Annotated in this window: 101 protein-coding genes (2 of these 101 cut by a window edge); 43 read left to right on the top strand and 58 right to left on the bottom strand. The window is 67.0% G+C overall.

The features are described 5' to 3' along the window. The 8 genes from AC6CR5_RS27710 to AC6CR5_RS27675 form a co-directional block, all read right to left on the bottom strand. Nucleotides 1-54 carry the 5' end (the start) of an FTR1 family iron permease gene (locus AC6CR5_RS27710; protein ID WP_006389403.1) on the bottom strand. It extends 792 nt beyond the left edge of the window, so the window shows 54 of its 846 coding nt (coding positions 1-54); its start codon is at nt 52-54; its stop codon lies beyond the left edge, outside the window. Nucleotides 55-67: 13 nt separating this feature from the next. Further along, the gene (locus tag AC6CR5_RS27705; protein ID WP_255288690.1) at nt 68-412 is read right to left on the bottom strand and encodes a cupredoxin domain-containing protein; all 345 of its coding nucleotides are present in this window, start codon (nt 410-412) and stop codon (nt 68-70) included. Between the two features lie 20 nt (nt 413-432). Next, nucleotides 433-969 carry an iron transporter gene (locus tag AC6CR5_RS27700; protein ID WP_006389401.1) on the bottom strand — a complete coding sequence of 179 codons (537 nt, stop codon included), beginning with the start codon at nt 967-969 and terminating at the stop codon, nt 433-435. A 223-nt stretch (nt 970-1,192) separates the two neighbouring features. Beyond that, nucleotides 1,193-1,762, bottom strand: coding sequence for a polyhydroxyalkanoate synthesis repressor PhaR (gene phaR, locus AC6CR5_RS27695; RefSeq protein ID WP_006389400.1), 570 nt, complete (start codon nt 1,760-1,762; stop codon nt 1,193-1,195). 120 nt (nt 1,763-1,882) lie between these two features. Continuing rightward, complete coding sequence (locus tag AC6CR5_RS27690; protein WP_006389399.1) at nt 1,883-2,620, bottom strand: 3-ketoacyl-ACP reductase; 738 nt, start codon at nt 2,618-2,620, stop codon at nt 1,883-1,885. A 75-nt stretch (nt 2,621-2,695) separates the two neighbouring features. Next, nucleotides 2,696-4,333 (bottom strand): class I poly(R)-hydroxyalkanoic acid synthase, encoded by a 1,638-nt coding sequence (gene phaC / locus AC6CR5_RS27685; protein ID WP_026383742.1) that lies wholly within the window; start codon nt 4,331-4,333, stop codon nt 2,696-2,698. A 123-nt stretch (nt 4,334-4,456) separates the two neighbouring features. After that, nucleotides 4,457-5,221: a peptidoglycan editing factor PgeF gene (pgeF, locus tag AC6CR5_RS27680; RefSeq protein ID WP_006389397.1), complete on the bottom strand. Its 765-nt coding sequence runs from the start codon at nt 5,219-5,221 to the stop codon at nt 4,457-4,459. Beyond that, a complete protein-coding gene (locus AC6CR5_RS27675) occupies nt 5,209-6,219 on the bottom strand; it encodes an RluA family pseudouridine synthase (protein WP_006389396.1) in 1,011 nt (336 codons plus the stop codon). The genes pgeF and AC6CR5_RS27675 overlap by 13 nt, the downstream gene beginning before the upstream one ends. A 107-nt stretch (nt 6,220-6,326) precedes the next feature. On the opposite strand from AC6CR5_RS27675, the gene AC6CR5_RS27670 reads away from it, so the two are divergent. Beyond that, on the top strand, nt 6,327-7,115 hold the full coding sequence (locus AC6CR5_RS27670) for an outer membrane protein assembly factor BamD (protein WP_006389395.1): 789 nt from the start codon (nt 6,327-6,329) through the stop codon (nt 7,113-7,115). An 81-nt stretch (nt 7,116-7,196) separates the two neighbouring features. Here AC6CR5_RS27670 and yoaA read toward each other — a convergent pair whose 3' ends face one another. After that, complete coding sequence (gene yoaA, locus AC6CR5_RS27665; protein ID WP_006389394.1) at nt 7,197-9,284, bottom strand: DNA repair helicase YoaA; 2,088 nt, start codon at nt 9,282-9,284, stop codon at nt 7,197-7,199. Nucleotides 9,285-9,511: 227 nt separating this feature from the next. Between yoaA and tex the strand changes: the two genes are divergently transcribed. Both tex and AC6CR5_RS27655 read left to right on the top strand, forming a co-directional pair. Then, complete coding sequence (gene tex, locus AC6CR5_RS27660; protein ID WP_024068156.1) at nt 9,512-11,887, top strand: RNA-binding transcriptional accessory protein Tex; 2,376 nt, start codon at nt 9,512-9,514, stop codon at nt 11,885-11,887. A 312-nt stretch (nt 11,888-12,199) separates the two neighbouring features. Then, nucleotides 12,200-12,703, top strand: a complete 504-nt coding sequence (locus AC6CR5_RS27655) for a hypothetical protein (RefSeq protein WP_006389392.1) — start codon at nt 12,200-12,202, stop codon at nt 12,701-12,703. Nucleotides 12,704-12,775: 72 nt separating this feature from the next. Here AC6CR5_RS27655 and AC6CR5_RS27650 read toward each other — a convergent pair whose 3' ends face one another. From AC6CR5_RS27650 to AC6CR5_RS27590, 13 genes are all read right to left on the bottom strand, one after another. Continuing rightward, nucleotides 12,776-14,128, bottom strand: a complete 1,353-nt coding sequence (locus tag AC6CR5_RS27650) for a tryptophan--tRNA ligase (protein ID WP_024068154.1) — start codon at nt 14,126-14,128, stop codon at nt 12,776-12,778. 142 nt (nt 14,129-14,270) lie between these two features. Next, entirely contained in the window at nt 14,271-14,594 is a 324-nt protein-coding gene (locus AC6CR5_RS27645; protein WP_020924626.1) for a DUF3325 domain-containing protein, read from the bottom strand. 6 nt (nt 14,595-14,600) lie between these two features. Further along, nucleotides 14,601-16,313, bottom strand: coding sequence for a PepSY-associated TM helix domain-containing protein (locus tag AC6CR5_RS27640; RefSeq protein ID WP_054480893.1), 1,713 nt, complete (start codon nt 16,311-16,313; stop codon nt 14,601-14,603). Then, nucleotides 16,310-16,591: a DUF3649 domain-containing protein gene (locus tag AC6CR5_RS27635; protein ID WP_006389389.1), complete on the bottom strand. Its 282-nt coding sequence runs from the start codon at nt 16,589-16,591 to the stop codon at nt 16,310-16,312. Before AC6CR5_RS27635 ends, AC6CR5_RS27640 begins: the two co-directional genes overlap by 4 nt. A 23-nt stretch (nt 16,592-16,614) precedes the next feature. Beyond that, nucleotides 16,615-17,247 (bottom strand): DUF4198 domain-containing protein, encoded by a 633-nt coding sequence (locus AC6CR5_RS27630; protein ID WP_498085092.1) that lies wholly within the window; start codon nt 17,245-17,247, stop codon nt 16,615-16,617. A 148-nt stretch (nt 17,248-17,395) separates the two neighbouring features. Further along, entirely contained in the window at nt 17,396-19,897 is a 2,502-nt protein-coding gene (locus tag AC6CR5_RS27625) for a TonB-dependent siderophore receptor (protein WP_498085091.1), read from the bottom strand. A gap of 88 nt (nt 19,898-19,985) precedes the next feature. Next, complete coding sequence (locus tag AC6CR5_RS27620) at nt 19,986-20,954, bottom strand: FecR domain-containing protein (protein ID WP_150101549.1); 969 nt, start codon at nt 20,952-20,954, stop codon at nt 19,986-19,988. Continuing rightward, nucleotides 20,947-21,480 carry a sigma-70 family RNA polymerase sigma factor gene (locus tag AC6CR5_RS27615; protein ID WP_049054422.1) on the bottom strand — a complete coding sequence of 178 codons (534 nt, stop codon included), beginning with the start codon at nt 21,478-21,480 and terminating at the stop codon, nt 20,947-20,949. The genes AC6CR5_RS27620 and AC6CR5_RS27615 overlap by 8 nt, the downstream gene beginning before the upstream one ends. 120 nt (nt 21,481-21,600) lie before the next feature. Then, nucleotides 21,601-22,692, bottom strand: a complete 1,092-nt coding sequence (gene zapE / locus AC6CR5_RS27610; protein WP_327763767.1) for a cell division protein ZapE — start codon at nt 22,690-22,692, stop codon at nt 21,601-21,603. Between the two features lie 76 nt (nt 22,693-22,768). Further along, entirely contained in the window at nt 22,769-24,196 is a 1,428-nt protein-coding gene (lpdA, locus tag AC6CR5_RS27605) for a dihydrolipoyl dehydrogenase (RefSeq protein WP_006389383.1), read from the bottom strand. Between the two features lie 120 nt (nt 24,197-24,316). After that, the gene (gene odhB / locus AC6CR5_RS27600; RefSeq protein WP_024068147.1) at nt 24,317-25,549 is read right to left on the bottom strand and encodes a 2-oxoglutarate dehydrogenase complex dihydrolipoyllysine-residue succinyltransferase; all 1,233 of its coding nucleotides are present in this window, start codon (nt 25,547-25,549) and stop codon (nt 24,317-24,319) included. Nucleotides 25,550-25,652: 103 nt separating this feature from the next. Further along, complete coding sequence (locus AC6CR5_RS27595; RefSeq protein ID WP_006389380.1) at nt 25,653-28,520, bottom strand: 2-oxoglutarate dehydrogenase E1 component; 2,868 nt, start codon at nt 28,518-28,520, stop codon at nt 25,653-25,655. 329 nt (nt 28,521-28,849) lie between these two features. Beyond that, nucleotides 28,850-29,320 carry an Lrp/AsnC family transcriptional regulator gene (locus tag AC6CR5_RS27590; protein WP_006389379.1) on the bottom strand — a complete coding sequence of 157 codons (471 nt, stop codon included), beginning with the start codon at nt 29,318-29,320 and terminating at the stop codon, nt 28,850-28,852. A 192-nt stretch (nt 29,321-29,512) separates the two neighbouring features. On the opposite strand from AC6CR5_RS27590, the gene AC6CR5_RS27585 reads away from it, so the two are divergent. The 4 genes from AC6CR5_RS27585 (at nt 29,513) to AC6CR5_RS27570 (ending at nt 34,642) form a co-directional block, all read left to right on the top strand. After that, nucleotides 29,513-30,529, top strand: a complete 1,017-nt coding sequence (locus tag AC6CR5_RS27585) for a 1-aminocyclopropane-1-carboxylate deaminase (protein ID WP_049054423.1) — start codon at nt 29,513-29,515, stop codon at nt 30,527-30,529. Nucleotides 30,530-30,755: 226 nt separating this feature from the next. Continuing rightward, the gene (gene puuE, locus AC6CR5_RS27580) at nt 30,756-31,700 is read left to right on the top strand and encodes an allantoinase PuuE (RefSeq protein WP_006389377.1); all 945 of its coding nucleotides are present in this window, start codon (nt 30,756-30,758) and stop codon (nt 31,698-31,700) included. Between the two features lie 11 nt (nt 31,701-31,711). Next, nucleotides 31,712-33,406, top strand: a complete 1,695-nt coding sequence (locus tag AC6CR5_RS27575; protein WP_150101548.1) for a hydantoinase/carbamoylase family amidase — start codon at nt 31,712-31,714, stop codon at nt 33,404-33,406. Nucleotides 33,407-33,409: 3 nt separating this feature from the next. Beyond that, nucleotides 33,410-34,642 carry a M20 family metallopeptidase gene (locus AC6CR5_RS27570; RefSeq protein ID WP_150101547.1) on the top strand — a complete coding sequence of 411 codons (1,233 nt, stop codon included), beginning with the start codon at nt 33,410-33,412 and terminating at the stop codon, nt 34,640-34,642. Nucleotides 34,643-34,694: 52 nt separating this feature from the next. Here AC6CR5_RS27570 and AC6CR5_RS27565 read toward each other — a convergent pair whose 3' ends face one another. Continuing rightward, nucleotides 34,695-36,737: an OPT family oligopeptide transporter gene (locus AC6CR5_RS27565; protein WP_498085090.1), complete on the bottom strand. Its 2,043-nt coding sequence runs from the start codon at nt 36,735-36,737 to the stop codon at nt 34,695-34,697. Between the two features lie 296 nt (nt 36,738-37,033). Between AC6CR5_RS27565 and mdeB the strand changes: the two genes are divergently transcribed. The 3 genes from mdeB to AC6CR5_RS27550 all read left to right on the top strand — a co-directional run bounded on the left by mdeB (nt 37,034) and on the right by AC6CR5_RS27550 (nt 42,866). Next, nucleotides 37,034-39,721, top strand: a complete 2,688-nt coding sequence (gene mdeB, locus AC6CR5_RS27560; RefSeq protein ID WP_200222083.1) for an alpha-ketoglutarate dehydrogenase — start codon at nt 37,034-37,036, stop codon at nt 39,719-39,721. Nucleotides 39,722-39,964: 243 nt separating this feature from the next. Then, nucleotides 39,965-42,262, top strand: a complete 2,298-nt coding sequence (locus AC6CR5_RS27555) for an NADP-dependent malic enzyme (RefSeq protein ID WP_006389370.1) — start codon at nt 39,965-39,967, stop codon at nt 42,260-42,262. A 151-nt stretch (nt 42,263-42,413) separates the two neighbouring features. Next, nucleotides 42,414-42,866 carry a DUF2214 family protein gene (locus AC6CR5_RS27550; protein WP_006389369.1) on the top strand — a complete coding sequence of 151 codons (453 nt, stop codon included), beginning with the start codon at nt 42,414-42,416 and terminating at the stop codon, nt 42,864-42,866. Between the two features lie 37 nt (nt 42,867-42,903). Here the strand turns inward: AC6CR5_RS27550 and AC6CR5_RS27545 are convergent, their stop codons facing one another. The 8 genes from AC6CR5_RS27545 to AC6CR5_RS27510 all read right to left on the bottom strand — a co-directional run bounded on the left by AC6CR5_RS27545 (nt 42,904) and on the right by AC6CR5_RS27510 (nt 49,950). Then, nucleotides 42,904-44,034 carry a hypothetical protein gene (locus tag AC6CR5_RS27545; RefSeq protein ID WP_223821577.1) on the bottom strand — a complete coding sequence of 377 codons (1,131 nt, stop codon included), beginning with the start codon at nt 44,032-44,034 and terminating at the stop codon, nt 42,904-42,906. A gap of 80 nt (nt 44,035-44,114) precedes the next feature. Beyond that, the gene (locus AC6CR5_RS27540; protein ID WP_047992235.1) at nt 44,115-45,425 is read right to left on the bottom strand and encodes a citrate synthase; all 1,311 of its coding nucleotides are present in this window, start codon (nt 45,423-45,425) and stop codon (nt 44,115-44,117) included. Nucleotides 45,426-45,444: 19 nt separating this feature from the next. Continuing rightward, complete coding sequence (locus tag AC6CR5_RS27535; RefSeq protein ID WP_026384752.1) at nt 45,445-45,705, bottom strand: succinate dehydrogenase assembly factor 2; 261 nt, start codon at nt 45,703-45,705, stop codon at nt 45,445-45,447. Between the two features lie 26 nt (nt 45,706-45,731). Then, entirely contained in the window at nt 45,732-46,448 is a 717-nt protein-coding gene (locus AC6CR5_RS27530; protein ID WP_006389365.1) for a succinate dehydrogenase iron-sulfur subunit, read from the bottom strand. Between the two features lie 18 nt (nt 46,449-46,466). Next, nucleotides 46,467-48,233, bottom strand: coding sequence for a succinate dehydrogenase flavoprotein subunit (gene sdhA, locus AC6CR5_RS27525; RefSeq protein WP_194957103.1), 1,767 nt, complete (start codon nt 48,231-48,233; stop codon nt 46,467-46,469). A 15-nt stretch (nt 48,234-48,248) separates the two neighbouring features. Beyond that, a complete protein-coding gene (gene sdhD / locus AC6CR5_RS27520) occupies nt 48,249-48,632 on the bottom strand; it encodes a succinate dehydrogenase, hydrophobic membrane anchor protein (protein WP_006389363.1) in 384 nt (127 codons plus the stop codon). Beyond that, entirely contained in the window at nt 48,633-49,049 is a 417-nt protein-coding gene (gene sdhC, locus AC6CR5_RS27515) for a succinate dehydrogenase, cytochrome b556 subunit (protein ID WP_006389362.1), read from the bottom strand. A gap of 121 nt (nt 49,050-49,170) precedes the next feature. Further along, a complete protein-coding gene (locus tag AC6CR5_RS27510; protein WP_026384753.1) occupies nt 49,171-49,950 on the bottom strand; it encodes a GntR family transcriptional regulator in 780 nt (259 codons plus the stop codon). Nucleotides 49,951-50,307: 357 nt separating this feature from the next. Here AC6CR5_RS27510 and AC6CR5_RS27505 point away from each other — a divergent pair, with 357 nt between their 5' ends. From AC6CR5_RS27505 to AC6CR5_RS27435, 15 genes are all read left to right on the top strand, one after another. Next, a complete protein-coding gene (locus AC6CR5_RS27505; RefSeq protein WP_006389360.1) occupies nt 50,308-51,297 on the top strand; it encodes a malate dehydrogenase in 990 nt (329 codons plus the stop codon). A gap of 265 nt (nt 51,298-51,562) precedes the next feature. Next, entirely contained in the window at nt 51,563-52,453 is an 891-nt protein-coding gene (gene prpB, locus AC6CR5_RS27500) for a methylisocitrate lyase (protein WP_006389359.1), read from the top strand. Between the two features lie 90 nt (nt 52,454-52,543). Then, nucleotides 52,544-53,749 carry a bifunctional 2-methylcitrate synthase/citrate synthase gene (gene prpC / locus AC6CR5_RS27495; RefSeq protein ID WP_006389358.1) on the top strand — a complete coding sequence of 402 codons (1,206 nt, stop codon included), beginning with the start codon at nt 52,544-52,546 and terminating at the stop codon, nt 53,747-53,749. Between the two features lie 82 nt (nt 53,750-53,831). Further along, nucleotides 53,832-55,283, top strand: coding sequence for a bifunctional 2-methylcitrate dehydratase/aconitate hydratase (locus AC6CR5_RS27490; RefSeq protein WP_498085089.1), 1,452 nt, complete (start codon nt 53,832-53,834; stop codon nt 55,281-55,283). A 401-nt stretch (nt 55,284-55,684) separates the two neighbouring features. After that, a complete protein-coding gene (locus AC6CR5_RS27485; protein ID WP_173000892.1) occupies nt 55,685-56,113 on the top strand; it encodes a CopD family protein in 429 nt (142 codons plus the stop codon). Between the two features lie 35 nt (nt 56,114-56,148). Beyond that, complete coding sequence (locus AC6CR5_RS27480) at nt 56,149-57,933, top strand: THUMP domain-containing class I SAM-dependent RNA methyltransferase (protein WP_498085088.1); 1,785 nt, start codon at nt 56,149-56,151, stop codon at nt 57,931-57,933. Between the two features lie 266 nt (nt 57,934-58,199). Further along, nucleotides 58,200-58,388 (top strand): hypothetical protein, encoded by a 189-nt coding sequence (locus AC6CR5_RS27475; protein ID WP_006389355.1) that lies wholly within the window; start codon nt 58,200-58,202, stop codon nt 58,386-58,388. Nucleotides 58,389-58,542: 154 nt separating this feature from the next. After that, nucleotides 58,543-59,058 carry an RDD family protein gene (locus tag AC6CR5_RS27470; protein ID WP_006389354.1) on the top strand — a complete coding sequence of 172 codons (516 nt, stop codon included), beginning with the start codon at nt 58,543-58,545 and terminating at the stop codon, nt 59,056-59,058. Between the two features lie 149 nt (nt 59,059-59,207). Beyond that, nucleotides 59,208-60,116: a DUF2167 domain-containing protein gene (locus tag AC6CR5_RS27465; RefSeq protein WP_006389353.1), complete on the top strand. Its 909-nt coding sequence runs from the start codon at nt 59,208-59,210 to the stop codon at nt 60,114-60,116. Nucleotides 60,117-60,119: 3 nt separating this feature from the next. After that, nucleotides 60,120-60,845: a site-2 protease family protein gene (locus tag AC6CR5_RS27460; RefSeq protein ID WP_006389352.1), complete on the top strand. Its 726-nt coding sequence runs from the start codon at nt 60,120-60,122 to the stop codon at nt 60,843-60,845. 105 nt (nt 60,846-60,950) lie between these two features. Next, the gene (locus tag AC6CR5_RS27455; RefSeq protein ID WP_102965019.1) at nt 60,951-61,823 is read left to right on the top strand and encodes a UDP-2,3-diacylglucosamine diphosphatase; all 873 of its coding nucleotides are present in this window, start codon (nt 60,951-60,953) and stop codon (nt 61,821-61,823) included. Nucleotides 61,824-61,951: 128 nt separating this feature from the next. Further along, nucleotides 61,952-63,619: an acetate--CoA ligase gene (locus AC6CR5_RS27450; RefSeq protein ID WP_006389350.1), complete on the top strand. Its 1,668-nt coding sequence runs from the start codon at nt 61,952-61,954 to the stop codon at nt 63,617-63,619. A 44-nt stretch (nt 63,620-63,663) separates the two neighbouring features. Continuing rightward, on the top strand, nt 63,664-64,185 hold the full coding sequence (locus AC6CR5_RS27445) for a gamma carbonic anhydrase family protein (RefSeq protein WP_006389349.1): 522 nt from the start codon (nt 63,664-63,666) through the stop codon (nt 64,183-64,185). A gap of 86 nt (nt 64,186-64,271) precedes the next feature. Then, nucleotides 64,272-65,201, top strand: a complete 930-nt coding sequence (gene hslO, locus AC6CR5_RS27440) for an Hsp33 family molecular chaperone HslO (protein WP_173000888.1) — start codon at nt 64,272-64,274, stop codon at nt 65,199-65,201. A gap of 137 nt (nt 65,202-65,338) precedes the next feature. Next, the gene (locus AC6CR5_RS27435; protein WP_026382543.1) at nt 65,339-65,914 is read left to right on the top strand and encodes a TadE/TadG family type IV pilus assembly protein; all 576 of its coding nucleotides are present in this window, start codon (nt 65,339-65,341) and stop codon (nt 65,912-65,914) included. Between the two features lie 21 nt (nt 65,915-65,935). Here AC6CR5_RS27435 and ftsB read toward each other — a convergent pair whose 3' ends face one another. The 4 genes from ftsB to pyrG all read right to left on the bottom strand — a co-directional run bounded on the left by ftsB (nt 65,936) and on the right by pyrG (nt 69,887). Then, nucleotides 65,936-66,367: a cell division protein FtsB gene (gene ftsB, locus AC6CR5_RS27430; RefSeq protein ID WP_024068133.1), complete on the bottom strand. Its 432-nt coding sequence runs from the start codon at nt 66,365-66,367 to the stop codon at nt 65,936-65,938. 64 nt (nt 66,368-66,431) lie between these two features. After that, complete coding sequence (gene eno, locus AC6CR5_RS27425; protein ID WP_006389345.1) at nt 66,432-67,718, bottom strand: phosphopyruvate hydratase; 1,287 nt, start codon at nt 67,716-67,718, stop codon at nt 66,432-66,434. Nucleotides 67,719-67,722: 4 nt separating this feature from the next. Then, nucleotides 67,723-68,007: a DUF1330 domain-containing protein gene (locus AC6CR5_RS27420; protein WP_006389344.1), complete on the bottom strand. Its 285-nt coding sequence runs from the start codon at nt 68,005-68,007 to the stop codon at nt 67,723-67,725. A gap of 227 nt (nt 68,008-68,234) precedes the next feature. Further along, the gene (gene pyrG / locus AC6CR5_RS27415; RefSeq protein WP_006389343.1) at nt 68,235-69,887 is read right to left on the bottom strand and encodes a CTP synthase; all 1,653 of its coding nucleotides are present in this window, start codon (nt 69,885-69,887) and stop codon (nt 68,235-68,237) included. A gap of 195 nt (nt 69,888-70,082) precedes the next feature. On the opposite strand from pyrG, the gene AC6CR5_RS27410 reads away from it, so the two are divergent. Beyond that, on the top strand, nt 70,083-71,087 hold the full coding sequence (locus tag AC6CR5_RS27410) for a hypothetical protein (protein WP_241116638.1): 1,005 nt from the start codon (nt 70,083-70,085) through the stop codon (nt 71,085-71,087). Nucleotides 71,088-71,173: 86 nt separating this feature from the next. Here the strand turns inward: AC6CR5_RS27410 and AC6CR5_RS27405 are convergent, their stop codons facing one another. From AC6CR5_RS27405 to AC6CR5_RS27365, 9 genes are all read right to left on the bottom strand, one after another. Beyond that, the gene (locus AC6CR5_RS27405; RefSeq protein ID WP_054445414.1) at nt 71,174-72,964 is read right to left on the bottom strand and encodes an aminopeptidase P family protein; all 1,791 of its coding nucleotides are present in this window, start codon (nt 72,962-72,964) and stop codon (nt 71,174-71,176) included. 8 nt (nt 72,965-72,972) lie between these two features. Next, on the bottom strand, nt 72,973-73,875 hold the full coding sequence (locus AC6CR5_RS27400; RefSeq protein ID WP_150102026.1) for a M55 family metallopeptidase: 903 nt from the start codon (nt 73,873-73,875) through the stop codon (nt 72,973-72,975). 20 nt (nt 73,876-73,895) lie between these two features. Then, on the bottom strand, nt 73,896-74,990 hold the full coding sequence (locus AC6CR5_RS27395; protein ID WP_006389339.1) for a DmpA family aminopeptidase: 1,095 nt from the start codon (nt 74,988-74,990) through the stop codon (nt 73,896-73,898). Between the two features lie 169 nt (nt 74,991-75,159). Further along, the gene (gsiD, locus tag AC6CR5_RS27390; RefSeq protein WP_020924658.1) at nt 75,160-76,062 is read right to left on the bottom strand and encodes a glutathione ABC transporter permease GsiD; all 903 of its coding nucleotides are present in this window, start codon (nt 76,060-76,062) and stop codon (nt 75,160-75,162) included. A 7-nt stretch (nt 76,063-76,069) separates the two neighbouring features. Then, entirely contained in the window at nt 76,070-76,990 is a 921-nt protein-coding gene (gsiC, locus tag AC6CR5_RS27385) for a glutathione ABC transporter permease GsiC (RefSeq protein ID WP_006389337.1), read from the bottom strand. 92 nt (nt 76,991-77,082) lie between these two features. Beyond that, nucleotides 77,083-78,636 carry a glutathione ABC transporter substrate-binding protein GsiB gene (gene gsiB, locus AC6CR5_RS27380; protein ID WP_006389336.1) on the bottom strand — a complete coding sequence of 518 codons (1,554 nt, stop codon included), beginning with the start codon at nt 78,634-78,636 and terminating at the stop codon, nt 77,083-77,085. A 65-nt stretch (nt 78,637-78,701) separates the two neighbouring features. Further along, the gene (locus AC6CR5_RS27375) at nt 78,702-80,588 is read right to left on the bottom strand and encodes a dipeptide ABC transporter ATP-binding protein (protein ID WP_047992226.1); all 1,887 of its coding nucleotides are present in this window, start codon (nt 80,586-80,588) and stop codon (nt 78,702-78,704) included. A gap of 46 nt (nt 80,589-80,634) precedes the next feature. Next, a complete protein-coding gene (locus AC6CR5_RS27370) occupies nt 80,635-81,615 on the bottom strand; it encodes an isoaspartyl peptidase/L-asparaginase family protein (RefSeq protein WP_498085087.1) in 981 nt (326 codons plus the stop codon). Continuing rightward, nucleotides 81,612-82,487: a MurR/RpiR family transcriptional regulator gene (locus tag AC6CR5_RS27365; RefSeq protein WP_006389333.1), complete on the bottom strand. Its 876-nt coding sequence runs from the start codon at nt 82,485-82,487 to the stop codon at nt 81,612-81,614. The genes AC6CR5_RS27370 and AC6CR5_RS27365 overlap by 4 nt, the downstream gene beginning before the upstream one ends. A 188-nt stretch (nt 82,488-82,675) precedes the next feature. On the opposite strand from AC6CR5_RS27365, the gene AC6CR5_RS27360 reads away from it, so the two are divergent. Beyond that, nucleotides 82,676-83,134 carry a GNAT family N-acetyltransferase gene (locus AC6CR5_RS27360; RefSeq protein ID WP_006389332.1) on the top strand — a complete coding sequence of 153 codons (459 nt, stop codon included), beginning with the start codon at nt 82,676-82,678 and terminating at the stop codon, nt 83,132-83,134. 77 nt (nt 83,135-83,211) lie between these two features. On the opposite strand, the gene AC6CR5_RS27355 is transcribed toward AC6CR5_RS27360, so the two are convergent. From AC6CR5_RS27355 to AC6CR5_RS27345, 3 genes are all read right to left on the bottom strand, one after another. Further along, nucleotides 83,212-83,865 (bottom strand): CoA transferase subunit B, encoded by a 654-nt coding sequence (locus AC6CR5_RS27355; protein ID WP_006389331.1) that lies wholly within the window; start codon nt 83,863-83,865, stop codon nt 83,212-83,214. Between the two features lie 12 nt (nt 83,866-83,877). Continuing rightward, nucleotides 83,878-84,576: a CoA transferase subunit A gene (locus AC6CR5_RS27350; protein WP_006389330.1), complete on the bottom strand. Its 699-nt coding sequence runs from the start codon at nt 84,574-84,576 to the stop codon at nt 83,878-83,880. A 294-nt stretch (nt 84,577-84,870) separates the two neighbouring features. Then, nucleotides 84,871-85,320, bottom strand: coding sequence for an acyl-CoA thioesterase (locus AC6CR5_RS27345; RefSeq protein WP_026382551.1), 450 nt, complete (start codon nt 85,318-85,320; stop codon nt 84,871-84,873). 112 nt (nt 85,321-85,432) lie between these two features. On the opposite strand from AC6CR5_RS27345, the gene AC6CR5_RS27340 reads away from it, so the two are divergent. From AC6CR5_RS27340 to aptA, 6 genes are all read left to right on the top strand, one after another. Beyond that, nucleotides 85,433-87,079 (top strand): electron transfer flavoprotein-ubiquinone oxidoreductase, encoded by a 1,647-nt coding sequence (locus AC6CR5_RS27340; RefSeq protein WP_006389328.1) that lies wholly within the window; start codon nt 85,433-85,435, stop codon nt 87,077-87,079. Between the two features lie 13 nt (nt 87,080-87,092). Next, the gene (locus AC6CR5_RS27335; RefSeq protein WP_054445408.1) at nt 87,093-87,938 is read left to right on the top strand and encodes an NAD-dependent epimerase/dehydratase family protein; all 846 of its coding nucleotides are present in this window, start codon (nt 87,093-87,095) and stop codon (nt 87,936-87,938) included. Between the two features lie 71 nt (nt 87,939-88,009). After that, nucleotides 88,010-89,128, top strand: a complete 1,119-nt coding sequence (locus AC6CR5_RS27330; RefSeq protein ID WP_498085086.1) for a cytochrome P450 family protein — start codon at nt 88,010-88,012, stop codon at nt 89,126-89,128. After that, complete coding sequence (locus tag AC6CR5_RS27325) at nt 89,125-89,469, top strand: antibiotic biosynthesis monooxygenase family protein (RefSeq protein WP_498085085.1); 345 nt, start codon at nt 89,125-89,127, stop codon at nt 89,467-89,469. The genes AC6CR5_RS27330 and AC6CR5_RS27325 overlap by 4 nt, the downstream gene beginning before the upstream one ends. Nucleotides 89,470-89,519: 50 nt before the next feature. Continuing rightward, nucleotides 89,520-90,401, top strand: a complete 882-nt coding sequence (locus AC6CR5_RS27320; RefSeq protein WP_498085084.1) for a GntR family transcriptional regulator — start codon at nt 89,520-89,522, stop codon at nt 90,399-90,401. A gap of 196 nt (nt 90,402-90,597) precedes the next feature. Further along, complete coding sequence (gene aptA / locus AC6CR5_RS27315) at nt 90,598-91,932, top strand: omega-aminotransferase AptA (RefSeq protein WP_498085083.1); 1,335 nt, start codon at nt 90,598-90,600, stop codon at nt 91,930-91,932. Nucleotides 91,933-91,970: 38 nt separating this feature from the next. On the opposite strand, the gene ltaE is transcribed toward aptA, so the two are convergent. The 6 genes from ltaE to AC6CR5_RS27285 form a co-directional block, all read right to left on the bottom strand. After that, nucleotides 91,971-92,981, bottom strand: coding sequence for a low-specificity L-threonine aldolase (gene ltaE / locus AC6CR5_RS27310; protein ID WP_047992219.1), 1,011 nt, complete (start codon nt 92,979-92,981; stop codon nt 91,971-91,973). A 42-nt stretch (nt 92,982-93,023) separates the two neighbouring features. After that, nucleotides 93,024-93,911, bottom strand: coding sequence for a DMT family transporter (locus AC6CR5_RS27305; RefSeq protein WP_133425106.1), 888 nt, complete (start codon nt 93,909-93,911; stop codon nt 93,024-93,026). Between the two features lie 152 nt (nt 93,912-94,063). Then, nucleotides 94,064-96,043: an acetate--CoA ligase gene (gene acs, locus AC6CR5_RS27300; RefSeq protein WP_020924669.1), complete on the bottom strand. Its 1,980-nt coding sequence runs from the start codon at nt 96,041-96,043 to the stop codon at nt 94,064-94,066. Nucleotides 96,044-96,310: 267 nt separating this feature from the next. Then, nucleotides 96,311-97,651 carry an MFS transporter gene (locus tag AC6CR5_RS27295; RefSeq protein WP_047992218.1) on the bottom strand — a complete coding sequence of 447 codons (1,341 nt, stop codon included), beginning with the start codon at nt 97,649-97,651 and terminating at the stop codon, nt 96,311-96,313. Beyond that, nucleotides 97,648-98,055 carry a heme-binding protein gene (locus tag AC6CR5_RS27290; RefSeq protein ID WP_020924672.1) on the bottom strand — a complete coding sequence of 136 codons (408 nt, stop codon included), beginning with the start codon at nt 98,053-98,055 and terminating at the stop codon, nt 97,648-97,650. The genes AC6CR5_RS27295 and AC6CR5_RS27290 overlap by 4 nt, the downstream gene beginning before the upstream one ends. After that, the gene (locus tag AC6CR5_RS27285) at nt 98,052-99,941 is read right to left on the bottom strand and encodes a propionate--CoA ligase (protein ID WP_006389318.1); all 1,890 of its coding nucleotides are present in this window, start codon (nt 99,939-99,941) and stop codon (nt 98,052-98,054) included. The genes AC6CR5_RS27290 and AC6CR5_RS27285 overlap by 4 nt, the downstream gene beginning before the upstream one ends. A 314-nt stretch (nt 99,942-100,255) precedes the next feature. Here AC6CR5_RS27285 and AC6CR5_RS27280 point away from each other — a divergent pair, with 314 nt between their 5' ends. Next, complete coding sequence (locus AC6CR5_RS27280; RefSeq protein WP_026382559.1) at nt 100,256-100,915, top strand: C40 family peptidase; 660 nt, start codon at nt 100,256-100,258, stop codon at nt 100,913-100,915. Nucleotides 100,916-101,105: 190 nt separating this feature from the next. Here the strand turns inward: AC6CR5_RS27280 and AC6CR5_RS27275 are convergent, their stop codons facing one another. From AC6CR5_RS27275 to AC6CR5_RS27260, 4 genes are all read right to left on the bottom strand, one after another. Next, nucleotides 101,106-101,435, bottom strand: a complete 330-nt coding sequence (locus AC6CR5_RS27275) for a DUF2325 domain-containing protein (RefSeq protein WP_006389316.1) — start codon at nt 101,433-101,435, stop codon at nt 101,106-101,108. A gap of 240 nt (nt 101,436-101,675) precedes the next feature. After that, nucleotides 101,676-102,620, bottom strand: coding sequence for a CysB family HTH-type transcriptional regulator (locus tag AC6CR5_RS27270; RefSeq protein WP_006389315.1), 945 nt, complete (start codon nt 102,618-102,620; stop codon nt 101,676-101,678). A gap of 93 nt (nt 102,621-102,713) precedes the next feature. Further along, nucleotides 102,714-104,207 (bottom strand): CoA-acylating methylmalonate-semialdehyde dehydrogenase, encoded by a 1,494-nt coding sequence (locus AC6CR5_RS27265; protein WP_020924676.1) that lies wholly within the window; start codon nt 104,205-104,207, stop codon nt 102,714-102,716. Nucleotides 104,208-104,303: 96 nt separating this feature from the next. After that, nucleotides 104,304-105,521, bottom strand: coding sequence for an ABC transporter substrate-binding protein (locus AC6CR5_RS27260; RefSeq protein ID WP_498085082.1), 1,218 nt, complete (start codon nt 105,519-105,521; stop codon nt 104,304-104,306). A gap of 171 nt (nt 105,522-105,692) precedes the next feature. Between AC6CR5_RS27260 and AC6CR5_RS27255 the strand changes: the two genes are divergently transcribed. Beyond that, nucleotides 105,693-106,613 (top strand): LysR family transcriptional regulator, encoded by a 921-nt coding sequence (locus AC6CR5_RS27255; RefSeq protein ID WP_006389312.1) that lies wholly within the window; start codon nt 105,693-105,695, stop codon nt 106,611-106,613. Between the two features lie 100 nt (nt 106,614-106,713). Here AC6CR5_RS27255 and lptF read toward each other — a convergent pair whose 3' ends face one another. Beyond that, nucleotides 106,714-107,814: an LPS export ABC transporter permease LptF gene (lptF, locus tag AC6CR5_RS27250; RefSeq protein WP_026382561.1), complete on the bottom strand. Its 1,101-nt coding sequence runs from the start codon at nt 107,812-107,814 to the stop codon at nt 106,714-106,716. A 55-nt stretch (nt 107,815-107,869) separates the two neighbouring features. Here lptF and AC6CR5_RS27245 point away from each other — a divergent pair, with 55 nt between their 5' ends. The 8 genes from AC6CR5_RS27245 to AC6CR5_RS27210 form a co-directional block, all read left to right on the top strand. Continuing rightward, nucleotides 107,870-109,375, top strand: a complete 1,506-nt coding sequence (locus tag AC6CR5_RS27245) for a leucyl aminopeptidase (RefSeq protein WP_498085081.1) — start codon at nt 107,870-107,872, stop codon at nt 109,373-109,375. 22 nt (nt 109,376-109,397) lie between these two features. After that, on the top strand, nt 109,398-109,859 hold the full coding sequence (locus AC6CR5_RS27240; RefSeq protein ID WP_006389309.1) for a DNA polymerase III subunit chi: 462 nt from the start codon (nt 109,398-109,400) through the stop codon (nt 109,857-109,859). Between the two features lie 61 nt (nt 109,860-109,920). After that, entirely contained in the window at nt 109,921-110,367 is a 447-nt protein-coding gene (locus AC6CR5_RS27235; RefSeq protein ID WP_024068113.1) for a hypothetical protein, read from the top strand. A 163-nt stretch (nt 110,368-110,530) separates the two neighbouring features. Further along, nucleotides 110,531-111,241, top strand: coding sequence for a Bax inhibitor-1/YccA family protein (locus tag AC6CR5_RS27230; RefSeq protein WP_006389307.1), 711 nt, complete (start codon nt 110,531-110,533; stop codon nt 111,239-111,241). A gap of 66 nt (nt 111,242-111,307) precedes the next feature. Further along, nucleotides 111,308-112,225, top strand: coding sequence for an aldo/keto reductase (locus AC6CR5_RS27225; RefSeq protein ID WP_049055368.1), 918 nt, complete (start codon nt 111,308-111,310; stop codon nt 112,223-112,225). A gap of 4 nt (nt 112,226-112,229) precedes the next feature. After that, nucleotides 112,230-113,516: an NTP/NDP exchange transporter gene (locus tag AC6CR5_RS27220; RefSeq protein WP_054471973.1), complete on the top strand. Its 1,287-nt coding sequence runs from the start codon at nt 112,230-112,232 to the stop codon at nt 113,514-113,516. 91 nt (nt 113,517-113,607) lie between these two features. Next, nucleotides 113,608-114,570 (top strand): Bug family tripartite tricarboxylate transporter substrate binding protein, encoded by a 963-nt coding sequence (locus AC6CR5_RS27215; protein ID WP_006389304.1) that lies wholly within the window; start codon nt 113,608-113,610, stop codon nt 114,568-114,570. Nucleotides 114,571-114,601: 31 nt separating this feature from the next. Continuing rightward, a protein-coding gene (locus AC6CR5_RS27210; protein WP_026382566.1) for a M14 family metallopeptidase crosses the window boundary here: on the top strand, nt 114,602-115,343 show its 5' portion. It continues 236 nt past the right edge of the window; only the first 742 of its 978 coding nucleotides appear in the window; it begins with the start codon at nt 114,602-114,604; its stop codon lies beyond the right edge, outside the window.

The raw sequence follows: 115,343 nt of genomic DNA, 5'->3' as shown, positions 1-115,343 counted from the left end.
CACCAGCATGGCTTCGACGCTTTCGCGCCAGACGATGAAAAGAACCTGTTCCATGTATTGCGGCTGCCTATTCCTTGGGCTTGACGACCAGCGTGCCTTTCACCGCCTGGTGGAAGTCATCGAAGAAGGGATACTCGCCGGGACGCGAGATGGTGATGACCACGAACGACTTGACGCCGGGACCCAGCACCTTTTCCTTGCGCAGCGGGATGCTTTCGAACTCGACCGGCTCGTTGCTTTCGTTGATCAGTTCGATCTTGAAACGGCCGGCAGGGACTTCCAGCGTGGCCGGTTCAAAGGTGCCGTTGGGCTTGAACGTCAGCGTGAACGTGGGCAGCTCGTCCGCTTGCGCGGGCGCCATGCCGGCCAGGCACGCCAGGCCGATCGACAGCGCGGCGCAGATGCGGAGCAGAGGGCGCGCGATTCGCACGATCAGTAGCCGCCCTTCTTGCCGGTGCCGGCATAGACGAATTCGTATTCCAGGTCGAACGGCTGGAACCAGTCGCCCACGCCGGTTTCCTTGTCGATGTGGCGGCCGAAGTGGCTCATCTTGTCGGCGGTCGGCGGCAGGATGGTGTACTTCAGCTTGTACTTGCCCGGGCCTTCCAGCTTGATGTTCTCGCCGTAGTGCGGGCCGTCGTTGGCGACCATGGGCATGAAGGTGCCCTTCTGCACGTTCTGGCTGCCGACCTTCTGGATTTCGTATTTGACGACCAGGTAGGGCATCCATTCGCCTTCGGGGAAGCCGGTGGGATTGCCGGCCGTGGCGTGGATGTCGGCCTCGAGGTGGATGTCGGAATCCTTGGCGGGGCGCATCATGCCCGGGGGGTCCATTTCGATCGGCTGCAGGTAGACCGCACCGATTTCCATGCCGCCCTTTTCCACGGGCTTGCCGATGGGGTATTCAGCCGCTTGGGCGGCGGACACGCTCAAAGCGACAATGGCCAGGGCCAAGGCTTTCTTCATCATGTGGGTCATCCTCGAAGCTCGATTGAAACGACGGATCCTAAAAACATAAACAAGAACCGTTTGCATTAATGTAACGGAAAAATCTGACACCTCCCTGAATCAGATAAGTCCGAAATCCGCGGATTGTTGCGTCCAATCAAGCAAAACAAAACCGGCGGGCAACAACGCCACGCCGGCCGGTCGACAGTCGGATCCGCGGCATCGCCGCGGTCGGACGTTGCGGTTAGGACTTGCGTCCGCCGCCCTGCGAGCCCCCGGGGGTGAACGGGAAGTTCGAGAACATGGCGCGGGTCTGGTCCTGCATCTGGTCCTGCATCTGCACGAACAGGTTTTTGCTCTGGTCGATGTAGTTGTTCATCATGTTCTGCAGCATCGGCGTCTGCACGTTCATGAACTGGGTCCAGGCCTCGGGACCGAACTGGCTGCCATACAGGCCCTTGGACTGTTCGGCCATGCGCTGCTGGATTTCCATGAAGGCCTGGATGTTCTTTTCCAGGTAGGAACCCATGATGCCCTGCATCGCGTGGCCGTAGAAACGGATGATCTGCGACAGCATGTTCGACGAGAACATGGGCATGCCGCCGCTTTCTTCTTCGAGAATGATCTGCAGCAGGATGCTGCGCGTGAGGTCTTCGGCGCTCTTGGCGTCGACGACCTGGAATTCCTCGTTGGCCAGGACCAGTTGCTTGACATCCGCCAGGGTGATGTAGGTACTGGTCCGAGTGTCGTACAGGCGACGGTTGGGGTACTTTTTAATCAGGCGCAGGCTGGCGCCGGTTTGTGCTTGCGTCATGGTTGTCCCCGGATCGGGCGATCTCTAAGACTTCGAATAGGGTGAAGTGTAATGCCGCGGCGCCGTCTCCCCGAGACACCGCGGCGCGAAAGGGCCGCCCGCCGGGCGGCCCGCGATGCGTCAGCCCATGTGCAGGCCGCCGTTGAGCGAGAAGTCCGCGCCGGTGGAAAAACCGGATTCGTCCGAAGCCAGCCACGCCGTCATCGAGGCGATTTCCTCGGGCGTGCCCAGGCGCCGCACCGGGATGGTGGCGACGATCTTTTCCAGCACGTCGGGACGAATGGCGCGCACCATATCGGTCCCGATGTAGCCGGGCGAAATGGTGTTGACGGTGACGCCCTTGCTGGCGACTTCCTGCGCCAGCGCCATGGTGAAGCCGTGGATGCCGGCCTTGGCGGTGGAGTAGTTGGTCTGGCCGAACTGGCCCTTCTGCCCGTTCACCGAGCTGATGTTGATGATGCGCCCCCACTGGCGCTCGACCATGCCGTCGATGACCTGCTTGGTCACGTTGAACAGGCTGTTCAGGTTGGTGTCGATGACCGCGCGCCAATCATCGGCGGTCATCTTGCGGAACAGCCCGTCGCGGGTGATGCCCGCGTTGTTGACCAGCACGTCGACCGGACCGAGTTCCGCGGTGACACGCTCGAAAGCGGCCACGGTGGAATCCCAGTCGGACACATTGCCGACGGAAGCATGGAAGGTATATCCCTGCGCCGCCTGTTCATCCAGCCATTGCTGGTAATTGCGGCTTGGGCCGCAGCCTGCCACGACGCGAAAGCCCTCTTTGGCCAGGCGTTGGCAAATAGAGGTGCCGATCCCGCCCATCCCGCCTGTAACGTAAGCCAGTTTTCCGCTCATTGGACTTCCTCCTGTGTGCGACGGACGCCTCGTTGATTGACTTCTTATTGGCCTGGGCCCACCGCATGCGCGGCTTCAGGCAGCCCTGACCTTCACATACCTGCCCGGCGCCGGTTCTATCGGCCGGTACCGGGCGTTACCTGATTTTGCACGCGCCTTGACCTGCTTGCCGGAATGCCCGGCCAGCCAGGCGGCCCAATCGGGCCACCAACTGCCCGGCTTTTCCTGCGCCTGGGCCAGCCAGGCGTTGGGATCGCCCGGCAATGGCTGGCCTGCGCCACCCATATTGTCCGCCACCCAATAGCTGCGGCGCTTCTTGGCGGGCGGATTCACCACCCCGGCGATATGGCCCGAGGCGCCCAGCACGAAGCGTTGCGGCCCGCGCAGCACCTGGGTGGAGGCATAGGCCGACACCCACGGCACGATATGATCTTCGCGCGAACCGAAAATATACGCCGGCATCGACAGGCGCGTCAGGTCCAGCGGCAGCCCGGCGGCCTGGGCCCGTCCCGGCACCTTGAGATTGTTTTCGAGATAGGTGTTGCGGAAGTACCAGGAAAAGAACGGCCCGGGCAGGTTGGTGCTGTCCCCGTTCCAGAAAAGCAGGTCGAAGGCCGGCGGCTTCTGGCCTTTCAGGTAGTTGCCGACGACGTAGTTCCAGACCAGTTCGTTGGGGCGCAGGAACGAGAAGGTGGTGGCCAGGTCGCGCCCGGGCATCAGCCCGCCGTTGCCCAGTTGATGGTCGCGCAGCAACGCGTGCGCTTCGTCGACGAAGACATTCAGGATGCCGGTGTCGTGGAAATCGAGCAGCGAGGTCAGCAAGGTCAGCGCCGCGACCGGATGTTCGCCGCGCGCTTCGGCCAGCGCCAGCGCCGAGGCCAGCATGGTGCCGCCGACACAGAAGCCGAGCGCGTTGACCTGCGGCTGGCCGGAGATGTCGCTGGCCACGCGCAGGGCCTGCAGCACCGCGTCGTCGAGGTAGTCGGACCAGGTCGCGCGATCGATGCCGTCGGTATCACTGGCCAGCGGGTTGCGCCAGGAGATCAGGAACACCGTGAAGCCCTGCTCGACCGCGTGGCGCACGAACGAGTTGTCGGGTTGCAGGTCGAGGATATAGAACTTGTTGATGTTCGGCGGCACGATCACCAGCGGCCGCTCGTGCACCGTGGCGGTGGCGGGCTTGTACTGGATCAGCTGGAACAGCGCATTTTCGAACACCACGTCGCCGGGCGTCACGGCCACGTTGCGGCCGATCTCGAACTGGGTTTCGTCGGTCTGGGTGATGCGGCCTTTCTTGACGTCGCCGAGCAGGTTCGCCAGGCCTTCGTTCAGGGCGCGGCCGGCGCTTTCGACGATGGACTGCTGGGCATCCGGATTCAAGGCCAGGAAGTTCGACGGCGACAACGCGTCGACCCACTGCATGATCGAGAAACGCAGGCGATCGCGCATCGGTTCGCTGACCTGGGCCGCATCGACCATGCGCGACATGGCCCGGGCCGACAGCAGATAGGTGTGCGCCATCAGCAGATGCTGGCCACTGGCCGCCCAGGCCTCGCCGCCGAAACGGCGGTCGGCCGGCGGGGCCAGCGCGCCGCGGCGGGCATCATCACACAGCCGCTGCCATTCGCGCGAGAATTCAGCCTGGATATCGGCCAGGACGTCCGGAGCCACGCTCACCGGAAGAGGCCCTGAAGCGGAGAGATTGGCATTCACTTCGACACCTTGTTATCGAGACTTCCCGATTGATGTTGCATGTCGGGTCCGGGACTGTCAATGCGGGTATTCAATGAGGCAGCCAGGGCCGCCCGCCCGCGCGCGCGGCCGCTTTGCGCGGGATCAAACCGGATCGAGCCAGGCCAGCAAGGCCATCCTGCCGGTCTCGCCGTCGCGCCGGTAGGAAAAGAACCGCTCCGCGTCCGCCACCGTGCACAGCCCGCTCAGGCTGATGTCCTGCACGCCGGCGCGGCGCAGACGGAATTGCGCCAGTCCGGCCAGGTCGGCCAGCCATTTGCCAGGCACGCCCGGGCGCGGCCGGAAATAACGTTCGGCGGCGGGGTCATCGGCCATGAAGGCGTCCAGCACGTCACGCCCGACCTCGAAGGCGTCCGGCCCGATACCGGGGCCGATCCAGGCGCGCCACGCGGTGGCATGCGGTGCCTTGGCGCGCATCGCCGCCAGGGTGTGCTCCAGCACGCCGCCAGACAGGCCGCGCCAGCCGGCATGCGCCGTGCCCAGGACCCGCCCGCCCGCGTCGGCAATGACCACCGGCAGGCAGTCCGCCACCATCACGGCCAGCACGCGGCCCGGTTGCGCGGTGACGCTGGCGTCCAGCGCGGGTTCGTCGGGCAGGCCGGCCGCGTCGGCATCGACCACCTCGCTGCCATGCACCTGGCGCAGCCATAAGGGTTCGGCCGGCAGCGCGGCCCGCAAGCGGCGGCGGTTCTCTGCCACGGTGTCGGGATCATCGCCGGCACGGCGCCCCAGGTTGAGGGTGTCATGCGGGGCAACGCCCACGCCGCCGGCCCGGGTGGTGCAGAAATAGTTGACGCCGGCCCAGGCGGGGCCGGTCACGACGGGCAAGCCTTCAATCACGCGTTCCATGCGATCGCTTCCTGGACCAGGGTCATGTCCGCCGGCACGGGGGCGGCGAACTGGACCTCGCCACGCCCGCCCGGATCGTCGAAATGCAGGGCGCGGGCATGCAGCATCTGCCGCTGCGCGCCCGCGATGTTCTTGCCACCGTAGATCGTATCCGCCAGCAGCGGATGGCCGAGGCTGGCCAGGTGCACGCGGATCTGGTGGGTGCGGCCGGTCTCCAGGCGACAGACCACTTCGGTGGCGCGGCCGCCGGGATCGATCTGGCCGCGTCGCGCGGGCGCGTAGTGGGTGACGGCCGGCTTGGGCGCCACCGGCCGTTCGACGCTCATGCGCACCGGCACCCGCGGATCGCGCCCGATGGGGCGGTCGACCTTGCCGGCGGCGGCCAGCCAGCCATGCGCCAGCGCCACGTACTCGCGGCCCATGCTGCGCGCCTGCAGCTGGCGCACCAGGTGCGTCTGGGCGATTTCGTTGCGCGCCACCACCATCAGGCCGGACGTATCCTTGTCCAGCCGGTGAACGATGCCGGCGCGCGCCACCTGGGCCAGTTCCGGATACCGGTGCAGCAGGCCGTTGAGCAGCGTGCCGCTCCAGTTGCCGGCGCCAGGGTGCACCACCAGGCCGGCCGGTTTGTTCACCACGATCCAGTCGGGGCTTTCATCCACCACGGGAAAATCGATCGCCTCCGGCGCGAACGCCAGGGCTTCCGGCGCGGGCTGGGCCCAGACGGCGATCTCGTCGCCCGGGCCGACGGTCTGGCGGACCTTGCCAGGCGCGCCATTCACCTGTACGTTGCCAGCCTCGATCCAGCCTTGCAGGCGGCTGCGGGAATGATCCGGCAACAACCCCGCCAGCACCTTGTCGAGCCTATCGGCGCGCGTGCCCGACGGCACCGTTACAAGTTGCGGCTCGCCCCGCTGGTTTTCACCGGAGGATTCGCCGGGAAAGCCCAGGAGTTCATCGTCGGAAACGAGATCTGCGGGGGTGGCTGTATCAGACATGGAGACAAATCATATAATCAGCCTGCCATGCTAACACCAAGGATACGATTCTCGTGATTCACCACTCCGCAGCTCCCTTGAACCCCGCCTCCCGAAGCGGGTCGGTTTTGCGCGTGGTTATCGCGCTATTTGCCGTCATCGCGATCGCCGGTTGCGGTTCGACCAACAGCAAGTACGACAAGACCACCAACTGGAGCGCTGAACAGCTCTACGCCGACGCCAAGGCCGAAATCTCGTCGGGCGGCTGGAAGGAAGCCCGCGAGCGACTGACCGCCATCGAAAGCCGCTACCCGTTCGGCGTCTACGCCCAGCAGGCCCTGCTTGAACTGGCCTACGTCAACTGGAAGGACGGTGAAAACGAACAGGCCCTGGCCGCGATCGACCGCTTCCAGCAGCTCTACCCGAACCACCCCGGCACCGACTACGCGCTGTATCTGAAAGGCCTGATCAACTTCACGCCCGCCAGCGCCTTCATGAGCAGCATCACCGGCCAGGATCCGGCCGAGCGCGACCCGAAGGGCCTGCGCGCTTCCTACGACGCGTTCAACGACCTGATCAAGCGCTACCCGGAAAGCAAGTACACCCCGGACGCCGAAAAGCGCGTTGCGTGGCTGGTCAACACCATCGCCATGAACGAAGTCCACGTGGCCCGCTACTACTACGAGCGCGGCGCCTACATCGCCGCGGCGAACCGCGCGCAGACCGTCATCACCGACTTCGAGGGCGCCCCCGCCACCGAAGAAGCGCTCTACCTGATGGTGCAGTCCTACGACAAGCTCGGCATGACCGAACTCAAGAACGACTCGCAGCGCGTGTTCGACAAGAACTTCCCCAACAGCACGTTCAAGGACAAGGGCCTGAAGGCTGACAAGAGCTGGTGGAATCCGTTCAACTGAACTGAACACCGCCGCATGGGAAAAAGCCCTTCGATTCGTCGAAGGGCTTTTTTTTTGGGTCCGTGTCGTCCTCTTGTGGTCCTATTCCTGCTTGCGCCGGTAGAAGGCCAGCACTTCCTCCAGTTCGCGCGTCCGCGCGAAGGGCGGCAGGCCGCGCCACAGTCGCTTGCCGTAGGGCTTCTCGACCAGTCGGGCATCGCCCACCATCAACACCCCCCAGTCGGATTCCGTCCGAATCAGGCGGCCGGCCCCCTGCTTGAGCGAGATGGCCGCCTCGGGCAATTGGTATTCCGAGAAGGGATTGCCGCCGTGGGCGCGGCAGGCTCGCAGCCGCGCCTCGATCACCGGGTCGTCCGGCGGCGCGAACGGCAGCTTGTCGATCGCCACCAGCGTCAGCACGTCGCCCGGCAGGTCGATGCCTTCCCAGAAACTGGCGCTGCCGACCAGCACCGGATGGGTCAGCTTGCAGAACCTGTCCAACAGATCGCGGCGGGTGCCCTCGCCCTGCTTGAGCAACGGCCAATCGTGGCCGGCATCGTCGAAAGCGTCGGCCAACAGGTTGGCGACCTTGTCGACCGCGCGCAAGGTGGTGCACAGCACCAGCGTGCCGCCCGGGCTGGCCTGCAGCAACGGCAGCAACGTCTGCACGAAACGGTCGAGGAACTGCGGCGACTGCGGTTCAGGCATGCCACGCGGCACGAACAGCAGCGCCTGCTCGGGATAGTCGAAAGGCGATTCCCACTTGCCGGTGCGCGCTCGCTCCAGCCCCAGCTGGCTGGTGAAGTGGGTGAACTCGCCGTTCACCGACAGCGTGGCCGAGGTCATGATCCAGGCCTGCCCGGGCTTGCGGTATTTGGAAAAAGCCTGCGCCACCGACAGCGGCGCGGAATGCAGCCGCACGTGATGCTGGCCATGCTCGACCCAGCGCACCGCCGGGCCGGTCCATTCACCTGCCGCCGCCGCGCCTTCGAGAATGGCCGTCGGCGTGGACAGGCCGTCCGCCAGCGCCGCCACGGGCGCGGGCGCCTGGTCGTCGCGGCCCCAGCCTTCATCATCGAAACCGGAGCCCCCCGCATCGCGCCCGGGCGTGGCCCAGCGTTTCAGGCGCACCGCGATCTCGGCGCCGCTGCGCGCGGCCGCCACCAGGTCGGGATGCCGCTCGGCGACCGAGCCCAGCGCGTTGGTGGCGACGTCGATCGCTTCGCGCAGCACCGCCAGCGCGGTGTCGAACTCCTCGGCATTGGGAATGGCCTCGAACGTGGCCTTGCGGCCCGGCATCCGGTCCAGTGGCGCACAGGCCAGGCGCAACTCGCGCGCCGCCGTCTCGACGTGGCGCGCCACATCGCTCCATTTGGTGGCTTCGCGCGCATAGGCCAGGCCCGCGGCCTCCAGCGCGCGGCCAAAGTCCAGCAACTGGTGGGTCGACACGCTGCTGCCCAGGAAACGGGTGGCGGTGTCGGGCAGTTGATGGGCTTCGTCGAAGATGACGGTGTCGGCCTCGGGCAGCAGATCGGTGACGCCCTCTTCGCGCAGCACCAGGTCGGCCATGAACAGCGCATGGTTCACCACCACCACGTCGGCCTCCTGGGCCTGGCGGCGGGCCTTCACCACGAAGCAGTCGCGGATGCGCGGGCATTCCTGGCCCAGGCAGTTCTCGCGGGTCGAGGTAACGCGCTGCCAGATATCCGCATCTTCGGGCACCTGCGCCAGGTCGCTGCGGTCGCCCGTCTTGGAAATGCCGGCGAATACCTGGATCTGGCGCAATTGCTGGATCTCGGAACGCGATTTCAGCGCCCGGTCGTCTCCCTGCAGGCGATCCAGGTGGTAATGACAGACATAGTTGCCGCGGCCCTTGAGCAGCGCGGCCGTGACAGGCGCGGCCAGCGCGGCGCGCACGCGCGGCAGGTCGCGGGCGAACAGTTGGTCCTGCAGTGTGCGGGTGCCGGTCGAAATCAGCACCTTGCCGCCCTGGATGAAGGCGGGTACAAGATAGGCCCAGGTCTTGCCGATGCCGGTGCCAGCCTCGGCCACCAGGGTGGCGCGGTCCCGGATGGCCTCGCCAATCGCCTGGGCCAGCTCCACTTGGGACGGGCGCGGCTTGTAGCCGGGCAAGGCCGACGCGAGCGGGCCGTCCTCGGCGAAGAATTCGGAGATGTCCAGGTCCAGCATGGAAACAGCCTAGCGTCGCAAGCGACCGTGCCGGGGGACGGTCGGGGCGCCAGACACTGAGTGGGTGGGAAAGGATCAAATGATACCCGCTGGCGCCGCCCTTTTCCGCCGCAAGCGTCGCAAACGATGCATCTGAGGGGGACGGATGCATCCCGCCTGGCACTTTCTGTAACAGCGGCTTATGGCACAATCCGCCCCTTGTTTTTCCTTTTTGCCGTCGTATCGAGATGTCTGAAACTTCCGTTATCACGAACGTCGCCGCCGGCGTCGACAATGCCCGTATCGTGGCCCAGCTCGCCACCGAGCTTGGCGCGCGCGCCTCCCAGATCGCCTCGGCAGTGGAACTGCTGGATGACGGCGCCACCGTGCCGTTCATCGCACGCTACCGCAAGGAAGCCACCGGCGGCCTGGACGACACCGTCCTGCGCAACCTGGAAGTGCGCCTGGGCTACCTGCGCGAACTCGAAGAGCGCCGTGGCGCGATCCTCGAATCGATCTCGCAGCAAGGCAAGCTCACGCCCGAACTGCAGCAGGAAATCGCCACCGCCGATACCAAGCAGCGCCTGGAAGACCTGTACGCGCCGTACAAGCCCAAGCGCCGCACCCGCGCCCAGATCGCGCGTGAAGCCGGCCTGGAACCGCTGGCCGACGCCATCCTGGCCGACACCGCGTGCGATCCGGCCGCGCTGGCCGCCCAATACCTGAATCCCGAAGCCTCGATCAACGATGCCAAGGCGGCGCTGGACGGCGCCCGCGACATCCTGGCCGAGCGCTACGCCGAGAACGCCGACCTGCTGGCCGACATGCGCGAGCACCTCTGGTCCACCGGCTATCTGTATTCCAAGATGGTCGACGGCAAGGAAACCGAAGGCGCCAACTTCCGCGACTGGTTCGACTTCAACGAGCCGCTGCGCACGCTGCCTTCGCACCGCATCCTGGCGCTGTTGCGCGGCCGCCAGCAAGGCGTGTTGGAAATCCGCCTGGGCCTGGAAGCCGAACTCGAAGCGCAACTGCCGCATCCCTGCGTGGCGCGCATCGCCAGCTTCCTCAAGCTGGGCAACGGCCTGTTCGCGCTGGACGCCTCGCCGCGCGCGCGCTGGCTGGGCGAAGTCTGCCGCTGGACCTGGCGCGTCAAGCTGGTGACGGCCTTCGAAAGCGAACTGATCGGCCGCCTGCGCGAGACCGCCGAGGCCGAAGCCATCCGCGTGTTCGCCGCCAACCTGAAGGATCTGCTGCTGGCCGCGCCGGCCGGCCCCAAGGCCGTGCTGGGCCTGGATCCCGGCATCCGCACGGGCTGCAAGGTGGCGGTGATCGACCGCACCGGCAAGGTGGTCGACACCACCACTGTCTACCCGTTCGAGCCGCGCCGCGACCGCGAGGGCACCATCAACACCCTGGCCGCGCTGGTTGCGCGCCACAAGGTCGACCTGATCGCCATCGGCAACGGCACCGCCTCGCGCGAAAGCGAGAAGCTGGTGGGCGACATGCAGGAACGCTTCCCCGACCTGAAGGTGACGCGGGTGGTCGTGTCCGAGGCCGGCGCCTCGGTCTATTCGGCCTCCGAGACCGCCGCCCAGGAATTCCCCGACCTGGACGTGACGCTGCGCGGCGCCGTGTCGATCGCGCGCCGCCTGCAGGATCCGCTGGCGGAACTGGTCAAGATCGATCCCAAGGCCATCGGCGTGGGCCAATACCAGCACGACGTCAACCAGCGCGAGCTGGCGCGTTCGCTGGACGCGGTGGTCGAGGATTGCGTGAACGCGGTCGGCGTCGACGTCAACACGGCATCCGCGGCGCTGCTGGCGCGCGTGTCGGGCCTGAACTCGCTGCTGGCCAAGAACATCGTGGCCTGGCGCGACGAGAACGGCGCCTTCCCCACCCGCGAGCAACTGCGCAAGGTGCCGCGCTTTGGCGACAAGGCGTTCGAACAGGCCGCCGGCTTCCTGCGCATCCCCAACGGCGACAACCCGCTGGACGCCTCGTCGGTGCACCCGGAAGCCTATCCGGTGGTCGAGCGCATCGTCGCCAAGATCAAGGCGGAAGTGAAACAGATCATCGGCCAGCGCGACGCGCTCAAGGGCGTGTCGCCGTCCGATTTCACGGACGAACGCTTCGGCCTGCCGACGGTGCGCGACATCTTCGCCGAACTGGAAAAGCCCGGCCGCGATCCGCGTCCCGAGTTCAAGACCGCGCAGTTCAAGGAAGGCGTCGAGACGCTCAACGACCTGTATCCCGGCATGGTGCTCGAAGGCGTCGTGACCAACGTCGCCAACTTCGGCGCGTTCGTCGACATCGGCGTGCACCAGGACGGCCTGGTCCACATCTCGGCATTGGCCGAGAAGTTCGTGAAGGATCCGCGCGACGTCGTGCGCGTCGGCCAGACGGTCAGCGTGAAGGTGCTGGAAGTGGACGTGGCGCGCAAGCGCGTGGCCCTGACCATGCGCCTGAACGACACCGCCGCCCCGGCGCGCCGAGGCGCTGATGCCCCCAAGGGCGGCGATCGTCCCGGACGCCGTCCCCAGGGCGACAATGGCCGCGGCAACGCCGGCGGCGCCGGCATGAACAGTGCCATGGCCGACGCATTCGCCAAGCTCAAGCGTTGAATCGCGCCTGGCCGGCTCCCCTCCGGGAGCCGGCCAGGCGGCGTCGCAGCACCTTCCGACCGGCGCCCAGGCGCCGGTTGTCGTTCAACCTAGGACTTTCCCGCGGTTGCTACCTTTCCTTGCGTTCTCTCAAGCCGGATTCAACAAAAATAAGCGAAAATATCGAATTGTGTCCAAATAATAAAAGTCGGCGAAGTCGGGTCCGCACGGCAGTGGCACACCCATGATCAGGCGAGCTGCGGCGCAAGCGCCTATCGGGTAGAAGCACAAGAAAAATAGCGCCATACCTGAGAGACCGGAGATCCGCCCGCCATGCGCAATACCATTACGCTTGCCGCCAACGAAACGGCAACCATTACCGAAAAGGAAGCCAGCCTGAGCGGCGCCTACAACGAAGTCACCCTGGGCCAATACGCTCACCTGAAGGTGGACGGCGCCGAGGTCACCTTCAAGCACATCACGCTGGAACGCCTGGGCAGCCGCATCATCGAACTGACCAACGGCGCGCAATTGCATGTCGGCGCGCTCGGCTTTGCCAGCATGGGCGCAAGCATCATCTACCGTATCGGCGCCGGCTGTGTCCTGACCTTCGACGCCAGCCAGTGGGATCCGGAAGTCGTGGCCAACACCACCTTCGATTTCGCCAGCCAGGGCAGCGGAACGCTGAAGTACTTTCCGTTCATCAACCCGGAATGGCTCGATTGCCCGACGGTCACCGGCTATTCGGAAGGCGACATGCTCGAGATCGCCGGCCAGGGCAATGCGCAGCGCTTCCAGGTGCGCGACGGCCGCATCGTCTCCGCCGGCGCGCGTTAAGCGGTATCGGTTTCGGATTACAAACGACAAGGGCGGCGCAATCGCGCCGCCCTTGTCGTTGCGCTCGCCGCGTTATTCCTGCGCCATCGACAGCAACGCGTCGCGCGCTTTCGCCAACTGCGCCTGCGCGTCACCGGCGGCGCCCGCGGGCGCCGCCGCCACGACCGCGCCGTCCAGTACCGCGGCCAGGCCATCGGCGGTGGCTTGCAACAGCGCCTCTGGCGATTCCGACTGCAGGCGACGCATCAGTGCGCCGGCCTCCTTGGGGTCGGCAAAACGTTGCGACAGCAGCAGTTCCTCGCCATCCGCGGCCAGCAGGCGGAAGCGGAAGCCGCCGTCTTCATCGCGGAAGCTGACGAAGCGCGCGCCCTTGCCCTTTTCCTTCTTGGCCTGCGCCTGCTTGCCCGGCGCCTGCGCATTCAGGTTGCGCAGGCCCACGGCCTCGCGCAGCTCGCGCATCATCGGCACCGCCAGCTTGCGCGCCTTGGCGGCGCCCGCCTGCAACACGTCTTCGATGCGGCCGGGGTTGGCCATCAGGTCGAAGTAGCGCTCGCGCATGGGCGCCAGCAGATTCTCCAGATGGTCGTAGAGCGCCTGCTTGGCCTCGCCCCAACCCAGGCCTTGCTCGAGCTGCTGGCGGAACGCCGTGGCCTGTTCATGCGTGGCGAAGGCGCGATAGATGGTGTACAGGTGCGAGCCTTCGGCGTCCTTGGGTTCGCCTGGTTCGCGCGAGTCGGTGACGATGCGCATGATCGAGGCGCGCAGGGCCTTGGCGCCGCCCTCGAACAACGGGATGGTGTTGTTGTAGCTCTTGGACATCTTGCGACCGTCCAGGCCCGGCAAGGTGGCCACGTCTTCTTCGATGGCGACCTCGGGCAGCGTGAAGTACTCGCGGCCGTACAGGTGGTTGAAGCGCTGGGCGATGTCGCGCGCCATTTCCAGGTGCTGGATCTGGTCGCGGCCCACCGGCACCTTGTTGGCGTTGAACATGACGATGTCCGCGGCCATCAGCACCGGATACGAGAACAGGCCCATGGTCACGCCATCGTCGGGGTCCACGCCCTTGGCCACGTTCTGGTCGACCGAGGCCTTGTAGGCATGCGCGCGGTTCATCAGGCCCTTGGCCGTGACGCAGGTCAGCAGCCAGCTCAGTTCGGGGATCTCGGGGATGTCCGACTGGCGATAGAAGGTCACGCGGTCCGGGTCGAGCCCCACCGCCAGCCAGGTGGCGGCGATCTCAAGCCGCGAGCGGGCCACGCGGGCCGGGTCGTCGCACTTGATCAGCGCGTGGTAGTCGGCCAGGAAGAAAAACGCGTCGACACCCGGTTGCGTGCTGGCCTGGACCGCCGGGCGGATCGCGCCAGCGTAGTTGCCGAGGTGAGGGGTTCCGGAGGTGGTGATGCCAGTGAGGACGCGGGTATTCATGGACGATGAAGGCGTTTGCTTGGTGAAACGCCCAGTGTAACGTGCCGCGCGGGGCGCCTGAATGACCGGCGCCGCCCGGGCGCGACGCCGCCCCTGCGCGGCGGGTGCGCGCGCGGACGCGGACACCAGGCCGACGGTGCGCCTACAGGACGGCCAGCAAGGGCGCAGCCACCGCGCACAGCCCGCCGGCCGTCAACGCGGCCCGTGGCCGGAAGGTCAGGAACCAGATCAGCAGCAGGCCCGCGATGCTGAGGATGCCGATCCATTCAACGGTGCCGTAGCTCCAGCCCCAGACCGCGGCCGAGGCGCACAGGGACAGCGCCAGCGCCAGCCAGCCGAAGGTGCGCAGCGGCACGCGATGGCGGCGCGGCAAGGCGCGGTCGAACAGGTCTTCGTAGTGACGGTCCATGCCCAGGCACAGGGCGGAGAACCCCGCGTAGGCCAGGCAGAAGGCGGCGAGCGTCATGGCGTATCACCTCGGTTCATAGGCGGCTTCGGAAGGCGTGGCTTGCGCCATCGCGGACGCGACCGGCGCGCGCGGCCGGGCGACGGGTTGGGCTGGCGTGTCGGGTTGGGGTCGGGCCTGGACTTGCGCCGGCGCCGCCGTCCGGGCCGCGGCCTTGCCGCCGGCCTTGGCCGGCGCCTTGCGCGCGCGGGCGGCCTTGCGCGCCATCCAGCCCAGCAGCAGCGCGCCCGCCAGGCAGGTCAGGTCGAAACCGGCCATCACCCAGTCACCGGTCGGCAGGGACACGCCCAGGTGGCGCGAGGTGGTCACGGCGTTGATCACCGGCACCAGCGCCAGCGACGCGGCGGCGGCCGAGAGCAGATCCACCCATTTGCGCTTGTGGAACACGAAGGCGTACACCAGCGACAGCCCCCAGGCCGCGAAGAACGCCCGCACTTCCCATAGCGGGCGGCCCGGCAGGTCGGCCGGCACCAGGCGGTTGGCCCAGAAGAACGCGGCGACCGCGATGAACAGGCCAGCGATGGTGCCGGCGTTCAAGCCATCGACCAGGCGCAGCGAGAAGGCCTCGCGCGCGCCGGGGCGCGCCTTCTGGCGCCGTTTGGCGATCCACAGCACCAGGCCGGAACCGACCATGCCGGTGCCCGCCAGGCTGACCAGGAAATAGAACCAGCGCAACAGCGGTTCGGCAAACAGGCCCAGGTGCAGCCCGACGATCACGCCAGCGGTGCGCACGGTGGGGCTGAGCTCGTCCTGCCCTTCCTGGAAGGCGCCGGTGACACCGTCAAAGCGCGCGTAGGGCGCGAGCCGGCCATAGGACACGCCGTCCGCCGCATCGCGCGTCAAGGTGACGGTGGCGCCGGCGTCGCCGGGGTTGTTGACCGTGACGCGGCCGACCCGGCCCTGCCAACGCTGCTCGACCTGCTCCACCAGCGGCGCCAGCGCGACCAGCGGCGCAGGTTCGTTACGCGGTGGCGTGACCTTGAACCCGGGGAATACATCGTCGGAATACTGACGCGGGTTTTCGTAGACCGCCAGGATGCCTGCCGGCATCAGCATGGTCGCAAACAGCACCAGGCCGCTGAATGTGATCATCAGGTGGAATGGCAGCCCCAGCACCGACAACGCGTTGTGGCCGTCCATCCAGGCCCGCTGGCCGCCCTTCTTCGGGCGGAAAGTGAAGAAATCGGCAAAGATCTTCTTGTGGGTGATGATGCCGCTGATGATCGCCACCAGCATGAACATGCCGGCGATGCTGGCGAGCCAGCGCCCCCATGGGAACGCCGTTTCGAGTTCGAAGTGGAAGCGGTAGAAGAAATCCCCGCCGCGCGTCTCGCGCCCTTGGACGGCCTGGCCGGTCCGCGGATCGAGCTTGACGCGCACGAAACCGCGCTCGCCCGGCTTGGGCTTGGGCACCTGGTACAGCAGCTGGATCAGCGGCTCGCGGTCGGTCGGCGGCGTGATGAACCAGCGCTTGGCGTCAGGCGCATGCTCGGTCAGGTAACGCTGCGCCATGGTCACGGATTCGAGCGTGGGCGCGGCCTGCGCCTGGATCTCCGGCTGCATCCAGCGGGTGATTTCGGGGCGGAAGAATGACAGCGTGCCGGTCAGGAACATGGCGAACAGCACCCAGCCGAAGATCAAGCCCGACCAGGTGTGCAGCCACGACATGGATTGGCGCAGGCCCTCTTCGCCTTGCGCTTTTCCGGTACTGGGTTTCATGCGCCCCCCACCATGCGGCCGATCAGGAACAGGCCGCCGAACAGCGCCGCCGGCAACAGGATGCCGGCCCAGGCGCGCCAGGCGTTGCGGGTGGCGAACACCCAGATGACGCCACAGGTGTAGACCACGAAGGCCGACATCTGCGCCGTGACGACGGCATCGGCGCGCTGCATGGGCAGCCAGACGGCCAGGCAGGCCGCGGCCGCCGAGGCCAGGCCGTAGCCGCCGAGGATGGCGGCCAGGGCCCGCGAGGCCACGGCCAGACGGTAGCGCATCATGCCTGCGCCGGCTGCGGGAGCTTTCACTTGGTCACGTTGAAGGTCAGGGTGGAAACGTAGCGGACCTTGGCGTAGGCCTTGCCGTCGGCCTCGCCGGCCTTGTCCTCGACGTGGGCGGCTTCCAGCACGTACTGGCCCGGCCACGGCGTGGTGATCTCGATGCGGCCGTTCTCGTCGCTGCGCAAGCGCTTTTCCCACTTGGGCGGGCCGAACACGGTGACTTCGGTCTTGGCCAGCGGCTTGCCCTTGAACTGCAGCACGAAGGTATTGCTGCCCGCCGCGGCCGGCACCAGTTCCAGGTCGAGCTTGCCCTGGGTGTCTTCGCGGCCGGCCTTGGCGCCGTACTGCATCAGCGTGTCCTTGAACTGGATCGGCTGCGACAGGCGCACATCGCCCTTGCCGCTGACGGCGAACTCGACGAAATCCGCCCCCTGGGCCGACGCCTTGAGCGCCTTGCCGTCGGCGCCGGTGACCACCGGCGCCACCAGGACCTTGCCCAGCAGGCCGTCGCGCTTTTCGCGCAGGTCGTCCGCCCATTCGCCGAAGTACGCCTTTGCCGGCCCCTGGTCGGCCCGCTCGAGCCAGACGAAGTGCGCCTGCGCCGCGCCGGCGCTGCCCAGCAGCGCCACGGCTGCCAAAGTCCTTGCGAATTTCATTGTCGATTTTCCTGTTGTGAATGCCGATCCGGAATCGCCCCGCGGCAGGTTCCGTGTCGGTTGGGCTTGAATTATAACCATTCTCACTACGATGCGAGAGACTGCCTGAAAGCGTGTCCGTGGCCCGGCCGCGGACACGCTGGCCACGCTACCAGCGATAGCGCAGGCTGGCCTTGATCGAGCGCTGGTAGCCGTACCAGCACCACGAATCGCCCGAGCACGATGCGATGTATTCCTTGTCGAACAGGTTCTGGACGTTCAACGCCACCTGCATGCCCTTGAGCGACGGCGACACACGGCCCATGTCGTAGTCCAGCATCAGGTCGAACAGCGTCACCGATGGCACCTTCATGGTGTTGGCCTCGTCGCCGTACGACGACCCGATGTAGCGCACGCCGCCGCCCACGCCCAGGCCGGCCAGCGGGCCGCCCTGCAACTGATAGCGGGCCCAGGCCGAGGCCTGCTGTGACGGCACGCCCACCGGCGCCTTGCCCTTCAGGTTCAGGCCCGTGGTGCCGGGGTTGGCCTTGGAGTACGCGTTGTCCAGCAGCGAATAGCCGGCCATCAGCGTCAGGCCGCGCAGCGGTTCGGTCTTGGCTTCCAGTTCGATGCCCTGCGTGCGCAGTTCGCCGGACTGGATCTGGCAACGCGCGTTCGAGGTGCCGCACAGGTGCGTCGGATCGGGATCGGTGGTCAGCATGTTCTCGCGGCGGATGTCGAATGCCGCCACCGACAGCAGGGTCGCGCTGCCCGGCGGCTGGTACTTGATGCCGACCTCGTACTGGTTGCCCTCGATCGGCTTGAACGGCGCATTGTTCCAGCCCGTGCCCGACTGCGGCTCGAACGATTCGGAATAGCTGAAGTACGGCGCCACGCCGTTGTCGAAGTTGTAGATCACGCCGAAGCGGCCGGTGAAGGCCTCGGCGCGCAACGACGAGGGCGTGGTGCGGCCGGTGGCGATGGCGGTGCTTTCGCCGACATTGCGCGACCAGTCGTAGCGGCCGCCCAGCAGCACCGAAAGGCGATCGATCTTGATCTGGTCCTGGAAGTACAGGCCGGTCTGGTACTGCGTGGTGGTGGCGTCGGTGGAGAACGCCGGCACCGGGATGTCCTGGCGGTTGTCCGGGTTCATCACGTTCAGCGGGGGCGCGCTGCCGAAGCCCGACAGCGTGTCGGTCTTGACGTGCTGGTAGTCGAAGCCCAGCAGCACCGTGTGGCCGAAGGGGCCGGTATCGAAGCGCGCCTGCAGGTTGTTGTCGATGGTCAGCGCGCCGACCTCGACGTCGGTCGCGATCGCGGCGCGCTGCTGGTACAGGTAGCGGCTGTCGGTGTAGCCGTAGAAGCGGCTGGAGGCGCCGTAGACGCTGCGGTACTTGGCGTCGGAATGGGTCCAGCGCAGGCTCTGCGTCGCCTTCAGATTGTCATTGAAGCGGTGATCCAGCACGTAGCCGAGCGAATAGCTCTTGCGATCGCTCTTTTCGAAGTTGGCGTCGCCGTCGTAGTAGCGCGGCGACAGGCGGATGCCATCCGGCGCCGACAGCAGCGAGCGCATGGGCGGCACGGCGCCATAGGAGCCCATGTCGGGATCGCGCTGGAAGTTCGTCAGCACGGTCAGCGAGGTATCGCCGTTGGGCTTCCAGGTGAAGGCCGGCGAGACGAAATAGCGGCGCTCCTTGGTGTGGTCGATCTGGCCGTCGGACATGTAGCCCGATCCCACCAGGCGGTACAGGTACCTGCCGTCCGCATCCAGCGGGCCGCCGAAGTCGAAGTTGGCGCGCCGGTAGTCGTAGTTGCCGACCTGCAGCTCGACTTCGTGCAGGGCTTCTTCCAGCGGCCGCTTGCTGACCTGGTTGACCACCCCGCCCGGCCCGCCCTGCCCGTACATCACCGAGGCTGGTCCTTTCAGCACGTCCACGCGTTCCAGGCGGTAGGCGTCCACCTGCGGCAGGGCGTCGCGCCCGCCGAACACGCGCAAGCCGTCCAGGTAGGTCGACGCGGAAAAACCGCGCACGCTGAACTGGTCCAGCCGCGTAGCCGTGGCGCCGCGCGTTTCGGTCGCCACGCCGGGGGTGTAGCGCAGCACCTGGTTCAGCGTCTGCGCGCCCTGCTCCGCGATCTGCTCGCGCGTGACCACGGACACCGATTGCGGCGTCTCGATCAGCGGGGTATCGGTCTTGGTGGCGCTGACGCTGGCGCCGGCCACGTAGCCCACGGTCGGCGCAAAGGCGCTCAGGGAATTGGCCGACACCGTCACCGGCGCCAACGTCAGCGTGTCGCCGGAGGGCGCCGCCACCAGCGTCCAGGTGTTGCCGGCCTGGGCCCGCGCCTGCAGGCCGCTGCCTGCCAGGATGCGGGCGAAGCCCGCACCCACCGGATAGACGCCGTCCAGGCCTTCGGAACGCAGGCCGCGCACCTGCGCCGGATCGAACGACAGCACCACGCCCGCGTTGCGCGCGAATTGGGTCAGCGCGTCGCCCAGCGGACCGGCGGCGATCTGGTAGGTGCGCGGCGCCTGGGCCGCGGCGGGCGACGTTTGCGCCCAGGCGGCGGGCGCGGCGGCCAGCCAGGCGCCGGCGCAAGTGGCGGCAAGCACGGCCAGGCGGCCGGCGGTCAAGGGTGCGCCCAGGCGCGGGCAAGATGAAGCGGACACGAAAACTCCCTGTACGTAGGTCTCTATCTCTGCCTTTCCGTACCAGGAAGGAAAACCTGCAATGCGCCGGCCGGGAAGTTTGTAACGGTCAGGCCGTGCGCGGCCCCACCTGCAACCAATACTGCGTGTGACGCGTCACCACGATAGGCAGGGCCGGCTCAAGCGCCTTGAGTGCGCGCTCGGCATCGTCCAGCGGGAAGACGCCCGACAGCCGCAGGCCCGCCACCGCCGGATCCACCCGGATCACGCCGACCCGGTGGCGCGCCAGGTAGTCGGCGAAATAATCCAGACGCCAATCCTTGGCCACCACCAGGCCGTCGACCCAGGCCAGGCGATCCGGATCCGCCGCCTGCCGTTCGACGCCGCCCTGGTCGTCGTAGCCCAGGCGTTCGCCCGCGTCGGCGGTCTGGGTGGACAGGCCTTCGCGCTGCAGCGCGACGCTGCCCTCGTAGACGCCCAGTCGCGCGCCGTGAGGCGTGCGGCGCACGTCGAAACGCGCGCTCCCGGCCAGCAGCACGCCATAACCGGTATCCACCCGCAATGCCGGAGCGCCCCGGCGCGATTGCGCATCGACCAGGATCTCGCCGCGCAGCAGATGGATGCCGCGCGCGCCGTCTTCCAGCCGCAGTCGCAGCGCGCTATCGCTGTTCAGGGTGATGTGCAGGCCGTCGGCCACCGCCACCGCGCGCCGCTCGCCGATGCCGGTGCTCAGATCGGCGGCCAGGCGCTGCCAGGGCGCGTGCCGATAGCCGGCCCAGCCCGCCATGCCCACGCCGGCCAGTGTCAGCACATTGCGCAAGATGGCGCGCCTGCGTGGCATCGCCGGGCCTTCCAGCGCCGCATGCGCCAGCGCGGCCGGCACGCGGCGGGCATCGCGGCCGATCCTTTCCAGCCGCTCCCAGGCCTTGCGGTGCGCCGGGTCCCGCGCCAGCCAGGCATGACAGGCCTCGCGATCGCCGGCGTCGGCCACCCCCGATTGCAGGCGCGCCCACCAGGCGATCGCTTCGCGCACGACCGCCTCGGACGGCATGGCGGCGCGGTCGACCGCGCTAGTCATGAAGCGCGGCATAACAGGCCGACATGGCGCGCACCATGTACTGCTGCACGGAACTGAGCGACACGCCCAGCCTCTGGGCGATTTCGGGATAGGTCAGGCCGTCCAGCTGCGACAGCAGGAAGGCCGAACGCGCCTTGGGCGGAAGGCTGTCGAGCAGGCGGTCAAGTTGCATCAGGGCCTGCATCTGCTCGGCCTGTGTCTCGGGCGACGGCGCATGGGCCTCGGGCAGGTCGGCCAGATAGGCCAGGTAGGCATGTTCCAGCGCCGCGTGGCGCTGATGATCGATCACCAACCCCTTGGCGATGGTGGTCAGCAGCGCCCGAGCCTCGCCAGCCCGCACCGTCTTGCGGCCCTGGATCACGCGCACGAACACGTCCTGCGCCAGGTCCTCGGCGCGATGCGCGCATCCGAGCTTGCGGCGCAGCCAGCCGAACAGCCAGGGCCGATGGTCCCGGTACAGGCCGTCGACCTGCGTGGCGGGCGCATCGGCGCAGGAGGCCGGAGACGAAAGGATGGGGGAGGACACGGGAAGACTGCGGCGCGGGACCAGAAGTCTTCGGATGTTAATTGATAATGACTTGCATTACCAACGCAAATGCCGCAAATTGCGCCACGTCCGCCCCGCGGGCGGACGCTTGCGGCATAACTACAACGTTGCGGTCTGGCGGCGTTCCGACTCGAGGTATTCGCGCGACTGCATTTCCAGGATGCGCGATACCGTGCGATGGAACTCGTTGGCGAGCGCGCCCTCGGTGTAGATCTCTTCCGGCTCGCATTCGGCCGACATGATCAGCTTGACGCGATGGTCGTAGAAGACGTCGATCAGCCAGGTGAAACGGCGCGCCTCGGAAGCCTGGCGCGGACCCATGCGCGGCACGCCGGACAGGATCACCGCATGGAAGCGGTTGGCCAGTTCCAGGTAGTCGTTCTGCGAACGCGGACCGCCGCAAAGCGTGGCGAAGTCGAACCACACTACCGAACCAGCCAGCGCCAGCGCGCGGATTTCGCGATGCTCGATATGCAGCAGCGGCTCCTGCGGCGGCGTATCGGCCAGGCTGTCGAAGGCCCGCTGCAACGCCTGCTGCGCATGCTCGTCCAGCGGCGTGTGGTAGCACTGCACCTGCTCCAGCGAGCGGCGGCGATAGTCGACGCCGGCGTCCACATTCATCACGTCCATGCGCGCCTGGATCAGCTCGATCGCCGGCAGCACGCGGTCGCGGTGCAGGCCGTCGGGATACAGCGTCGACGGTTCGTAGTTGGACGTCATGACGAACGAGGTGCCGTATTCAAACAGCTTGAACAGCAGGCGGTGCAGGATCATCGCGTCCGCCACGTCCGACACGTGGAACTCGTCGAAGCAGATCAGGCGGTAGCGCTTGGCGACGCGCTTGGCGACCTCGTCCAGCGGGTCCTGCATGCCCTTCACTTCTTCCAGCTCGCGATGCACGCCGCGCATGAACTCGTGGAAGTGCAGGCGCGTCTTGCGCACCACCGGCACGGTGGCGTAGAAGGCGTCCATCAGGAAGCTCTTGCCGCGCCCCACCCCGCCCCACAGATAGACGCCACGCGGCACATCGGGGCGGTTCAGCAGCTTCTTCAGGGCGTTCGAGCGCATCGCCTTGAACTTGACCCACTCGTCGTAATAGCGCTGCAGCCGGTCGATCGCCTTCTTCTGGGCTTCGTCGGGCTTGTAGCCGCGTTCGGCCAGGGCGTGTTCGTAGTATTCGCGGACGTTCATGGAGATGGCACAGGCAAAAGAAAAAAAGGGCGGGTCCGAAAACCCGCCCCCTTTGGCAGAGCCGCAGCGTGGCGGATCAGAAGTTCAAGGCGCGCTTGTCGACGGCCAGGGCGGCTTCCTTCACGGCTTCCGACAGCGTCGGGTGCGCGTGGCAGATGCGGGCGATGTCTTCGGCGGCGCCGCGGAATTCCATGATGGTCACGGCTTCCGAGATCAATTCCGAGGCCATCGGGCCCACGATGTGCACGCCCAGGACCTCGTCGGTCTTGGCGTCGGCGATCACCTTGGCAAAGCCGGTGGTGTCGCCCAGCGCGCGGGCGCGGCCGTTGGCCAGGAACGGGAAGCTGCCGGCCTTGTACTCGCGGCCTTCGGCCTTGAGCTGCTGCTCGGTCTTGCCGACCCAGGCGATTTCCGGCGAGGTGTAGATGACCCACGGCACGGTGTCGAAGTTGACGTGGCCGTGCTGGCCGGCGATGCGCTCGGCAACCGCCACGCCCTCTTCCTCGGCCTTGTGCGCCAGCATCGGGCCGCGCACCACGTCGCCCACTGCCCAGACGTTGGGCAGGTTGGTCTTGCAGTCGCCGTCCACGGCGATGAAGCCGCGCTCGTCGAGCTTCAGGCCTACCGCGTCGGCGTTCAGGCCGCCGGTGTAGGGCACGCGGCCGATCGAGACGATCAGCTTGTCCACCACCAGCTTCTGCTCGGCGCCCTTGGCGTCGACGTAGGGCACGGTCACCGACTTGGCGGTCGCCTTGATCTCGCCGATCTTGACGCCCATCTGGATGTTCAGGCCCTGCTTGGTGAAGGCCTTGAGGGCTTCCTTGGCCACTTGCTGGTCGGCGGCGGCCAGGAATTCCGGCATCGCTTCCAGGATGGTGACTTCCGCGCCCAGGCGGCGCCACACGCTGCCCATTTCCAGGCCGATCACGCCGGCGCCGATCACGCCCAGCGTCTTCGGCACGGCGCCGATGTTCAGCGCGCCGTCGTTGGACAGCACGACCTTTTCATCGAACGGCAGGCCGGGCAGCTCGCGCGCCGACGAACCGGTGGCGACCACCACGTGCTTGGCAACCAGGTCTTCCTCGGCGGTGCCGGTGACCTTGATGGCCCAGCCGCCCTCGACCTGGCCGGCGAACGCGCCCTTGCCGTGGAAGAAGGTGACCTTGTTCTTCTTGAACAGGTACAGGATGCCGTCGTTGTTCTGCTTGACCACCGAGTTCTTGCGGCCGATCAGCGTGTCGAGCTTCAGGCTGACGCCCTTGACTTCGATGCCATGCTCGGCGAAGTGGTGGTTGGCCTGCTCGAAGTGTTCGGACGATTGCAGCAGCGCCTTGGAGGGGATGCAGCCGACGTTGGTGCAGGTGCCGCCGGGAGCCGGGCCGCCTTGGCCATTCTGCCAGGCGTCGATGCAAGCCACCGACATGCCGAGCTGCGCGGCGCGGATGGCGGCGATGTAGCCGCCGGGGCCCGCGCCGATGACGACGACGTCGAATTGTTTGGACATAGTGTTCTCGCGAATGAGGAGGGAGAGATACTCGCCCCGGCCCGCGCAAGCCGGCCCCTGGGGCCGGCCGGGCGCCGCCGACACGAGGGTCGCGCGGACGCCGGGCTCAGGGCGCCGAGATTACAGGTCCAGCAACAGGCGCTGCGGATCTTCCAGGGCGTCCTTCATGGCGACCAGGCCCAGCACGGCTTCGCGGCCGTCGATGATGCGGTGGTCGTAGGACAGGGCCAGGTAGTTCATCGGGCGGATGACGATCTGGCCGTTCTCCACCACGGCGCGTTCCTTGGTGGCGTGCACGCCCAGGATGGCCGATTGCGGCGGGTTGATGATCGGGGTCGACAGCATCGAGCCGAACACGCCACCGTTGGAGATCGAGAACGTGCCGCCGGTCATCTCTTCGATGCCCAGCTTGCCGTCGGCGGCGCGGCGGCCGAAGTCGGCGATGGTCTTTTCGATTTCAGCGATGGACAGCTGGTCGGCGTTGCGCAGGATCGGCACCACCAGGCCACGCGGGCTGCCGACAGCGATACCGATGTCGAAGTAGCCGTGGTAGATGATGTCCTTGCCGTCGATCGAGGCGTTGATCAGCGGGAACTTCTTGAGCGCGGCAACGGCGGCCTTGACGAAGAACGACATGAAGCCCAGCTTGATGCCGTGTTCCTTCTCGAACTTGTCCTTGTACTTGTTGCGCAGATCGATGACCGCTTGCATGTTCACTTCGTTGAACGTGGTCAGGATCGCGTTTTCCTGTTGCGACTGCAGCAGGCGCTCGGCAATGCGGGCGCGCAGGCGGCTCATCGGCACGCGCTGTTCCGGACGGCCGTCCAGCGACAGCGTGGTCGGGGCCGGAGCGGCCGGGGCCTTGGCCGGAGCGGCCTTGGCGGCGGGGGCGCTGGCGTTCAGGGCGTCGCCCTTGGTGACGCGGCCGTCACGGCCGGTGCCGGCCACGCTGGCGGCGTCCACGCCCTTTTCGGCGAGGATCTTGGCGGCGGCGGGCGAAGCCACGCCGGCGGCGGCGGTGGAGGCGGGAGCGGCCGGGGCGGCGGCGGCTTGCACGGCGGCCTTGGGCGCTTCGGCGGCGGGGGCGGTGGCCGGGGTGGCGGCGGCCTTGCCGGCGGTGTCGATACGGGCCAGGACTTCGCCCGAGGTCACGGTGCTGCCATCGCCCTTGACGATTTCAGCCAGCACGCCCGAGGCGGGGGCCGGCACTTCCAGCACGACCTTGTCGGTTTCGACTTCGATCAGGATTTCGTCCGCTTCGACGGCAGCGCCGGGCTGCTTCTTCCAGGTCAGCAGGGTCGCTTCGGAAACGGATTCGGAGAGTTGGGGGACGACGACGTCGGTGATAGCCATTTTGTTTATTCCGTAGAGTGTGTGTTCTGGACCGCGCGACACGGACAAAGTTCGAAACCGGGTTTCTGCACCTTGCCGCGCGCCGCGCGTGCATCGGGTTGGGTTACTTGGTCAGCATGGCCTTGAACTTGGGCGCGAAAGCCGCTTCGATCAGCGCCTTTTGCTGCTCCTGGTGCTTGGCCAGGTAGCCCACCGCCGGCGAAGCCGACGCGGCGCGACCGGCGTAGCCCAGCTTCTGGCCTTCGACCATGTTCTCGTACACGTGATGCTGAACGTAGAACCACGGGCCCTGGTTCTGCGGTTCGTCCTGGACCCAGATCACTTCGGTTGCCTTCGGGTACTTGCGCAGTTCGGCCTCGAACGACTTGTGCGCGAACGGGTACAGTTGCTCGACGCGGATGATGGCGACGTTGTCGGCTCCACGTTCACGGCGGGCATTGACCAGATCGTAGTAGACCTTGCCCGAGCAAGCCAGCACGCGCTTGACCTTGGCGGCGTCGATGGCCTCGTCGACCTCGCCGATCACCGGGCGGAAGCTGCCGCCGGCCAGTTCGGTCAGGGGCGAGCCGGCGTCCTTGTTGCGCAGCAGCGACTTGGGCGTGAACAGCACCAGCGGCTTGCGGAACGGACGGATCATCTGGCGGCGCAGCACGTGGAAGATCTGCGAAGCCGAGGTCGGCTGGATCACCTGCATGTTGTTGTCGGCGCACAGCTGCAGGAAGCGCTCGATGCGGCCCGACGAGTGCTCGGGACCCTGGCCTTCGTAGCCGTGCGGCAGCATCAGGGTCAGGCCCGACTGGCGGCCCCACTTGGCTTCGCCGGAGCTGATGAACTGGTCGATCACGACCTGGGCGCCGTTGACGAAGTCACCGAACTGGCCTTCCCAGATGGTCAGCGTGTTGGGTTCGGCGCTGGAGTAGCCGTATTCGAAGCCCAGCACGGCCTCTTCGGACAGCACCGAGTCGATCACGGTGAACGGGGCCTGGCCTTCCGAGACGTTCTGCAGCGGAATGTAGGTGCCGTCGTTCCAGCGTTCGCGGTTCTGGTCGTGCAGCACGGCGTGGCGGTGCGTGAACGTGCCGCGGCCCGAGTCCTGGCCGGTGATGCGGATGGCGTAGCCCGACGACACCAGCGTGGCGAAGGCGAGGTGTTCGCCCATGCCCCAGTCCAGGTTCATCTCGCCCTTGGCCATGGTGCGGCGGTCGTTCAGCAGCTTGGCGACCAGCGGGTGCACCGTGAAGCCTTCCGGCACGGTGGTGATGCGTTCGCCGATGCGCTTGAGCTCGGCCAGCGGCACGGCGGTGTCGGCCTGGTCGGTCCACTTGGCGCCCAGGAACGGCGACCAGTCGATGGCGTACTTGCTCTTGTAGTCGGTCAGCACCGGTTCGATGGTGCGCTGGCCGTCTTCCATCAGCTGGCGGTAGTCCTTGACCAACTGGTCGGCTTCGCCTTCGGCCAGCACGCCCTGCGTGGTCAGCTTGTCGGCGTACAGCTTGCGCGTGCCGGGATGGTGGCCGATGCGCTTGTACATCAGGGGCTGCGTCAGCGACGGGGTGTCCTGCTCGTTGTGGCCCAGCTTGCGGAAGCAGACGATGTCGACGACGACGTCGTGGCGGAATTGCAGGCGGTAATCCAGGGCCAGCTTGGTGACGAACACGACGGCTTCGGGATCGTCGCCATTGACGTGGAACACCGGCGCTTCGATCATCTTGGCCACGTCGGTGCAATACAGCGTCGAGCGCGAGTCGCGCGGATCCGACGTGGTGAAGCCGATCTGGTTGTTGATGACGATGTGCATCGTGCCGCCCGTGCCGTAGCCGCGGGTCTGGGCCAGGTTCAGGGTTTCCATCACCACGCCCTGGCCGGCGAAGGCCGCGTCGCCGTGCACCAGCACCGGCAGCACCTGCTTGCCTTCGGCGTCGCCGCGGCGTTCCTGGCGGGCGCGCGCGCTGCCTTCGACCACGGGGTTGACGATTTCCAGGTGGGACGGGTTGAACGCCAGCGACAGGTGCACCGGACCGCCACGGGTCGACAGGTCGCTCGAGAAGCCGTTGTGGTACTTCACGTCGCCGTCGGTCAGGCCTTCGGCGTGCTTGCCTTCGAACTCGGCGAACAGGTCGCCGGGCATCTTGCCCATGATGTTCACGAGCAGGTTCAGGCGGCCGCGGTGGGCCATGCCGACCACGATTTCCTGGACGCCGTTTTCACCGGCGTGGTTCACCACTTCGTCCATCGAGGCGATGAAGCTTTCGCCGCCTTCCAGCGAGAAGCGCTTCTGGCCGACGTACTTGGTGTGCAGGAAGCGCTCGAGGCCTTCGGATTCGGTCAGCTGCTGCAGGATGTGGCGCTTTTCCTCGGCCGTGTAGCTCGGCGCGCCCAGCGTGGTTTCCAGGCGTTCCTGGATCCAGCGCTTGGCGGCGGGGTCGGAGATGTGCGTGAATTCGGCACCGATGCTGCGGCAGTACGTGTCGCGCAGCGCCTTCAGGATGTCGCGCAGCGTCATGGTGCTGGCGGTCGTGAAGTAGGTGTTGGTGGCCGAGTAGGTCTGGTCCAGGTCGGCTTCGGTCAGGCCGTAGAAGGCCGGATCGAGTTCCGGGATCGGCGGACGTTCCTGGCGCTTGAGCGGATCCAGGTCGGCCCAGCGCGAACCGAGCGAACGGTAGGCGGCGATGAGCGATTGCACCGAGACTTGCTTGGAGGCGACGCTCAGGTCGGGTTCGGCGGCGCGTTGCACGAAGGCATTGGCCTTGGCGCGCTGGGCGAACGATTCGACGATGGGAGCGTGGGCCTGGTCGCGGGTGGATTCCTGGCCGTCGGTGGCGGGAGCGTGCTGCAGCTGGTCGAAGTATTCGCGCCAGTTGTCAGGTACCGAACCGGGGTTGTCGAGGTAGGCTTCGTAAAGCTCCTCAACGTAGGGGGCATTCCCCCCAAACAAGTAAGACGTGGATAGGGATTCTATTTCCGAAGACATAATCGCTTCACCTTTACGAGTGCTTCACTCGATTACGATGCAGGAAAACCTTCCGCGACACGGGCTTCCCGTTTAGCGGATAGCAGGGGCAGAAGGCGCGTACAAGCCTTGAAAGCCGTATGGATGAAAGTATAACCCTTTGAGTTTATGGGCGTCTTCTTGCGATTGCGTGACGCAAAAGCGCATGCGGAATGGCTTCATGCGGTGTTGGAATGTCCGCGCAACCCCTGCAATTACGTCGTCTACGCGCCAGCAAGTTCCGCCAACGAAAAATGCCGCATTGCGGCATTTTTTTTGGCTTCCGCGCCGGATGTTGCGCAATTGCCTCGTCAAAGCGGCAATTCGGTGGTCGACAGGATCTCCTTGAGCACGAAAAAAGTGCGGATCTGGCGCACGCCGGGCAGCTTGATGATCTCGCCCGCGTGCAACTTGTTGAAGCGTTCCAGGTCGCGGATGCGCAGCATCAGGAAGTAGTCGAATTCACCGGCCACCAGATGGCATTCGAGGCAACCGCTGATGCCGCGCGCGGCCGCCTCGAAATCGGTGAAGGACTCGGGCGTGGAGCGGTCCAGCACCACTCCAACGATGACCAGCGTGGCCATCTCGACCTCGGCCGGTTCCAGCAGCGCCACCGTCTTGCGGATGACGCCCTCGGCGCGCAGCTTTTCCACCCGCCGCAGGCAGGCCGCGGGGCTGAGATGGACGCGCGCGCTCAGGTCCAGGTTCGTGATCTGGGCATCCTGCTGCAGCAGGCGCAGGATCTGGCGGTCGATGCGATCCAGCCCGGCGATGGCGGCCATTTAATATGTCCCTATAAAATTTAATTCGGTATTTATTTTTTATTGATAAATATTAGATCGAAAAATAAATTTCTCGAAAAATTTAAACCAGATAAATTCAAAAAATACGCAATTGACCAACAATCCGACCGGTTCCTATGATTTTTCCATCCGCGGCGCCGTCCGCCCGGACCGACACTCCCAGGAGCCCGCATGGATCTGCAACGCTTTCCCCGCCATCGCCTGACCTTCGGCGACACTCCCATCGAGAAGCTCGAGCGCCTGTCCGCCCACCTCGGCGGCAAGGTCGAGATCTACGCCAAGCGCGAAGACTGCAACAGCGGCCTGGCGTTCGGCGGCAACAAGCTGCGCAAGCTGGAATACCTGATTCCGCAGGCGCTGGAACAGGGTTGCGATACCCTCGTGACCATCGGCGGCATCCAGTCCAACCACACCCGCATGGTGGCGGCCGTGGCCGCCAAGCTCGGGCTGGCCTGCGTGCTGGTGCAGGAAAACTGGGTGGACTATTCCGACGCGGTCTACGACCGGGTCGGCAACATCATGATGAGCCGCCTGATGGGCGCCGACGTGCGCCTGGTGGACCAAGGCTTCGACATCGGCTTCCGCCGCAGTTGGGAAGAGGCGCTGGAAGACGTGCGCAAGCGCGGCGGCAAGCCCTATGCCATTCCGGCCGGCGCCTCCGACCATGAACTGGGCGGATTGGGCTACGTGGGCTTCGCCGAGGAAGTGCGGCGGCAGGAGGCCGAACTGGGCTTCAAGTTCGACTACATCGTGGTCTGCGCCGTCACCGGCAGCACGCAGGCCGGCATGGTGGTGGGCTTTGCCGCCGACGGTCGCGCCGACCGCGTCATCGGCATCGACGCCTCGGCCACGCCCGACCAGACCCGCGCCCAGATCCTGCGCATCGCGCGCCGCACCGCGGACCTGGTGGGCTTGCAGCGCCCCATCACCGACAGCGACGTGGTGCTGGATACGCGCTACGCCTACCCGGCCTACGGCCTGCCGTCGGCCGAGACCAACGAAGCCATCCGCCTGTGCGCGCGGCTCGAAGGGATGATGACCGACCCGGTGTACGAGGGCAAATCGATGCAGGGCATGATGGACATCGTGCGGCGCGGGGAAATCCCGGCCGGCTCGCGGGTGCTGTACGCGCATCTCGGGGGGGTGCCGGCGATCAACGCCTACAGCTTTCTCTACCGCAACGGCTGACGGCGGCTACGGCGCCAGCGGCTGGCCCTGCGGCGATCTGCGCTGAACGTCCGTTTTCCGATGTCCCCGAACAACCCGCCGGCAGCGCATGCCGGCGGGTTGTTCGCTTCATGGCGGCCGGCCTTGCGTGCCGTATTAGGGTCATCACTAATGATGTACATAAATTGTATACAGACAATGCGGTTTACCTTATCGTGTCGAACACGATGTCCACGCTTGCCCAGCCATGAGCACCTACGACGCCACTGACTCCTATCCGCGCGACCTGATCGGCTACGGCCGCAACCCGCCGCATGCGCAATGGCCCGGCAACGCCCGCATCGCGGTGCAGTTCGTGCTCAATTACGAGGAAGGCGGCGAGAACTGCGTCTTGCACGGCGACGCCGGCTCCGAACAGTTCCTGTCCGAGATGTTCAACCCGGCCAGCTACCCGGAACGCCACCTGAGCATGGAAGGCATCTACGAGTATGGCTCGCGCGTGGGCGTCTGGCGCATCCTGCGCGAATTCGAAAAGCGCGGCCTGCCGCTGACGGTGTTCGCCGTCGGCATGGCGCTGCAACGCCACCCCGAGCTGGCCGCGGCGCTGGTCGAACTGGACCACGAGATCGCCTGCCACGGCTGGCGCTGGGTGCACTACCAGAACGTGGACGAAGCCACCGAACGCGAGCACATGCGCCTGGGCATGGACGCCATCGCGCAACTGACCGGCGCGCGCCCGCTCGGCTGGTACACCGGCCGCGACAGTCCGCGCACCCGCCGCCTGGTGGCGGACTACGGCGGCTTCGAGTACGACAGCGACTACTACGGCGACGACCTGCCGTTCTGGATGCGGGTGCAAAAGAGCGACGGCAGCGTGGCGCCGCAGTTGATCGTGCCCTACACGCTGGACTGCAACGACATGCGCTTCGCGCTGCCGCAGGGCTATTCGCACGCCGATCCGTTCTTCCAGTACTTGAAGGACAGCTTCGACGCGCTCTACGCCGAAGGCGACGAAGCGCCCAAGATGCTCAGCATCGGCATGCATTGCCGCCTGCTGGGCCGGCCGGGCCGCATCGTCGCCCTGCAACGCTTCCTGGACCACATCGCGCGCCACGACCGCGTCTGGGTCTGCCGGCGGCTGGACATCGCCCGGCACTGGCAGGCGCGCCATCCCTATCAACCCGCTCCCTGAACGGCGCAACCATGGCCCACACCCTCGCCCAATTCAACGACGCCACGCCGCAAGCCGCGGCCGCCATGCTGGCCGACCTGTATCCGCACGCGCCCTGGGCCGCGGAGCAGGCGGTGCGCGCGCGACCGATGCACAGCGTGGCCCAGTTGCAGCTGGCGCTGCAACGCGCGGTGGACGACGCCGATGCCGCCACGCAACTGGCGCTGCTGCGCGCCCAGCCTGCGCCCGATGCGGGAACCGACGCCGCCGCGCTGATCGCCGACCATGCCGCGCGTTTCGGCTTTCCCTTCGTGCTTTCCCGATACAGCCCGCGCGGCGCCAGCCTGCAAGGCACCCAGTTGGTCCAGGCGCTGGAGCGCCGCCGGCACAACGCGCCGGACGACGAACGCCGCGAGGCCCTGCGCCAGTTGCACCGCGACGCTGAAGTGCGGTTGTATGAACGCTTCGGCGTCGAACCGGACCTGGGCAACGACATCTGGGACTGGCAGGAAAAGCTCAGCGCGCACAGCGATCCGGGCTACGCCGAGAACGGCCAGCTCACCGTCACCTACCTGACCGACGCGCACCGCGCCTGCGCCCAGCGCATCTCGCACTGGATGCGCGATTGCGGCTTCGACGAAGTCGGCATCGACGCGGTCGGCAACGTGGTCGGCCGCTATCACGCCAACCGCGCCGACGCGCCCATCCTGATGAGCGGCAGCCATTACGACACGGTGCGCAACGCCGGCAAATACGACGGCCGCCTCGGCATCTTCGTGCCGATGGCCTGCGTGCGCGCGCTGCAGCGCCAGGGCCGGCGCCTGCCCTACGCCATCGAAGTGATCGCCTTTTCCGAAGAGGAAGGCCAGCGCTATCCGGCCACCTTCCTCGGTTCCGGCGCGCTGATCGGCGACTTCCAGCCGCGCTGGCTCGAACAGCGGGACGCCGACGGCATCAGCATGCGCGAAGCCATGGCGCACGCGGGACTGTGCGTCGATGACATTCCCAAGCTCAAGCGCGACCCGGCCCGTTACCTGGGCTTCGTCGAAGTGCACATCGAACAGGGTCCCGTGCTGAACGAAATGGGCCTGCCGCTGGGCGTGGTCACCTCCATCAACGGCTGCGTGCGCTACCGCGTGCGGATCCACGGCACCGCCTGCCACGCCGGCACCACGCCGATGGATCGGCGCCGCGACGCCGCCGTGGCCGCGGCGGAGCTGATCGTGTTCGTCGAAGGCCGCGCCGCGCGCGACGGCGACTCGGTCGGCACCGTCGGCATGCTGGAAGTGCCCAACGGCTCGATCAACGTGGTGCCCGGCGAATGCCGCTTCAGCCTCGACCTGCGCGCCCCCAGCGACCCGCAGCGCGATGCGCTGGCCAGCGACGTGCTGGCCGAACTGGAAGCGATCTGCCTGCGCCGCGGCCTGCGCTACACGCTCGAGGAAACCATGCGCGCCGCCGCCGCGCCCAGCGCGCCGGCCTGGCAGCAGCGCTGGGAACGCGCGGTGCAAGCGCTGGGCGTGCCGGTGCATTGCATGCCCAGCGGCGCCGGCCACGACGCCATGAAGCTGCACGAGATCATGCCGCAGGCCATGCTGTTCGTGCGCGGCCAGAACGCCGGCATCAGCCACAACCCGCTCGAATCCACCACCAACCACGACATGCAGCTGGCCGCGCAGGCGATGCAGCGGCTGCTCGACGATCTCGCCAACGAAGCAACGAGCTGAACCATGACCGATTACGCCCGACTCGACGCCTGGGTGGACGCCCACTTCGATGAAGAAGTGCGCTTCCTGCAGGAACTGGTGCGCGTGCCGACCGACACGCCGCCGGGCAACAACGCCCCGCACGCCGTCCGCACCGCCGAACTGCTGCAAGGTTTCGGCCTGCCGGCCGAGTCCCATCCCGTGCCCGCTGACGAAGTGCGCGCCTACGGCATGGAGTCCATCACAAACCTGATCGTACGGCGCGAATATGGCGCCGGCGGCCGCCGCGTCGCGCTCAACGCCCACGGCGACGTGGTGCCGCCCGGCGACGGCTGGGAGCACGATCCGTACGGCGCCCAGATCGAGGACGGCTGCCTCTACGGCCGCGCCGCCGCGGTCAGCAAGAGCGACTTCGCCAGCTTCACCTTCGCGCTGCGGGCGCTGGAAGCCGTGGCCCGTCCGAGCCAGGGCGCGGTTGAACTGCACTTCACCTACGACGAGGAATTCGGCGGCCTGCTCGGTCCCGGCTGGCTGCTGCGCCAGGGCCTGACGAAACCCGACCTGCTGATCGCGGCCGGCTTCAGCTATGAGGTCGTGACGGCGCACAACGGCTGCCTGCAGATGGAAGTGACGGTGCACGGCAAGATGGCACACGCCGCCATCCCCGCCACCGGCGTGGACGCGCTGCAAGGCGCGGTGGCCATCATGAACGCGCTCTACGCGCAGAACGCGCGCTACCGCGAGATCACTTCGCGGGTCGAAGGCATCAGCCATCCCTACCTGAACATCGGCCGCATCGAGGGCGGCACCAACACCAACGTGGTGCCCGGCAAGGTCGTGTTCAAGCTCGACCGCCGCATGATTCCGGAGGAGAACGCGGCCGAGGTGGAGGCCGGCATCCGCCGCATCATCGGAGAGGCCGCGGCCGCCACGCCCGGCATCCGCGTCGAGATCAAGCGCCTGCTGCTGGCCAACGCCATGCGGCCGCTGCCCGGCAACCAGCCGCTGGTCGACGCCATCCGCAGGCACGGCGAGGAGCTGTTCGGCGAATCGATCCCCGCCATGGGCACGCCGCTCTATACCGACGTGCGCTTGTATGCCGAAGCCGGCATTCCCGGCGTGATCTACGGCGCCGGGCCGCGCACCGTGCTGGAGTCGCACGCCAAGCGCAACGACGAACGCGTGGTGCTGGAAGACCTGCGGCGGGCCACCAAGGTCATCGCCCGAACCCTGGCCGACCTGCTGCAGCCGGCATGAAAAAAGGGCATGGCGCCCGTACGCCATGCCCCTTGATCGATGCGTCGCGGCGCTACGCCAGCCGCATCACCCGGCGCCAGAACAGCACCGCCACCAGCGCGAACACCGCCAGCCCCAGGAACGAGGCGGTGCGCGCGAATTCCTCGCCCGCGATCGCCAGCGGCGCATCGGTGCCGGCGGCGCCGATGATGGCGGCCATCACCACGCCCACCAGGCTCTCGCCCACGATCAGGCCCGAGGCGATCAGCACGCCGCGCCGGTTGGCGGCGTCGGCGAACGATGCATAGTCCTTGCCGGCGGCCGCGGCGCGGCGGCGCAGCGCGCGCTCCAGCAGCCAGGCCAGCAGCGCGCCGACCACGATCGGCGCCGCCACGGTCGGCGGCAGGTAGATGCCGATGCCCACCGCCAGCACCGGGATGCGGGCGACCTTGCAGGTGCGCTTGAGGATCTCGTCCACCACGATCAGGCCCACGCCCACCGCCATGCCGATCAGGATCATGGTCCAGTTCAGTTGATGCGTGAAGATGCCGCGCGCGATCGCCAGCATCAGCGTGGCCTGCGGCGCCGACAACGCCTGGGACGGGTCCATGCCTGCGCGCGGCATCGCATCGGCGAAGCCGTAGGCGTTGTACAGCAGGTCCAGCACCGGCGAGATCACCGCCGCGCCAAGGACGCAGCCGATCAATAGCGCAACCTGCTGGCGCCACGGGGTCGCGCCGACCAGCCAGCCGGTCTTCAGATCCTGCAGATTGTCATTGGAGATCGAGGCCACCGCCACCACCGCCGACGTGCTGAAGATCGCCAGCGCGATGGTCATCTGCACGCCGTTCTGCACCGCCAGCAGGTCGCCGCCCAGCGCCAGCAGCAACAGCGACACCAGCACGATGGCAACGATGCCCACGCCCGAGATCGGGCTGGTCGAGGTGCCCACCAGACCCGCCATGTAGCCGCAGGCCGCCGCCACCAGGAAACCGAAGACGAAAGCAAACAGCACGGCGTAGGCCACCAGTTTCCAGACCGCGGCGGCCGTCAGCGGCGCGTCCGCCAGGAACACCTGGAACGTGATCACCAGCACCGCCACCAGCACCAGCGTGACGACCGAGATCCAGCCCGCCGACAGGTCGCGCTCGGTGCGCGGCGCCTTGCCGGCGCGCGCCGCGCCCGCGCGGGTCAACGCCGAGAACGAGGCCTTGACGCCCCGCGCCATCGGCATGAACAGCGTCGCCAGCGTCCAGATGGCGCCCACGCCGATCACGCCGGCGCCGATGAAGCGCACCTGCGACGACCACAATCCGGTGGCGAACTTCGCCAGCGACATGTCCGCGGGGATCTCGGCCATCGAGGTCAGGATCGGCACCGCGATGCCCCACGAGATCACCAGCCCGGTCAGCATGGCCAGGCCGGCCACGATGCCGATCAGGTAGCCGGCGCCCAGCAGCGCCAGCGAAAACCCCATCGGCAGCCGGAACACCGCGCCACCCAGCGCGAACCAGCCGCTGACGCCGTCGCCCAGCACCCGCAGGCCGCTGGCCGCGAAGCTGACCGCTGCCGCCACCACGCCGCCGCTGACGATGTCGCCCATGCCGGTGGCGGCCGGCGCCCGCCCGGCATCCGCTGCCACGTCCTGGGCGCGCTCGGCGCTGCCGACCCGCAGGATCTCCGCCGCCGCCACGCCTTCCGGGTACGGCAGGTCGCTCTGCACCACCATCACGTGGCGCAGCGGAATCGTGAACATCACGCCCAGCATGCCGCCAGCGGCGCAGATGCCCAGGGTCTGCCAGAACGGAAAGCCCTGCCAGTGGCCCATCATGACCAGGGCGGGCAGGATGAAGATGATGGCAGACAGCGTGCCGGCCGCCGAGGCCTGCGTCTGCACCATGTTGTTCTCGAGGATGTTGGCGTCCTTGAACAGGCGCAACACCGACATGGAAATCACCGCCGCCGGGATCGCCGACGAGAAGGTCAGGCCGACCTTGAGCCCCAGGAACACGTTGGAGGCGGTAAAGATAATGGTGATCACTGCGCCCAGCAGCACGCCGCGGAACGTCAGTTCCGGTAGCGTGACCTCTGCCGGGACGCTGGTGGGTTGAGTCATTGAAGTCTCCCTTTACTGGCCGGGACGCGATCCCGCCTGTGGGGCGGGACGGCCCCGGCTATCAGGGCGTTGCCGCCCTGTCTGGTTGCCGGTTTGTTTTTTATGAAGGGCGAATTCTAGCGCCTTGGCGTCCAGCAGGTGGTCACCACCGGTAAGCGGCCCTGGGCGGCAGATCCTGCCGCCCATCCCCAGCCTGGCAAACGATTATGCTGAAAACCCGCTTTTCACGGCGGTATTTTGATCACCCATGCCCCGTGGACAGGACTAGCATGGCGCTACAAGGAGACAAAACCATCATGTGCGACGCCAGCCATTCCTCCGCCGGACCAGACCCCCGGCATGACGCCGATCCGGCCGAAACCGCCGAGTGGCGCGACGGCCTGCAGTCCCTGGTCGAGGCCTCGGGCGCCGAGCGGGCCGGCTATGTGCTGGATAACCTGCTGGGGCATGCCGCCACGCTGGGACTGCGCGCCAACAGCCAGACGCGCACCGCCTACCTGAACACCATTCCCGTCGACCAGGAACCGCCCTTTCCCGGCAACCTGGCGGTCGAGGAACGCATCGCCCGCATCAACCGCTGGAACGCGCTGGCCATGGTGGTGCGCGCCAACCAGGCCCACGGCGAGCTGGGTGGCCACATCGCCAGCTACGCCTCGGCCGCCGACCTGTTCGAGGTCGGCTTCAACCACTTCTTCCGCGCCGCCGGCGCCGACGGTCCGGGCGACCTGGTCTACATGCAACCGCACTCGGCGCCCGGCGTCTACGCCCGCGCCTACCTCGAAGGCTTCCTCAGCGAGGACGACCTGGCCCACTTCCGCCAGGAAATCACCGCCACCTCGCGCGGCCTGCGCGGGCTGTCGTCGTACCCGCACCCGTGGTTGATGCCGGACTTCTGGCAGTTCCCGACCGGCTCGATGGGCATCGGCCCCATCAACGCCATCTACCAGGCGCGCTTCATGCGCTACCTGGAACACCGTTCGCTGGTGCCGGGGGGCGACCGCAAGGTCTGGGGCATCTTCGGCGACGGCGAGATGGACGAGCCCGAATCCATCGCCGCGCTGACCCTGGCCGCGCGCGAAAAGCTCGACAACCTGGTGTTCGTGGTCAACTGCAACCTGCAGCGCCTGGACGGCCCGGTGCGCGGCAACGGCCGCATCATCGACGAACTCGAAACCCTGTACGCCGGCGCCGGCTGGAACGTCATCAAGCTGGTCTGGGGCAGCGACTGGGACGCCCTGCTGCGCCGGGACGGCAACGGCGCCCTGGCGCGCGCCTTCGCCAACACGGTGGACGGCCAGTTCCAGACCTTCGCCGCCAACGACGGCGCCTTCAACCGCGCCCACTTCTTCAACCAGAATCCCGAACTGGCGGCGCTGGTGGCCGACTGGACCGACGAAGCCATCGACCGGTTGCATCGCGGCGGCCACGACATGGTCAAGATCCACGCCGCGTATCACCGCGCCGCGCATCACCGCGGCCAGCCCACCGTGATCCTGGCGCAGACCAAGAAGGGCTTCGGCATGGGCGCGGCCGGCCAGGGCAAGATGACCACCCACCAGCAGAAGAAGCTCGACGACGAAGCGCTGCTGGCGTTCCGCGACCGCTTCGCCCTGCCGATCTCCGACGCCGACTGCCTGGCGCTCAAGTTCTACCGTCCCGCCGAAGACAGCGCCGAGCTGCGCCACCTGCAGGCGCGCCGCGCCGCGCTGGGCGGCCACATTCCGCGCCGCCGGACGCAGGCGCCGCGCCTGTCGCCGCCCGCGGCCGAGCAGTGGGCCCGCTTCGCGCTCAACGCCGACGGCAAGGAAATGTCGTCCACCATGGCCATCGTGCGCATGCTGACGGCGCTGTTGAAAGACCCGCAGGTCGGCCCGCGCATCGTGCCCATCGTGGCCGACGAAGCGCGCACCTTCGGCATGGCCAACCTGTTCCGCCAGATCGGCATCTATTCGGCGCAAGGCCAGCTGTACGAACCCGAGGACATCGGCTCGGTGCTGTACTACCGCGAGGCGCGCGACGGCCAGATCCTGGAAGAAGGCATCACCGAGGCGGGCGCGATCTCGTCGTGGACGGCGGCCGGCACCAGCTACTCGGTCAACGGCCTGCCGATGCTGCCTTTCTATATCTATTACTCGATGTTCGGTTTCCAGCGCATCGGCGACCTGATCTGGGCCGCGGCCGACCAGCGCACGCGCGGCTTCCTCATCGGCGCCACCTCCGGCCGCACCACGCTGGGCGGCGAAGGCCTGCAGCACCAGGACGGCTCCAGCCACATCATGGCCGCGGCCGTGCCCAACTGCCGCGCCTACGATCCGGCCTACGCCTACGAAGTCGCGGTCATCGTCGAGTACGGCATGCGCCGCATGCTGGACGAACAGCGCGACGAATTCTTCTACCTGACCGTCACCAACGAAAACCTGGCGCAGCCCGACCTGCCGCGGGACGGCGCGGCGGCCGAGGGCATCCTGCGCGGCATGTACCGCCTGCGCCCGGCGCGCCAGCAGGCGGCCGTGCGCCTGCTGGGCGCCGGCCCCATGCTGCGCGAAGCGGAAATCGCCGCCGAGCGCCTGCACGCGGAATACGGCGTGGATGCCGAAGTCTGGAGCGTGACCAGCTTCTCCGAACTGGCGCGCGACGGCCGCGAGGCCGAACGCGCGCGCGCGCTCGGCCTGCCCGCCGCGCCGGACGCGGACTGGGTGCGCGCCTGCCTGGGCGGCAGCGACGCGCCGGTGGTGGCCGCGACCGACTACGTGCGCGCCGTGCCCGAGCAGATTCGCGCCTGGGTGCCCGCGCCCTACCGCACGCTGGGCACCGATGGCTTCGGCCGCAGCGACACCCGCGCCCGCCTGCGCGACTTCTTCGAAGTCAGCGCCGACTGGATCGTGCTGCACGCGCTGGACAGCCTGGGCCGGCAGGCGCAGGCCGACACCTTGCGCCAGAAGCTCGGCGCCGCGACCCGCGCCACGCCACCCTGGGCGCAATAACGCACTGAAAGGAAAGGAAAAAGCCCCGACGGCCGGGGCTTTTTCCTTTTGCGCACAGGCGGCGTGAAAGTACGCCGGCTTGATCAAAATCGGACGATCGCTGCGGTGCAGCAACCAATTCGCGCCGCTTTCTGTTGAAATACGGGTGTTCCCTAAGCATTTCCCAAAGAATACGGCGGGCCGCGAGCCCGCTTTTTGCTTTCCGCTTTTTACCTACAGTTAGCGCCGAAAAGGCTGTATCCCATGGACGAAACCCTCACCAAGCTGGCGTTGGATTACCACGCCTATCCGACCCCCGGCAAAATCTCGGTCACCCCGACCAAGCCCCTCGCCAACCAGGACGACCTGTCGCTGGCGTACTCGCCCGGCGTGGCCGCCGCCTGCATGGCCATCTTCGACCAGGGCGACGACGCCGCGTCCAAGTACACCTCGCGCGGCAACCTGGTGGGCGTGATCACCAACGGCACGGCCGTGCTGGGCCTGGGCAACATCGGCCCGCTGGCCGCCAAGCCGGTCATGGAAGGCAAGGGCTGCCTGTTCAAGAAGTTCGCCGGCATCGACGTGTTCGACATCGAACTGGCCGAGAACGACCCCGACAAGCTGGTCGACATCATCGCCGCGCTCGAGCCCACGCTCGGCGGCGTCAACCTCGAGGACATCAAGGCGCCCGAGTGCTTCTACATCGAGAAGAAGCTGCGCGAACGCATGAAGATCCCCGTCTTCCACGACGACCAGCACGGCACCGCCATCATCTCGTCGGCTGCCATCCTGAACGGGCTGAAGGTCGTGGGCAAGGACATCGGCACGGTCAAGCTGGCCTGCTCGGGCGCCGGCGCCGCCGCCATCGCCTGCCTGGACCTGCTGGTGCACCTGGGCGTCAAGCGCGAGAACATCTACGTGGTGGATTCGCGCGGCGTGATCTGGGAAGGCCGCGATGAAAACATGGAAGCCAACAAGAAGCGCTACGCGCAGAAGACCGACGCGCGCACGCTGGCCGACGTGGTCAACGGCGCCGACGTGTTCCTGGGCTGCTCGACCGCCGGCGTGCTGACCGCCGACATGGTCAAGACCATGGCCGATCGTCCGCTGATCCTGGCGCTCGCCAACCCGGAACCGGAAATCCGCCCGGAAGTCGCCAAGGCCGCCCGCCCGGACTGCATCATCGCCACCGGCCGTTCGGACTACCCGAACCAGGTCAACAACGTGCTGTGCTTCCCCTTCATCTTCCGCGGCGCCATGGATGCCGGCGCCTCGCGCATCACCGAGGAAATGAAGCTGGCGTGCGTCAAGGCCATCGCCGAGCTGGCCCAGGCCGAGCAGAACGATGAAGTGGCCCGCGCCTACGCCGGCCAGGAACTGTCGTTCGGCCCCGACTACATCATCCCCAAGCCGTTCGACCCGCGCCTGATCGTGCAGATCGCCCCGGCCGTGGCCCAGGCTGCCGCCGACTCCGGCGTGGCGGCCCGTCCGATCGAGGACATCGAGGCCTACCGCCAGAAGCTGATGGGCTTCGTCTACCACTCGGGCCAGCTGATGCGCCCGCTGTTCGCCCAGGCCAAGAAGGCGCCCAAGCGCGTCATCTACGCCGACGGCGAAGACGAGCGCGTGCTGCGCGCGGTGCAGACCGTGGCCGACGAAAAGCTGGCGTTCCCGATCCTGATCGGCCGCCCGTCGGTGATCGAGATGCGCATCAAGAAGTTCGGCCTGCGCCTGATCGCCGGCCAGCACTTCGAGATCGTCGATCCCGAGGACGACAGCCGCTTCAACGAAACCTGGAGCGCGTACTACCAGCTCAAGGGCCGCGAAGGCGTGACCCCGGCCATCGCCAAGGCGATGATCCGCAAGCACAACACGCTGATCGGCGCGATGCTGCTGCGCCGCGGCGATGCCGACGCGCTGCTGTGCGGCGTGGCCAGCAAGTACGACAACCAGCTCAAGTACATCGACGAAATCATCGGCAAGAAGGAAGGCCAGACCTACGCCGCCCTGAACGTGCTGATGCTGCCCGACCAGACGCTGTTCGTCACCGACACCCACGTCAACGAGAACCCGTCGGCCGAGGAAGTCGCCAACATCACCATCCAGGCCGCCGACGAGATGCTGCGTTTCGGCGTGGTGCCCAAGATCGCCCTGCTGTCGCATTCGAACTTCGGCAGCCGCGTCACGGAGTCGTCGCGCAAGATGGCCGCCGCGCGCCAGCTGGTGCAGGACCGCGCGCCCGACCTGGAAGTGGACGGCGAAATGCACGCCGACGCCGCCCTGTCGGAAAAGATCCGCGTGCTGGCCTACCCGGACAGCACCCTGAAGGGCCGCGCCAACCTGCTGGTCATGCCGACGCTGGACACCGGCAACATCACGTACAACATGCTGAAGATGACCGGCAGCAATGGCGTCGCGATGGGTCCGATCCTGCTGGGCGCCGCGCGCCCGGTGCACATCCTGACGACCAGCGCCACCGTGCGCCGCATCGTCAACATGACCGCGCTGGCCGTGGTCGATGCGCAGCAGGAAGCCGCCGAAGCCGCCAAGAAGCGCCGTTGATCGCATTGCGCTGAGCGACATGGCAAGGGACGCCCCGCGGGGCGTCCTTTTTTTCTGTCCTGCTTGATGCCACGATAGTGCGCGGCGACGGGCCAATGGTAAAAACGGAGCAGAGACTCCCCTCGCCCCTTCCCTACCGGAGCCCGACCCTATGCTGCTCGACGCCTTCCTGGCCTGGTTTCATTTCCTGGCCATCTTCGTGCTGGTGGTGGTGCTGACCGCCGAAGCGGTGCTGCTGCGCCCCGACCTGACGCCAGCCACGCTCAAGCGCCTGGTGATCTACGACCGGCTGTACCTGCTCAGCGCGATCCTGGTGCTGGCCACCGGCGTGCTGCGCCTGATGCTGGGCATCAAGGGCGCCGCCTTCTACATGGGCAACCCCTGGTTCCACGCCAAGATCACGCTGTTCGTCATCATCGGGCTCTGTTCGATCCCGCCCACACTGGCCTTCCTGCGCTGGGCCAAACAGGCGCGCCAGCAGCCGGCCTTCGTGCCCGACGCCGCGCAGATCAAGCGCGCCCGCCGCTGGGTGATGATCGAATCGCACCTGTTCATCTTCCTGCCGCTGTTCGCCGTGTTGATGGCGCGCGGCATCGGCGCGTAAGGCGCGCACCACCAGCGAGGCACACGGTCCGCGCGCCTCAGGGACAGCGCGCGCGGGCCGGCTGCGGCATGTCGTCACCGACCGTGATGGTGGCGAAATGGAACACACCCACCGTGTCGTTCTTGACCACGTCCACGACCTCGCCGGCCAGTGTCTGCATCACCGACATGCCCTCGGGCACGTCGGCCAGGCCCTCGCGCCTGGCGACCTGGCCATTCCACGGACTCAACACCAGCACACCCGGATAGGGTTCACGCTCATCGCCGCGGCCGCGCCGCACCGTCTTGACCTGCGTGCCCGCGGCGTAGCTCACGCCGCCCAGGCGCGTCGGGCAGGCCAGCTCCGCATCGCTCACGCGCAGCAGCCGCCGCTCGCCATCCAGATAGAGCCGCGGCTCGCTCAACGGCAGCCCGAATACCTTGACCGCGACCGGGTCCTTGACCTCGATGCGCCATTGATCCGCATCGCGCGAGCCATCGGTGTAGACGGTGCCGGTCGAACCATAGACGATGGACCCGGGCGCGAGATCCAGTTCCTCGACCCGGTTGCCGGGCCCCAACACGCACTTGTTCAACGCCACCATCGCGCCATCTTTCGCCACGTCGAATTCAATGTCCTGGGTGGCGTCGCACTGCCAGCCCAGCACCGCCTGGTTGCCCGCGCCGCGCAGCAGGACGCTACGCGGATGACGCCCGCGCAGCGCGTAGGTCTCGCTGTCGTATTCGGTGTCCAGGTAGCGCTGCGCGCGCGAGGCCTGCACGCCGTACATGGCCACGGGCTGCGCAAATTCGGCTTCGACGTAGGTTTCCAGCTGGCCCTCATCCTGCAGCTTCAGGCGCGTGCCGGCGGGCATGACAATGCCCGCCACCGTCGTCGGCGCCTCCAGCGTGACGTTGCGGGCAGCCTCGCGGCGGTCGCTTTCACGCTCGATCTGCCAGATCGCGGTCTGCACCCAGCCATAGAAGGCAAACGGCACCGCCAGCACCACGAACACCAGGCTGGAAGTCTTCCAGTACCTGCGGACGGCGCGCCGCGCCCCCTTGCTGGCAATCAGCACCAGCGCCCAGCCAAGCAGCACCAGGCCGGCGAGGAATCCCAGGGACAGGAAGATGTAGAAGCCCGCGGAGGGTAGCGCTATCGGAATCATGGCCAGGATGATAAACGCCAAAGCGCCACGCCGCGAATGCCCGATCGCCAGGCAACAAAAAACCGCCCGAAGGCGGTTTTTTGTTCACGCGGGAAAGCGTATCAACGCTTGTCCATCGGGGGCACGTCGCGCGTGACCGAACCGGTGAACAGCTGGCGCGGACGGCCGATCTTGTAATCGGGATCCGACAGCATTTCGTTCCACTGGGCGATCCAGCCCACCGTGCGGGCCAGCGCGAAGATGGCCGTGAACAGCGAGGTCGGGATGCCGATGGCGCGCTGGACGATACCCGAGTAGAAGTCCACGTTCGGGTACAGCTTGCGCTGCACGAAGTACGGATCTTCCAGGGCGATGCGTTCCAGTTCCATGGCCAGCTTGAACAGCGGGTCGTTTTCCAGGCCCAGGGCCGAGAGCACTTCCTTGCACGTTTCCTGCATCAGCTTGGCGCGCGGGTCGTAGTTCTTGTAGACGCGGTGGCCAAAGCCCATCAGGCGCACGCCCGAGTTCTTGTCCTTGACCTTCTCCATGAACTCGCCGACCTTGGCGATGCCGCCGTTGGCTTGCAGCTCTTCGAGCATCTGCAGGCAAGCTTCGTTGGCGCCGCCGTGAGCCGGGCCCCACAGGCAAGCCACGCCGGCCGAGATAGCGGCGAACGGGTTGGTGCCCGACGAACCGCACAGGCGGACCGTGGAGGTCGAGGCGTTCTGCTCGTGGTCGGCGTGCAGGATGAAGATGCGGTCGAGCGCGCGCTCGACGACTTCGTTGACCTTGTACTCTTCGCACGGCGTGGCGAACATCATGCGCAGGAAGTTGCCCGTGTAGGACAGGTCGTTCTGCGGGTAGATGAACGGTTGGCCTTGCGAGTACTTGTACGCCATCGCGACCAGCGTCGGCATCTTGGCGATCAGGCGGATGGCCGAGATGTGACGATGCTGCGGGTTCGTGATGTCGGTCGAGTCGTGGTAGAACGCCGACAGCGCGCCCACCAGGCCCGTCAGGACGGCCATCGGGTGGGCATCGCGACGGAAGCCGCGCAGGAAGAAGTGCAGCTGTTCGTTGACCATCGTGTGATGGGTCACTTGCGAATCGAAGTCGGCCTTCTGTTCCTGGTTCGGCAGTTCGCCGTTCAGGATCAGGTAGCAGATGTCCATGAAATCGCAATTGACGGCCAGCTGTTCGATCGGGTAGCCGCGGTACAGCAGCTCGCCCTTGTCGCCGTCGATGTAGGTGATGCCCGATTCGCAGGCCGCGGTCGACATGAAACCGGGGTCGAACGTGAACATGCCCGTCTGGCCGTACAGCTTGCGGATGTCGATCACATCCGGACCGACCGTGCCCTTGTAGACAGGGAACTCAATGGGTGCGCTGCCGTCCGAGAAGGACAGAGTGGCTTTTTTGTCAGACAGGTTCATGTTTTTTCCTCTCAATTAATCAGAGCGACCGCATCTGGCCGATGATGCCGCGGAGCCGGGGCGTGTCCAGTGCGCCCTCGAGCTCCTTGCGGGCCAGCAGCAGGTCGAGAAGATCGTTGTCTCCCAACTCGAAGAGCTGCGTCAATGCCGTCACGTCATCGTCGGTAAGCTCGGCCTCGTGGGCGTCGAGATACCGGGTGATGATCAAGTCGTTTTCGAGCAGGCCCCGGCGCGCCCGCCAACGCAGACGCGCCCGTTCCAGTTCAGTAAGCCTGCTCATCATTACACCTTAAATACACCAAACTACTAGACCGTCCGACGGACCATCAGTTCCTTGATCTTGCCAATGGCCTTGGTCGGATTCAGTCCCTTGGGACAGACGTCGACGCAGTTCATGATGGTGTGGCAACGGAACAGGCGGTACGGATCTTCCAGGTTGTCCAGACGCTCGCCGGTGGCTTCGTCGCGGCTGTCGGCGATGAAGCGGTAGGCTTGCAGCAGGCCGGCCGGGCCGACGAACTTGTCCGGATTCCACCAGAACGACGGGCAGGAAGTGGAACAGCACGCGCACAGGATGCACTCGTACAGGCCGTCCAGCTCTTCGCGCGCCTCGGGCGACTGCAGGCGCTCTTTCTCGGGCGGCGGCGTGTCGTTGATGAGGTACGGGCGGATCGAGTGGTACTGGTTGAAGAAGTGCGTCATGTCCACGATCAGGTCGCGGATCACGGGCAGGCCCGGCAGCGGGCGCAGCACGATCGGTTCCTTCAGCTCGCGCAGGTTGGTCGTGCAGGCCAGGCCGTTCTTGCCGTTGATGTTCATGGCGTCCGAACCGCACACGCCTTCACGGCATGAGCGGCGCAGGGCCAGGCTGTCGTCGACGTCGTTCTTGATGCGCACCAGCGCATCAAGCAGCATCTTGTCGGTGGGCTGGAGTTCGACTTCCAGCTTCTGCATGTAGGGGCGCTCGTCCTTGTCCGGATCGTAGCGGTAGATTTCGAACTTGACGATTCTCTTGGTGCTCATAGTAGGCTCTATCCGGACTTAGAAGGTACGCGCCTTGGGCGGGAAGGACTCGACCGTCAGCGGCTTCATCTGCACGGGCTTGTAATCCAGGCGGCTGCCTTCGGAGTACCACAGCGTGTGCTTGAGCCAGTTCTCGTCGTCACGGGTCGGGTGATCGTCCAGCGCGTGGGCGCCGCGGCTTTCGGTGCGGTTGGCGGCCGACTTGATGGTGGCGCGGGCCACTTCGGTCATGTTGGCCAGTTCCAGCGCTTCGACGCGCGCGGTGTTGAACACCTTGGACTTGTCCTTGAAGTAGATGTTGTCGGCCTGCTTGGCCAGGTCTTCGATCTGGGTCACGCCTTCGTTCAGCAGGTCCAGCGTGCGGAACACGCCGCAGTGGCGCTGCATCGAGAAGCGGATCGCGTTGCCGATGTCCTGGGTCTTCTCGCCCGAGGTGCGCGATTCCAGCTTGTTGATGCGATCCATCGAGAATTCGACGGCCTGCTGCGGCACGGGCTGGTGCGCGTGCTGGCGTTCCGGATGCGAATTGACGATGTGGTTGCCGGTGGCGCGGCCGAAGACGATCAGGTCCAGCAGCGAGTTGGTGCCCAGGCGGTTGGCGCCGTGCACCGACACCGCGGCGCATTCGCCGATGGCGTACAGGCCGTTGACGATCTTGTTCTCGCCGTTTTCGCGCGTCAGCACCTGGCCGTGGTAGTTGGCCGGGATGCCGCCCATCTGGTAATGGATGGTCGGGACGACGGGGATCGGTTCCTTGATCGGGTCGACGTTGCCGAACTTGATGGCGATTTCGCGGATCGAGGGCAGGCGCTTGTTGATGACGTCGGCGCCGAGGTGATCGAGCTTGAGCACCACGTAGCTGCCGTCCGGACCGCAGCCGCGGCCTTCCTTGATTTCCTGGTCCATCGAGCGCGACACGAAGTCACGCGGCGCCAGGTCCTTCAGCGTGGGCGCGTAGCGCTCCATGAAGCGTTCGCCGTCCTTGTTCAGCAGGATGCCGCCTTCGCCGCGCACGCCTTCGGTGATCAGCACGCCGGCGCCGGCCACGCCGGTCGGGTGGAATTGCCAGAATTCCATGTCCTGCAGCGGGATGCCCGCACGGGCGGCCATGCCCAGGCCGTCACCGGTGTTGATGAAGGCGTTGGTGGAAGCGGCCCAGATGCGGCCGGCGCCGCCGGTGGCCAGCACCGTGGTCTTGGCTTCCAGGATGTAGATCTCGCCGGTTTCCATTTCGAGAGCGGTCACGCCCACGACGTCGCCGGCTTCGTTGCGCAGCAGGTCCAGCGCCATCCATTCGACGAAGAACTGGGTGCGGGCGGCAACGTTGCGCTGGTACAGGGTGTGCAGCAGCGCGTGGCCGGTACGGTCGGCAGCGGCACAGGCGCGCTGGACCGGCTTTTCACCGAAGTTGGCGGTGTGGCCGCCGAACGGACGCTGGTAGATGGTACCGTCGGGGTTGCGGTCGAACGGCATGCCGAAGTGCTCGAGTTCGTACACGGCATTGGGAGCTTCGCGGCACATGAACTCGATGGCGTCCTGGTCGCCCAGCCAGTCCGAACCCTTGACGGTGTCGTACATGTGCCAGTACCAGTTGTCTTCGCTCATGTTGCCCAGCGAGGCGCTCACGCCGCCTTGCGCGGCCACGGTGTGCGAACGCGTGGGGAACACTTTGGACAGCACCGCAACGGACAGGCCCGCTTGGGACAGTTGCAGCGAACAACGCATGCCGGCTCCGCCGGCGCCAACGACCACCACATCAAACTGGCGGCGCGGCAAGGATTTCATGACAGAGACCACGGCTTAGATGCTCCAGAGGATTTGCGCGAAGTAAACGACCGAACCGATCAACCAGAGGATCGTCAGCACTTGCAGCAGCAGGCGCAGGCCCACCGGCTTGACGTAGTCCATCCAGATGTCGCGCACGCCAATCCAGGCATGCCAGGCCAACGCAACGAATGCGAGGGTCGCCAGGATCTGGCCGACCGGAAGAACGCCCACGTAGAACGTGAACAGCGCGTGCCACGATTCATACGTGAAGGCAGGCATCAACAGGATGCCGATGAGCAGCACCAGCGTATACACGGCCATGATGACGGCGGTGATGCGCTGGATGATGAAATCCATGACGCCATAGTGGGCGCCGACGACCAGGCGCTTGGGTCCGTAGTTTTTAGCGGCGGCCATTTACAGCACTCCGAACAGTTTGAGGGCGAACACCAGGGTCAGCGCCAGGCTGACACCGAAAACCACGCCGGCGCTTTTCTTGGCCGACAGCTTGTCGATGCCCAGGTGCAGGTCCAGCAACAGGTAGCGGATGCCCGCACAGAAGTGGTGCAGGTAGCCCCAGATCAGGACCAGGAGGACGAGTTTGACGATCGGATTGCCGGCATACGCGGCCACGGCCGCGAAGGTCTGCGGCGAGGCCACGCTGGCCGCGAACAGCGGCAGAATGACCAAGGGCAGACAGAGGAACAGCAATATGCCGCTGATGCGGTGCAGGATGGACAGCTTGCCGGCCAGGGGCAGGCGATAGGAGAACGCAACTTGGGCAAGCCCAATATTGCGAAACTGCGGACGTGGCTTGGCAGCGGTGTCGGACATGACGGCCTCGGTGTTTCGGAACTAGGGAATCGTGACGGCGGCAATGCCGTGGCCCTTGCGGGCAAACACGGTATTTTCGCCCAGAGATCGGGTTGGTATCAAATCGTAGGTAAAAAGCTCATCAATTCAGACTATTGCGGTAGTGGTATCGATCGGTCAAGTACAAGCCCCGCCGGATTTCCATGGGGCGGTCACCGTACGTGTACGACACACGATCCACCTGCAACAACGGCGTGCCGGCGGCAACATTAAGCAGCGTACAGACTTCGGCTGGCGCGGCCACCGCGCGCAGCTTTTCGTCCGCGCGCACCATGCTGACGCCGAACTCGGATTCAAACAGGCCATAGAGCGGCGCCTTGTTCGCGCTCAACAGCTCGAAGGTGAGGCCGCGGAAGATGGACCCCGGCAGCCAGATGTCGTCCAGCACGGTGGGTGTCTGCCCCATGGACAGCAGACGGCGGATCATGACGACGGTTTCGCCGGCCCGCAGGTCGAGCGCGCGCGCGATCTCGGCGGGCGCCCGCAGGCGCCGGCATTCGAGGATGCGGCTTTCGGCGCGGCCGGCCTCGCCCTCTTCGTCGGGGGCCAGGCGCAGGAAGCGGTAGCGCACGCGGGCTTCATGGTGGGTGGCGACGAAGGTGCCCTTGCCCTGGCGGCGCAGCAGCAAGTGTTCGGCGGCCAGCTCATCGACCGCCTTGCGCACCGTGCCCTGGCTCACCTGGAAACGGGCGGCCAGATCGATTTCGCTGGGGATGAGCTCGCCGGGCTTCCATTCGCCGCGGTCCAGGCTCTGGACGAGCAGGTCCTTGATCTGGCGGTACAACGGACTGAAAGCGGCCCCCTCGCCCGTTGGACGGGCGGCGCGAGTGCGTAGGGGAGTTTCGGGCCGGGGGTCTGCCATGGATCGTCTTGGAAGTGTCATGTTCATCCGGAGAATGGAAAGGCAGCGCAAACGATGCGGTTTCCATTCGCATGCGCTGCTGCGGTGCCGGTGTTCTGGCCTGATACAGGCGCGCAGCCGGCGGTGCTGCGGCGCATTCGAACAAACGCTCTATTGTGGCATATCGGGGGCAACGCTGTCCAACGTCTTATGTCTTATATAAGATATAAGATCAATTGACGCACCCGTAAATTAGTTCTAGGATTTCCGTCTGTCCGGCAACCTGGCCGCCCCTCGCGCGCAGGCCGTTTGCGCCGCTCAACGGATTACACTGATTGGCGAGATTTCTTTCTCGCCACACCATTACGGAGAACGTCCATGTCTAAGCCTGCCTTGCGTGTCGCCGTCACCGGCGCCGCCGGCCAAATCGGTTACGCACTGCTGTTCCGCATCGCCTCCGGCGAAATGCTGGGCAAAGATCAGCCCGTCATTCTGCAACTGCTTGAAATCCCCGACGAAAAAGCGCAAAAGGCCCTGAAGGGCGTCATCATGGAACTGGATGACTGCGCCTTCCCGCTGCTGCAGGAAGTCACCGCCCACAGCGATCCGCGCACGGCGTTCAAGGACGCGGACGTGGCCCTGCTGGTCGGCGCCCGCCCGCGCGGCCCCGGCATGGAACGCAAGGACCTGCTGTCGGTCAACGCCCAGATCTTCACGGCCCAGGGCAAGGCCCTGAACGACGTCGCCAGCCGCAACGTCAAGGTCCTGGTGGTCGGCAACCCGGCCAACACCAACGCCTACATCGCCATGAAGTCGGCGCCGGACCTGCCCGCCAAGAACTTCACCGCCATGCTGCGCCTGGACCACAACCGCGCCCTGTCGCAACTGGCAGCCAAGTCGGGCAAGGCCGTGGCCGACATCGAGAAGCTGGTCGTGTGGGGCAACCACTCGCCCACCATGTACCCCGACTACCGCTTCGCCACCGTCGGCGGCGAATCGCTGTCCAAGCTGATCAACGACGACGCCTGGAACCGCGACACCTTCATCCCCACCGTGGGCAAGCGCGGCGCCGCCATCATCGAGGCCCGCGGCCTGTCGTCGGCCGCCTCGGCCGCCAACGCCGCCATCGACCACGTGCGTGACTGGGTCCTGGGCAGCAACGGCAAGTGGGTCACCATGGGCATCCCGTCGGATGGCTCCTACGGCATCCCCGAAGGCATTATCTACGGCGTGCCGGTCACGACCGAAAACGGCGAATACAAGCGCGTCGAAGGCCTGGAAATCGACGCCTTCTCGCGTGAGCGCCTGGACTTCACGCTGAAAGAGCTGCTGGAAGAGCGCGACGGCGTCAAGGACCTGCTGAAGTAAGCAGTCCGCAAGCAGAATTGGGCCCGTTGACGCGGGCCCAATTCGCAAGCGCGGCGCATTCGCGCAATGCGCCGCGCGGCACGTACACCTGTCTCTTTGCCGCCGCGCAAGGAATTGTCGCGAAGGGGACAGATTTACGCGCCGCGACCGCGGTAAGGTCATGGCAAGGCGCCGGATCCCGATCCGGCCCGCCGCGGACCCGCAAGACCTGACATCCCAGCCGGGGCAACGTCACGACACCCGGCCCCTATAACGGAGACCACCCATGTCCAGACCCGAATCCGCCGGCGCCCTGTTCCGCCGCGCGCTCGCCGAAGAAAACCCGTTGCAGATCATTGGCGCCATCAACGCCAACCACGCCCTGCTGGCCAAGCGCGCCGGCTACCGCGCCATCTACCTGTCGGGCGGCGGCGTTGCCGCGGGTTCGCTGGGCCTGCCCGACCTGGGCATCAACACCATGGACGACGTGCTGACGGACGTGCGCCGCATCACCGACGTCTGCGACGTGCCGCTGCTGGTCGACATCGACACCGGCTTCGGCCCGTCGGCGTTCAACATCGCCCGCACCGTCAAGAGCCTGATCAAGTTCGGCGCCGCCGCCTGCCACATCGAAGACCAGGTCGGCGCCAAGCGCTGCGGCCACCGTCCGGGCAAGGAAATCGTCAGCACCGAGGAAATGGCCGATCGCGTCAAGGCTGCTGCCGACGCCCGCACCGACAGCGACTTCTACCTGATCGCGCGCACCGACGCCATCGCCTCGCACGGCGTGGACGCCGCCATCGAGCGCGCCCTGGCCTGCGTCGAAGCCGGGGCCGACGCCATCTTCGCCGAAGCCGCCTACGACCTGCCGACCTACGACCGCTTCGTCAAGGCGGTCAAGGTGCCGGTGCTGGCCAACATCACCGAATTCGGCAAGACGCCGCTGTTCTCGGTGGAAGAACTCAAGAGCGTGGGCGTGGGCATGGTGCTCTACCCGCTGTCGGCCTTCCGCGCCATGAACAAGGCCGCCGAGGCCGTCTACACCGCCATCCGCCGCGACGGCCACCAGAAGAACGTGGTCGACCTGATGCAGACGCGCGAAGAACTGTACGACCGCATCGGCTACCACGAATTCGAATCGCGCCTGGACGCCCTGTTCCAGAAGGGCAAGGCCTGAGCGCGCCACCGCATCCGGCGCCGCGGCGATCCCGCGGCGCCCCAGCTTCCCCCATTGCATCGACCACCGCGAAAGGAAAGGAGTAGAGACATGAGCACGGCTCCCAAGAAGCAGGCTGCCAAAACGGATACCACCCCGGCCGCCAAGCCGGAAGAAAAGGCCGGCTTCAAGCCCAAGAAATCGGTCGCGCTGTCCGGCGTGGTCGCCGGCAACACCGCGCTGTGTACCGTCGGCCGCAGCGGCAACGACCTGCACTACCGCGGCTACGACATCCTGGACATCGCCCACACCAGCGAGTTCGAGGAAATCGCCCACCTGCTGGTGCACGGCAAGCTGCCCAACAAGGCCGAACTGAAGGCCTACAAGGAAAAGCTGCGTTCGCTGCGCGGCCTGCCGGTGCAGCTGCAGGACGCGCTCGAGGCGCTGCCCGCCGCCAGCCACCCGATGGACGTGATGCGCACGGCCGTCTCGGTGCTGGGCTGCGTGCTGCCCGAAAAGGACGACCACAACCTGCCCGGCGCGCGCGACATCGCCGACCGCCTGATGGCCAACCTGGGTTCGGCCCTGCTGTACTGGTACCACTACAGCCACAACGGCCGCGTGATCGACGTGCAGACAGACGATGACAGCATCGGCGGCCACTTCCTGCACCTGCTGCATGGCGAGAAGCCGAGCGACGAATGGGTCAAGGCGATGCACATCTCGCTGAACCTGTACGCCGAGCATGAATTCAACGCCTCCACCTTCACCGCCCGCGTCATCGCCGGCACCGGCTCGGACATGTACTCGGCCATCACCGGCGCCATCGGCGCGCTGCGCGGCCCCAAGCACGGCGGCGCCAACGAGGTCGCCTTCGACGTGCAGAAGCGCTACGAGACGCCGGACGAAGCCGAGGCCGACATCCGCCGCCGCGTCGAGGCCAAGGAAGTCATCATCGGCTTCGGCCACCCGGTCTACACCGTGTCCGACCCGCGCAACAAGGTCATCAAGGAAGTGGCCAAGAAGCTGTCCAAGAAGGCCGGCAGCACCAAGATGTTCGACATCGCCGAACGCCTCGAGACGGTCATGTGGGACATCAAGAAGATGTTCCCCAACCTGGACTGGTTCTCGGCCGTCAGCTACCACATGATGGGCGTGCCCACCGCCATGTTCACCCCGCTGTTCGTGATCGCGCGCACCGCGGGCTGGTCGGCCCACATCATCGAGCAGCGCATCGACAACAAGATCATCCGCCCGACCGCCAACTACGTCGGTCCGGAAGATCAGAAGTTCGTGCCGATCGACAAGCGCAAGTAGGACGACGACATGGGCCTGCCGACGCCATACCCCGCGCCGCGCGGGCCCAGTGCCGCCTGTAAACACTCAGGAGAGGTACCCAATGTCTGCCCCGATCTCCAACGTCCGTCCCGAGCCCGACCAGGTCCTGGTCGATATCGCCGACTACGTCCTCAACTATGAAATCCAGAGCGGCCTGGCCTACGAGACCGCCCGCAACTGCCTGATCGACACCCTCGGCTGCGGCCTGGAAGCGCTGGAATACCCGGCGTGCCGCAAGCTGCTGGGCCCCGTCGTCCCCGGCACCGTCGTCCCGCACGGCGCCAAGGTGCCCGGCACCCAATTCCAGCTGGACCCCGTGCAGGCCGCGTTCAACATCGGCGCGATGATCCGCTGGCTCGATTTCAACGACACCTGGCTGGCCGCCGAATGGGGTCACCCGTCCGACAACCTGGGCGGCATCCTGGCCACCGCCGACTGGCTGTCGCGCACCGCCGTCGCCGCCGGCAAGCCGCCCCTGACGATGCGCGCCGTGCTGACCGGCATGATCAAGGCGCACGAGATCCAGGGCTGCATCGCGCTCGAGAACTCCTTCAACAAGGTCGGCCTGGACCACGTGGTGCTGGTCAAGGTCGCGTCCACCGCCGTGGTGGCGCAGATGCTGGGGCTGAACCGCGACGAAGTCATCAACGCCGTCTCGCTGGCCTGGGTCGACGGCCAGAGCCTGCGCACCTACCGCCACGCCCCCAACACCGGCAGCCGCAAGAGCTGGGCCGCCGGCGACGCCACCAGCCGCGCCGTGCGCCTGGCGCTGATCGCCCGCACCGGCGAGATGGGCTACCCCTCGGTGCTGTCCGCCAAGACCTGGGGCTTCTACGACGTGCTGTTCAAGGGCCAGCCGTTCAGGTTCCAGCGCCCCTACGGCAGCTACGTCATGGAAAACGTGCTGTTCAAGATTTCGTTCCCGGCCGAGTTCCACTCGCAGACGGCGGTCGAATGCGCCATGCAGATCCATGACCGCCTCAAGTCCCTGGGCAGGTCCGCCGAGGACATCGCCAGCATCACCATCCGCACCCACGAGGCGTGCATCCGCATCATCGACAAGAAGGGCCCGCTGAACAACCCCGCCGACCGCGACCACTGCATCCAGTACATGGTCGCCGTCCCGCTCCTGTTCGGCCGCCTCACCGCCGCCGACTACGAGGACGACGTCGCCACCGACCCGCGCATCGACGCCCTACGCGACAAGATCACCTGCGTCGAGGACCCGGCCTACACCCGCGACTACCACGACCCCGACAAGCGCTCCATCGCCAACGCCCTCACCGTCAGCTTCACCGACGGCACCCAGCTCGACGAGGTCGTCTGCGAATACCCCATCGGCCACAAGCGCCGCCGCGCCGACGGCATCCCCCTGCTGGAAGCGAAATTCCGCACCAACCTAGCCCGCATCTTCCCCGCCCGCCAACAGGCCCGCATCCTGGAAGCGTCGCTGGACCAGAAGAAACTGGAAGCGATGCCGGTGCACGAGTACGTCGACCTGTATGTGATCTGAGGCGACAAGCAAGCACCTCCCCGCCACCGCGCAGCGAACACCCTCCCGACGCAAACCACCGCGTAAGTCAAAATCGGCCGCGCGCGCGGCCGGTTTTGACGGGCCCCGCAAACCTCCCCAGAACCCCACCGGTCTGGCAGCGCCTCATTTCTCGAAACCCGTAGCCCGTCGCGGCGGCGGTTTGGGGGGCGGGCAACCTCGATGCGCCCGACGGAAACCGAAGGCAGCCGCCGAACGGCGGCCACGAGGTTGAGGCAGGGGCAGTCCGGAGCGAACGCTCCGGACCGCAATCGTGGGCGCCCGCCCCCCAAACCGCCGCCGCGACGGGCGACCTACGAAGAACCCCCAGCCCTCAGCAATTACAATCCCCCTTCCCCAAGAAAACAAAGACCGCCCCCACCATGTCCATGCTCTGGGTAAAAACCTTCCACATCGTCTTCATCGCCTCCTGGTTCGCCGGCCTGTTCTACCTGCCCCGCATCTTCGTGAACCTGGCCCAGCAATCGGATTCGGCCGTGCAGGTCACCCTGCTCGGCATGGCGCGCCGCCTCTACCGCTTCACCACCATCCTGGCGATTGTCGCGGTGGCGCTCGGCATGTGGCTGTACCTGGGCTACGGCATCGGCGTCGGCCCCGGCAACGGCTGGATGCACGCCAAGCTCTTTTTCGTCCTGCTCGTCATCGGCTACCATCACGCCTGTGGCGTCATGCTGCGTAAATTCGAACAGGGCAAGAACACCCGTTCGCACAAGTTCTATCGCTGGTTCAACGAAGTTCCCGTCTTGCTGCTCTTGGTGGTGGTGGCGCTGGTCGTCGTCAAACCCTTCTGATTCCCCCTACCCTTTGCACATTCGCCAGGATTCGTATGTCCGCTGATGACCAGGACCGCCCGCGCAAGACGCTGACGATCAAGAAAACCGCGCGCGACGCGCACGCCGAAGCCGCCCCCAAGCGGGTGCGCACCGGCGCCCGCGCCCGCCTGGTCGCCCAGAACGAGCGCGCCAAGGAAAACATCGAGCGCCAGAAGGACCCCGAGGGCTACCGGCAGCGTCAGGCCGCGGCCCGCGCGGCGCGCCGATCGGCCGACGGCGACCGGGGCGACGGCCCGCGCCGTAGTGATGGCGCGCGCGGCGACAATCCGCACCGCAGCGACGGTCCCCGCGACAGCCCGCGCCGTGGCGATGGGCCGCGTGGCGACCGCACCCGCCGTGGCGATGACCCGCGCAACGACAGCTCGCGCCGCGACGCCCCGTCGGCGCCGCGCTCGGGCCGCACGCCGCAACGCGCGCCGCGCATGGACGACCAGTACATCGCCCCTGCCACGCCCGCCGGCCGCTTCTACGATCCCTTCGAGGACGACGGCCCCGCGCCCGAATTCGCGCCGGAACCCGATTACGACGACGCGCCGATCCCCGCCGGCCCGGCCCGGGTCGCCGACGCACCGCGCGACCGCGCCCCCACCATCGAGATCCGCGAACGCCGCCCGCGCGAACCGCGCCAGGCCGAGCGTTTCAAGGTCTTCGCGCCCTGCCCCCAGGGCCTGGAAGAAGCCCTGACCGCCGAAATGCAGGCCCTGGGCTATGACGACGCCGAAGCCGGCCGCGCCGGCTGTTCCTTCACCGCCGATTGGGCGGGTGTGCAACGCGCCAACCTGTATTCGCGCCTGGCCACCCGCATCCTGGTGCAGGTCGCCCACGCCGAGATCTCGCACGAAGACGACATCCTCGACCTGGCCCGCGATACGCCCTGGGAGCGCTGGTTCGGCGCCGAACAGACGCTGCGCGTGGATACCTCGGCGATCAAGAGCCCCGTGCAGAGCCTGCAGTACTGCAATCTGCGCGCCAAGGACGGCATCTGCGACCGCCTGCGCGAACTGGAAGGCGAACGCCCCAGCATCGACACGGTCCGCCCCGACGCGCGCGTGCACCTGTTCCTGACCGGCCACACCGCCACGCTGTACCTGGACACCTCCGGTGAATCGCTGTTCAAGCGCGGCTGGCGCCTGGACAAGGGCGACGCGCCGCTGCGCGAGAACCTGGCCGCGGGCATGCTGGCGCTGGCCGGCTGGGACCCGGCCGCGCCGCTGCTGGATCCGTTCTGCGGCTCCGGCACCATCCTGATCGAGGCCGCCTGGATCGCGCTGGGCGTGCCCCCCGGCATCTCGCGCCCGTTCGGCTTCGAACGCCTGCGCGGCCACGATGCCTACCGCTGGCGTGACCTGAAGGACGATGCGCGCTCGCGCATCCTGCCGCAGCTGGACGCGCCTCTGGTCGGTTACGACCTGGATCCACAGGCGGTCGAATTCGCCCGCAACAACGCCGAGCGCGCCTGGCTCACCGCCGACACCATCCGGTTCGAGGTGGGCGACGCCCGCGAAGTGCAGGCGCCCGCCGACCATGGCTGGATCGTCACCAACCCGCCCTACGGCGAACGCATGGCGACCGAGCAGGACGCCGACCTGTGGCGCGACTGGGCCACCTGCCTGAAGCGCAATTTCGCCGGCTGGCAGTTGCACATCATCACCAGCGACCTGACCCTGCCCAACCAGATGCGCCTCAAGCCCAAGCGCCGTGTGCCGCTGCACAACGGCGCCCTGGACTGCCGCCTGTTCGGCTTCGAACTGGTCGCCGCCGGCTACCGCGACGCCTGACGTGCCCCCACGCCCGGGGCATCCCGTTCCCCGGGCGTCCTTCCCCGCCCGCCTCCCTTTGCCAGTGCGCGCGCGTTGTCGTTGTAAAAGCGCCGCAACATCGCGCCCGTATCTTTGCTTATGCTGCCCCGCAGCGCCGATTTGGGGCATCATCAGCACCAGGATGTTGCCGATACGCACCAGGCACTTGCACAGCTTCAGGGTTAACCCTATAATTCGGGTTATCCCTAGTAGCTAAACAACAGTGCAAGCCCGTGGAGGCTATTGTGATCAACCCGAACAACACCATCCGCCTGACCGACGAACTCGAGCGTCAACTGATGCTCCAGGCTATTGAAGAACAGTTCCGCCCGCACCCGATGCGTGCGTTGGCCGCCGGCCTGCGTAAGCTGGCCCACGGTATCCGTGCCCTGGCTGGCAAGACGAGCGCCAAGAACGCGCACTCGGCCGCCTGAAGCAGGATTGCAGGCCTGATGGCCTGAACGATTTCCCCTTGGGGGCTGCATAGCCCCTTTTATAGACCCGCCCTTACCGGCGGGTTTTTTTTATGGCCGGAGCCGGGAAACCGTCAACCCACCGGGTGGCCGCTTTGTCGGATAATACCGGCCCATGACCGACGCCTCCCTCGACCAGACCCCCAACCGGCTGCGCCGGTTCGCCTGCATGATGTACGAAGCCGTGCTGCTGTTCGGCGTGGTCTTCCTGGCGGGATACCTCATGGATACCCTGACCCAGAGCAAGAACGCGCTGGAACTGCGGCCCGCCCGCCAGGCCTGGCTGTTCGTGGCCATTGGCGCCTATTTCGTGCTGTGCTGGCGCCGCCGCGGCCAGACGCTGCCGATGAAGACATGGAACATCCGGCTGGTCGATCGCGATGGCAACCCGCCGTCCACCGCCCGCCTGATCCTGCGCTACGTGCTGGCGTGGCCGCTGGTGCTGGCGGGCGCCGCCGTGGTGTGGGCCGCCGCCAGCGCCACCGGCTGGCCCTCGATGGACATGTTCATCGTGGCCGCGCCGTTCACGATCTTCATCTGGTCCTGGTTCGATCCGGACGGCCAGTTCCTGCACGACCGCCTGCTCGGCACCCGCCTGCGCAACGCGCCGCAGCGCAAGAAGACCCGTTGAGCGACAGGAATCGGACGCCTGAACGGGCGCTGAACATACCTGCTTACAACTGGCAAAATCGTGCGGCGAATTAGGCGTTGGCTTTCAGAAAGTTGAAAGTCGCGTGCAAAGACAATGGGGCCCCTTTCACAGACGCTCCAATAATTATCATGCGCGCTTTCCTTTCCCGCCTGTCCCTGGCCGCCGCCAGTGCCTTGTTGTTCCTGCCCTTCGGCGCCTCGGCCCAGAATGCCGCCGCGCAGCAGGAAATCGAGGCCGCCATGAAGGCCGCCTACGCCGCCGCCCAGGAAGGCCCGGCCGACGTCAAGCTGGGCGACCAGGCCGTGGTGCACCTGCCTGAATCGATGTTCTTCGTGCCGCGCATCCAGGCCGACCGCCTGATGGCGGCCTACGGCAACGGCAAGGATCCCTCGCTGCTGGGCGTGGTCATGCCCAAGAGCGACGATGACGACTGGGTCATCACCGTCAATTTCGACAAGGCCGGCTACATCAAGGACGACGACGCCAAGAACTGGAACGTCAGCGAACTGCTGGACAGCCTGCGCGATGGCACCGAAGAGTCCAACGTCGAGCGCAAGAAGCGCGGCTTCCCCGAGCTGGTGATGGACGGCTGGGTCGAGGCGCCCAAGTACGACAGCAGCACGCAGCGGCTGGTCTGGTCGGTGGCCGTCAAGCACAAGGGCGAAACCGCCAACGACAATCCCACCGTCAACTACAACACCTACGCGCTGGGCCGCGACGGCTACATCACGCTGGACCTGATCACGCAAAAGAACCTGGTGCCGAAGGACAAGACCGCGGTGCTGACCCTGCTGGACAACCTGAAGTACGTCGAAGGCAAGCGCTACGCCGACTTCAACTCGTCCACCGACAAGGTCGCCGAATACGGCCTGGCCGCGCTGGTCGCGGGCGTGGCCGCCAAGAAGCTGGGCCTGTTCGCCGTGATCGCCGCGTTCCTGGCCAAGTTCGCCAAGGTCGGCATCCTGGCGGCCGCCGCGCTGGGCGGCGGCCTGTGGAAGCGCTTTCGCGGCAAGAAGGCGGAACAACAGCAGCCCTGAGCCATGAAGCTGCTCCTGTTGCTGTTCTCGGGTATCAAGTACCTGAAGTTCGGCAAGCTGCTGGCGACCGGCGGCACCATGCTGCTGTCGGTCGCGGTCTATGCCTTCGTGTTCGGCTGGCGCTACGCGGCAGGCTTCGTGCTGTTGCTGCTGGTGCATGAACTGGGCCATTACATCGCGGCGCGCCAGCGCGGCCTGGATGTCGGCGCGCCCGTGTTCATTCCATTCGTGGGCGCCTGGATACAGCTGAAGGAAATGCCGCACGATGCCGATACCGAGGCCTACGTGGGCCTGGGCGGCCCGCTGGCGGGCACGGTGGCCTCGCTGGCCTGCTATTTCGCGGCGCGCAGCACCGGCAGCGACCTGCTGCTGGCGCTGTCCTACGCGGGCTTCTTCATCAACCTCTTCAACCTGATCCCGCTTTCGCCGTTCGACGGCGGCCGCATCACCGCGGTGCTGTCGCCGCGCATCTGGCTGGTGGGCGTGCCGGTGCTGGTGGCGCTGTTTTTCTGGCGCCCCAGCCCGATCCTGATCCTGGTGGCCGTGCTGGCGTTTCCCAACGTCATCCGGGCGTTCAAGTACGACCCCGCCCTGCCCGAGAACCAGGCCTATTACGGCACGACGCTGGAAAGCAAGCTGACCTACACCTGCGCCTACCTGGGGCTGGTCTGCGTGCTGGCCATCATGGCCCACGACGTGCACGACATGCTGAGCCATCTACGCGCCTGAAGCGGCTTCATCTGACAGCGCCCGGCGCCCGCCGGGCGCGGCCGTCACAACAGCGTCACTTTTTTTTCATGTCACGGTCATCGCGGGGTGGTTTCATTCCCAGGCATGACGACAGCCCCCATGGACAGCACCGTGAACGAAATCCGCCCCACGCACTGGCGCGCTCTCTGGATTTCCGATATTCACCTGGGCACCGCCGGGTGCAAGGCGGAGTTCCTGCTGGATTTCCTCGAGCACAACGATTCCGACACCCTCTACCTGGTCGGCGACATCGTCGACGGCTGGCAGCTGCGCAAGCACTGGCATTGGCCGCGGGCCCACAACGACGTGATCCAGCGCATCCTGCGCAAGGCCCGCAACGGCACCCGGGTGGTGTTCATCCCCGGCAACCATGACGAATTCGCGCGCGAGTTCGCCGGCTATGCGTTCGGCGACATCGAGATCCTGGACGAAGACGTGCACGTGACCGCCAAAGGCATGCGCCTGTTGGTGCTGCACGGCGACCAGTTCGATGGCGTGATCCAGCACAGCCGCTGGCTGGCGCACCTGGGCGACGGCCTCTACCAGCTGGCGCTGTGGATCAACCACCATTTCAACCGCCTGCGCCACCGCCTGGGGCTGCACTACTGGTCGCTGTCGCAGTACCTCAAGCACAAGGTCAAGAACGCCGTGTCCTTTATCACCGACTTCGAGGAGGCGCTGGCCGGCGAGGCCCGCCGCCGCGGCCTGGACGGGGTGGTCTGCGGCCATATCCACAAGGCCGAACTGCGTGATGTGGGCGGCATTCTGTACTGCAACGACGGCGACTGGGTGGAAAGCCTGTCGGCCCTGGCCGAGACCCATGACGGCCAGCTGCAGCTGCTGGACTGGGCCGCGATCCAGGCCGAACGCCAGACCGACCCGGCGCAGCGCAAGCCGCGCTCGCTGTCCCTGCCGGCACTGCCATCGGCGCTGCGCCGCCAGGGCAAGCACCCGTGATAACCCTTATACGTCCCCGTTACGCAACGGGGATATTGCAGTTCACGGCCCTCTAGGTCATGCTTGCAGTTGGGGCAACGGGCAAAAACTGACCCGTTCACGCTGCAACATGCTCACAACATAGGGCCATGAACGACCAATATCAGGTGCTCTACCAAACATTCCGCTGGCTGGTTCCCACCCAGTTCAACATTGCGGAAGCGTGCTGCCACCGCTGGGCATCCAGTAGTCCGGATGCGCGGCGCATCGCCATCTACTACGAAGATGAAGCCGGCAACCGCGAGGTCTGGACCTATGCGCGGCTGGCCGAGGCCGCCAATCAGCTGGCCAATGGCCTGGTGAAGATGGGCGTGGGCCGCGGCGACCGCGTCGGTGTGGTTTTGGGACAACGCCCCGAGACCGTGGTCGCGCACATGGCGATCTACAGCGTGGGCGCGGTGGTGTTGCCGTTGTCGGCCCTGTTCGGTCCCGAAGCCCTGCAAAGCCGCCTGTGCGATTCGGAGACCCGCGTCGCCATCGTCGACCACGCCTCCAGCGCCAACCTGCTGGCCGTCAGCGACAACTGCCCCAACCTGCAACAGATCATCGGCATCGGCTTCGCCGACGAGCGCGTGCTGCCCTGGCGCAGCCTGCTGGCGCGCCAACCCAGTGAATTCAAGCCGGTGCCGACGCGCTCGTCGGATCCGGCCATCCTGCTCTATACCTCCGGCACCACCGGCGCGCCCAAGGGCGCCCTGCTGCCGCACAGCGCGCTGATCGGCAACCTGCCCGGCTTCGTGGCCTCGCAGGACTGGTTTCCGCGGCCCGCCGACGTGTTCTGGTCGCCGGCCGACTGGGCCTGGACCGGCGGCATGATGGATGCGCTGCTGCCCACGCTGTATTTCGGCCATCCCATCGTCGGCACCCGCGGCCGCTTCTCGGTCGAGCGGGCGTTCGAGCTGATGGAGCGCTACCAGGTCACCAACACCTTCCTGTTCCCGACCGCGCTCAAGATGATGATGAAAGCGGTGCCCGAGCCCCGCAATCGCTATCAGCTGGCCCTGCGCTCGATCATGAGCGCCGGCGAAAGCGTCGGCGAGACCGTCTTCGAGTGGTGCCAGTCCGCCCTGGGCGTGACGCCCAACGAGATGTTCGGCCAGACCGAGATGAACTACGTGGTCGGCAACAGCCAGAAGCGCTGGCCGGCCAAGCCGGGCAGCATGGGCCGGCCCTACCCGGGCCATCGGGTCGCGGTGCTGGACGACGCCGGTCAGCCGGTGGCGGCCGGAGAAACCGGCGAAATCGCCGTCAATCGCTACGATATCCACGGTTATCCCGACCCGGTCCTGTTCCTGGGCTACTGGCGCAACGAGGCCGCCACCCAGGCCAAGTTCAAGGGCGACTGGTGCCTGACGGGCGACCTGGCGCGGATCGACGCAGACGGCTACCTGTGGTACGCCGGCCGCGCCGACGACGTGTTCAAGTCGTCCGGCTATCGCATCGGTCCTGGTGAAATCGAAAGCTGCCTGATCGGCCACCCCGCGGTGGCCAATGCCGCCGTGGTGCCCAAACCGGACGCCGAGCGCGGCGCGGTGGTCAAGGCCTACGTGGTGCTGACACCCGAATTCGCCCAACGCGACCGCAACGACATCATCGAGAACCTGCAGGAACACGTGCGCGAACGCCTGGCGCCCTACGAATACCCAAAGGAAATCGAGTTCGTCGAAGAACTGCCCATGACCACCACCGGTAAAATCCAGCGTCGCATCCTGCGCCAGCGCGAAGAAGAACGCGCGCGGGCGTCCAGGCCCCAATGACGCGGGCGGGTCCGCCAGGGACCCGCCGCATCCGGAGACAGGGCATGCCCATTTACCAGCTCGACGACCTCATTCCCCGCATCGATCCCGCCGCCTACGTGGCCGACAGCGCCGACATCATCGGCAATGTCACGCTGGAAGCCGGCGTCAGCATCTGGTCGCACGTCTCGATCAGGGGCGACAACGACGCCATCCTGATCCGCCAGGGCACCAATATCCAGGAAGGCAGCGTGCTGCACGTGGATACCGGCTGTCCCATGACCATCGGCCCCAACGTCACCGTGGGCCACCAGGCCATGCTGCACGGCTGCACCATCCACGAAGGCGCGCTGGTGGGCATGCAGGCGATCGTGCTGAACAATGCCGTGATCGGCCGCAATTGCCTGATCGGCGCGGGCGCCATCATCCCCGAAGACCGGGTGATTCCTGACAATTCCCTGGTCATCGGCATCGGCAAGATCGTGCGCGAGCTGTCCGACGAGGAAATCGCCAATCTGCACAAGAACACCGCCCACTACGTGGCGCGCGGCCAACACTACAAGACGGCCTTGAAGCGGCTGGCCTGACATTGCCGCCGGGAACGCCCCGGCAAGGGCCTACACCCCTGTCGCCGGCAGGGGGAATCGGCCGTCCGATCGGCTAACATTCCCCCATGACCGATCAGCTCAAGAAATACCTCCTCGAAGACCGCAGCGTCCGCGTCCAAGCGGTGCGCCTCACGGATACCTGGAAGGCCGTCCAGGCCAACCACGACTACCCGCCCGCCATCACCCACTTGCTGGGGGAACTGGTGGCGGCCTCCACCCTGCTGGCCGCCAACATCAAGTTCGACGGCTCGCTGGTACTGCAGATCCAGGGCGACGGCCCGATCGCGCTGCTGGTGGTGGAATGCCGTTCCGACCTCAGCCTGCGCGCCACCGTGAAAGTGCGCGAAGGCCATGACGTGCCGGCCGACGGCGACATGCAGAGCCTGCTCAACCCCGGCGGCAATGGCCGCTTCATCGTGGTGCTGGATCCGCAGCACAAGGTGCCCGGACAGCAGGCCTACCAGGGCATTGTGCCGCTGGAAGGCGATACCGTCGCCGAGGCCCTGCAGCACTATATGAAGGCCTCCGAGCAGCTGGACACCCGCTTGTGGCTGGCAGCGGACGGCGAACACGCCGCCGGCATGCTGATCCAGCGCCTGCCCTACCACGGCGGCGCGGATGCGCCGGCCCTGACCGAGCAGGCCGCCGCCGAGACCTGGGACCGCGCCTCGGCGCTGGCCGCCACGCTCAAGCGCGAGGAACTGCTGGCCACCGATATCGACACCCTGATCCACCGCCTGTATTGGGAAGAGACGCTGGTGGCGTTCGACCCGCAGGCGGTGCGCTGGCACTGTCCCTGCACCCGCGAGCGCGTGGCCAACATGCTGCGCTCGCTGGGCGAGGACGAGGTCAAGGACATCCTGGCCGAACGCGGCCAGGTCGACGTGTCCTGCGATTTCTGCGGCAAACCGTATGCCTTCGACGCGGTCGACTGCGCCGCCCTGTTCACCTCCAGCCCGCCCACCGCGGACGGCACGCCGCCGACGGTGCACTGACGTCCCCGGCAGCCCCCTCGGCTTGCACGCATCGACAGGCGGTCATGCCCGCGCCACACTGGCCGGCCATGACCGCCTTTTTCTTACCCCGCCGTTCCTTGCCTTCGTCCTTTGCGCCGGGCGCTGCAAGGCCTCGTGTGCCGCAACGCGGCGCCGCCGCGCTCGAATTCACGCTGGTCATGGCCGTGCTGCTGTCGGTGGCGGCGCTGGTGGCCGACGCGGCGCGCTGGCAGGTGACACGCCAGGTCGCCCATCTCGCCTTGATGGAAGCCGCCCGCGCAGGCAGCACCGGCCACGCCGATCCTACCCGCATCCGCGACGCCTTCCTGAGGGCGCTGCGGCCACTGCATGTCGGCCCGCAGGGCGAGACCGCCGGGCGCCGGCTGGCCCGCAGCCAGGAACGTATCGCCGCGCGGATGGGCACGGTGCCATGGCGCATCGAAATCCTGCAGCCCGATATCTTCCGCGCCAACATACTCAGGCTGCGGCTGACCTACCTGTACCAGCCATTGCTACCGCCGCTACGGACGCTGCTGGCGGGCCTGGCGGAAAACGACGGCAGCTACGCCGCCGCCGCGCGCGCGCGGGGCCTGGCGCCCATCAGCATCGAACTCGAAATGGAAATGCACAGCAAGCCGGCGGACTGGCTTGCCGGTCCGCCGTATCCGGCGGGCGTGGTGCAGGGGGTATGCCGCAGCCTGCGCTGCCCGTGAATGGGCAGCTTTTGGATGCGATCAGTGCCGGGAGGAGGAGCCGGCGTTGCCGCCGGAGGCCCCCGTAGCCGGCCGCGCGGCGGGCCTGGGGGGCGTGGCGGGCGCGCTGGCGCGGGTGGGCGTGGCGGGCCGCGCCGCGGCATCGGTCGCCAATGAAGCGCCGCCCGCGGGCGGCTGGGTGTTCTGGGGCAGGATATGCACGAAGACTTCGCCTTCGCGCATCATGCCCAGTTCGCCCCGGGCCCGTTCCTCGATGGCGCCGGAACCGTTGTCCAGGTCGCGGACTTCGGCTTCCAGCGCGGCGTTGCGCGCGCGCAGGCCTTCGTTGGTCTCGCGCTGCGCCGCCACCTGGCGTTGCAGGTCCCAGACCTTGAACCAGCCGCCCTTACCCAGCCAAAGCGGGTATTGGATCAGCCCTACCAGCACGAACAGCACCAGGAACAACAGGCGCATACGCGGGAACCCTCAGCAGTCGTGGCGCTAACAGGGCCGCGGCGCGTGCCGCGGCCCGCTTACGTTAACGCAAGTTGTAGAAGGCTTCCAGACCGGGGTACGACGCCACTTCGGCCAGTTCTTCCTCGATGCGCAGCAGCTGGTTGTACTTGGCCATGCGGTCCGAACGCGACAGCGAGCCGGTCTTGATCTGCATGGCATTGGTGGCCACGGCGATGTCGGCGATGGTCGAGTCCTCGGTTTCGCCCGAACGGTGCGAAACGACGGCGGTGTAGCCGGCGCGCTTGGCCATTTCGATGGCGGCGAAGGTCTCGGTCAGGGTGCCGATCTGGTTGATCTTGATGAGGATCGAGTTGGCCACGCCCTTCTGGATGCCTTCGCGCAGGATCTTGGTGTTGGTGACGAACAGGTCGTCGCCCACCAGCTGCACCTTCTTGCCGAGCTGGTCGGTCAGCAGCTTCCAGCCTTCCCAGTCGTTTTCGGCCATGCCGTCCTCGATCGAGATGATCGGGTACTTGTCGCACCAGGTGGCCAGCAGGTTGGTAAATTCCTGCGAGGACAGCGAGATGCCGCCTTCGCCGGCCAGGGTGTACTTGCCGTCGCGGTAGAACTCGGAGCTGGCGCAGTCCAGGCCCAGGGCGATCTGCGTGCCCGGCTCGTAGCCGGCTTCGGTGATGGCCTTCAGGATCAGCTGGATCGCGGCTTCGTGGCTGGCCACGTTGGGGGCGAAACCGCCCTCGTCGCCCACCGCGGTGGACATGCCCTGGCCGTGGATCAGCTTCTTGAGCATGTGGAAGACTTCGGCGCCCCAGCGCAGGGCCTCGCGGAAGCTGCCCGCGCCCACCGGCAGGATCATCAGTTCCTGCAGGTCAAGGGTGTTGTTGGCGTGCGCGCCGCCGTTGATGACGTTCATCATCGGCACGGGCATGCTCATGGGGCCGCTGCCGCCGAAATAGCGGTACAGCGACAGGCCGGACTCGTCGGCGGCGGCGCGGGCCACGGCCATCGAGGCGGCCAGGATGGCGTTGGCGCCCAGGCGTTCCTTGGACTCGGTGCCGTCCAGCTCGATCAGGGTGCGATCGACGAAGGTCTGCTCCTGGGCGTCCAGGCCCATCAGCGCTTCCGAGATTTCGGTATTGAGGTTCTCGACAGCGCGCAGCACGCCCTTGCCGAGATAGCGGCCCTTGTCGCCGTCGCGCAGCTCGATGGCTTCGCGGGCGCCGGTGGACGCGCCCGACGGCACGGCCGCGCGGCCCATGGCGCCGGACTCCAGCAACACGTCACATTCGACGGTCGGGTTGCCGCGCGAATCCAGGATCTCGCGGCCGATGATATCGACAATTGCACTCATGACTTTACATTCCCTGAACGATAAACATATTCATCACGGCCGCGCCTTCGCGGGCATTGCGGGCGCGTCGGTACTGCCAGGAGTCGTAGAAGGCCTGGGCCGCGGCCATGGACGGAAACTCCATGACGACGGTGCGGCCGGGCTCACGCCCCTCGAGGTGCCGGGATTCGCCGCCGCGCACCAGGATCTTGGCATCGTACGCGCGCATGGCGAGCGTGGACAGACGCTTGTAATCCTCGTACTGCGCGGGCTTGGTCACTGTGACGTCGGCGATGAGATAGGCACTCATGGGGTTCCTTCAGGGCAGTTGCGTTGATGGGGTCGCGGCGCCGGACCGCATGACACAGGCAGTGTCGCGCAACACGGTCGCGCCGTGCCTGTCCGATGCTAAGTGGTTGTATCCGAAAGCAGCGCCGCGGCGCGGGGCCGCGGCGCATTGTCCGCCAGGAGCGACGGCGGGAACAAGGCCGGCGGCCCGGGCGGCGCAGATGCGCGGCTCGGTGCCGCCGGCCTGCATTACGCCCCCTGGCCGCGGCGAGCCTTCTGCTCGATGGCGGCGCGGATGTAGCTGGAGAACAGCGGGTGGCCGTCACGCGGGGTGGACGTGAACTCCGGGTGGAACTGGACGCCGACGAACCAGGGGTGGTCGGGCAGTTCCATGATTTCCGGCAGGTTCTCGGTCGGGGTGCGCGCGCTGATCACCATGCCGGCCTCTTCCAGGCGCGGCACATAGACGTTGTTGACTTCGTAACGATGGCGGTGGCGTTCGTTGACTTCGTCGCCGTAGATCGACTGGGCGCGGGTGCCCGGCTTGATCGGCACGCGCTGCGCGCCCTTGCGCATGGTGCCGCCCAGGTCGGACGAGTTGTCGCGCTTCTCGACCTTGCCTTCGCGGTCCATCCATTCGGTGATCAGGGCCACCACGGGATGCGGCGCCGACGGATCGAACTCGGTGCTGTTGGCGCCGCCCAGGCCGGCCACGTGGCGCGCGAATTCGATCACGGCCAGCTGCATGCCCAGGCAGATGCCCAGGTACGGCACGCCGTTTTCACGGGCGTAGCGGATGGCGGCGATCTTGCCTTCGGTGCCGCGCTTGCCGAAGCCGCCCGGCACCAGGATGGCGTCCAGGTGCTTGAGCTGGTCGGTGCCGCGGGTTTCGATGTCTTCGGAATCGATGTACTCGATGTTGATCTTCGAGCGCGTGTGGATGCCGGCGTGCACCAGGGCTTCGGTCAGCGACTTGTACGACTCGGTCAGGTCGACATATTTGCCGACCATGCCGATGGTGAGCTGGTGTTCGGGGTGTTCGAGCGCATCGACCAGGTTGTCCCACATGGACAGGTCGGCCGGCGGCGGGGTCAGGCCCAGCGCTTCGCAGACGATGTTGTCCACGCCCTGCTTGTGCAGCATGGCCGGGATCTTGTAGATCGAGTCGGCGTCCCACACCGAGATGACGGCATCCAGGGGGACGTTGGAGAACATCGAGATCTTGGCGCGCTCGTCGTCCGGGATGGGACGGTCGGCGCGGCACAGCAGCGCGTTCGGGTAGATGCCGATTTCGCGCAGCTTCTGCACCGAGTGCTGGGTCGGCTTGGTCTTGAGTTCGCCGGCGGAAGCAATGAACGGCACCAGCGTCAGGTGCACGAAGGCGGCATTGTTGCGGCCCATGCGCAGGCTCATCTGGCGCGCGGCTTCCAGGAAGGGCAGCGATTCGATGTCGCCCACGGTGCCGCCGATCTCGACGATGGCGACGTCGGTGTTGCCGTTCCAGGCGGCGTCGGCGCCCCGGGCGATGAAGTCCTGGATCTCGTTGGTGATGTGCGGAATGACCTGGACGGTCTTGCCCAGGTAGTCGCCCCGGCGCTCCTTGCGCAGCACCGATTCGTAGATCTGCCCGGTGGTGAAGTTGTTCACCTTGTGCATGCGGGCGGACACGAAACGCTCGTAGTGGCCCAGGTCCAGGTCGGTCTCGGCGCCGTCTTCCGTGACGAACACCTCACCGTGCTGGAACGGGCTCATGGTGCCCGGATCGACGTTGATGTAGGGATCGAGCTTGAGCATGGTGACCTGCAGACCACGCGACTCGAGGATGGCGGCAAGCGACGCAGCGGCGATGCCCTTGCCCAGGGAAGACACCACTCCGCCGGTGACAAATACGTATTTGGTCATCGTAATAAGCGCCCGGGACGAGCGGGCGCGTGCGGGAAATTTGGATTATAGCCGGGAGGCGGAACTTGTCTGGGTTTTCCCCTAGCGGGCCAGGCGTAACATTTGGCTGCACTCGCGCGCAAGACCGAAATGCCGTGACGGCGGCCTTCATGCTATGGTCGTCCCCGATTTTCTCGTCCCGAGGCCCACCTGCCGATGAACCTTCCGACCGCACACCCGAACGCGCTGGCCAGGCGCCTGACCACGGCCGCCGTCGGCCTGCAGTTGCTGGGCGCCATCCTGGTCCAGCTCTATCTGATAAGCGCCGGACCGCTGGCCGCGCTGACGCGCGAGGCGTTTGCCCGGCCCGACATGGTGGCGAGCACGGTCGTGAACATCGTCGCCGGCTGCATCCTGGTCGGCCTGACCACCTGGGGCGCCACGCAGCGCTGGCTGCGCCGGCACAACGCGGGCGGCGTCGACCGCCCGGGCAGGATGGTGGCCGTGCTGCTGGCGGTCTCGCTGGTGCTGTTCGTGCTGATCTCGACCGGGCTGGCGTTGCTGAATCACGGTTTCTACGCGCTCATCGTCAGGCACAAGGAATGGGTGGATCAGGCCTTCGGCTATTACGGCGCCCGCCGCATGCTGCTGATGGCCCTGCCGCCCAAGCTGTGCGCCATCCTGCTCACCATCCTGGGCAGCTGGCTGGCGGTGCGCATCGCGGCCTGGAGCGTCACGCCCGTCGCCGCCACGCAGGCGCCGTTCCTGCCGCGGCGCCACGCCGCGTGGATCGCCGCGCTGACGCTGCTGCTGTGGCAGTTGCACGTCGCGCTGGTGATCGGCCTGTACTTTATGAGCGATGCGGGATCGGCCGGCATGCTGGAACACGCGATCGGCTACTGGATAGTGCCCGCGTTGCTGCTGGCGCTGGCTGCATGGGTCTGCCTGCGCAGCCTGCCGCAAGCGCTCGGCGCGGCCGGCATGGGCCGCGCCATCGCCCACGGCACCTTCGCCTTCTGGCTGACCCAGGTGCTGGGAATCGGCCTGGCGCTTTTGATCATCTGGTCCATGACCTGGAGCCAGTTGATGCGCACAGCCGCGTCGTACACGACCTCGGTGGTGTCGGTGCTGATCTATAGCGTGCTGCTGGTGCTGAGCTGCTATCTCGGCGCCCGGCTGTTCTACCGCCGCCGGACGCCGCCGAAGAGCGCCTCGGCCTGAGCGTGAGCGCCGCGCGAAGGCGCAATGCCGCAAGCGCAATGACAAAAGGCCCCAACGGGGCCTTTTGTCATTGCAGGACGCGACCGTCAGATCGCCGCGGTGCGGCGTTCCAGCCAGGCCAGGGCTTCACCCTCGACCAACGGCGACAGGCGCTCGAACACGGTCTTGTGATAGTCGTTCAGCCACGCGATTTCATCCGCGCGCAGCAGCGACGGTTCGATGCAGCGCGTGTCGATCGGGCACAGCGTCAGCGTCTCGAAACACAGGAACTCGCCCAGTTCGGACGTCAGCCAGGCGCGGTTGGCCACCAGGTTCTCGATGCGCACGCCCCAGCGGCCGGGACGATAGATGCCGGGTTCGTTGGAGGTGATCATGCCCGGTTCCATCGCCGTGTGCGGGCCGGGGGCCGCGCGATAGGAGATGACCTGCGGGCCTTCGTGCACGTTCAGGAAATAGCCCACGCCGTGGCCGGTGCCGTGGCCATATTCGGCGCCGCCCTCCCAGATCGGGGCGCGCGCGATGGCGTCCAGCATCGGCGACGGCGTGCCGCGCGGGAACGAGGCGCGCGACAGCGCGATCATGCCCTTGAGCACCAGCGTGAAGTCGACCTTCTGGTCGGCGCTGGGCGCGCCCACCGCGACCACGCGGGTGATGTCGGTGGTGCCGCCCAGGTACTGGCCGCCCGAGTCGATCAGCAACAGGCCGTCGCCCTCGATGGTGGCGTGCGACTCGGCCGTGGCGCGGTAGTGCGGCATGGCGCCGTTGGCGTTGAAGCCAGCGATGGTGGCGAAGCTGGGGCAGACGTAATCCGGGCGGCGCGCGCGGGCGGCGGTGATCTGCTCGTCGATGGTCAGCTCGGTGATGCGCTGGTTGCCCAGCGCGCCTTCGAACCAGGCGAAGAACTCGCACAGGGCGGCGCCGTCCTGCGCCATGGCGTGGCGCACGTTGGCCAGCTCGGCGTCGGTCTTGCGCGACTTGAGCAGCGTGGACGGGTTGATGGCCTCGACACGCGGCACGGCGGGGTCCATCGCGTGGAACACGCCGCAGGTGACGCGGGCCGGGTCGATCAGCAGCTTCTGGTCCAGTTCCAGCGAGGCCAGCGCGTCGGCGGCCTGGGCGTAATCGGCCACTTCGACGCCATCGGCGGCCAGCGTGGCGCGCAGCGCGGCGTCGATCTTGCCGTCGGCCACGAACAGCGTGGCGTGGTCCAGGCCGATCAGGGCGTGGCCGACGAACACCGGGTTGTAGTCGACGTCGGCGCCGCGCAGGTTCAGGAGCCAGGCGATGTCATCGAGCGTGCTGATGAAATGCACATCGGCGCCGTGGGCGCGCATGGCGGCGCGCACCTGGGCCAGTTTGTCGGCGCGCGCGACACAGGCCTGCGGCGCCACGTGTTCGTAGATCGCGGCCGACGGCAGGCCGGCGCGGTCCGTCCAGATGTCGTCCAGCAGGTCGGCGCGGATTTCCAGCGCGGCGCCGGACGTGGCGGCGGCCGCCGACAGCGCGCGGAACGCGGCCAGGCCCAGCACCTGCCCATCGACGCCGATGACGTCGCCGGCGCGGGTGTTGGCGGCCAGCCAGTCCACATGGCCCGGCGTGGTGGCGACGGCGATCTTCATCAGCTGCACGCCGGTGCCGGCCAGTTGCGCCTCGGCCTGCACCCAATAGCGGCTGTCGACCCACAACCCGGCGAAATCGGCCGTCACGACCAGCGTGCCCACCGATCCCGTGAAACCCGACAGCCAGCGCCGGCCCTGCCAGCGCGCCGGCAGGTACTCGGACAGGTGCGGATCCGAGGACGGCACGATATAGGCGGACAGGCCGCGGCGGCGCATGGCCTGCCGCAGTTGGGCGATACGGGTGTCGGTGCTGGACATGGGTTTCCTTAGCGCAACATGAAGGACATGGCGGCCAGGCTGTTCAGGGTGCGGATGGCGGCCTGCATGCTGTCCGTGGTGAACCGCAGCGTCACGCCGTCCACGCGCTCCAGCGTGGGCCACATGCAGAACAGGTCGGCCAGGGCCGACGACTGCGTCTGCAACCGGCATTCTATAGGGGCGGGGATGCGGAACGGAACCGCCTTTCCACCGCTGGGCCGCCCCGAGGTGGAAACGCCCCCCTGGGGGGAAGCAAGCCCGCCTTGCGGGCGCGGCGTGGGGGTCGTTCCCTTCACGTTGCGCACCGCGGTCTCGGCGGCGGCGGCAATGGCCCGCCGCGAGGCCGCCGGCGACAGCGTCACGCCGCTGCCCTGGCCATGCGCCACCTTGGTCTGCACCCACTGGGCGCCGGGGAACAGGTCGGTGGTCTCGGCGATGAACACGTCGTCGCCGGTGGCCAGGATGACGGGCACGCCCATTTCACCGGCCAGCGCGCCGTACAGGCCGGCCTCGCCCAGTTCCATGCCGTTGATGAAGACGCGCGCGAAGGCGAAGCTGTTGATGGTGTGCGCCAGGATGCCGCGGCCCTGCGAGCGCGAGTGGTAGCCGATCATGAAGACGGCGTCGCAGCCCTCTTCCAGGCCGCCCATCATGCCCAGGTAGCGCGGCTTGCCCAGCACCAGGCGGGCGCGTTCGTCGATGCCGTCCGGCAGCAGGTTGCGGAAACCGCCGTGCGAATCGTTGACCAGGATCTCTTCGGCGCCGCCGGCGATGGCGCCCTGCACGGCGGCGTTGGCCTCGGCCGTCATCCAGGTGCGGGCGCGCTCGTATTCGCCGTTGCCGGCGCGCACTTGTTCGGCGTGGAAGACGCCGGCGACGCCTTCGATATCGGTGGAAATCAGGATCTTCATGGAGTGTGCCTTCGTAGGATTCAGAATTCGGTGTCGGCCAGCCATTGGCGCCAGTCGGGCGCGGCCTCGCGGATGGCGGCGCGGTGATGGCCGTCGCGGCCGCGCACGCCCTCGGCCTGCCACAGCGCGGCGATAATGGCCTGCTCGCAGGCCTCGGCCGCCGCCTCGAACAGCGGATCGATGCGGGTCTCGTGCAGCATGGCGATGGCCGGCATCGGCCGCTCGGCCTGTTGCGGCACGGTGTATGCGGTGGAGAACGCCAGCGCGATGTCGCCGCTGCCATGGCCGAACACCGAGCCGGTGCGGGCCAGGCCGGCGCCGGCGCGCAGCGACAGGCGGCGCAGCTGGCGCGCGTCGAGCGGCGCGTCGGTGGCCACCAGCAGGATGATAGACCCCTTCTCCGGCACGATGGCGGCGTTCTCGCCGGCCTGCGCCAGGCCGCGGTCCAACTGGTCCGCCAGCCGCCGGCCAAAGGGCCGGCCCGCCACCGTCAGGTTGGGCAGGCGGCCAAAATTGGCCAGCACCAGCGCGCCCACGGTATGGCGCAGGCCCGGCTGGATCGAGGCCACGCGCGAGGCTGAGCCGATGCCGCCCTTGAAGGAAAAGCACGACATGCCGCGGCCGGCGCCGACCGCGCCCTGCGCCATGCGCTTGTCCGCGGCGGCCAGCGCCTGGGCGTAGTGCGACTCCTGCACCGCCATGGCCTGGATGTCATTCAGGTAGCCGTCGTTGCATTCGAAGACCAGCGGATTGACCGTCGACATGCCGCGGCCGATCTCGGGCGTGGCCGCCACCGCCGCGCGGATCTGGGCGTTGGCCACGGTGCCCACGCCGAAGGTGTTGGTCAGCGCGATCGGCGTTTCCAGCACGCCCAGTTCCTGCACCTGGACCAGGCCGGTGCTCTTGCCGAAGCCGTTCAGCACCGTGGCGGCCGCCGGCACCTTGTCCAGGAACGGGTTGCCGCCGTGCGGACGCAGCACGGTCACGCCGGTCTGCAGCGCGCCATCGTCCAGCGTGCAGTGGCCGACGCTGATGTCGCCCACGTCGCAGATCGAATCGAGCGGGCCGGCGTCCAGCTTGCCGATGCGGGGTTGGTCGAACGCTTGTTTTTCCATGCTTGTCGCTGCGTGTCGCCACGCTCCAGAATGCAAAATGCCGCCGTCCCGCGCGACCGTGGCGCGCGCCGCGAGGCGGGCGCCCGGACGCGGGCGGCGGCAAGGGGATCGATGGGGCGCGCCGCGCCCCGAAGGGCGGCCGGCGCGGCGGCCATCATCCGCTTGGCGGTTACTTGCGGTCGATCTTGGGATCGAGCGCGTCGCGCAGGCCGTCGCCCAGCAGGTTGAACGCCAGCACGGTCAGGAAGATCGCCAGCGCCGGGAAGATCGCCACATGCGGCGCGATCACCATGTCGGCGCGCGCCTCGTTCAGCATCGCGCCCCACTCCGGCGTGGGGGGCGATGCGCCCATGCCCAGGAACGACAGGCTGGCCGCGGTGATGATCGAGGTGCCGATGCGCATCGTGCCGTACACCACGATCGGCGAGATCGTGCCGGGCAGGATGTGGCGCATGATGATGGTCCAGTCGGACGCGCCCACGCTCTTGACCGCCTCGACGTAGGTCATCTGCTTGATCGACAGCGTGTTGCCGCGCACCAGGCGGGCGAACGCCGGCACGCTGAACACGGCCACGGCCACGATCACGTTGACCATGCTCGAGCCCAGGATCGCGACCACGCCGATGGCCAGCAGCATGCCGGGGAACGCCAGCAGCACGTCGGAGATACGCATCGTGATGCGTTCCCACCAGCCTTCGTAGTAGCCGGCCATCAGGCCCATGAAGGTGCCGACGATGGCGCCCATGGCGACGGACAGGAAGCCGGCGGCCAGCGAGATGCGCGCGCCCATGATGATGCGGCTGAAAATGTCGCGGCCCAGCGAATCCACGCCCAGCCAGTGCGTCCAGGACGGACCGGCGTTGAGCGCGTCGTAGTCGAAGAAGTTCTCCGGGTCGAACGGCACGATCCAGGGGGCCAGGATCGCCACCACGACCAGCAGCAGGACGAAGACGCCGGCGCCCACGGCCAGCTTCTGCTTCTTGAACTTGCGCCAGAACTCGGTGGCGGGCGTGCGCACGTCGTTCTTGGGCACGGCGGCGGCAACGGTTGCGGCGGGTGTCGTATTGCTCATGGCCGCCTCACTTGTAACGGATGCTGGGATTGATGACGCCGTAGAGCACGTCGACAATCAGGTTGATCAGGATGAATTCCAGCGAGAACAGCAGCACCAGGCCCTGGATCACCGGATAGTCGCGCTGGGTCACGGCGTCGACCAGCAGGCGGCCGAGGCCGGGCCAGTTGAACACCGTCTCGACCACGATCGAGCCGCCCAGCAGGAAGCCGAACTGCAGGCCCATCATGGTGACGACAGGAATCAGCGCGTTGCGCAGCGCGTGCTTGATGACCACGCGGCGCTCGCTCAGGCCCTTGGCCCGGGCGGTGCGCACGAAGTCTTCCTGCACCACTTCAACGAAGGACGCGCGGGTGAAGCGCGCCATCACCGCGGCCACGGCCGCGCCCAGCGTGATGGACGGCAGGATGTAGTGTTTCCAGCTGGAGGCGCCCACGGTCGGCAGCCAGCCCAGGTTCACGGAGAAGATCTGCATCAGCATCATGCCCAGCGCGAACGCGGGGAACGAGATGCCGGACACCGCCAGCGTCATGCCGAGGCGGTCGGGCCAGCGGTTGCGCCACACGGCCGACACGATACCGATGATCATGCCGAAGGTGACGGACCAGACCATGCTCGCGATGGTCAGCCACAGCGTGGGCATGAAGCGATCGGCGATTTCGGTCGAGACGGGACGCTTGGTACGCAGCGAGGTACCCAGGTCGCCTTGCAACATGTGGCTGAAGTAGCGCACGAATTGCTGCGGCAGGGGCAGATCCAGCCCCAGTTCCTTGCGCACCAGTTCGACGGTCTGCTGGTCGGCCTCCTGGCCCGCGGCCAATCGCGCCGGGTCGCCCGGAAGCATGTGCACAAACAGGAACACGACCACGGCCACCAGCAGCAGCGTGGGGATCATGCCCAAAAGACGTTTGACGATGTAGGTCAGCATTGAAATTCCTGCAACATCGGCGGGGACACCGCGTCCCCGCCGTATGTGGCCTTGCAAGGGGCCGAACGGCCCCGTGAGTTACCGCCGCGCGATTACTGCTTCAGGTCGATGTCGCCGAACCAGAACGAGGTGTCCGGTTCCACGTACACGCCCGACAGGTTCTTCGACTTGACGTACAGGTTGTTCTGGGTCACCAGGAAGGCCCACGGGGCGTCCTTCCAGATGGTTTCCTGAACGTTCTTGTAGATCTCGGTCTTCTTGGCGCGGTCGGTCGTGGCCAGGGCTTGCTGGATGCCGTCGTCAACCGACTTGTTCGAGTAGTACGACACGTTGTTGAGCACCGGCGGGAAAGCCGCGGTGGTCAGCAGCGGACGCAGGCCCCAGTCGGCTTCGCCGGTCGAGGACGACCAGCCGGCGTAGTACATGCGGACCTTGGCGTCTTCAGGCTTTTGCACCTGTTGGACGCGCTGCACGCGCTGGCCCGATTCCAGCACTTCCACCGACACCTTGATGCCGACTTGCGCCAGTTGCTGCTGCAGGAACTGCACCACCTTCACCGAGGTGCCGTCGTTGTAGGCGGACCAGAGCTGGCTTTCGAAGCCGTTGGGGTAGCCGGCTTCGGCCAGCAGGGCCTTGGCCTTCTTGATGTCGTACGGCCACGGGCCGGTCTTGTGGGCGAAGTCCACGCCTTGCGGCACGACGCCATCGACGATGGTGGCGTAGCCCGAGAAAGCGACCTTGGCCAGGGCTTCCTTGTTGATGGCGTAGTTGATGGCTTCACGCACCTTGACGTTGTCGAACGGCTTTTGCTGCGTGTTCATCGACAGGTAGCGGGCCATGATCGAGTTCTTGTGGTCGACCACATCCAGCTTGTCGTTCTTGGACAGCACGGCGGCCTGCTCGAACGGCACCGGGAAAGCGAATTGCGCTTCGCCCGTCTGCACCACGGCGGCGCGGGTGTTGTTGTCGGTCACGGTGCGGAAGGTCAGGGTGTCGACCTTCGGGTAGCCCTTCTTCCAGTAACCGTCGAACTTCTTGACCTTCAGGTATTCGGCCGGTTTCCATTCGACGAATTCGAACGGGCCGGTGCCGACCGGGTGGAAGCCGATTTCCTTGCCGTACTTGGCCAGCGCGGCCGGCGAGATCATCATGGCGGCCGGGTGGGCCAGCGCGTTGATGAAGGCCGAGAACGGCTTCTTCAGCGTGATCTTGACGGTCAGCGGGTCGACCACTTCGGTCTTCTCGATGACGCTGAACTGGATGTAGCGCGACAGGCGGTTGTCGGGGTTGGCCGGACGGTCGAAGTTGATCTTGACGGCTTCGGCGTTGAACGGCGTGCCGTCATGGAACTTGACGCCATCGCGCAGCTTGAAGGTGTACACCAGGCCATCTTCGCTGACGGTGTAGTCGGTGGCCAGCACCTTCTGGACCTTCAGGTCCTTGTCGAACTCGAACAGGCCTTCGTAGTAGGCCTTGCCGGCCGCCTGGTTCAGCGTGCTGTTGGTGTTGTACGGATCGAGCGTTTCCAGCGCGATGGAGACGGCAAACGTCACGTCCTTGGCAGCATGCGCCAGCGGCGAGGTGAGCACGCCGAAGGCCACCGCGGCGGCGGCCATCAGCTTGGTGGGGCGCAGAACTTTCATCATTGCAACTCCTGGTTCCGTGAGGAATTAGGGGGTTTGGTGGAAGAAAAACAAGTACGACAACTGACTCAATACGCTCCGCCGACCGCATGGCGGGCGACGAAGTGATCGGTTCCTACCTGTACCAGCGGTTGCACCACCGGCTCGTCGCCGAGCTTGCGGATCGGGCTGGGGATTTCATCGGACAGCAAGGTGCGCTTCATGTGGCGGCGCGCCGGATCGGCGATCGGCACGGCCGCCATCAGCTTCTTGGTGTACGGGTGCTGCGGGTTCTCGAAAATGGCCCGGCGCGGGCCGATCTCGACGATCTGCCCCAGGTACATCACGGCCACGCGATGGCTGACGCGCTCGACCACGGCCATGTCGTGAGAAATGAACAGGAACGAAATGCCCATGTCGCGCTGCAGGTCGATCAGCAGGTTGACGATCTGCGCCTGGATCGACACGTCCAGCGCCGACACCGATTCGTCCGCGATCACGACCTTGGGGTTCAGGGCCAGGGCGCGCGCGATACAGATGCGCTGGCGCTGGCCGCCGGAGAATTCATGCGGATAGCGCTGCGCCATCTCGGGCGGCAGGCCGACGCGCTCGAGCAGTTCGGCCACGCGCCGCTCAGCCTCCTTGCCCTTGGCCACGCCGTGCACCAGTAGCGGTTCCATGATCGAGAAACCGACGGTGACGCGCGGGTCGAGCGAGGCGAACGGATCCTGGAACACGAACTGGATGTCGCGGCGCAGGGATTGCAGTTCGGATGTCTTCAGGCGCACGATGTCGCGCCCGCCGAAGCGGATCTCGCCGCCCTGGCTTTCGACCAGGCGCAGCAGCGAGCGGCCGGTGGTGGACTTGCCGCAACCGGATTCGCCCACCAGCGACAGCGTCTCGCCGGGGTACAGGTCGAAGCTGACCTTCTCGACGGCGTGCACGCGGCGCTGCACGCGGCTCAGGATGCCGCCGCGCAGGTCGAAGCGCGTCACCAGGTTGCGCACGCTCAGGATCGGCTCGCGGCGCGCGGCCGGCACTTCCTGGGTGCTGGTGGCGCCGGGTTCGGCCGCCGGTTGCGCCTTGCCGTCCACCTGCAGCAGCGGGAAACGCGCCGGCAGGTCGGTGCCCTGCATCGCGCCCAGCTTCGGCACGGCCGACAGCAGCGCCTTGGTATAGGCGTGCCGGGGCGTGGCGAACACCGATGCCGACGGGCCTTCCTCGACCTTGTCGCCGCGGTACATGACCAGCACGCGATCGGCCACTTCGGCCACCACGCCCATGTCGTGGGTGATGAACACCACGCCCATGTGCATTTCTTCCTGCAGCTGGCGGATCAGTTGCAGGATCTGCGCCTGGATCGTGACGTCCAGCGCGGTGGTGGGCTCGTCGGCGATCAGCAGCGCCGGCTTGCAGGCCAGCGCCATGGCGATCATGACGCGCTGGCGCATGCCGCCCGACAACTGGTGCGGATAACGGTCCAGCACCGACTTGGCTTCCGGAATGCGCACCTGTTCCAGCATGCGCAGAGCCTCGGCGCGCGCGGCCGCGGCGTCCATGCCCTGGTGCTCGCGGATCGATTCGGCGATCTGGTCGCCGGCCGTGAACACCGGGTTCAGGGAGGTCATCGGCTCCTGGAAGATCATCGCCATGTCGGCGCCGCGCACGTTGCGCATGGTGCGCTGGTTGGCGCCAACCAGGTCGATCACGGAACCGTTGCGCCGGCGCAGGGCCATGCGGCCCTGGGCGATGCGGCCGCCGCCATGTTCCACCAGGCGCATCAGCGCCAGCGACGTCACCGACTTGCCCGAACCCGATTCGCCCACGATGGCCAGGGTCTCGCCCCGGTCCACATGGAACGACAGGTTGCGCACGGCTTCGACCGTGCGCTCCGAACCCACGAAGCGCACCGTCAGGTCGTCGACCTGGACCACGCGGTTATCCGGCAGCGCCAGGCTGTTTGCGCGATCAACCATATCTCTAGTAATCCCCAAAACTGACAAAAACGAAGCCCGCCGCCGCTCAGCGGTAGATGGCGGTGACCGGCTTCTCGCCGACGCGGGCGTAACCGCGGTACATGCCTTCCGTGTTGAACGGCAAGGCCACATTGCCCTGGGCGTCGACGGCGACCAGGCCGCCCTTGCCGCCGATGGTGGGCAGTTTTTCCATCACGACGCGGTCCGCCGCCGCTTCCAGCGAGGCGCCGCAATATTCCATCTGGGCCGCCACGTCGTAGGCGGCGACCATGCGGATGAACATCTCGCCGGTGCCGGTGGTGGACACGGCGCAGGTCTTGTTGCTGGCGTAGGTGCCGGCGCCGATCAGCGGCGCGTCGCCGACGCGGCCGACCTGCTTGTTGGTGATGCCGCCGGTGGAGGTGGCCGCGGCCAGGTTGCCCTGCGCGTCCACCGCCACGGCGCCCACGGTGCCGAACTTCTTGTCGGAATCCAGCGGATCGGCCGGCGCCGGCTGGCCGCGCGCGACCATGGCCTGGCCGTCGTGGTCCAGCACCGCCGCTTCCGGCGTTTCGCGCTGCACGCGCAGCAACTGCTCGCGGCGCGCCTCGGTGGAGAAGTACGACGGGTCGACGATTTCCAGGCCGGCGTCCTTGGCGAAGGTTTCGGCGCCCTCGCCCACGAACAGCACGTGCTTGCTGGTTTCCATGACCTTGCGCGCGGCGAACACCGGGTTGCGCACGCAGTTGACGTTGGCGATGGCGCCCGAACGCAGCGTGGCGCCGTCCATGATGGCGGCGTCCAGCTCATGGGTGCCGGCGCTGGTGAACACGGCGCCATGGCCGGCGTTGAACAGCGGGCAATCTTCCAGGAGACGCACGGCTTCGGTGACCGCGTCCAGCGCGCTGTCGCCACGGGCCAGCACGGCCTGGCCGGCGGTCAGGATGGATTCCAGCGCGCTCAGGTATTCCTGCTCTTTCTCGGGCGACATGGCCGCGCGGGACATCGCGCCGGCGCCACCGTGAATCGCGATCACGGGTTGAATCATCGTTTACCTACTCCATGGATGAGCCACGGCATCACGGACTGGGTCACCCCAGCGGCGGCCGCGACGGAATTCTTGGCCCGATAGGCCACCGCCGCCGACAGGGCCTCGATCAGGCCCAGCGCGGCGGTTTCGGAATTGGGGATCAGCTGGCGCGTGGACACGGCGTACAGCACCACCGACGCGGTCGGCGCCAGCGGCGAGGTGGGCTTGTCAGTCAGCACCAGCACCGGCACGCCGGCCTGCTTGGCGGCGCCCGCCAGGGTCACGGTGTCGGCCAGGTAGCGCGGAAAGCCGATCGCGATGACCAGATCCTTGCTGGTCATGCGCGACATCTGGCGCGCCGCATGCGATACGCCGCCCGGACCGGCCAGCGACTCGACCGAATGCAGGTGCATGCACAGGCCGCGCTGCAGCATGCCGGCCAGGAAACCACTGGCGCCGAAGCCGATGATGAAGACGCGGTCGGCGGCCAGGATGGCCTGGACCGCCTGTTCACAGGCGGCGGCGTCCAGGCTCTGCAGGTTGCGCTGGGCGTTGCGGATGTCTTCTTCGAGCGTGGCGGCGAAGATCTGCACCGCGCTGGCCGAATGCGCCAGCTCGGTGCGCAGCTTCTCGACCGGCTCCAGCGCGGCTTCGAAGCCACGCGCCAGTTCGGCGCGGAATTGCGGATAGCCTGGCAGGTCCAGGGCGCGCGCGAACCGGTTGGCGGTCGCCACCGACACCCCCGCCGCCGCCGCGAATTCGTCGATGGTCATCGTGGCCACGCGGAACTGGTGCGCCAGGACGTACTCGGCCATCTTGTGCTGCTTGCGGCTCAGCGCGGGCTGGGCCCGGGCGATCCGATCAGCAATCGTGAGTGCGGCCTTGTTCATCGAAAGTGGGAGGGGGAGCGTAGCGGGGGTTTATGTAAATCTGTTTACACACAAATTTTAGATAAGAAAATTCATTTTCATACTAAGGGTATACCCGTGAATTTATGTAACAGTGCATCAAAAGAAACGGGGTCGGTTTGAGGTACGCTAACCGCCCTGCCCCACCCACCCTTTTCGGACTATCTCGAATGCCCGCCTGGACCTGCAAACCCCACGCCGAACTGACCCTGGCCGAGCTGTACGCCGTGCTGCGCCTGCGCTCGGAAGTCTTCGTGGTGGAACAGAATTGCGTCTTCCTCGACCTGGACGGCAAGGACCTGCTGGGGCAGACGGAACACCTGATGGCATGGGAAAACGGCGAGCTGCTGGCCTATTGCCGCCTGCTGGAACCGGCGCTCAATGACGGCCAGGCGGTCATCGGCCGCGTCATCACGGCGCCTGCGGCACGCGGCACGGGCCTGGGCCACGAGCTGATGCGCCGCGCCAAGGACGAAGTGGCGCGGCTGTGGCCCGGCGCGCCGGTCTACCTGGGCGCGCAGGCCCGGCTCAAGGGCTACTACGGCGGCCACGGCTTCGTGCCGGTGACCGACGAATACATCGAGGACGGCATCCCCCACGTCGGCATGCTGCTGCGGGAATCGGCCTGAACGGCCATCCCGCGCGCCGCCGTCCCAAATGAAAAACGCCCCTTGCGGGGCGTTATTCATGATGCCTTGGCGGCGGATTACTTGACCGCCGACACGTCCAGCTTGGCGAGCGTCTTGGACTGGATCTCGTCCACGGTGACGCCCGGCGCCGTTTCCAGCAGCTTCAGGCCCTTGTCGGTGACTTCCATCACGCCCAGGTCGGTGATGATCAGGTCGACCACGCCCACGCCCGTCAGCGGCAGGTTGCATTCGGGCAGCAGCTTGATGTCCTCGGTGCCGTCTTTCTTCTTGGCCACGTGTTCCATCAGCACGACCACGCGGCCGACACCGGCCACCAGGTCCATCGCGCCGCCCATGCCCTTGACCATCTTGCCCGGGATCATCCAGTTGGCCAGGTCGCCCTTTTCGGACACCTGCATCGCGCCCAGGATGGCCAGGTTGATCTTGCCGCCGCGGATCATCGCGAACGAGTCGGCCGACGAGAAGATCGACGAGCCGGGCAGCGTCGTGACCGTCTGCTTGCCGGCGTTGATCAGGTCGGCGTCGACCTCGGCGTCGGTCGGGAACGGGCCGATGCCCAACAGGCCGTTTTCGGACTGCAGCCAGACTTCGACGCCCTTGGGCACGTGATTGGCCACCAGGGTCGGCAGGCCGATACCCAGGTTCACGTAAAAACCGTCTTGCAGCTCGCGCGCGGCGCGCGCCGCCATTTCATCGCGGGACCATGCCATGTCGTCTTCTCCTTAGGCCGGGCGAGTGGTGCGTTGTTCGATGCGCTTTTCCGGATTGGCGTTCAGCACGATCCGGTGCACATAGATGCCGGGCAGGTGGATCTGGTCGGGGTCCAGGCTGCCGGTGTCGACGATCTGCTCGACCTCGACCACGGTGAACTTGCCGGCCATCGCCACGTTCGGGTTGAAGTTGCGCGCCGTCTTGCGGAACACCAGGTTGCCGCTGCGGTCGGCGATGTGCGCCTTGACCAGCGACACGTCCGGCACCAGCGAGCGTTCCATCACGTATTGCTGGCCGTCGAATTCGCGGATTTCCTTGCCGTCGGCGACGATGGTGCCCACGCCGGTGCGGGTGAAGAAGGCCGGGATGCCGGCGCCGCCAGCGCGCAGCTTCTCGGCCAGCGTGCCCTGCGGCGTGAATTCGAGCTCGAGTTCGCCCGACAGGTACTGGCGTTCGAATTCCTTGTTCTCGCCCACGTACGACGCGATCATCTTGCGGACCTGGCGCGTATTGAGCAGCTGGCCCAGGCCGAAGCCGTCGACGCCCGCGTTGTTGCTGACGCACGTAAGATCCTTCACGCCCGAATCGCGCAGCGCGGCGATCAGGGCCTCGGGAATGCCGCAGAGGCCGAAACCGCCGACGGCGATCATCTGGCCGTCCTTGACGATGCCTGCCAGCGCCTCCTGGGCGCTTGCAAAAACCTTGTCCATCGCTCCAACTCCTAGTTAAGGTCGAACTGAAGAGAGTCCGCCCGCCTGCCGGAACGCATGCCTCGAGGAGGCGGGCGATCCTGGGTGGACCCTGTTTTACTTGGGGCGCGGCTGCCGGTTTCGCGGCCCGGCGGCATCGCGGCGTGGCCCGATACCTGCTGGTTCGCGGCGCCGAGGGTGGCGCGCCCTGTCATTCGTATTGTGGTTCTGTCCTGGATTTTAACGGCATGGCCGGCAAATGCGGGCGCCGTTTCAAACGCCGCATTGAAGTCGGACTGCCGCCGCTCCCTTGCGCTAGGCGGCCGGCTGGAACTGCGTGGCCATTTTCGCCAGCACTTCGGGCGGCCACGGGGCGGACGTATTGGCCACGTAATCCATCCACACCAGTACGTTGCGGCCGCGGGCGTATGGGCCGCCATCATCGCCGACCTTCTCGAGCAGCAGCTCGAATTCGGCGCTGGAACGGCCGATACGCGTCACCTTGTGCGTCACGCGCACGGTCGCCGGATAGGTCAACGGGCGCAGGAAATCGCAGGATGCGTGGGCCAGGATGGCGCCGTCGTCGGCCGGCAATTCGAAGCCCGCGTCATACAGGATCTGCATGCGCGCCTCTTCCATGAGGCGGAAATACAGCGTGTTGTTGAGATGGTTCAAGGCGTCGGAATCGCCCCAACGCAAAGGCAAATCCACCTGGTGGGTATCGCCCACCGTCAGAATCCGCGCAGACAGTGTGTCCGGGTTCACCAAATACTCCTGATGGCTGAAAGAAATGCGAAGACGTGCAAGGTCTCCGCCTGCAATACAATCGCCGATAATACTTCCAGCCATATATGGAATACATACGGGGAGCTTTGCAATGTCTGAACGCGAGTCGATGGAATATGACGTGGTCGTGGTTGGCGGGGGTCCTGCCGGCCTGGCCACCGCTATCCGTCTGAAGCAGCTGGCCGCTGAAAAGAACCAGGAAATCGGCGTCTGCGTCCTGGAAAAAGGCGCCGAGCTGGGCGCCCACATCCTTTCCGGGGCGGTGATGGACCCGCTGGCGCTGACCGAACTGATTCCCGACTGGAAAGACAAGGGCGCCCCGCTCAATGTGCCCGTGACGCAGGACAAGTTCCTGTTCCTGTCCGAGAACGGCGCGCGCGCCACGCCCAACTGGCTGCTGCCGCCCTGTTTCCACAATGAAGGCAACTACATCGTCCGCCTGGGCGACGTGGTCAAGTGGCTGGGCGAACAGGCCGAGGCGCTGGGCGTCGAGATCTTCCCGGGCTTTGCCGCGGTCGAGGTGCTGTACGACGAGAACGGCGCCGTGCGCGGCGTGGCCACCGGCGACATGGGCGTGGCCCGCGACGGCAGCCACACCGCCCACTACCAGCCCGGCATGGAACTGCACGCGCGCTATACGGTGTTCGCCGAAGGCGCGCGCGGCCAGCTCGGCCGCCAGTTGATCGAACGCTACAAGCTCGACGACGGCCGCGATCCGCAGGCCTACGGCATCGGCATCAAGGAAATGTGGGAGGTCGATCCGGCCCAGTCCAAGCCCGGCCTGGTGATCCACACCGCCGGCTGGCCGCTGGACGCCGACACCTACGGCGGCTCGTTCCTCTATCACCTGGACAACAATCTGGTCGCGGTCGGCATGATCGTCGGCCTGGACTACGCCAACCCCTGGCTGTCGCCGTTCGACGAATTCCAGCGCTACAAGACCCACCCCGCCATCCGCGGCACGTTCGAAGGCGGCAAGCGCATTGCCTACGGCGCGCGCGCCATCACCGCCGGCGGCCTGCTGTCGCTGCCCAAGCTGACCTTCCCCGGCGGCGTGCTGGTCGGCTGTGAGGCCGGCTTCCTGAACGCCTCGCGCATCAAAGGCAGCCACGCCGCCATCAAGTCCGGCAAGCTGGCCGCCGAAGCCGCGTTCGACGCGCTGGTGGCCGACCGCCGCCATGACGAACTGGCCGCCTATCCGGAAGCCTTCAAGAATTCCTGGCTGCATGCCGAACTGAACAAGGCCCGCAACTTCAAGCAGTGGTTCAAGAAGGGCCGCACCGTGGCCACGCTGATGACCGGCATCGAGCAACTGGTGTTCAAGGGCAAGATGCCCTGGACGCTGCGCCACAGCAAGCCGGATCACGCCTGCCTGCAGCCGGCCTCGCAGTGCGCCCGCATCGACTATCCCAAGCCCGACGGCAAGCTGACCTTCGACAAGCTCAGCTCGGTGTTCATCTCCAACACCAACCATGACGAGAACGAACCCGTCCACCTGACGCTGAAGGATCCTTCGGTGCCGGTGCAGGTCAACCTGGCCAAGTACGGCGGCCCGGAATCGCGCTACTGTCCGGCCGGCGTCTACGAGTTCGTCAAGGACGATCACGGCGACGATCGCCTGCAGATCAACGCGCAGAACTGCGTGCACTGCAAGACCTGCGACATCAAGGACCCGACCCAGAACATCGTCTGGGTGGCGCCGCAAGGCGGCGAAGGGCCGGTCTACAGCGGCATGTAGCAGGCGCCCGGTCATGGCGGAACGCGTGCTGTTCATCGGTTGCGGCGACCTTGGCCAGCGCGCCGCGCGCCGCCTGCTGGCGCGCGGCGACGCGGTCTACGCGCTGCGCCGCCATCCACCGGCGCACGACAGCAGCGGCATCCACTGGCTGCAAGGCGACATCACCCGCCCCGACGGCCTGCCGGCCTTGCCGGCGGGCATCACCCGCGTGATCCATGTGGCCACCGCCGGCGCGCGCGATCCGGCCGCCTATCGCGGCGTGTTCGTCGACGGACTGAACCACGTGCTGGATGCGCTCGACACGAACCAGGTCGAGCGCATCGTGTTCGTGTCATCCAGCGCGGTGTATGGCGAACATCACGGCGACTGGGTCGACGAAGACACCCCGACCGCGCCCCAGGGCTTCAACGGCCGCATCCTGCTCGAGGCCGAAGCGACGCTTGCCGCGCGCGCGATCCCGCACACTACCTTGCGGTTTGCGGGCCTCTATGGTCCCGGCCGCCTGCAGTTGATCGAGCGGTTGCGCGCGGGCAAGGCCAGCGCGCCGGTCGAGCCGCCGCACTGGGCCAATCGCATCCACATCGACGACGCCGCGGCCGCCATCGCGCACGTGGCGTTGCTGCCGGAGGCATCGCCGGTCTACATCGGCTGCGACGACACCCCCCTGCCGCTGCATGAACTCTATGCCGAACTGGCGCGGATGATCGGCGCGCCTTTGCCAGCAGACGGCCCGGCGCCCGCGGGCGTGGGCAGCAAGAAGCTCAGCAACGCCCGCCTGCGCGCCAGCGGGCTGGCGCTGCAATGGCCGGACTCGCGCGCCGGCTACGCCGCGCTGCTGGCCGACAGCATGCAGGCATAGTTCGGCCGCGGCCGAATCGTCGAGGGCGCGACGCGGCGATACTGGCCTGCCCTCCACCCGCCGCGCCGCCCATGTCCACGCCTTTCCCGACCGATCCGCTGCAGGCGGTCACGCACGCCGATCCCTATCCCTATTACGCCGCCCTGGCCCGTGACCGGCCGCTGTACCGGGACGCCCGGCTGGGCCTGTGGGTGGCCAGCGCCCCGGGGACGATCCGCGACATCATGCGTCATCCCGCCGCCCGCGTGCGGCCCATGGCCGAGCCGGTGCCCAGGGGCATCGCCGCGGGACCGGCGGGCCTGCTGTTCGGCCGCTTCCTGCGGATGAACGATGGTCCGCGCCAGGCCCGTCTCAAGGCGTTGTTCCGCGCGTTCCTGGCGCGGCAGGCGCCGCTGGCGCCCGCGCCCGACTGGCCGCGGCTGGAGATGGACACCGGATCGGCCGGCGCCATCGACCGCTACCTGCATGCAGCGCCCGTTTTTGCGCAAGCCTGTGCCCTCGGACTGCCCGGCGCCGTGGCCGCAGACTGCGCGCGCGAGGTCGGCGCGTTCCTCGCCGCCCTGCCGCCGGCCGCGCCTGAAGACCGGGTCGCCGCAGGGCACACGGCCGCCGAGCGCCTCCTGGCACGGTTGGGCGCCCACCTGGACGATCACGCCGCCAGCCCGGCCTTGCGCGAGCTGCGCGGCCGGGGCGCCGATGCCGGCCTGGAGCCGGCGCTGCTGGCCGCCAATCTGGCGGGCCTGCTGTTCCAGTCCTGTGAAGCCGGCGCCGGCCTGCTGGGCAATGCGCTGCTGCGGGCAGGCCGCCAGCGCGCCGGCGCCGCCCTGACGCTGGCGCAGGCATGGGAACTGGTCGACGCGACGCTGCGGCACGATCCTCCCATTCACAACACCCGTCGCTTCCTGGCCGGCCCCATCGAACTGGAGGGCCAGCTCATGCAGGCCGGCGAGACCGTGCTGCTGGCGCTGGCCGCGGCGGCCATGGCGCAGCCCGAGGCGCACTGGACCTTCGGCGCCCAGGGCCATGCATGCCCCGGGCGCGACGCGGCGCGCCGCGATGCGGCCGGCGCGCTGGTCCATCTGCTGCGCGCGGGCGTCGACGGCGCCCCTCTGGCGGCGCGCTTTCGCTACCGCCCCCTGCCCAATGCCCGCATTCCCCAATTTGATTTCACCGAGGAGCCCACCCCATGATCGCCGTGATATTCGAAGTCGAACCCGCCGCCGGCGACCCCGCGCCCTATCTGAACATCGCCGCGGGCCTGATCGACGAACTGAAGACGATCGACGGTTTTATCTCGGTCGAACGCTTCCAGAGCCTGGCCACGCCGGGCAAGCTGCTGTCGCTGTCGTTCTGGCGCGACGAAGATGCGGTCAAGCGCTGGCGCACGCTGGAATCGCACCGTCGCGCCCAGGAGGCAGGACGGGGCGGCGTGTTCGCCAACTATCGCCTGCGCGTCGCCCAGGTGCTGCGCGACTACGGCATGCACGAACGCGACCAGGCGCCGGGCGACAGCCGCGCCCGCCATGGCTGACGGCGCGCCGGTCCGTTACCATTGCTGCTCCGTCGCTGCCACGCCCATCCATGCCGCCTGCCGCTCCCGCCCGCCCCACTGCGCTTCAAGTCGATCTGGCGCGCCTGATCGCGCAGGACATCGTAGCGCGGCGCCACCCCCCCGGCGCCCACCTGTCCGAGGAAGCGTTGGCGGCGGGCTACGAGGTCTCGCGCACGCCGGTGCGCGGCGCGCTCAGGCTGCTGGCCGCGCAGGGATTGATCACGCACCGCCCCAACAGCGGCTACACCGTGGCCGAAAACGCCGCCTTGGCCTCGCCCGCGATCACCGGTGCGGGTCCGACCCAGGATGAACTCTACCGCCGCCTGATCGCCGACCGCGCCAGGCGCGCATTGCCCGAGCAGTTCACGGAACGCGAGCTGCTGCAGCGCTATCCCGCGCCCCGCAGTGTGCTGGCCAAGGCCCTGCTGCAATTGTCGGCCGACGGCCTGCTCGAAAAGCGCAAGGGCCACGGCTGGCAGTTCGCGCCATCGCTGGAAAACCGCGAAGCGCTCGACGAAAGCTACCGCTACCGCATGATCATCGAATGCGCCGGCCTGCTGGAGCCGACCTTCAAGCTCGACCGCGACGCCCTGGCGCGCATGCGCGCGGCCCACGAAGCGCTGGTCCAGCGCGGCGATGGCGAGATCTCGGCCACCGAATTCTTCGGCCTGAATGCCTCGTTCCACGAAATGCTGGCGCGCTGCTCCGGCAACCGCTACATCCTGCAGGCGGTGCAGCAGCAGAACCAGCTGCGCCGGCTGGAGGAACACGCCGCGTTCCACCGCGATGCGCGCTTTCTCGATTCCAGCAACGAGCACCTGCGCATCATCGCCGCGCTGGAGGCCGGCGACCAGGAAGGCGCCGCGCAACTCATGCGCGAACACCTGCAGACCTCGCTGCGGCAATCCTGATCCCCCCAACTCCCGGGCCATCGCCCCGTCTTTTTCCGTTCCACCTGCTTCGTCTACGCATTTACCAGCGGGCCACCCTCCGCGGGGACTGCGGAGACGACGGTCGCGCCAGATCCGGCTCGCACACCCAAAATTGTATTTTTCTTTTTATTAATACAAAATAGGTACACCTGAACTCCCTTGAAGCAGGAAGCCCATGCCCTCGTCCGCGCCTCTTTCGTCGTCTCCCCTCAATACCGACGCCTATTGGATGCCCTTCACCGCCAACCGGCGCTACAAGCGCGATCCGGTGCTGTTCAGCGCGGCCGAGGGCATGCACTACATCCGCCCCGACGGCCGCCGCGTGCTGGACGGCATCGCCGGCCTGTGGTGCGTCAACGCCGGCCATCGGCGCGCGGAGATCATCGAGGCCATCGCGCGCACCGCCCACGACCTGGACTATGCGCCGTCATTCCAGATGAGCCATCCCCTGGCATTCGAACTGGCCGAAAGGCTGTGCCAGCAAGCGCCGGCCGGCTACTCGCAAGTGTTCTTTTCGAACTCCGGTTCCGAGGCGGTCGACACCGCCCTCAAGATCGCGCTGGGCTATCACCGCGCGCGCGGCGAAGGCCAGCGCGTGCGCCTGATCGGCCGCGAACGTTCGTATCACGGGGTGGGCTTCGGCGGCCTGTCAGTGTCGGGCATCGGCGGGCATCGCAAGCCCTTCGGCAACCTGCTGCCCTATGTCGACCACCTGCCGCATACCTATGACCGCGAACAGATGGCCTACAGCCGCGGCCAACCGGACTGGGGCGCACACCTGGCCGATGCGCTCGAACGCATCGTCGCGCTGCATGACGCCTCGACCATCGCCGCCGTCATCGTCGAGCCGGTGGCGGGTTCCACCGGCGTGCTGGTGCCGCCGCGCGGCTACCTGCAGAAGCTGCGCGAGATCTGCGACCGGCACGGCATCCTGTTGATCTTCGATGAAGTGATCAGCGCCTTCGGGCGCGTCGACGGCGCCTTCGCCGCGGCCCATTTCGGCGTCACGCCGGACCTTATCACCAGCGCCAAGGGCCTGACCAACGGCGCCATCCCGATGGGCGCCACGCTGGTGCGCCAGCACGTCCACGACGCCTTCATGCAAGGCCCAGACAACGCCATCGAACTGGCCCATGGCTACACCTACTCGGGCCATCCGGTGGCGTGCGCGGCCGCCCTGGCCACGCTCGACATCTGCCATCGCGAAGGCTTGTTCCAGCGCAGCCGCGAACTCGGACGCTATTGGGAAGACGCGGCCCACAGCCTCAAGGGCCTGCCGCACGTGGTGGATATCCGCAACATCGGCCTGCTGGCCGCGATCGAACTGGCGCCCGAGGCCGGCAAGCCCGGTCAGCGCGGCTATGCGGCACACCAGGCCTGCCTGGAACGCGGCTGCCTGATCCGCGCCGCCGGCGACACCATGCTGCTGTCGCCCCCGCTCATCATCGAGCGCGCGCAGATCGACGAGTTGTTCTCGGTATTGGCCGACGTGCTGCGCGCGGGCGCCTGACGCCAGCCCTCATGGCCGCGCGGCCGGCCACGGCGGCATCAAGCCAGGTGACGCGCCACGGCCTCGATCACCCGGCGCACGTCGTCGCTGGACAGGTCCAGGTGCGTCACCATGCGCGTCGGGCCGCCATAGACGGCGCGCATCAGGATGCCGTCGGCCGCCAGCGCGGCGGTCAAGGCATCGCACCGCGCCGGCTCGAACTCCGCGAACACCATGTTGGTGTCCTGGCTCAGCACCCGCACGCCGGCGATGCCGCGCAGGCCTTCGGCCAGCAGGCGCGCGTTGGCGTGGTCTTCGGCCAGGCGCTCGACATTGTGTTCCAGCGCATACAGGCAGGCTGCCGCCAGCACGCCCGATTGGCGCAGGCCGCCGCCCAGCACCTTGCGCCAGCGGCGCGCGCGGGCGATCAGTTCGGCGCTGCCCACCAGCACGGAGCCGACCGGCGCGCCCAGTCCCTTGGAAAAGCAGATCGACACCGAATCGAACGGCGCGCACATCTCGGCCAGCGGCTTGCCGCTGGCCACCGCCGCGTTGAACACGCGCGCGCCGTCCAGGTGCGTGGCCAGGCCATGGGCGCGGGCCCAGTCGGTGGCGACGCGCACGTAGTCGGCGGGAATCAGCTTGCCGTGGAACGTGTTTTCCAGCGCCAGCAGGCGGGTGCGGGCAAAGTGGGGATCGCCTTCGGGCTTGAGAGCGGCCGCCAGCTTTTCCAACGGCAGCGTACCGTCCTCGGCGTGTTCGATGGGTTGGGGCTGGATGCTGCCCAGCACCGCCGCGCCGCCGCCTTCGTATTTGTAGGTATGCGCCTGCTGGCCCACAAGATACTCATCGCCCCGCTCGCAATGCGCCATCAGCGCCGCCAGATTGCTCTGCGTGCCCGACGGGAAGAACAGCCCGGCGGCCTTGCCCGCGCGTTCGGCCACGGCTTGCTGCAGCTGGATGACGGTGGGATCATCGCCCATCACGTCATCGCCCAGCGGCGCGCTGACCATGGCCTGCAACATGGCCGGGGACGGCCGGGTGACGGTATCACTGCGCAAATCGATCATGAAGCTTCCTTGAGGGAAAACGGAATCCGGTAAACGGGCCGGTCAGCCCGCGCGCGCGGCGGGCGCCGCGCGGCTCACGACAAAAATGCCGGCGAGAATCAAGGCCATGCCGCCCAACTCGACCGGCGACGGACGCTCGGACAGCACCGCCCACGCCATCAGCATCGCCACCACCGGCACGCCCAGGCTGGACAGGCCGGCGATCGAGGCCGGCACGCGCCGCACCACCTGCAGCCACAACAGCCAGCCGGCGGCCGTGGCGATCAGGACGATATAGACCATGCCGGTCCACAGTTGCCAGCCCCACTGCGCCGGGATCTGCGGCACCAGCCACGCCACCGGCGTCATCACCAGTCCGCCAAACAGCATCTGCCAGGCCGTGAAGGTCATCACGTCGGGCGCATGGCGCTCGAACATGCGCTTGGACAGCACCGTGCCCACGCCCCAGCACAGGCCGCTGCCCAGCCCCAGCAGCACCGGCCGCAGCTCGCCCACGCCGTGCCACGGTTCGATGAACAGCACCAGGCCGATCGCGGCCAGGCCGATGCCGACGCCGTGGCGGGCCGTCGGCCGCTCGCCCAGCAAACCCCAGGCGAACAGCACCACCCAGAACGGCATGGTATAGGCCATCAACGACACCTTGCCGACACCGCCGGACACCAGCGCGGTCTGCACGAAGCCCTGGAAGCCGGCGGTCTGGGTCAGGCCGATCAGCAAGGTCAGCTTCCAGGACGGCAAGCCGAGCGGCCGCCGGGTGGCGGCGGCCAGCGCGAACAACACCAGCGCGCCGGTCACGTAGCGCAGCGCCACGAAATCGAAGGGGCCGATGTAGGGCACGATCAGCTTCATCGCGATCCAGCTACCCGCCCACACGAGGATGGTGCTGAACATCAGGGCAAGCCCTGCGCGATCGAAACTGCTGCGGCTCACGGCGGCGTCTCCGGTGGAAGATTGAACGGGAAAACTTGAATGGAAAAAACGACGATGCCCATGCCGGCAAACCGGCATGGGCACCTCACATTATGCTCCCGTCGAGGCGGGAACCGTCCACGCCGTCCGCATGACGGACGGCGCGCCCCGCCTTACAGCGGCTTGGACAGCTGTTCCAGGATGGCGGGATTTTCCAGCGTCGACACGTCCTGCGTCACTTCCTCGCCCTTGGCCACCACGCGCAGCAGGCGGCGCATGATCTTGCCGGAGCGGGTCTTGGGCAGGTTGTCGCCGAAGCGGATGTCCTTGGGCTTGGCGATCGGGCCGATTTCCTTGGCCACCCAGTCGCGCAGCGTCTTGGCGATGGCCTGGGCGTCGGCGCCTTCGGGACGAGCGCTCTTGAGCACCACGAAGGCCACCACGGCCTCGCCGGTGGTGTCGTCGGGACGGCCGACCACGGCGGCCTCGGCCACCAGTTCGTGCGCGACCAGCGCCGACTCCACCTCCATCGTGCCCAGGCGGTGGCCCGACACGTTCAGCACATCGTCGATGCGGCCCATGATCCAGAAGTAGCCGTCCGCATCGCGCTGCGCGCCGTCGCCGGCCAGGTAGTAACCGCGCAGTTCCGACGGGAAGTAGCTCTTCTTGAAGCGCTCCGGGTCGCCCCAGATGTTGCGGATCATCGCCGGCCACGGGCGCTTGATCACCAGGAAACCGCCATTGCCCTGGTCGACGTCGCCGCCGGTCTCATCGACGATGGCGGCGGCGATGCCCGGCAGCGGCAGCGTGCACGAACCCGGCTTGGTCGGGGTGGCGCCCGGCAGCGGCGTGATCATGTGGCCGCCGGTCTCGGTCTGCCACCAGGTGTCGACGATGGGGCAGCGCTCGCGGCCGACGTTCTTGTGATACCAGATCCAGGCCTCGGGGTTGATGGGTTCGCCCACCGTGCCGATGATGCGCAGGCTGTCCAGGTCGTACTTGGACGGATGGGTCTCGGGCGCGGCCTCGGCGGCCTTGATCAGCGAGCGGATCGCGGTGGGCGCGGTGTAGAAGGTGGTGACCTTGTGACGCGCGATCATGTCCCAGAAGCGGCCGGCGTTGGGGAACGTCGGCACGCCTTCGAACACCACCTGCGTCAGGCCCGCGGCCAGCGGGCCGTAGGTGATGTAGGTGTGGCCGGTGACCCAGCCCACGTCGGCCGTGCACCAGTAGACGTCGTCCTTGCGCGCGTCGAAGGTCCACTTGACGGTCAGCAGCGCCCACAGCAGGTAGCCGGCGGACGAGTGCTGCACGCCCTTGGGCTTGCCGGTGGAGCCGGACGTGTACAGGATGAACAGCGGATGCTCGGCGTTGACCGGCACCGGTTCGCAGGTGTCGGCCTGGCCGGCCTCGACGTCGTGCATCCAGAGATCGCGGCCTTCGTTCCAGGCGACCTTGCCGCCGGTGCGGCGGTAGACGATGACGCGCGTGACGGCGTCGCAGCCGCCCATGGCGATGGCTTCCTCCACCGCCGGCTTGAGCGGGATGGTCTTGCCGCCGCGCACCTGTTCGTCGGCGGTGATGACCAGCGAAGCGCCGACGTCGACGATGCGCTCCTGCAGGCTCTTGGCCGAGAAGCCGCCGAACACCACCGAATGCGTCACGCCCAGGCGGGCGCAGGCCTGCATGGCCACCACGGCCTCGATCGACATGGGCATGTAGATGATGGCGCGGTCGCCCTTCTTGTAGCCCAGCTTGGCGATGCCGTTGGCGAAGCGGCACACGCGCGCCAGCAGTTCGCGGTAGCTGACCTTGGTGACCTTGCCGTCATCGGTCTCGAAGATGATGGCGGTCTTGTCGGCGTTGCCGTTGGTCAGGTGCACGTCCAGGCAGTTGGCCGAGACGTTCAGTTCGCCGTCGCCGAACCAGCGGTAGAACGGCGCGTTGGACTCGTCCAGCACCTCGGTGAACGGCTTGGTCCATTGCAGGTTGTCGCGGGCCTGGCCGGCCCAGAAACCGTCGAAATCCTTCTCGACCTGCGCGCACAGCGCGTTGTACGCGTCCATGCTGGGAATCGCGGCGCCCTGCGCCGCGCGCTCGGGCGGCGGGAATACCCGGGTTTCCACCAGTACGGACTCAATAGCATTCGACATGATCTTGTCTCCAATCTGTGATTCTGTTGTTGATGCCGCTTTTATCTGACTGCCACTCGCAACCGTATCGCCGCGCTCTTACGGGCACCTTACGCAAAATACGGGCCATAAGCCCGTATTCCGCAGGAACGTGCGCCAATCGTGGCGGCAACGGCATCGACAACCGACAACGCAATACGCAACCCGCCGGATGCCGCCGCGCCGCGAGGCGCCGCGGCGGCATCCGGGACTTCATAAGAATATCAGTTGCGGCGACCGCACGCGCCCTTACGCGGCGCGGCGCGCCAGGCCGCGCGCCATGTCCACGCGCGACAGCAGGACCAGGCCGCCGACAAAGAACAGTCCGGTCACCAGGATCGCCAGGCGGTGGTTGCCATGCGTGCCCCAGGTCACCAGACCGTAGGTCAGCGGTCCGATGACCGCGGCCAGCTGCACCGCGAACGTCCACAGCGAGAAGAACTCCGCCAGGCGCCCCGTCGGCGCCAGCGCGCCGGTCATGGCGCGGCCCGCGCTCTGGGTCGTGCCCATGCACAAGCCGGCCAGCGTCGCGGCCACCCAGAACACCGGCGCCGTCACCGCGGCGTAGGCCACCAGTACCATCAGGATCCAGCCGCACAGCGTGATCGCCAGCGCCGGCTTGTGGCCGATGCGATCCTGCACATAGCCGAACGAGAACGCGCCGGCCGCCGCGCCGATGTTCACGGTGAACACCAGCAGCATGATCTGCGGCGTGGTGAAACCCATGACCTCCGAGGCATACACCGCGGCAAGCGTGATCACCACCGAAATGCCGGCCTGATAGCAGGCGATGCACATCAGCAGCCGGCGGAACTCGGGAAAATGCTGGCCGGTCTCGCGCCAGGCGTAGGCCAGCCGCTTGAGCATGGCCAGCGCCGCCTGCGGCTCGCCGGATGGCCGCGCGCGTTCGCGCAGCAGGAAGAACGAGGGCAGCGCCGCCAGCGCGAACACCGCGCAGGTCACCAGGATGACGCGCGGCACGAAGTGCTCGGCGTCGAGCCCGTCGGCCTCGGCCAGTTTCACCACCACCAGCGACAGGCCCAGGGTCAGCATGCCGCCGCAGTAGCCGAAGCTCCAGCCCCAGCCCGACACCCGCCCCAGCGCCGACGGCTTGGCCAGTTCGGGCAGGAACGCCGCCACCACGGACTCGCCGACGCAGTAGCAATAGTTGGAGACAACGATGGCGGCCAGCGCCAGCCAGACGTCGCCCGGCCCGGCCTGGGTCAGCACCAGCGTGGCCGCCACGCAACCGATGGTGCTGCTGTAGAGCAGCCGCCGCTTGCCGGCGCGGGCGTCGGCGCGCGCGCCCAGCGTGGGCATCGTCAACATGATGAGCAGGTAGGACAGCGACAGCGCCGCGGTCCAGGCCAGCGTGGCCCACGGCGCGCGGCCGCCGACCACACCGACGAAATACGTGCTGAACACCGCCGTGAGGATCACGGTGGTGTAGCCGGAATTGGCGAAGTCGTACATGGCCCAGGCCCAGACCTCGCGCTTGGCCACGCCGGGGTTCAGCGGACTGCCGTCCGCCTCCCCGCCGGCGGACGCGGCGGCGCCGGCGGGCGCCTGCCGCGGCGTTTCCTGGCTCACAGGCCCAGCGCGGCGATGCCAGCCTGGGCGATCTGGGCGTCTTCGGTCGACTTCACGCCCGACACGCCGACCGCGCCCACCACCTGGCCATTGGCCACGATCGGCACACCGCCTTCCAGCATGCCTTCGATCAGCGGGGCCGACAGGAAGGAATAGCGGCCGTTGTTGATGATCTCTTCGTAGATGCGCGATTCACGGCGGCCCAGGGCCGCGGTCTTGGCCTTGGCCGGCGCGATGTGCGAGGAAATGGGCGCGGCGTCGTCCAGCCGCAGCATGCCCAGCAGGTGGCCGCCGTCGTCCGACACGGCGATGGTGACTGCCCACTTGTTCTGCAGGGCGTGTGCCTCGGCCGCGGCCAGGATCTTCTTGACGTCTTCGGCGGTCAGCACGGGTTTGGTGTTCATTGCAGCGACTCCTTGATCTGTTCTAGGGCGGTGGGATCTTCGATCGTGGTCAGGTCGCCGGGATCACGGCCTTCGCATACCGCGACGATCGCGCGGCGCAGCACCTTGCCCGAGCGGGTCTTGGGCAACGCGCCGACGAACCGGATGCGGGCGGGCCGCGCCACGGCTCCCAGCTGATCTTCCACCAGCCGCATGATATCCGCTTCCAGCTGCTTTGCGCCCTCCGGCGTTTCGGCCGCGGCGGGATTCTTCAGCACCGCGAACGCCATCGCCGCCTGCCCCTTGAGCGCATCGGCCACGCCCACCACCGCGCATTCGGCAATACCGCTGTGGCTGTTGACGGATTCCTCGATCTCGCGCGTGCCGAGCCGATGGCCGGCCACATTGATCACGTCGTCGGTGCGGCCTAGGATGAACCAGTAGCCATCCGCGTCGACCAGGCCCCAGTCGAAGGTGGAATACACCTGGCGCCCCGGGATCGACGTGAAATAGGTCTGGACGAAACGCTCGTCGTCGCCCCAGATGGTCGACATGGCGCCCGGCGGCAACGGCGGCACAATGGCGACCACGCCCTTCTGGTCAGGTCCCAGGTCCTCGCCGCTGGATTCGCTGACGATGCGCGCATCGAAGCCATAGACCGGGAACGACGGGCTGCCGAAGCGCGTCGGCACCTTTTCCACGCCCGGCTGCGCCGACAGGATCGGCCAGCCGGACTCGGTCTGCCAATAGTTGTCGATGATGGGCTTGCCCAGGCCTTCGGAAATCCACTGCGCGGTGGGTTCATCGAGCGGCTCGCCGGCCAGGTACACCGCGCGCAGCGAAGACAGGTCGTGCTTGCGCAGCAAGGCCGGGTCCTGGCGCTTGAGCACCCGCACCGCCGTCGGCGCCGAAAACAGCGTGTTGACGCCGAACTGCTCCACCAGCTTCCACAGGATGGCGCCGTCCGGGCGTACCGGCGTGCCTTCGTACAGCACCGTCGCCTGTCCGCCGATCAGCGGGCCATACACAATATAGGAATGCCCCACCACCCAGCCGATGTCGCTGGTGCAGAAGAACGTGTCGCCCGCCTTGCCGTTGAACAGGTACTCCATCGACGACGCCAGCGCCACGGCGTAGCCGCCGGTGTCGCGCTGCACGCCCTTGGGCTTGCCGGTGGTGCCGGACGTGTACAGGATGTAGCTGGGCTCGGACGACTCCAGCCATGCCACCGGCACGCGGGCGCCGCGCTGGGCGGCGCGCAGGGTGGCATAGTCCAGATCGCGGCCGGCCACCGGTTCGAACGGCGCCAGGCCGCGGTCGAACACCACCACCGAAGCCGGCGGCGTCTTGCACAGGGCCAGCGCCCGGTCCAGCAGCGGCTTGTAGGGCACCACCTTGCCGCCGCGCGAGCCGCCGTCCGTGCACACCACCACCTTGGGCGCGGCATCGTCGATGCGCTGCGCCAGGTTGACCGAGGCAAATCCGCCGAACACCACCGAGTGCACCGCGCCGATGCGGGCGCAGGCCAGCATGGTGAAGACCGCCTCGGGCACCATCGGCATGTAGAGCAGCACCCGATCGCCCCGCCCCACGCCCAGGTCCTGCAGCATGGCGGCTGCCGCGTTCACCTCTTCATAGACGTCCTGGCGGGTGTAGACCCGTTCGCGCTCGACCTCGGTGGAGACCCAGATCAACGCCGGTTTGTCGGCCTGGGTCGGCAGCCAGCGGTCGACGGCGTTGTAACAGAGGTTGGTCGTTCCGCCCACGAACCACTTGGCGAATGGGGGCCGCGAAAAATCCAGGACGGATTCGAACGGCGTTTCCCAGTGCACCCGATCGGCCTGCTCGCGCCAGAAGGCATCGCGGTCGTGCACCGAGCGGTAATGGAAATCCCTGGTTTTTTGCATTTTTGTCTCCTGTTATTGTGCATACGCCTTATGGCTGATTGCTTTCTTTTTGAATCCTTCGGTCATTTTGGTCGGCAAACCTTGCACCAGGCTTGCCGCAGGTCAAAAAATTCTGCCACGCGTCTACGCCGCACGGGCGCCGGGCTGGTTACAGTAACGAACCAGTCTTAAAAGTTTGGTAGAATCCCCGCGAAGTTGTACACAACATATCTGTTGGTTGGCTGCTTGATTTCAGCTATTCAGGTGTTTTTTAGCGTTTTTGACGCTTTATTACCCCGAAAAATGCGAAACAGGCGGCAACCTTCCCCAGGCGAATGCATCGACACTCCAAAAGCGCGCGACTGAATTCATCCTCTGGCCAGGCGAACCGCGGTCTGCGTTTGCTGGCGCTGGTGGCGTGCGTCGCGGGTCTGGCGGGTTGTGCAAGCACCAATCAAAAGTCCACCGCCTATACGTCCGAGATCGATCCCTACGAGACGGAATGGGTTGCCACCGCCGATGATCCCATCGGCATGCTGGTGGTGCAGAAATTCAAGCGCGAGCGCCAACGCAGCCACAGCGGTGTCAGCAGCGACAACGCCATGGTCAGCGAAGCCCTGAACTACCTGGGCATCCGCTACCGCTTCGGCGGCAGCTCCCCCGATACCGGCTTCGATTGCAGCGGCCTGGTGGCCTACACCGCCGAGCGCTCGCTGGGCCTGAAACTGCCCCGCAACGCCGCCGAGATCGCGCAGCAAGGCGTTTCCATCGCCAAGAACGAGCTCAAGGCCGGGGACCTGGTCTTCTTCAACACCATGGGCCGCCGCTATTCCCACGTCGGCATCTACCTGGGCGACGACCGCTTCGTGCATTCGCCCAGCTCCGGCGGCGTGGTGCGCGTCGAGAACATGACCATGGCGTACTGGTCCAAGCGTTACAACGGCGCCCGCCGCATCGACAACAGCCTGCTCGCCACGGCTCGCGCCGCCAACTGAACCCAAGCCCGCGCGAGCATTCTTGCGCCCTCGCGCGCTGCCCGCAATCCTCCATACGGCAAAACGCCGCCGGACCATTCCAGTCCGGCGGCGTTTTACATTCCTCTTCGCGACCTTTGGGGCCGCAGGCCGTTTCGGCCTCCCCAGTAATCGGTGCGTACGGCGGTCCGTACGACGGTCAGGCGCGGTATCAGTGAACCGCGGCTCCCGCAGCTCCTGCGCACAGGCCGCATTGCTGCAGGGCCTGCTGCATGCTGCACACCGAACGGCGACAAGCCACGACACGGATGCCACCGCGCTGCGCCGCGTTGCGGAAGGTCTTCATGACGTTGTGGCCCAGGAAGTCGGTCAGCAGGATGACCAACTGGGTGCCCGAGGGCAATTGCAACGTCTTCTTCTGATGCGAAGGATCACGGCCACTGATGTGGTGGGTGATCGAAATATTGTGTCCTTTGAGCAGATCCGGGATGTTGCCGAGCCTGTCGGCGCCCACTACCACTGCACTCAATCCTGCCGTCATGTTGAACCTCACTGGGTCGTTGAGACTGGATGTAATGATAATGATTCCTATTTTTTAGTCAACTCAAATGAGATCAGTTCTTATCTAATAATTTTTATGAGCTCGTCGAAAGGGATAGCGAGCCCCCCCCCTCTCCGGCCGCCCGCCATGCCCCTGCCACGGGCGTGCGGGCAAAAAAAACGGCTCCCCGGAAGGGGCGCCGCCTTTCGTCCGATTGCTCCGGCGCGCGGCCGGGCAGCCCTATTTCGGCGTGCCCTGCACCGCTTCCGTGACGACGGCGCGGGTCAGCGACGGCGCCAGCATTTCCAGGAACGTATAGACATAGTCCCGCAGGAACACCCCGGCCTTCACGCCGACGCGGGTGGTGTGCGTGCCGAACAGGTGCCCCACCGGCAAGCCCACCAGGCTGGAATCCCGACGCGGGTCATAGGCCACGCCCGCGATGATGCCGATGCCCAGGCCCACGTCGACGTAAGTCTTGATCACGTCCGCGTCGATCGCTTCTAGGACGATGTCCGGATGGATGCCCTGGTTGGCGAAGACCTCGTCGATCGTGCTGCGGCCGGTGAAGGCGCGGTCGTAGGTCACGATGGGGTATTCGGCCAATTGCGCCAGCGACAGGCGCTTGGCGGCGCTGGAGGTCAGCTCGGCCAGCGGATGGTCGGGCCGCACCACCACGGTGTGCTCCCAGGCGTAGACCGGCAGGGTGGCCAGGCCGGGCGTCAGCGCCAGCGATTCGGTCGCCAGCGCCAGGTCGGCCTGCTCGTGCAGCACCATTTCGGCCAGTTGCGCCGGGCTGCCTTCGGCCAGCGACAGATGCACCTTGGGAAATTGCTTGCGGAATGCCGGGATCACGCGCGGCAGCAGATAACGCGCCTGGGTGTGGGTGCAGGCGATCACCAGGCCACCCTCGTCGCGGCGCGCGAACTCGTCGCTGACCTTCTTGAGGTTGTCGACCTCGCGCATGATGCGGTCGATGACCTGCGAAACCGCCAGGCCGGGCTTGGTCAGCCCTTTGATGCGCTTGCCGTGGCGCTCGAAGATCTTGATACCGAGCTCGTCCTCGAACTCGATGATGGCCTTGGACACCCCCGGCTGGGAGGTATAGAGCATCCGGGCGGCTTCGGTCAGGTTGAAGTCGCGCCGGATGGTCTCGCGCACGAAACGAAATTGCTGCAGGTTCATGAATTGGCCCCTGATAGACGGGCCAATTATAAGTAATAAGGACGCCTTGTTATATGACTTATTTATATAAGCTTAGGACAAGGCGTCCCTGTTTCAGCGCATCGAGATCGTGGTGTTCACGGTCTTGGCATGGGCGGACCAGCGCGCCGTGACGGTCTTGGTCTGGGTCCAGAACTGCACCGCCTGCTTGCCGTTGGGACCCAGGTCGCCCAGCTTGGAACCGCGCGAACCGGTGAAGCTGAACCATGCCACCGGCACCGGGATCGGCACGTTGATGCCGACCTGGCCGACGTCGATGTTGTTCTGGAAGTAACGCGCCGCGCCGCCATCCTGCGTGAACAGGGCCACGCCGTTGCCGTTGGGGTTGCGGTTGATGAATTCCACCGCTTCTTCCAGCGTTTCCGCGCCGACCACGCACAGCACCGGGCCGAAGATTTCCTCGGTGTAGATGGTCATGTTCTCGGTGACGCCCTCGAACACGGTCGGGCCCACGAAGTTGCCCTGCTCGAAACCGGCGACCTTCAGATTGCGGCCGTCCAGCAGCAGTTTGGCGCCTTCGTCCACGCCCTTCTGGATCAGGCTTTCGACGCGCTTCTTGGCGTTCGGCGACACCAGCGGGCCCAGGTCGGCGGCGCGGTCCGTGCCGGAATTGACCTTGAGCTTCTTGGCGCGCTCGACGAAATCAGGCAGCCAGTTGCGGGCCTCGCCCACCAGCACGGCCACCGACGAGGCCATGCAACGCTGGCCTGCGGCGCCGAACGCGGCGCCCAGCAATTGGTTCAGCGCGACTTCCGGATCGGCGTCCGGCAGGATCACGCAGTGGTTCTTGGCGCCCATCATCGACTGGCAGCGCTTGCCGGCGGCCGAGGCGCGGTTGTAGATCTCGGTGCCGACGCGGGTCGAACCGATGAACGACACCGCCTTGATGTCGGGATGCTCGCACAGGCCGTTGGCCGTTTCCGGACCGCCATGCACCACGTTCAGCACGCCCGGCGGCAGGCCGGCTTCCAGCGCCAGCTGGGCCAGGAACAGCGACGAGGTCGGATCCTGCTCGGACGGCTTGAGCACGAAGGTATTGCCGCAGGCCACCGCGATGGGAAACATGAAGCACGGCAGCATCACCGGGAAGTTGAACGCGGTGATGCCCGCGCACACGCCCAGCGGCTGGATCAGCGTGTAGACGTCGATGCCCGAAGCGGCGTTCTCGGCGTACTCGCCCAGCTGCAGGTTGGCGATCGAGCAGGCGTGCTCGACCACTTCCAGGCCACGTCCGACTTCGCCCTCGGCGTCCGGCAGGGTCTTGCCATGCTCGCGGGTGATCATCTCGGCCAGCTTGGCGGTGTTGGCGCGCAGCAGCTCCTGGAACTTCAGCATGACGCGCATGCGCGCGCCCTGGCCGCTGTTGCGCCAGGTCTTGAAGGCTTCCTTGGAATTGGCGATGGCCTCGTCCAGTTCGGCGCGCGTGGCGAACGGCACCTTGGCCACGACTTCCTGGGTGGCGGGGTTGATCACGTCGCGCCATTCGGTGGTCTTGGACTGCACGAGCTTGCCGCCGATCAATAGCGGAACGCGGGGGACTTCACTCATTTGATGCTCCTCACAACTGCATAGTCGATGCGGATAGAATCCGCGTTCTTGGATCTCGCGCGCGCGCCGCCGGGTCTGCCGGCGGCGCGCCGCGCCTTACTTCTGCACCAGCGGGCAGGCCGAATCGGCCAGCGGCTGGAAGGCCTCGGCCGCCGGGATGGTGGCCACCAGCTTGGAATAATCCCAACCGCCCTTGGATTCGGACGGCTTTTTCACCTCATACAGGTACATGTCGTGGATCACCCGGCCGTCGGGCCGGATCGAAGCATTGCGCATGATCGGATCCTTGATCGGCAGCTCGCGCATCTTGTCGGCCACCACCTTGCCGTCGGTGCTGCCCGAGGCCGCCACCGAACGCAGGTAGTGCAGCACGCTGGAATACACGCCGGCCTGCGTCATGGTCGGCTTCAGGCCGCGGAAGGCCTTCTCGAAGCGCGTCGACCACTGGCGCGTGGCGTCGTCGTAATCCCAGTAGAAGCCGTCCACGTACGACAGCCCCTGGGCGCTTTCCAGCCCCAGCGCGCGCAGGTCGGACAGGAAGATCAGCAGCGACACCAGGCGCTGGCCGCCGGCCACGATGCCGAATTCGCGCGCCTGCTTGACCGCGTTGACAGTGTCCTGGCCGCCATTGGCCAGCGCCACCACCTGCGCCTTGGAGCTTTGCGCCTGCAGCAGGTACGAAGCGAAGTCGGGGGCGTTGAGCGGATGGCGCACGCTACCGGCGACAGTGCCACCCAGCGCCTTGACCGCCTTGGCCGTGTCGGCCTCGAGCGAATGGCCGAAAGCGTAGTCGACGGTGATGAAGTACCAGGACTTGCCGCCCGCCCTGACCGTGGCCTTGGCGCCGCCGGCGGACTGCGAATAGGTGTCGAACATCCAGTGAAAGCCAACCGGCGAGCATTCCTTGTTGGTCAGCGCCGTGGTGGCCGGGCCGGAGAACATCACGACCTTGTTCTTTTCGCGCGCGATGCCCTGCACCGCCAGCGCCACGGCCGAGTTGGTCAGGTCGGCGATGGCGGTGACGCCGTCGCGGTCGAACCACTCGCGCGCCTTGGCCGCGCCCACGTCGGCCTTGTTCTGGTTGTCGGCCGACACCAGTTCGATCTTCATGCCCTTGCATTCCGCGGCCAGGCAATCGTCGATGGCCAACTGCGCCGCCGCCACCGAACCCGGCCCGCCCATGCCGGCGTAGGTGCCCGACATGTCGGTCAGGATGCCGATCTTCACGGGCGGTTTATCCGCCGCGTGCGCCTGACTCAACAGGGCAGCGCCCAGACAGAAGCCTGCGGCCAGCCCGCGTGCGTGCAATTCCATGGATTTGTCTCCTGAGTTTTATGCGTTATGGCGCCGTCTTTGCGGCCTGCGGCTCCTGGCGGTTGTCTCCCAGGGCTGCCGACCCAGTGTAGATGTGTGAAAATCAACAAGCAACACCAGAAATGCACATTCCTTGTGCATCAATGCACAAGCCTGTCAGGAGCGAAAAACGTGCTGGATTGGGACAGTCTGCGGTATTTCCTGGAGGTCGCCCGAACCCAGCGCGTCAGCGCCGCGGCGCGCAGGCTCGGGGTCGAGCACACCACGGTATCGCGCCGCATCCGCGCGCTGGAAACCGAGCTGGACACGCTGCTGTTCGAGAAGTCGCGCAGCGCCGGCTTCGTGCTGACCGAGGACGGCCAGCGCCTGTTCGTGCACGCCGAGCAGATGGAAAGCACGGTGCACAGCGCCCGCGAAACCCTGTCGGGGATCGGGCAGGCGCTGTCCGGCCACCTGCGCATCGGCGCCACCGAGGGCTTCGGCAGCTACGTGCTGACGCCGCTCGCAGCCGACTTCCAGCGGCGCTATCCGCACATCACGCTGGACATCCTGCCGGTGCCGCGCTTTGTCAGCCTGTCCAAGCGCGAGGCCGACCTGGCGATCACCATCGAGCGCCCCCAGCGCGGCCCGTACGTCTGCAGCAAGCTGTGCGATTACACCTTGCGCCTGTACGGCACGCCCGAGTACCTGGCCCGTCATCCACCGATCCGGGGCCGCGCCGACCTGGCCGGGCACAGTTTCATCGGCTACGTCGACGAACTGCTGTTCAGCGAACGCCTGCGCTACCTGGAAGACCTGCTGCCCGCCAGCCGCGTGGTGTTGCGCAGCACCAGCGTGGTGGCGCAATACCACGCGGCGCTGCAGGGCCAGTCGCTGGCCATCCTGCCCTGCTTCATCGCGGCGCAGGATCCGCGGCTCAAGCCGGTGCTGGAAAAGGAAGTGGAGATCACGCGATCGTTCTGGATGTACTGCCACGAGGACCTGCGCAAGCTCAAGCGCGTGACGGTGCTGTGGGAATTCATCCGCAAGTCGGTGCTACGGAACGCCGACCTGCTGGCCGGCAAGCGCGGCACCATGAAATACCTGCCCTGAGCAGGCCTGGCAATCCGGGACCGGGGCAGCCGCGCCGCAAGCGCGGCGGCCACCCTCGGCCGGCCGCCATGATTGCGTGGCGGGGCCGCGCTTTCCGCCCCTAGCTGTTCTTGGGCGCCTTGACCCGCAGGCGGCGCATCAGCAGGAATGCCGTGAACATGGCCACGACGACGTGGATCGCCACCGTGCCCACGCCGAAGCTGAGCTTGCCATTGGAAATCCAGGCGCGCGACAGGTTGATCAGGTTCATGTAGAGCAGGCCCACCAGGCCGGCGATGAGCAGGTCGCCGGAACGGCCCAAGCGCGGATTCACCGCCCCCAGCGGGATCGCCAGCAGCGCCAGGTTGAGCGCGGCCAGCGGCAGCGAAATGCGCCACATCACCTGCGACCAGCTGCTGCTGGTGTTGTCGGCCATCAGCTGCGGCGTGGTGCGGGCCTTGGACGAGCGTTCGGCGGCCGCGCGGGCCTCGGCGACCGGGTCATCGCCGCCCTTGCTCTCCAGGCGCAGGCCGTATTTCTCGAAGTGCACCAGGCGGATCTCGGGCGTGCCCGGCTTGAGGTCATAGCGGTGCCCTTCCCCCAGCACCAGGAAGCGGTCGCCATTGGGCAGGGTTTCGCTATGGGCGCTGCTGGCGGTCAGGACGCTCAGCCATTCGGGGCCGGTTTCGCGCGCGAACACATTGCCCAGTTCGTCGGTAGGCTTGGCCGGGTCCTCGGCGAAGAACACGCGATTGCCGCCAGCCGACTCCGCGAACTGGCCCGCGGTCACCTTGGACAGGTCGGAACGCTGCTCGAAGCGTTCATGGTATTCGCCGATCTGGCGATAAGCCCACGGCGCGGCCACCAGCGTCAGGCCCGCGACCGCGATGGCCACGGGAACGGCGACGCGCAGCACCGGCTTGAGCCAGTCTGCCAGCGACAGGCCGCTGGCGAACCACACCACCATCTCGGATTCCCGATAGTTGCGCGTGACCGTGGTGAGCACCGCGATGAAGACCGACACCGCCAGGATGGTCGGCAAGGCCGTGATGGTGGACAGCGCGGCCAGCACGAGCACGACGTCCGCCCCGATGTTGCCGCCCGCCGCCTCACCGAGCAGGCGCACCAGCAGCACGCTGAGCCATACGATGAGCAACGTGGAAAAGACAACGCCAGCGTGACTGGTGATCTCGCTGACGACAGAGCGTTTGAATAGAGACATGGGAGAATATGCGGGATAATCGACCGCATCATACAGACGCACACGGGAAACCCTCATGGAATTTAGCACACAGACCACCGCTTCCCTGCACCAGATCAAAACCGCCGCGCTGGCGGTCGGGATCTACGCCGACGGCGTGTTGAGCCCCGCCGCCGACCTGATCGACCGCGCTTCCAACGGCGCCGTGCGCGCCGTCGCCAAGAGCGAGTTCCGCGGCCGTGCCGGCTCGACCCTGGTGCTGCGTTCCCTGCCGGGCGTGTCGGCCCAGCGCGTGGTCCTGGTCGGCCTGGGCAAGCAGGACGAATACTCGGCCCGCGCCCACGCCTCCGCCGAACAGGCCTTCGCCGCCGCCTGCGTCGCCGCGCAACTGACCGAAGGCGTGTCGACCCTGGCCGCCAACCCCATCGCCGACGTGGCCCTCATCGCCCGCGCCCGCAGCGCGGCCATCGCCGCCGGCAGCGCCACCTATCACTACGACGCCAGCTTCGGCAAGCCCGACCGCGACGCCCGTCCCAAGCTCAAGAAGATCGTGCAGATCGTCGAGCGCGCCGACGCCAGCCAGGCGCAGAAGGGCCTGCGCGAAGGCGCCGCCATCGCCAACGGCATGGAACTGACCCGCACCCTGGGCAACCTGCCGGGCAATATCTGCACCCCCACCTATCTGGGCGACACCGCCAAGCGCCTGGCGCGCGAATTCAAGTCGCTCAAGGTCGAAGTCATGGACCGCAAGCAGGTCGAGGCCCTCGGCATGGGCTCGTTCCTGTCGGTGGCGCGCGGCTCCGAGGAAGCGCTGCGCTTCATCGTCCTGCGCCACGCCGGCAAGCCCGCCAAGAAGGGCGCCAAGGCGTCCGACGGCCCCATCGTGCTGGTCGGCAAGGGCATCACCTTCGACGCCGGCGGCATCTCGCTCAAGCCGGCCGCCATCATGGACGAAATGAAGTACGACATGTGCGGCGCCGCCAGCGTGCTCGGCTCGTTCCGCGCGCTGGCCGAACTGGAACTGCCGCTGGACGTGATCGGCCTGATCCCGGCCTGCGAAAACCTGCCCAGCGGCAAGGCCAACAAGCCGGGCGACGTGGTCACCAGCATGGCCGGCCTGACCATCGAGATCCTCAATACCGACGCCGAAGGCCGCCTGGTGCTGTGCGACGCGCTGACCTACGCCGAGCGCTTCAAGCCGTCCACCGTCATCGACATCGCCACCCTGACCGGCGCCTGCGTCGTGGCCCTGGGCCACGTCAACACCGGCCTGTTCACCAAGGACGACGCGCTGGCCGAGGCCCTGTCCGCCGCCGGCCGCCAGTCCCTTGACACCGCCTGGCGCATGCCGATGGACGACGCCTACCAGGAACAGCTCAAGTCCAACTTCGCCGACCTGGCCAACATCGGCGGCCCCCCGGCCGGGGCGGTCACGGCCGCCTGCTTCCTGTCGCGCTTCACCAAGTCGTACCGCTGGGCCCACCTGGACATCGCCGGCACCGCCTGGAAGAGCGGCAAGGACAAGGGCGCCACGGGCCGTCCCGTGCCGCTGCTGATGCAGTTCCTGCTGGATCAGGCTTGAACCGCCACGCACGGAAACCGGCATGACGCGCATCGATTTCGCCTTCGGCGCGCCCGACCGCCTGCGCATGGCCTGCCAGGTGGTGCGCAAGCGCTACCTGGCGGGTCAGCGGCTGGTGGTGTACTGTAAGGAAGGCTCGCGCCTGGCGGCCTTCGATCGCATGCTCTGGGCCTTCGACGACACCTCGTTCGTGCCGCACGTCCTGGCCAACGATCCGCTGGCGGCCGAAACGCCCGTCGTCCTGACCGCCGGTGATCCCTGGCAGGCGGCCCAGGCCGCCGTCGCGGACGGCCAGCCCCAGCCCTGGCTGCTCAACCTCGACGATGCCTGCCCCCCGGGCTTCGACGCCTTCGAGCGCCTGCTCGAAATCGTCTCCGACGATCCCGACGACAAGCAGGCCGCGCGCCAGCGCTGGCGCGCCTACCAGGGCGCCGGCCATACGCCGCAGAGCCACGACCTGAGCCAGCGCCAGTCGGGCGCCTGAGCGCCCTTTACGCCCCCTCGCGCCGCCCCGGGCGGCGCCATCTCGATCCTCGGGAGCCCCCATGCCCCACCACCCTTCCGATCCCGGCATCCCCACCCTGACCCAACGGGCCGAACCGACGCTGTCGCCATCCGCGCCGCCGGTCGGCGCGGCGCGCGGCGCCACCGATGCGTACCCCGATGACGCCTTTCCCCTGCTGACGGAAGTGGCCGACGCGGATGTCCCCGTGCTGACGGATCCGGCCGGCGGCGACGATTTCCCGCTGCTCACCGACCCCGTCGACGACCACGGCGTGCCGCTACTCACGGACGCCCCGGATGACGGCGCCGGCACGGCCATGCCGTCCGACACGCCCCCGCCCGCGATCCTGGCCGCCCGCCTGCAGGCGGAAGTCGAGCAGGCCATGCGCGCCGCCCTGGCCGACGCCATCACCCGGATCCAGGCGCACATGGACGAAGAACTGCCCCGCATCGTCGCCCGGGTGCTGCGGGACGTCAGGCCAGGTTGAAACCGGCGCAAGCGTCCCCATAATGGGGTCATACCGCAGGATCATGCGGGTCCGCCCGATGCGTTAATTCCTTCGAAAACTGGATTCTTCAGGGAACTGTAAGGTATCCTTGGCATCTAAGCCTTCTAGGCAAATCAATTTCTGCCGTACACAGGAGTCCTCCATGAACGAATATCGTCCGTCCCCCTTCAACCGTTCCGGCGCCCTCGCCGGCGCGCCGGGCGAGGTCGTGCGCAACAAAGTGCTGCGCAACACCTATTGGCTCCTGGCGCTCTCGCTGATCCCGACCGTGCTGGGCGCGGCCGTCGGCCTGTACACCGGCATCAACCGGGTCATGGGCGCCAGCCCGGGCCTGTCCGCCATCGTGTTCCTGGTGGGCGCCTTCGGCATGATGTTCGCCATCGAGAAGAACAAGAACAACTCGCTGGGCGTGGTGCTGCTGCTCGCCTTCACGTTCTTCATGGGCGTGATGCTGTCGCGCCTGCTCGGTTTCGTGATGGGCTTCAGCAACGGCTCGCAGCTGGTCATGACGGCCTTCGGCGGCACCGCGATCGTGTTCGGCACGATGGCCACGCTGGCCACCACCATCAAGCGCGACTTGTCCGGCCTGCAGAAATTCCTGTTCATCGGCGCCGTCGTGATCCTGGTGGCGGCCCTGGCCAACATCTTCCTGCAGTTGCCCGCGCTGATGCTGACCATCTCGGTGCTGGCCATCGTGATCTTCTCGGCGTTCATGCTGGTCGACCTGCAGCGCGTCGTGAACGGCGGTGAAACCAACTACGTGTCCGCCACGCTGGCCATCTACCTGGACGTCTACAACGTCTTCTCGAACCTGCTGATGCTGCTGGGCATCTTCGGCGGCAACCGCGAATAAGCGCGCCGCGCTACAGTCGCAAGGGCCTGCATGCAACATGCAGGCCCTTTTTCATTGGAGCGAGCCATGCCCGACCGCCGCCGATTCCTGCAAGCCGCCGCCTGCGCTTCCCTGCTGGCCCAGCCGTGGGCGGCAGGGGCGCTGACCACGCGACAGCCGATGCTGGCCCGCCCCATCTGGTCGACCGGCGAGATGCTGCCTGTGGTCGGACTCGGCACGGCCGACACCTTCAACGTATCGCCGTCGGATGCGGCCGCGATGGCGCCGCTGGCCCAGGTGGTGGACGCGCTGCTGGACGGGCGCGGTTCGCTGATCGACACCGCCCCCAGCTATGGCCTGGCAGAGACCGTCACCGGCGCGCTGCTGGCGCGCGAGCCGGACCGGCGTCCGCAGGTATTCCTGGCCACCAAGATCAGCGTCCAGGGACACGATGCGGCCAGGCGCCAGATCGAACAGTCGCGGCGCGCGCTGCGCACCGACAAGCTCGACCTGATCCAGGTGCACAACCTCATCGACACCCGCAACCAACTGGCGTTGTTGCGCGACCTGAAGCGGCAAGGCCTGACGCGCTACATCGGCATCACCCACTACACCGACCACGCCCACGACGAACTCACCGAACTGGTCGAACGCGAGAAGCCCGACTTCCTGCAGATCAACCTGTCGGTCGGCGCCCGCAACGCCGAAAAGCGCCTGCTGCCGGCCTGCCAGGCCAATGGTGTCGCGGTGCTCATCAACCGGCCCTTCCAGGACGGCGCGCTGTTCCGCCAGGTCAAGGGCCGGCCGCTGCCAGAGCTGGCCGCCGAAATCGGCTGCACCTCGTGGGCCCAGTTGTTCCTGAAATTCATCATCGGCCACCCGGCCGTCACCGCAGTCATCCCCGCCACCTCCAAGCCGGCCAACATGGCGGACAACGCGCGGGCCGGTTTCGGGCCGCAACCGGACGCGGCGCTGCGCGAACGCATCGCCGCCCTGCTGGGCTGAAGCCATGCGCGCCGCCGGATCCTGGCGCCAGCGGGCGGCGCAAGCGCTGGGGATTCAACCCGACGAACTGCCTGCGGGCGCCTGCGGCTTCGCGTTTTTCTTTTGCCTGTTCTGCGGCTATTTCATGCTGCGCCCCATCCGCGAGACGCTGGGCATCCAGGCCGGCGTCGACCAGTTGCAGTGGCTCTTCACCGCCACCTTCCTTGCCATGCTGGCGGTGGTGCCGTTGTTCGGCTGGCTGTCGGCCCGGGTGGCGCGCGCCACGCTGGTGACGTGGGCCTACGCCGCCTTCGCCGTCACCATGGCCGGCTACGCTGCACTGTTCCACTGGCGGCCGGACAGCGTCTGGGCCGCGCGCAGCTTCTACGTCTGGCTGTCGGTCTTCAACCTGTTCGTGGTCTCGCTTGGCTGGAGCCTGATGGCCGACGTGTTCCGCATGGACTCGGCCAAGCGCCTGTTCGCCTTCATCGCCGCCGGCGCCAGCGCCGGCGGGCTGTGCGGCCCCTTGCTCGGCGGCCTGTTGGCCGGCGCGCTGGGTCCGGCGGGCCTGTTGCTGCTGTCGGCCCTGCTGCTGACGGCCACGCTGCCGCTCAAGCGTTGGCTGCTGCGCTGGCGCGCCGCCGTTCGCCCCGAGGCCGACACCGCCGAACTGGCGACGCCGATTGCGGGCGCGACGCTGGCCGGCCTGGCTCGGGTGTTCCAATCGCCCTTCCTGCTGGGCGTCGCCGTGCTGGTGCTGCTGCTGGCCACCCTCAACACCTTTCTCTACATGGAACAGGCGCGGCTGGTGGCCGGCGCCTTCACCGACACGGCGCAGCGCATCCGGGTCTTCGCCGCGCTGGACTTCACGGTCCAGGCGCTATCGCTGTTGTCGCAACTGTTCCTCACCAGCCGCCTCGCCGCCCGGCTGGGGGTGCGCTTCCTGATGGCGGCGGTGCCGCTGGCCATGGCGCTGGCCTTCCTGGTGCTGGCGATCCATCCGGTGTTCGCCGTGCTGGCGGGCGCGATGATCCTGCGTCGCGTGGGGGAATACGCCCTGGTCAAGCCGGGGCGCGAGATGCTGTTCACCGCGGTGCCGCCCGAAGACAAGTACAAGACCAAGAACGTCATCGACACCGTCGTCTACCGCGCCGGCGACGCGGCCAGCGGCTGGGTCAAGGCCGGCATCGACGCGCTCGGCCATGGCGTGGCGCTGATCGCCTTGCTGGGTGCGCTGTGCGCGCTGGCGGCCGCGGCGCTCGGCTATGGATTGGGCCGCCGGGCGGATCGGCGGGCACCAGACAGTCATTAGATTTCTCCAAACATCCATCTGAGCAAGGCGAACGGATTTCCCTCGCGGCCGCCGCACAATAGCGCAGCCCATCCACGTTACGGGAATCGCCATGACACGCATTGCCAGCCTTGCCGCCCTGTTGCTCAGCCTGACCGCCGCGCCCGCGCTGGCCGATTACCCCGAACGTCCGATCACCTTGATCGTGCCCGCCGCCGCCGGCGGCAATGCCGACATCACCGCGCGCCTCATCGGCCAGGAGATGGCGCGCGTGCTGGGCCAGGCCGTGGTGGTGGAAAACCGCGTCGGCGCCGGGGGCCGCATCGGCACGCAGGCGCTGGTGCGCGCCCCGGCCGATGGATACACCATCGGCTACGCCCACGTCGGCACGCTGGTGTTGCATCGCTACCTCTTCAAGCAACAGCTGTACGACCTGGACCGCGATATCGCGCCGGTCGGATTGGTGGCAGAAACCCCCAACGTCATCGTCGTCAACGCAGCCTCGCCGTACCGCGATCTCAAGAGCTTCATCGACGCCAGCCGCGCCCAGCCCGACCGGCTGACCATGACCTCGGCCGACCCCGGCACCACCAGCGAGGTCGGCGTCAAGCTGTTCATCGCGCAGACGGGCGCCGCCGTGCGCCAGATTCCGTACAAGGCCACCGCCGCCCAGTTGGCCGACCTGCTGGGCGGCCACGTGGACTCGATGATGGAGAACCTGCCCCCCCTCATCGGCAACCTGAAGGATGGCCGCCTGCGCGCCCTGGCCGTAACCACCAAGCGCCGCGCCGCCTCCAATCCGGACGTGCCGACCGTGGCCGAGCAGGGCTACCCGGACTACGAGCAATCGGCCTGGAGCGCGCTGGTGGCGCCGGCCGGCACCCCGCCCGCCGTCATCGCGCGGTTGAACGCCGCCATGAACACGGCGCTGCATTCGGAAGCCGTCGCCCGCGAACTGCGCAGCCGCTCGCAGGAACCGCTGGGCGGCACGCCCGCCGACGTCAAGACCCAGATTCAAAAGGAACTGCCCAAATGGGAAAACATCATCAAGGCGGCCGGCACCACGCTGGACTGATGACGGCCAGCCCGCACGCCGGAGACGCACCATGGCCAAGGTAAGCCGAGAGGATTTCACCTGCGCCGCGGCCACCAATGCCTCGGCCTACCGGCGCGTCACGGTGCCGGTGCTGAAGATCGAGGCCGGGCCCGGCCCCGCCGTGGCGCTGATGGCCGGTGTGCATGGCGACGAATGGGAAGGCCAGGCAGCCCTCCTGCAACTGTGGCAACTGCTGCCCGGCGTCCTGCAGCGCGGCACGGTCTATCTGCTGCCCGCCGCCAACGCCGAGGCGTCGCTGGCCGGCACCCGCCTGTCGCCCTCGGATGACGGCAACCTCAATCGCGCCTTCCTGGGCGCCCCGGCGCGCGGCTATACCGAAAGCGTGGCCGCCGCGCTGGAAGCACGGCTGCTGCCGCGCATCCAGGCGCTGGTGGACGTGCACAGCGGCGGCGCCTCGCTGCGTTACCTGCCGTCGTCGGTGATCACCCGCTACGGCGACGATGCGCTCGATGAGCGCCTGCCTGCGCTGGCACGCGCCTTCGGCCTGCCTCATTGCGTGTTCTTTCGCGGCACCGAGAGCGGCTCCCTGCCGGCCGCCGCCAGTCGCCTGGGCGTGCTGCGGCTGAGCGCGGAGATCGGCGGCGGCCGCGAAACCACCCGCGCACTGGTCGAACGCTGCCGCGACGGCCTGCTCGGCTGCCTGGCCGAACTCGGCTTGCTGGCCGGCGCTTCGTCGCGCCAGGCCAGCCCCACGCTGCACAACCTGGAGCCCCCCGCCGCCACCCTGCGTG

The organism is Achromobacter sp. EG18 (assembly GCF_059759395.1).
Note: the sequence above shows the minus strand (reverse complement) of the source record. Positions and strands in the feature narration are given on the sequence as shown.

Bases quoted from the DNA above. Each gene is read 5' to 3' on its own strand.
- AC6CR5_RS27700 (WP_006389401.1), bottom strand. From the start codon at position 969: ATGATGAAGAAAGCCTTGGCCCTGGCCATTGTCGCTTTGAGCGTGTCC.
- phaR (WP_006389400.1), bottom strand. From the start codon at position 1,762: ATGACGCAAGCACAAACCGGCGCCAGCCTGCGCCTGATTAAAAAGTAC.
- AC6CR5_RS27690 (WP_006389399.1), bottom strand. From the start codon at position 2,620: ATGAGCGGAAAACTGGCTTACGTTACAGGCGGGATGGGCGGGATCGGC.
- pgeF (WP_006389397.1), bottom strand. From the start codon at position 5,221: ATGGAACGCGTGATTGAAGGCTTGCCCGTCGTGACCGGCCCCGCCTGG.
- AC6CR5_RS27675 (WP_006389396.1), bottom strand. From the start codon at position 6,219: ATGTCTGATACAGCCACCCCCGCAGATCTCGTTTCCGACGATGAACTC.
- yoaA (WP_006389394.1), bottom strand. From the start codon at position 9,284: ATGCTGGACCTGGACATCTCCGAATTCTTCGCCGAGGACGGCCCGCTC.
- tex (WP_024068156.1), top strand. From the start codon at position 9,512: ATGTCTGAAACTTCCGTTATCACGAACGTCGCCGCCGGCGTCGACAAT.
- AC6CR5_RS27655 (WP_006389392.1), top strand. From the start codon at position 12,200: ATGCGCAATACCATTACGCTTGCCGCCAACGAAACGGCAACCATTACC.
- AC6CR5_RS27650 (WP_024068154.1), bottom strand. From the start codon at position 14,128: ATGAATACCCGCGTCCTCACTGGCATCACCACCTCCGGAACCCCTCAC.
- AC6CR5_RS27645 (WP_020924626.1), bottom strand. From the start codon at position 14,594: ATGACGCTCGCCGCCTTCTGCCTGGCCTACGCGGGGTTCTCCGCCCTG.
- AC6CR5_RS27640 (WP_054480893.1), bottom strand. From the start codon at position 16,313: ATGAAACCCAGTACCGGAAAAGCGCAAGGCGAAGAGGGCCTGCGCCAA.
- AC6CR5_RS27635 (WP_006389389.1), bottom strand. From the start codon at position 16,591: ATGATGCGCTACCGTCTGGCCGTGGCCTCGCGGGCCCTGGCCGCCATC.
- AC6CR5_RS27630 (WP_498085092.1), bottom strand. From the start codon at position 17,247: ATGAAATTCGCAAGGACTTTGGCAGCCGTGGCGCTGCTGGGCAGCGCC.
- AC6CR5_RS27620 (WP_150101549.1), bottom strand. From the start codon at position 20,954: ATGACTAGCGCGGTCGACCGCGCCGCCATGCCGTCCGAGGCGGTCGTG.
- zapE (WP_327763767.1), bottom strand. From the start codon at position 22,692: ATGAACGTCCGCGAATACTACGAACACGCCCTGGCCGAACGCGGCTAC.
- lpdA (WP_006389383.1), bottom strand. From the start codon at position 24,196: ATGTCCAAACAATTCGACGTCGTCGTCATCGGCGCGGGCCCCGGCGGC.
- odhB (WP_024068147.1), bottom strand. From the start codon at position 25,549: ATGGCTATCACCGACGTCGTCGTCCCCCAACTCTCCGAATCCGTTTCC.
- AC6CR5_RS27595 (WP_006389380.1), bottom strand. From the start codon at position 28,520: ATGTCTTCGGAAATAGAATCCCTATCCACGTCTTACTTGTTTGGGGGG.
- AC6CR5_RS27590 (WP_006389379.1), bottom strand. From the start codon at position 29,320: ATGGCCGCCATCGCCGGGCTGGATCGCATCGACCGCCAGATCCTGCGC.
- AC6CR5_RS27585 (WP_049054423.1), top strand. From the start codon at position 29,513: ATGGATCTGCAACGCTTTCCCCGCCATCGCCTGACCTTCGGCGACACT.
- puuE (WP_006389377.1), top strand. From the start codon at position 30,756: ATGAGCACCTACGACGCCACTGACTCCTATCCGCGCGACCTGATCGGC.
- AC6CR5_RS27575 (WP_150101548.1), top strand. From the start codon at position 31,712: ATGGCCCACACCCTCGCCCAATTCAACGACGCCACGCCGCAAGCCGCG.
- AC6CR5_RS27570 (WP_150101547.1), top strand. From the start codon at position 33,410: ATGACCGATTACGCCCGACTCGACGCCTGGGTGGACGCCCACTTCGAT.
- AC6CR5_RS27565 (WP_498085090.1), bottom strand. From the start codon at position 36,737: ATGACTCAACCCACCAGCGTCCCGGCAGAGGTCACGCTACCGGAACTG.
- mdeB (WP_200222083.1), top strand. From the start codon at position 37,034: ATGTGCGACGCCAGCCATTCCTCCGCCGGACCAGACCCCCGGCATGAC.
- AC6CR5_RS27555 (WP_006389370.1), top strand. From the start codon at position 39,965: ATGGACGAAACCCTCACCAAGCTGGCGTTGGATTACCACGCCTATCCG.
- AC6CR5_RS27550 (WP_006389369.1), top strand. From the start codon at position 42,414: ATGCTGCTCGACGCCTTCCTGGCCTGGTTTCATTTCCTGGCCATCTTC.
- AC6CR5_RS27540 (WP_047992235.1), bottom strand. From the start codon at position 45,425: ATGAACCTGTCTGACAAAAAAGCCACTCTGTCCTTCTCGGACGGCAGC.
- AC6CR5_RS27535 (WP_026384752.1), bottom strand. From the start codon at position 45,705: ATGAGCAGGCTTACTGAACTGGAACGGGCGCGTCTGCGTTGGCGGGCG.
- AC6CR5_RS27530 (WP_006389365.1), bottom strand. From the start codon at position 46,448: ATGAGCACCAAGAGAATCGTCAAGTTCGAAATCTACCGCTACGATCCG.
- sdhA (WP_194957103.1), bottom strand. From the start codon at position 48,233: ATGAAATCCTTGCCGCGCCGCCAGTTTGATGTGGTGGTCGTTGGCGCC.
- sdhD (WP_006389363.1), bottom strand. From the start codon at position 48,632: ATGGCCGCCGCTAAAAACTACGGACCCAAGCGCCTGGTCGTCGGCGCC.
- sdhC (WP_006389362.1), bottom strand. From the start codon at position 49,049: ATGTCCGACACCGCTGCCAAGCCACGTCCGCAGTTTCGCAATATTGGG.
- AC6CR5_RS27510 (WP_026384753.1), bottom strand. From the start codon at position 49,950: ATGGCAGACCCCCGGCCCGAAACTCCCCTACGCACTCGCGCCGCCCGT.
- AC6CR5_RS27505 (WP_006389360.1), top strand. From the start codon at position 50,308: ATGTCTAAGCCTGCCTTGCGTGTCGCCGTCACCGGCGCCGCCGGCCAA.
- prpB (WP_006389359.1), top strand. From the start codon at position 51,563: ATGTCCAGACCCGAATCCGCCGGCGCCCTGTTCCGCCGCGCGCTCGCC.
- prpC (WP_006389358.1), top strand. From the start codon at position 52,544: ATGAGCACGGCTCCCAAGAAGCAGGCTGCCAAAACGGATACCACCCCG.
- AC6CR5_RS27490 (WP_498085089.1), top strand. From the start codon at position 53,832: ATGTCTGCCCCGATCTCCAACGTCCGTCCCGAGCCCGACCAGGTCCTG.
- AC6CR5_RS27485 (WP_173000892.1), top strand. From the start codon at position 55,685: ATGTCCATGCTCTGGGTAAAAACCTTCCACATCGTCTTCATCGCCTCC.
- AC6CR5_RS27480 (WP_498085088.1), top strand. From the start codon at position 56,149: ATGTCCGCTGATGACCAGGACCGCCCGCGCAAGACGCTGACGATCAAG.
- AC6CR5_RS27470 (WP_006389354.1), top strand. From the start codon at position 58,543: ATGACCGACGCCTCCCTCGACCAGACCCCCAACCGGCTGCGCCGGTTC.
- AC6CR5_RS27465 (WP_006389353.1), top strand. From the start codon at position 59,208: ATGCGCGCTTTCCTTTCCCGCCTGTCCCTGGCCGCCGCCAGTGCCTTG.
- AC6CR5_RS27460 (WP_006389352.1), top strand. From the start codon at position 60,120: ATGAAGCTGCTCCTGTTGCTGTTCTCGGGTATCAAGTACCTGAAGTTC.
- AC6CR5_RS27455 (WP_102965019.1), top strand. From the start codon at position 60,951: ATGACGACAGCCCCCATGGACAGCACCGTGAACGAAATCCGCCCCACG.
- AC6CR5_RS27450 (WP_006389350.1), top strand. From the start codon at position 61,952: ATGAACGACCAATATCAGGTGCTCTACCAAACATTCCGCTGGCTGGTT.
- AC6CR5_RS27445 (WP_006389349.1), top strand. From the start codon at position 63,664: ATGCCCATTTACCAGCTCGACGACCTCATTCCCCGCATCGATCCCGCC.
- hslO (WP_173000888.1), top strand. From the start codon at position 64,272: ATGACCGATCAGCTCAAGAAATACCTCCTCGAAGACCGCAGCGTCCGC.
- ftsB (WP_024068133.1), bottom strand. From the start codon at position 66,367: ATGCGCCTGTTGTTCCTGGTGCTGTTCGTGCTGGTAGGGCTGATCCAA.
- eno (WP_006389345.1), bottom strand. From the start codon at position 67,718: ATGAGTGCAATTGTCGATATCATCGGCCGCGAGATCCTGGATTCGCGC.
- AC6CR5_RS27420 (WP_006389344.1), bottom strand. From the start codon at position 68,007: ATGAGTGCCTATCTCATCGCCGACGTCACAGTGACCAAGCCCGCGCAG.
- pyrG (WP_006389343.1), bottom strand. From the start codon at position 69,887: ATGACCAAATACGTATTTGTCACCGGCGGAGTGGTGTCTTCCCTGGGC.
- AC6CR5_RS27410 (WP_241116638.1), top strand. From the start codon at position 70,083: ATGAACCTTCCGACCGCACACCCGAACGCGCTGGCCAGGCGCCTGACC.
- AC6CR5_RS27405 (WP_054445414.1), bottom strand. From the start codon at position 72,964: ATGTCCAGCACCGACACCCGTATCGCCCAACTGCGGCAGGCCATGCGC.
- AC6CR5_RS27400 (WP_150102026.1), bottom strand. From the start codon at position 73,875: ATGAAGATCCTGATTTCCACCGATATCGAAGGCGTCGCCGGCGTCTTC.
- AC6CR5_RS27395 (WP_006389339.1), bottom strand. From the start codon at position 74,990: ATGGAAAAACAAGCGTTCGACCAACCCCGCATCGGCAAGCTGGACGCC.
- gsiD (WP_020924658.1), bottom strand. From the start codon at position 76,062: ATGAGCAATACGACACCCGCCGCAACCGTTGCCGCCGCCGTGCCCAAG.
- gsiC (WP_006389337.1), bottom strand. From the start codon at position 76,990: ATGCTGACCTACATCGTCAAACGTCTTTTGGGCATGATCCCCACGCTG.
- gsiB (WP_006389336.1), bottom strand. From the start codon at position 78,636: ATGATGAAAGTTCTGCGCCCCACCAAGCTGATGGCCGCCGCCGCGGTG.
- AC6CR5_RS27375 (WP_047992226.1), bottom strand. From the start codon at position 80,588: ATGGTTGATCGCGCAAACAGCCTGGCGCTGCCGGATAACCGCGTGGTC.
- AC6CR5_RS27370 (WP_498085087.1), bottom strand. From the start codon at position 81,615: ATGATTCAACCCGTGATCGCGATTCACGGTGGCGCCGGCGCGATGTCC.
- AC6CR5_RS27365 (WP_006389333.1), bottom strand. From the start codon at position 82,487: ATGAACAAGGCCGCACTCACGATTGCTGATCGGATCGCCCGGGCCCAG.
- AC6CR5_RS27360 (WP_006389332.1), top strand. From the start codon at position 82,676: ATGCCCGCCTGGACCTGCAAACCCCACGCCGAACTGACCCTGGCCGAG.
- AC6CR5_RS27355 (WP_006389331.1), bottom strand. From the start codon at position 83,865: ATGGCATGGTCCCGCGATGAAATGGCGGCGCGCGCCGCGCGCGAGCTG.
- AC6CR5_RS27350 (WP_006389330.1), bottom strand. From the start codon at position 84,576: ATGGACAAGGTTTTTGCAAGCGCCCAGGAGGCGCTGGCAGGCATCGTC.
- AC6CR5_RS27340 (WP_006389328.1), top strand. From the start codon at position 85,433: ATGTCTGAACGCGAGTCGATGGAATATGACGTGGTCGTGGTTGGCGGG.
- AC6CR5_RS27335 (WP_054445408.1), top strand. From the start codon at position 87,093: ATGGCGGAACGCGTGCTGTTCATCGGTTGCGGCGACCTTGGCCAGCGC.
- AC6CR5_RS27330 (WP_498085086.1), top strand. From the start codon at position 88,010: ATGTCCACGCCTTTCCCGACCGATCCGCTGCAGGCGGTCACGCACGCC.
- AC6CR5_RS27325 (WP_498085085.1), top strand. From the start codon at position 89,125: ATGATCGCCGTGATATTCGAAGTCGAACCCGCCGCCGGCGACCCCGCG.
- AC6CR5_RS27320 (WP_498085084.1), top strand. From the start codon at position 89,520: ATGCCGCCTGCCGCTCCCGCCCGCCCCACTGCGCTTCAAGTCGATCTG.
- aptA (WP_498085083.1), top strand. From the start codon at position 90,598: ATGCCCTCGTCCGCGCCTCTTTCGTCGTCTCCCCTCAATACCGACGCC.
- ltaE (WP_047992219.1), bottom strand. From the start codon at position 92,981: ATGATCGATTTGCGCAGTGATACCGTCACCCGGCCGTCCCCGGCCATG.
- acs (WP_020924669.1), bottom strand. From the start codon at position 96,043: ATGTCGAATGCTATTGAGTCCGTACTGGTGGAAACCCGGGTATTCCCG.
- AC6CR5_RS27290 (WP_020924672.1), bottom strand. From the start codon at position 98,055: ATGAACACCAAACCCGTGCTGACCGCCGAAGACGTCAAGAAGATCCTG.
- AC6CR5_RS27285 (WP_006389318.1), bottom strand. From the start codon at position 99,941: ATGCAAAAAACCAGGGATTTCCATTACCGCTCGGTGCACGACCGCGAT.
- AC6CR5_RS27280 (WP_026382559.1), top strand. From the start codon at position 100,256: ATGCATCGACACTCCAAAAGCGCGCGACTGAATTCATCCTCTGGCCAG.
- AC6CR5_RS27275 (WP_006389316.1), bottom strand. From the start codon at position 101,435: ATGACGGCAGGATTGAGTGCAGTGGTAGTGGGCGCCGACAGGCTCGGC.
- AC6CR5_RS27270 (WP_006389315.1), bottom strand. From the start codon at position 102,620: ATGAACCTGCAGCAATTTCGTTTCGTGCGCGAGACCATCCGGCGCGAC.
- AC6CR5_RS27265 (WP_020924676.1), bottom strand. From the start codon at position 104,207: ATGAGTGAAGTCCCCCGCGTTCCGCTATTGATCGGCGGCAAGCTCGTG.
- AC6CR5_RS27260 (WP_498085082.1), bottom strand. From the start codon at position 105,521: ATGGAATTGCACGCACGCGGGCTGGCCGCAGGCTTCTGTCTGGGCGCT.
- lptF (WP_026382561.1), bottom strand. From the start codon at position 107,814: ATGTCTCTATTCAAACGCTCTGTCGTCAGCGAGATCACCAGTCACGCT.
- AC6CR5_RS27245 (WP_498085081.1), top strand. From the start codon at position 107,870: ATGGAATTTAGCACACAGACCACCGCTTCCCTGCACCAGATCAAAACC.
- AC6CR5_RS27240 (WP_006389309.1), top strand. From the start codon at position 109,398: ATGACGCGCATCGATTTCGCCTTCGGCGCGCCCGACCGCCTGCGCATG.
- AC6CR5_RS27235 (WP_024068113.1), top strand. From the start codon at position 109,921: ATGCCCCACCACCCTTCCGATCCCGGCATCCCCACCCTGACCCAACGG.
- AC6CR5_RS27230 (WP_006389307.1), top strand. From the start codon at position 110,531: ATGAACGAATATCGTCCGTCCCCCTTCAACCGTTCCGGCGCCCTCGCC.
- AC6CR5_RS27225 (WP_049055368.1), top strand. From the start codon at position 111,308: ATGCCCGACCGCCGCCGATTCCTGCAAGCCGCCGCCTGCGCTTCCCTG.
- AC6CR5_RS27220 (WP_054471973.1), top strand. From the start codon at position 112,230: ATGCGCGCCGCCGGATCCTGGCGCCAGCGGGCGGCGCAAGCGCTGGGG.
- AC6CR5_RS27215 (WP_006389304.1), top strand. From the start codon at position 113,608: ATGACACGCATTGCCAGCCTTGCCGCCCTGTTGCTCAGCCTGACCGCC.